Raw genomic sequence first — 82,447 nt, 5'->3', positions numbered from 1 at the left:
TCGCCGCCGCCGCGCTGACCGGCGTGCTGGTCGCGCAGATGCTGGGCGCGCAGCCCTATCTCGTCAACGCCGTGGCGGGCGAGGCGGTGCTGACCCATCACTATCTCATTTATGCCGGGCTGGGCGCCGTGGCCGCAGGGCTGGGCATCGTGCTGATGCGCGCGGTGGCGGAGATGGAGACGCTGACCCGTCGTCTGCCGATCCCGGCGGCGTGGCGGCCGGTCTTGGGCGGAATCCTTCTGATGCCGCTCGCCTGGCTGACGCCGCAGGTGCTGTCGGCAGGGCACGGGGCGCTGCATCTCGACCTGGAATATGGCCTGCCGCTCAGCTTTCTGGCGGCCATCTTCGTGATGAAGAGCGCGGCGTCGATCGTGTCGCTGGGTTTCGGTTTTCGCGGCGGCCTGTTCTTCGCCTCGCTGTTCCTCGGCAGCCTGCTCGGCCATATCTATGCCGATCTGATCGGCCTGATGATGGGCGCGCCGGTGGTCGATCCGCAAAATGCGGCGCTGGTCGGCATGGCGGCTTTTGCCGTGGCGGTGGTCGGCGGGCCGATGACCATGGCGATGTTGGTGCTGGAGGCGACGCACGACTTCTCGCTGGCGGGCGCGGCGATCGCGGCCTCGCTGGTCACGACGACCATCGTGCGAGAGACGTTCGGCTATTCCTTCTCGACCTGGCGGCTCCACCTGCGCGGCGAGACGATCAAGAGCGCGCGCGATGTCGGCTGGATGCGAACCCTGACCGCCGGGCGCATGATGCGCAGGGTCGAGCGTGCGACGCCCGCGGCATGGACCATCGCCGAGTTTCGCCGCGCCTTTCCCCTGGGGGCGACCAGCCGCGTCGTGCTCGTCGACGGACAGGATCATTATGCCGGGATCGTTCAGACCGCGCGCGCCTATGTCGACGGGCTGGACCCGGCCGAGCCGGTCGCAACCCTCGCCATCCAGCGCGACCATGCGCTGGCACCCGATGCGGACGTGAGGGCGGTCATGCGCGCGCTCGATGCGGCGGGGGCCGACGAGATGGCGGTCGTCGGCCCGGACCGGACGGTGCTGGGCCTGCTGTCCGAACCCTATGTCCGCCGCCGCTATGCCGAGGAGATGGACAAGGCGCAGCGGGCGTTGTTCGGCGAGGACTGATCCGGCCTCAGCGCGTCCCGTCGATATAGCGGGTCACATTCTCCGCCAGGACGTTCAGCGGCACGTTGCCGCCATCGACCACCGCCTGGTCGAAATCGCGCAGATCGTAGCGGGGGCCGAGCGCCTTTTGCGCGCGGGTGCGTTGCGACACGATCTCGGCCCTCCCGACCTCATAGCCGCAGGCCTGGCCCGGCCAGGAGCAATAGCGATCCACCTCGCTTTCGGCATTGCTGCGCGGCAGGCCGGTGGCGGCGATGAACTCGGCCAGCGCCTTGTCGCGCGACCAGCCGATCGCATGGATGCCGGTGTCGACGATCAGCCGCACCGCCCGCCAGGCCAGGCCCATCAGATAGCCGAGCCGCCCGGCGGGATCGTCCCGGTACATGCCCAGCTCGTCCGCCAGCTGTTCGGAATAGAGCGCCCAGCCTTCCGAATAGGCGTTGAACGCCAGGATGGATCGGATCAGCGGCAGCTTCTGTGCATATTCGCCCTGCCAGACATGGCCGGGTATCCCTTCGTGATAGACGAGATCGGGGATGGTGACGCGGTTGTGGATCGACGGATCGCCCAGATTGACCCAGACCTTGCCCGGGACGCTGCCGTCGATGGTGCCGGGGCCGCCATAGGCTGCGGGGGCACCGGGCTCCTGCGCCACCGGCATTCGCCGGATTTCCAGATTGCCGCGCGCCAGCCGTCGGAATGCGTCGGGCAGGCGCGGGCGGATCGCGTCGATCCGACCCTGCATATAGGCGACGATCTGCCGCCGCCCTTCGTCACCATCGGGAAAGCCGATGCCGGGACGCTTCTGATAGGCGATGGCGCGCTCGGCAACGCTGCCCTGGGTCAGCCCTTGGCTGCGCAGGATCGTATCCATCTGCGCCTGGAGATCGGCGAGCCGGGCCTTGCCCATGGCGTGCAGATCGGCCGCGCTGCGCCGGGTGGTGGTCCCGGCGCGAAGGCCCCAGGCATACCATTCCGGTCCGTGCGGGCGGACATTCATGCCGGGTGCCGCGATCGCCACGCTGCGCTGGGCCTGCAACTCGGCCAGCTGGCGCTCCAGCGCGGGCACGATCGTCGAGCGGACGATCTGCGCGGCGCGTTTCGTCCAGTCGCCGGGGACCGCGGTGGTCTTGCGGGCGAGCGGCCCAATCAACGGGCCATCGGCCTTCGCCGCCTCGGCGATGGTGCCGGTCATGCCCTTGATCGTCTTGTCGAGCAGGAAGGACGGCGGCACCAGCCCCTGTTCGCGTGCCTGCCGGATACGCACCGTTTCCCCCTCCAGTTGCGCGGGCATGGCGGCGAGGCGCGCGAGATAGGCCTCCGCATCGGCCTTGTCGCGAACTGGCTGGTCGCCGTCCAGCATCTGCGGCACGTCCAGCCAGGCGCCGACATTCTGGATGACGGCATAGGGTGTGTTCCGCCAGTCGCCGATCGTCGCGACGCCGTAAGGCAGCGCCATGCCGTCCAGCGCGGTCCGGAAGGCGCTTTCGACCACCGCAAGGCTGGTCAGCGTCGCGGGATCGAGCCCGGTGCGCGGCACCCGCGCCACTTGTTTCAGGCTATCGGTCAGGAAACGCTGCCGCGCTGTAATACCGGCGGGCGAGCGATCCTCCAGCCTGCGCCGCAGATCGGCATGGGCGCCGGTATCCACGCCCAGAGTGGTCGCACGCTCGGGCACGAGTTCGAGCAGCTGCCACGCCAGCCGATCGAGCAGGGCTCCGACATCGCTGGCCGGGCTGGCCGCCCGGACGGAGGCGGCGGCGGAGAGAGCGGTCATACCCGCCAGGGTTTCACGACGGGAGAAAAAGCTGGTCATGATGGCAGGATGACCGGCACAGCGGCACAGGTCAAACGCGGATGCGGCCGCCTTGCAGTTGTAACATAATGTTCATGCCCATGTCGCTTTCCTGTCTTGCCGCCGCCCTACCGCCTGCCGTGACGATAAGAGGGGCGGGCGATTTATGAAGAATTTTGCGCGACTTGTGGGGGTTTCGGCCTTTGGACTGTTGCTGGCGGGGATGGCTTGCGCAAAGGAGCCTGCCGTGCCGCAGGGGCTGAAGCTCGACCGGGTCGTGCTGCTGATGCGGCATGGTGTCCGCCCGCCGACCAAGTCGCCGCCGATGCCCGAAGGCACTGCGAACCAGGCCTGGCCAAGCTGGCCGGTCGCACCCGGCTATCTGACCCCGCACGGGCGCAAGGGCGTGGAGCGGCTGGGTGGTTATGACCGGAGCGCCTGGACGGCGGCGGGCCTGTTGCCGCGATCGGGTTGCGCCGACATCCGCATCGTCGCCGACAGCGACGAACGCACGATCCGCACGGCCGAGGCCTATGCCGAAGCGCTGGCGCCCGGTTGCAACGTCGCGATCGATCACACGCCGCAGGACGTCGCCGACCCGATCTTCTCGCCCATCGACGAGCGGGCGGTGGCGTTCGATGCGGCAATGGCGCGCGAGGCGGTGCTGGCCGGGGCAGGGGGCGAGGCCGGGTTGGCGGCGCTGGACAAGCGGCTGGCGCCTGAGCTTGCGCGGCTGGACGCGATCCTCTGCGCGCCTGCCTCGCCGACCTGCGGCGTGCGGCAGAAGCCCACCGGTCTTGCCGCCGCCAAGCCCGACAAGCGCCCCAAGCTGAACGGCGCGATCGACCGGGCCTCGACGGCGGCGCAGATCCTGCTGCTCGAATATGCCGAGGGCAAGCCCTTGGCCGAGGTCGGTTGGGGTCGCGCGACACCCGCCGATATCGAGCGGCTGGGAGTCTTCCATGCCGAGGAATTCCGGCTGCTCGCCCGCCCGCGCTATGTCGCCAGGGCGAATATGGCGGGGATCGCTCCGCTGATCGTCCAAGGGCTGACGGCGGACAAGGGGCCGGTCGTCACGATGATCTCGGGCCACGACACCAATATCGCGAGCCTGGGCGGGTTGCTCGACCTGCACTGGAAGGTGCCGGGGCTGGCGACGGACGATCCCGCGCCGGGCGGGGCGATCGTGCTGGAGCGGCTGGTCGATGGGCGGGGGCAGGCCTATGTGCGCGCCCTGTATCGCTCGCAGACCGTCGAGCAGATTCGCAATCTGGCCGATCCGGCGGTTGAAGTGCCCTATGTGGCGGTGCTGCCGATCGCGGGCTGCACGGCGCGCGGCGTTGTGGGGCTGTGCACGATGCAGGCGTTCAAGGCGCAGTTGACCCGCTAAACCATTCCTCCCCAAGCGAGCTTGGGGAGGAAATAACAGAGATTCACCAGGTCAGGTTCAACCGGCCGTAAAGCTGCCGCCCGTTGAAGCCGAAGGGCGAGTAATAGGGGAACGCCGTCACGCCATTGTTGTTGAGCGCGGCGGGTGTCGTGCGGGGATAGACGTCGAACAGGTTCGACGCGCCCAGCGCCAGCGACACATTGTCGTTGAAACGATACCGCCCCTCCAGATCGACGATGGTGCGCGCACCCGTATAGAGGTCGTTGGCGACGACCGATCCGGGTTGCAGCACATCGCCATAATGGACCGCGCGCAGCGTCGCGCCGACCGCCTGACGGGTCCAGTCGACCGAGCCGACAATCTTGGTGCGCGGCGTTCCCTGCTCGATGGTCAGGATGCGGTTGCGGCCGAACAGGCTGGGCGCGGGGTTCAGCGATGCCGTCGAGGTCGGCACGCGGTCGACCGACAGGTCATTGATGTTCGCCGCCGCGCTCAGGTTGAAATCGCCGAGCGTCTCGGTACGCCAGTTATAGGCCGCGACGATATCCAGGCCCTTGGTCGTGGTCTGGACGCCGTTGATGAAGAAGCGCGCCGCTTGCACGCCAAATGGCGACAGCAGGCTTGCAACCTGAGCACTGGCGGAAGACTGGATGTTTTCCGACAGCACGATCTGGTTGCGGATACGGATGCGATAGCCGTCGACGGTCAGGCTGAACCCGCCGAAGCGCACGACCGTGCCCAACGAATAGTTGCGCGACTTCTCTGGCTCCAGCGGCAGCGCCCCCAGCGTCCGGGCCAGATTGCTGTCGACCGGATAGAGGCCGGTTTCCAGGATGGTGCCGTTCGTCACCAGCGTCTGGGTCGAGGTATAATATTGCTGTTGCAGCGACGGCGCGCGGAAGCCGGTCGACAGCGTACCACGGAAGGCCAGCCACGGAGCCACGTCATAGCGGGCCGAGAATTTCGCGGTCGCCGTCTCACCGAAGTCCGAATAGCTCTCGCCACGCACCGCCGCGCCCAGGGTCAGGCGATCCCACAGCTTGGCCTCGACATCCAGATAGAGGCTGCCGTTGCTGCGATGCGCATCGACCTGGTTTTCCGGCCGGAAGCCGACAAAACCCTGCGCGCCCGAGGCCAGGTTGGCGGCCGCGCCGGGCGCACGATTGTAGCTCTCGGGCTGGCCCGCGTCGATCTTGAAGCCCTCGCGGCGATATTCCGCACCGGCCGCGACGTTGAAGACTGCCGCGCCCAGCGAATATTCGCGCGACAGGTCCAGCCCGGTGACGAGTTGGTCATAGGTCAGGCGACCATCGTCGAAGTCGCGTAGCGTGGCGTTGCCATAGGTCGAATTGGCCGAGTTCAGCGTGGCGAAGTCGATCGTGTTGCGGCCATAGCTGACGGTCAGGTCGGCGTTCCAGTCGCCGATCGTCCCGCGCACGCCGCCGGTCGCGTTATAGTCGCGCGAGGTCGTGCCGATCAGCGGCAGGAAGCCGTCGGGGTACAGGCCGCGAACCGCCTCGGCATTCACGTTGTTCGCGCCCGCGACGCGGGGGAAGGCCGCGCTTTCGCTGCTGCGCTGCTGGAACCCGCCATTGGCGTAGGCGGTCCAGCCGCTGTCGGCGAGCGGCAGCGCGGCGTTCAGGTAGACGGTGCCCTGCTCGATCTGTGGATCGCCGAACCGGGCACGGATGCGCTGCGGGGCGGGGCCGCGCGGGTCGATATCGGCGCGGTTGGTCGGCTGGCGCGCGACATATTCGCCCGACAGCGTCAGGAAGCCGTCGCTGCCCAGGCCGAAGCCCTTCCAGCCGCTGATCGTGACGGACTCGCCGTCCCGCACCGAGCGCGAGGTGCGCGCGGCGTCATATTGGGTGGCGAAGGTGCCGAAGGTCACGTTCGCGCCGCCGCCCGACCGGGCCTCACGCAGCCGGAGATTGACCACGCCCGCAATCGCGTCGGAACCATATTGTGCCGACGCGCCGTCGCGCAGCACTTCCACCCGGTCAAGCGCGACGGTCGGGATGGTGTTCAGGTCGACCGCCGCCGCACCGCGTCCGATCGACCCGTTGATGTTGAGCAGCGCCGAGGTGTGTGCCCGCGTGCCGTTGATCAGCACCAGCGTCTGGTCGGGCGACAGGCCGCGCAGCGTGGCGGGGCGGATCGCATCGGTGCCGTCGACCGCCGCCTGACGCGGGAAGTCGATCGACGGCGCGACGCTCGACAGCGCCTGGGCCAGTTCGGTCGTCCCCTGCGCGCGCAGCGCGTTGCCGCTTAGCACGTCGACGGGCGACACGGAGTCGAGGCGACTGCGCCCTTGCGCGCGGGTGCCGGTGACGACGATGTCGTTCTGCGCCGAGGCGGCGGATTCGGCCTCGGTCTGGGCGGTCGGCTCGGTCGTGCTCTGCGCCAGAGCGGGTGCCGCCAGCAGCGGGCCCAGCAACATGGTGCCGCCAAGCAGCAAGGATTGCGCGGTGCGCATCGGGTCATTCCCCCTTATTCTTATCAACGAGATGAGCGGTACTGCTTCTATCTCTACAGCGATGCTGGGAATTGGGGGGCAAGGCTTCCTTGGGGGGCGATAAGGTTGGCTTGGCGATGACGGATGATGGAAGGCGTTCGCTGCTTCCTCCCCTGCAAGGGGAGGGGGACCAGCGAAGCTGGTGGAGGGGTGTCACTCCTCTCGATAGCGGGACACCCCTCCGTCAGGCCTTTGGCCTGCCACCTCCCCTTGCAGGGGAGGAATGGGATTTTACCAGACGTGCACGCGCTGTTCGGGCGTCAGGTACAGCTTCTGGCCGGGCTGCACCTTGAACGGGCCGTACCATGCATCGAGGTTGCGCACGGTCAGCACCCGCCATGGAGCGGGCGCGTGGACATCGGTTGCGATCCGCGCCCGCAGCGCCTTTTCGCGCATCTTGGTCCGCCAGCTCTGCGCAAAGGCCAGGAAGAAGCGCTCGTCGCCGGTCAGCCCGTCGATCACCGGCGCGGGCTTGCCGCCCAGCGAGGCCTTGTATGCTTCGTAGGACGCGGTCAGCCCGGCGACGTCGGCGATGTTCTCGCCCAGCTCCTGCTCGCCGTTCAGATGAAGGCCGGGCAGGGCCTCATAGGCGCTGTACTGCGCGACCAGGGCCTGCCCCGCGCCCTCGAACCGCTTCAGGTCGGCGGGGGTCCACCAATTGTGCAGGCGACCGGTGGAATCGAAATCGGACCCGAGATTGTCGAAGCTGTGGCTGATCTCATGCCCGATCACCGATCCGATCGCGCCATAATTGGCCGCTGCGTCGAACTTGGGGTCGAAATAGGGGCTTTCCAGGATCGCGGCGGGGAAGTTCAGCGCGTTCTGGAGCGGCAGGTTGACCGCGTTCACCGTTTGCGGCGTCATCCACCATTCGCCGCGATCGACCGGCTTGCCCAGTTTCGCCAGATGATAACGATAGAGGGACAGCTTGGCGCGCTGGGCATTGCCGACCGGATCGTCCGCGCGAACGTCGAACTTGGGGTAATTCCACCAATGATCGGGATAGCCGACGCCGACCTTCAGCACCGCCAGCTTGGCGCGAGCCTCCTTCTTGGTCGCAGGCGCCATCCAGTCGAGCGCGGCGATGCGGCGGTCGAAGGCGGCGACGATGTTCTTCACCATCTTCTGGATTTCGGTCTTGGATGAGGCCGGGAAATAGCGCGCGGCATAGATTTTGCCGACCGCTTCGCCCAGCGCACCGTTGACCGCCGAGATGCCCCGCTTCTCACGCGGCTGCTGCGCAGGCGTGCCGTTCAGCGTGCGACCGTAAAAGCCGAACGAGGCATCGTCGATCGCCCTGGGCAGCGAACCCGTGACCTGATTGATGGTGTGGAAGGCCAGCCAGTCCTGCCAGCTTTGCAACGGCTCGCTGGCGACCAAGGCCGACAGCTTGGTGATGGCGTCCGGCTGCCATGCGATGAAGTCGCGCTGACCGGCGGGCACGCCCGATGCGATCCAGAAGACGTTCCAGTCGATGCCCGGCGCCTTGCTGTCGAAATCGGCGCGGGTCCAGGGATTGTCGCCCTTATGCGCGTCCTGGCTGGCGATGATGTCGGTCTGCGCGGCGGCGATCTTCATCTCCAGCGCGAACACCCGGTCGGCGCGCGCCTGCGGATCGGACAGCCCGGCTAGCTGCATCAACTGGGTCAGATAGGCACGGTATGCGGTGCGGATTTCCGCCATCTCCGGCTTGTCCGACAGGTAATAATCGCGGTCAGGCAGACCCAGCCCGCCCTGCATCAGATAGGGGACGTTGCGGGTCGGCTGGTTGAGGTCCTGGCTGACGAACAGGCCGAACAGGTCGTTCGTGCTGGCGTAATTGTTGTTGTTGAACGGGTCGGTGTCCGACCGCATCGCCGCGCCGATCGCACGCGACAGATCGCGTTTGTCCTTGATCGCGGCGATGGCGGCCAGATCGCCCTGGATCGGCTTCAGCCCGCGCGCCTCGATCCCGGCGGTATCGGTATAGGCGGCATAGTAGTCGGCGATGCGTTGTTCGTCGCTGCCGGGTGCGCCCTTGGCCGAGGCCGCGCCCTTGATGATCGCGGCAGTGCGCCCCTCGGCCCGCAGCGAGACGTCCAGCCCGACCCCGATCGAGGAGCGGTCCGCCGGAATCTGTGCGGTCTTGATCCACGTCCCATTGGCATAGTCGTTGAAATTGTCGCCGGGTTTGACGCTGGGGTCGATCAGTGCCTTGTCGACACCGGGCAACAGCCCCGTCTGGGCGATAGCGGCGGAAGAGGCGAGGAGGGCGACGGCAAAAGCAAAGCGCTTCATGATGATCCTGCAATCGGGAGATTATGCCCGATGGAGCACCCTTCGCAGCGTCCAAGTCAAGGATCATAACATGAACTTCATGTCATGATCGATGTTTACGGAAAGCCCTTGCCGCCATGCGCACCGACGGCCGTGCCGGTGGAGAAGGTCGCCTCGCCGCTCGCCAGCGCGACATAGAGCGAGGCCAACTCGGCCGGTTGCCCCGCGCGGCCGAGCGACGTGTCCTGGCCGAATTCGTGCATCTTGCCCGGCAATTGCCCGCCCGCGACCTGCAGCGGGGTCCAGATCGGACCGGGCGACACGGCGTTGACCCTGATACCCTTTTTCGCCAGCTGCTTGGCCATGCCGCGGGTCAGGTTCTGAATCGCCGCCTTGGTCGAAGCATAGTCGATCAGGTCCTCGCCCGGATCATAGCTGTTCTGCGAGATGGTGTTGATGATGACCGAGCCGGGCGGCATCGACGGGATCGCCGCCTTGGAAAAGCGGAATACGTGATAGACGTTCGTTTCATAGGTGCGGACGAACTGCTCGTCGCTGATCTCCATGATGTCCGCCTTGGACTGCTGATAGGCGGCATTGTTGACCAGCAGGTCGAGGCCGCCGAGCTGTGCGATCGCCTTGCGCACCACGTCCTCGCAGGCCTTTTGCGTGCGGATATCGGCGGGCAGCAGCACGGCCTTGCGCCCCGCCTGACGGATCATGTCAGCGACCTCGCGCGCGTCCGGCTCCTCGCTGGGGTGATAGTTGATCGCGACATCGGCCCCCTCGCGGGCGAAGGCGATGGCGGCGGCGCGACCGATGCCGCTGTCCCCGCCGGTCAGCAACGCCTTGCGGCCCGTCAGCTTGCCCGACCCGCGATAGCTTGTTTCGCCATGATCGGGGCGGGGTGTCATTTTGCTCGCGAGTGCGGGCCAGGGCTGGCGCTGCTCGGGGAAGGGCGTGCGGGTATAGGCCGAGCGTGGATCACGCAGGCTGGGTGCGCCATCGGCATCCGCTTGCGCCACCGCCGCAGCCGGAGCCGCCGTGGCCGCCAGCCCCAGCGCCGCTCCACCCAGGACGCCGCGCCGCGAGGTTTCGAAATCGCTCATGTCGAAGTCCTTCACGAAAGCCAGGGGAGGGGTCAGGCGGCGATTTCGCCTTCTTCTTCGCCGTCCCAATAGCGGATACGCTCGGCATGGACCCGGATCATCACCACGCCGGGCGTGTCGATGCCATCGGGGAAATAGCGGTCCAGATCCTTGGTCCAATGGGCCTCGAATTGGGCACGATCCTGGATCAGCGCGGCGTGTCCCTCGATCGCGACGAATAACGGTGGTCCGCCCAGCATCCCGACCGCCCCGGTATAGCTGAGCGTCACCAGCGGCTGGGCCTGGATCTCGGTCACCTTGCGCGACTGGGCATAGGCGAAGAAATAGCTGTCGCCGTCATAATCGACATCGCCATTGTTGCTCATCGGCCGCGCCGTCATCGCCCCGGACGCGCTTTGCGTCGCCAGCATCGCGAAATCGAGCTTGGCCATCTTCTTCGCCAGTTCAGGCAGCGTCATCGTCGCCATGCGATCATTCTCCCGGCAAGGTCGCAGGCGTTGGCAAAAGGCCAAATGCCTGAAATTGCGTGGGTTCGTAACGGGCGAAAGCCGATAGGGTTCACCGGGCCCGAAAACGCACCAGCGCGAGCGTCGGATAGCGGAAGAAGTGTCGTCAGCGACAAGGCGCTGCCAGTTCACGCCTGCGACGCTGGTAGCAGTTCAGGCTTTACCCTTTGGAAACAGGGTGTGCAATTGGCCAGCTTTGCCTCAAACCCCTAGATGTGGGACGCGGGCTCGTCGCGGACGAGGATGAGAAGGCCAACTTATGACGGCTCCGGATCAATCGGCAGACATGCAAGTCGGCGTTAAGGCACCGCCCAAAGGCGATATGGTTCAGCGGCTTAATCTCAATCTGCTCTACCCTCTTGACGCCATTCTGCATGCGCCGACCCTGACGGAAGCGGGGCGTCGGGTGAGTTTGGGGCAGTCGACCATGAGTCATGCCCTTCGCAAGCTCAGGGCGCATTTCGGCGACAATCTGGTGCTCATGACCGGAGGCGAGTGGCAATTGACGGCGCTCGGTCTGACGCTTCGAGATGACGTGCGCCGGGTGCTCCGTGAAGTCGAGAATACCTTGAGCCTGTCCCGGGAGTTCGACCCTGCAACGACCACCGAAGCGATTACCGTCGCAGCGACCGAAACCACCGAGCAGATGCTGCTCGGCCGTCTGATATTGAATTCTTCAAAATCCGCTCCGGGGTTGACCGTCAACATCATGCCGGTGGACCATCAGAATCCCAGACGGTCATTGGATCAGGGTGCGGACATTTTGATCGTCGCCGAGGATATGGCGATCGACCAAATGGAAACGATGCCCATCCTGACCGATCATGCCGCCTGCATGATATGGCAGGAGCATCCCCGATTGCGGGATTGTTGGGAAATCAGCGAGGAGCAATACCGGAACGGTCGCCATATCGTTTCCGGCAATGAAAAAACGGATGCTGTTGCCCTGGATCGATCTGGTCTGGAGATGCTGCGGAATCGGCGCATCTGTGTCCGCACGACATCGTTTGCGACAGTCCCGGCATTTGTCGTCGGGACCGACCTGATTGCCACGGGAAGCTCCTGGCTATTTCAGAGTTATGCCGCGTCCATGCCGCTCAAGGTCATACCGGCCCCCTTTGCCGAACGTGAGAACACCATCGTCGCGCAATGGCCGCGGCATCGCAACAAGCCGTTGCTGACCTGGTTTCTGGCTCAGATCAGAGCGCTCCCCCTGCGTCATACTCGATACTGAACCGTGCCATCGATAGCGTTCATACCGGTATGAAAAAAAGCCATTTGCCTGTCATCAAGGTGACGCATAGCGTCGAATTCGACAGGAAAGTCCGGCGGATCCCGCCAGGGATCACGACACGGATTGCCGTCAGCAGGAGGTCGGCCGCGGTCACATCCGTTCCGGTGTAACCGCATTTCGTCGCCGAGAGGCGATAACCGTCGTCACTAAGGTATTGTGCAATCCAGTGCGTGGCTCGCCGCGCGCAACGATCTCGCATGCCTTGGGGAGGGGAGTGCGTGATGAAAATTCGTGCAAAGCTACATGGCCTGATGAGCGGGGCCGCCTTGGGGTTGATCGTTACGGCGGGCGTTACCGCTCCGACTGCGGTCGCGGCCCAGTCCGCCGGGCCGGGTGACATTACCGTACCGGCAATGGCGATGGACCGCGCGCTGGACATGATCGGCCGGCAATCGGGTGAGAACGTCAATTTCGATCCCGATGCGGTCAAGGGGCTCAAATCGCAGCCGGTTCGCAATGCGCGCTCTGCCAAGCAGGCCATCGAACGCGCCATCAAGGGTTCGGGCCTGAGCGTGGTCCCGGCGGTGCAGGGCGGACTGGTCGTCGTCAACGATATCGTCGTGACCGCTCGGCGCGACGAGGCGGAGACCAGCGTGCTGGTCCGCCAGGCGACGACCTCGGATCGCAACGGGCTGGGCCTGCGTAACCAGCCGCGCAACACCCAGGTCATCACCGCCAAGACCATCGAGGAGCAGCAGGCGCTCAACATCACCGACATCCTGCGCAACGCGGGCGGGGTATCGGCGCTGGGCAACAGCCCGAACTCCGGTGCGAGCTACACGATCCGCGGCTTCGCCGCGAGCGGCTTGGTCAACGGCTTGACCAGCTCGTCCCAATATGGCGTCAGCGCCGGCGCCGACCAGCCGGTCGCCAATATCGAGCGGGTCGAAGTGCTGAAGGGCCCGGACGCGTTGCTGGCCGGCTTCGGCAATCTGGGCGGCAACATCAATGTCGTCACCAAGAAGCCCAGTGCCGAGGAACGGCTGGCCGTCAGCTTCGATACCGGCTCTTTCGGACTGGTGAGAGGCGTGATCGACGCGAACAACGCGATCACCGCCGATAACAAGCTGTCCGCCCGCGTCATCGCCAGTGCGCAGACGATGGACCATAATTACGGCGGCTATACCGGCGACAAGAACTGGCTGTTCGCGCCAACGCTGCGGTACAAGGATCGCCTGACCGATATCGTGGTCGGTGCCAGCATCAACGAGGGCACCAGCGGCATTGGCGCGTACACCTTGTTCGACAACAAGACGCGGCAGATCATCGATCGCGATCCGTCGGTGCCGATCTATGCGGCCAATCAGGGCATCAAGATCGATACGAAACGCTTCTATTTCGATGCGACCCGACAGATCGTGTCGGGCGTCGAACTCGTCGTGCGCGGCCTGCACGATCAGACCTTGCTGACCACCCGCGCGGCGAACACCGGCTACAGCCGCGCGGGCGTGTTGGTCGCGGACACCCAGGGATCGCAACAGGACGGTTCCGCCAATTCGCTCGACGCTTTCCTGCGGATCAAGACGCATATCGGCGACGGCCTGAAGGCCAGTTTCAATGTCGGGTATAACTACAGCGACGGCTCTGCCGCACAGCGCAGTGGTCTGGTCTACAACCGCGCCGTGTTGTCCTCGCTCGCCGCCACGGCCCCGCTGACCGTGATACCCTGGTCGCCATTCGGCAAAGTGCAGATCCAGACGACCGGCAAGCAGGAGGGGGTCTATGGCCAGGCCCTGATCGAATTCTGGAAGATCAAGATCCTGGGTGGCGTTCGCAAGAACTGGTTCAACACGACGTCGCAGACGTTCTTCGCAGGCCCATCGGCCGTCCTTTCGCAAAACAAGGATGGTGTGTCGCCGAGCGGTGGCATCATCTTCGACGCGACCGACACCCTTTCGATCTTCGCCAATTATGCGCGGGGCGAAACGGCCACGTTCACCGCGGCCAAGGACGGCTCGATACTGCCCAACGTCATCACCAACAATAAGGAAGCGGGCGTCAAGGTCGATCTCTTCGGCAAGCGCGCGACCATCAACGCGTCCTACTTCGACATTCAGCAGGACAATATCATCCTGCGCAATCCAGCCGATCCGACCGATCTCTTCCCCGGACCGGGGCAGCGTGGGCGGGGCATCGACCTGAACATCGCCGGGCAATTGCTGCCGGGCTGGGCCGTGTTGGCGTCGTTCACGCGCACCAAATACGCCCTGCTGTCGACCAATGCGCTTCAGACCGTCGTCGCGAACCAGCCGCGCGATGCGTACAGCGTCTATTCGACCTATCGCACCCGGATCGCCGAAGGCGTCTCTGGCGGGGTCTCGGGGGGGCTGTATGGACGGTCCAGTTCCTACGCCAACCTGCTGGGCCAATATGTCGTCCCGGCGTCACGACAGATCGATACGAATGCCTTCCTGAGCGTGAGCGGCTTCGACTTCAACATCGGTATCCGCAATATCTTCAACCGCAGGAATTACGGGTCGACCTCCATCTTCACCTATGTCCCCGTCAGTGAGCCACGCGGTGTTCGCTTCAGTATCTCCAAGCGCCTGTTTTAACCGAGTATCCTGACCGATGATGCCGCCCCCCGCCCATGTCGAGGAGACCCGCCGCGAAGCGGGTCTCCAGTCGCCGCAGCCTGCCCGCGCCCGCTGGGCCCATGCCTGGCGTATCAGCACCCGCTATTTCGTGTCGGACGACTGGAAATGGGCGTGGTTCCTGATCGCATGCTATTGCGTGATCGAGGTCGGCACGACCTATGTCTTCCTGCTGACCAACAGTTGGCAACGGGCATTCTACGACGCGATCGAGCAGCGGCAGGGCGGGCTGTTCCTGTCGCTGGTCGGCATGTTCATGATGATCGCCGGGCTGGCAGTCGGCACGTCCTTCCTGCACAATATCGTCGGCTGGACGCTGTCGATCCGGTGGCGGCGCTGGTTGAACGACTGGTATCTGGGGCGCTGGTTCGCCCGCGACCGCTTCTACGAGATCGAGCGGCTGCGGATGATCGACAACCCCGACCAGCGTATCGCGGAGGACGTGCGGGCCTTCACGTCGATGGGCCTGGAATATGGCCAGTCGCCGCTCAGCATCTTGATCGCGCTGGTATTCAACCTGGTCCGTGCGGTCGCCTTCGCCACGATCCTGCTCCAAACCTCGTCGCCGCTCGCCATACCGCTCTTCGGTTATCGCATTCCGCTGCCCGGCGGCGACCTGATCTGGTTCTCGATCGCCTATGTCCTGTTCGGCACGGTCTTCATTACCTGGATCGGCAAGCCGTTCGTGCGCCGCAAGATGCGTGAGCAGCATTACGAGGCCGACTATCGCGCTGGCCTGATTCATGTCCGCCGCAATGGCGAGCAGATCGCCTTCTCCCATGCCCAGCGTATCGAACAGGATGGCTTGAAGGGCGCCTTCGGTGATATCCGTCGCAACTTCTATCAATTGATGCTGGCCAATGCGGGGCTCAGTGCGGGGCAGGATATCTATCAGCGCACCATGCAGGTCGTGCCGCTGTTCCTGACCGTACCCAAATATTTCGCAGGGGCGATCACCTTCGGACAGGTCCAGGGTGCGCGCGATGCCTTCACCCAATTCTCGTCCAACCTGTCCTATATCGTTCAGGCCTATCCCAGCATTGCGCGACAGGTCGCCAACATCAATCGTCTGAAGGCCCTGGACGACGCGATCGACTATGAGCGCCCGAGCGGCATCGGCTTCACGCCGGGCGGTACGGCCGACGGCGTGGCGATCCGTGTCGAAAATCTGGAATTGCGTCGGCCCAATGGTGCCCCGCTTCTGGGCGTGGCGGACTGGACGGTGCGAGAGGGGGAGCGCTGGGTCATCGAAGGGCCGTCGGGCACCGGCAAGACCACGCTTCTCCGGGCGATTTCGGGCCTGTGGCCGGATGGATCGGGCGACGTGGCGATGACTCGTCGCGGCAGCGCGATGCTGGTGCCGCAGCGGCTCTATCTTCCGATGGGGACGCTGAAGGGCGCCGTGTGCTTCCCGGATCAGCCCGAGGAGCATGACGACGCGGCGATCGCAGCCTTGTTGGAGAAAGTCGGGCTCGGCGCGCATGTCGACCATATGCACGAACTTCGCATGTGGCAGGACGAACTGTCACCCGGCGAGCAGCAGCGCGTGGCGTTGGCCCGCATCCTGTTGCAGCGGCCGACATTGCTGATCGTCGACGAGGCGACCAGCGCGCTCGACGGGGACAATGCGGCCTTCTTCTACCAGGCAGTCCTCGACGCCATGCCAGGCGCCACGATCGTCAGCGTGGTCCATAACGAGAAGCTGGCCGCCTATCACACCCATCGCCTGCGGCTGGACCATGGTCGTGCCACGACGGCGCTGATCGCTCAGGACAAGGCGTGAGCACGCTCCTGACCCATGACGAGGCGGCTCTGCGCGACGCGGCGGCGCTGGCGGTCGAACTGGCGGTCAAGCGGGGCGCCACGGCGCGCGCGTCGGCCCAGCATGAGGGCCGGGCGCGGATTGCGGTGCGTGGCGGCGACGTCGAAACCGCCGAGCGCAGCGGCACGCAGGGGCTGGGGCTGACCGTCTTTCACGAGGGACGGCGCGGCGCGGCGTCGACGGCGAGCTTCGACCGGACCTCGATCGAGCGGGTGGTCGATGAGGCGATGATGATCGCCGCCCATGTCCAGCCGGACCCGGATGCGGGCCTGCCGCCCGCCGCCATGCTCGCCTTCGCCGGTCCCTCGCCGGAGCTATATGCCGATGGCCCGCGCGATCCCGACATCTTGCTCGCATCGGCGACACTGATGGATCGGATGGCCAGTGATGTCGCCCGCACCGACCCAACCCTGCGTGTCGGGGAGTCGGTCGCCGTGGCCACCGAAGGGCTGTGGGCGCTGGCGACGAGCGATGGCTTTTGCCGTAGTGCCCGCCGCTCGAATGACGGGCGCTGGTCGGTGATGCTGGCGCAAGACGAAGGGGGCAGCACGTCCGCCTTCTGCCAGTCGCAGGAACGGCGCGTCGAGGCCTTGACCCCGCCCGAACAACTGGTCCGCGCGGCCGCCCAACGCGCCCGGACAGGACTGGGCGCGCGGCCGGTTGCCAGTCGCCGGTGTCCGGTGTTGTTCGACCCGCGAACCGGCGTCTCGCTGGTGTCCGATCTGGCGGGAGCCCTGACCGGCATGGCGCAGTTTCGGGGTATGACCTTTGTGCGCGAGCCGCTGGGCAAGGCCGTTGCCGCCGGGCATCTCGACCTGATCGAAGATCCGTTCGAGCCGTTGGGACTGGCGAGCGGCGGCTTCGACAGCGAAGGGATGGCGGGTTCGACCCGGCACATCCTGCGCGGCGGCGTGGTCGAGGGGCTGTTCCTGTCGAGCTTTTCGAGCCGCAAGCTGGGCATGGCGTCGACCGGCAATGCCGATGGCTTCTACAACCTGCGCCTGACCAGCAGCGCCCCCGGCGGCGACTTCGCGGCGATGCTGCGGATGTTGGGCACGGGCCTGGTCGTCACCGAATTTCAGGGCGGCAAGACCGACCCCGCTACCGGCAACTGGACCCAGGCGATCCGGGGCTTGTGGGTCGAGCGCGGCGAGGTCGTCCATGCCGTCACCGACGTGACGCTGGCGGGGCAATTGCCCGCGATGCTGAACGGCATTCGCGCGGTCGGCCACGATGTCGAGCGGCAGGGCGCGATCCGCACCGGATCGATCCTGGTCGACGACATGCAGGTGGGAGGAAAGGCATGAACGGCGGCGGCATCGCGCTGGACCGGGCGCGCACGGCGCTGCTTGGCCCGGCGGGACTGGACGAGGCGGCGATCGGCCGCGCGCTGGGTGAACTGGCGGGCGGCGGCGCGGATCTGGCCGATCTCTATTTCGAGACGACGACGATGCGCAGCTGGCAATTGCAGGACGGCCGCGTGACGCAAGGGGGCTTCTCGATGCGGCAGGGCGTCGGGGCCCGTGCGGCGCATGGCGGGCAGGTCAGCTTCGCGCATTCGGCGGACCTGCGCGAGGGCGCGCTGCGCGACACGGTGCGCGCGGTGCGCACGCTGGCGCGGCATGGCGATGCGGGAAGGCCGGGGCAGGGGATTGCCCTGAACCGCGATGCGGGCTGCCATCACCTCTATCCCGCGATCGATACGGTCGACGTCCGGAATGCGGCGGCGTGGATCACGCTGCTCGAGCGGATCGACCAGCTTGCCCATGCGGAGGACGCACGCATCGTGCGCGTCGACGCCAGCGTTCGCGCGACCGACACGACGATCCTCGTCGCCGAGGCCGACGGGCTGCTGGCCGGGGATGTCCGTCCGATGACGATCCTGTCGATGGTCGTCATCGCCGAACAGGACGGCCTTCGCGCGCGCGGGCAGGCCGGTCTGGGGCGGCGGGCCGGGCTCGACGGGTTCGATGCCGCGTCCATCGAGCGCATGGTCGCGACCGCTGCGAACATGGCGCTGAACAATCTCGACGCCATTCCCGCCCCCGTTGGCGAGATGCCGGTGGTCCTGGGGCCGGGCTATCCCGGTGTGCTGTTCCACGAAGCGGTCGGTCACGGGTTGGAGGGCGATCATCACCGCAAGCATTTGTCCGCCTTTGACGGCAAGATGGGCGAGCGGATCGCGGCGTCCGGCGTGACGGTGATCGACGATGGCGGCCTGGAAGGACGGCTCGGGTCGCTGGGCATCGATGACGAGGGCACGCCGCCCGACCGCACCGTGCTGGTCGAGGACGGCGTTCTGACCGGGCTGATGCAGGACCGACTGAATGCCGGGCTGATGAACGCGCGTTCGACCGGCAATGGGCGTCGCCAATCCTATGCGCATCTGCCGATGCCGCGCATGACCAATACCTTCCTGGCGAACGGCACGGCCGATCCGGCCGATATCATCGCCTCGATCGATCGCGGCATCTATGCCACCGAATTCGATGGCGGGCAGGTCGACATCGTCACCGGCCGCTTCAACTTCACCACGATCGAGGCGTGGCTGGTCGAAAAGGGCAAGCTGGTCGCACCCGTGCGCGGCGCGACGCTGATCGGTGTCGGGCACGAGGCGCTGCGCCACGTCTCGATGATCGGCAACGATCTGGATTACGACACCGGCATGGCGACCTGCGGCAAGCAGGGCCAGTCGCTCCACGTCAGCGTCGGCCAGCCTACGCTCCGCATCGACCGGATGATGGTCGGCGGGCAGGCCGGCTGATCCCCATTCCCTTAAGGACAGTGACTATGCGTAACGCAACCGAGCAGGATTTCGACGAGATCGTCATGAAGAACGCCAAGCCGGTGCTGGTCGATTTCTGGGCGCCCTGGTGCGGGCCGTGCAAGGCTCTGGCTCCCACGCTGGAAGAGCTCGCCGAGGAATATGCCGACGAGATGGATATCGTGAAGGTCAATATCGATGAGAATCCCAAGCTCGCCGAACGATTTGCGGTGCGCGGCATCCCATTGCTGCTGATCGTCAAGGAAGGTGCCGAAACCGCGCGCGCTTTCGGCACCATGTCGCGCAGCCGCCTCGACGCGTTCGTCGATGCGAATGTGGGGGGGGCGTGATGACCGACGGTATCGCGTTCCATGGCGATCCGGCGGTCAAGGTGCAGGCGCTGGCAAAGCTGCGGCAGCATATCGCGGCGGGAACGTTCGTTTATTTCCCGGCATGGGAAGACGGCAAGGCCAATGTGATCGGCGCGATCGTCGAGGCGGACGACACGCCGCGCTATGCCGAGATGTTGGGGTATCCCATCGCCCTGGCCGAAACGCTGCCGAAATTCATCAATGACGGTTTTCGCCCGCAGGATGCTGCGGCCGCCTTTGCCGAGGCCTGGCTGGAGCGTACGCCGGTCGGTGCCGATCTGTCGCGGATCGTGTCGCAACTCGTGCTCGCGTTGCTCGACGACGCGGACCTCGCGGCGATCACGGGTCGCCATCCCGAGCTCGAACATTGCCGCCTGGGTATCCTGGACCTGCACCGGCGTGTCGTCGGTGGCGAGACACCGGATCGCAAGGCCTGGAAGACGCACCGTCTGGCGGCGGTCGCGGCGACCGACGGGCTGGGGGACGCGGAGCTGGATCGGCTGGCGGGCAATGTCGTGGAAGCGGCGGCCTGGCCCGGCACCATGCGAACGGTCCTGCGCGATACGTTGAGCGCGAGCGGCTCTTTCCATCTCAGGCGTTCACTGGTGGCGATCGGCTGGACTATGGAGGATGAAAGTCGGGTCTTCCACATTCGCGAGCAGGCCGAAAAGGACGGGTATAAGGCCGAGTTCTCGGGTCTGGACCGTTTGTTCGCCATCCTCAACGCCGATCATCCTGCGCTGGCGGGCGGCTTTCGTGCGCGTTTGCAGCAGATGGAAGGCACTTCGGCGCGGTGCCGTGCGCTGGCCTGGCAGGCCGTCGAACTGATGGAGCAGGCCCCCATCGTCGCACTGAGCCCAATGCCCACGAATGCGGATGCCTGAGGTGAACGACGATAGCGCGTCGGACATTCGGCACAGCAAGGTCCTGATTATCGGCTCGGGCCCGGCAGGTTACACCGCCGGAGTCTATGCCGCCCGCGCGGCGCTGTCGCCCAGGCTGATCGAGGGGCCACAGCCGGGCGGGCAATTGACCATCACCACCGAGGTCGAGAATTGGCCCGGCGACGAAAGCGTGCTCGGCCCCGACCTGATGGCACGGATGGGCGAACAGGTCCGCAAGGCGGGCGTCGATGTCGTCAGTGACCTGATCGTCGAGGTCGACCTGACCCGCACCCCGTTTCTCGCGATCGGCGATGGCGGCACCCGCTATACGGCCGATACGATCGTGGTGACGACGGGGGCATCGGCGCGCTGGCTGGGTCTGGAAAGCGAAACCCGGTTTCGCGGGCGCGGCGTATCGGCCTGCGCGACCTGTGACGGCTTCTTCTATCGCGGACGGGTCTGCGCGGTGGTCGGTGGTGGCAATACGGCGGTCGAGGAAGCACTGTACCTCACCAATTTCGCTGAGAAGGTCTATCTGATCCATCGCCGCGACACCCTGCGTGCCGACCGCACCAACCAGGCGCGGCTTCACGCCAATCCCAAAATTGAAATGATCTGGAACGCCGAGGTCGCAGAGGTGCTGGGCGATGACATGGGGGTGACCGGCGTCGCGCTGCGCGACACCCGTGACGGCACGGCATCGGAACTAGCAGTTCACGGCCTGTTCGTCGCGATCGGTCATGACCCGGCGACGTCGCTGTTCAAGGGACAGCTTCATATGGATGACGAGGGCTATATCCTCGTCACTCCCGGCTCGACCGCGACCAGCGTACCGGGCGTGTTCGCGGCGGGTGACGTGCAGGACAAGCTGTTCCGCCAGGCCGTTACCTCGGCGGGCATGGGCTGCATGGCAGCGCTGGAGGCCGAGCGATATCTGGCCGGCCACAATACGCATGCGATCGCGGCCGAGGGCGCGGAATCCGGCACGCTGGTTTGAGAGAAAAGGCATGATGATGAACCCGTTGCTCGACACCCTGGCCTTGCCGCGTTTCGATGAAATCCGCCCCGACCAGATCGCCCCCGCGCTGGATCAGGTGCTGGCCGAACACCGTGCAGTGGTGGCGCGGATCGTCGAGGGGCGTCCGACCGACTTTGCCGATGCGTGGATGCCGCTGGAGCGTGCGGACACCGCCCTTGCGGCGGTCTGGTCGGCCGTTTCCCATCTGCAGGCGGTCGCCGACACGCCGGACCTGCGCGACGCCTATGCTGCCGGGCAGAAGCGGCTGGTCGAGAACCATCTTCAGGTGATGCAGAACCGCGCGCTCTACGATGTCCTCGTCGCGCTGACCTCGACGCCCGACTTTGCCACGCGACACGAGGCGGATCGTGCGGCGGTCAAGCATATGATCCGCGACTTCCGCCTGTCCGGCGTCGCCTTGGAGGCCGAGGACCGGGCCCGCTTCGCCGCGCTGTCGGTGGAGCTGTCGCAGCTGTCGACCGATTTCGGCAATGCCATGCTGGATGCGACCGATGCCTGGTTCGAGCATGTCGAGAACGAACGTCTGCTCGCCGGATTGTCGGATGCGGACAAGGCGATGTTTGCGGCAGCGGCAAAGGCCAGGAACTCGCCGGGCTGGGTCATCACGCTTCAGATGCCGCACGTCAACGCGGTCATGAGCTTCGCGGCGGATCGGGGCCTACGCGAACGGGTCTATGCGGCATCCGGCACGCGTGCCTCCGATCAGGGGCCTTATGCTGGCCGGTTCGACAATTCGGCGCGGATCGCCGCAATCCTCGATCGGCGGCAAGAGGGGGCTCGGCTCCTCGGCTTTCCCGATCCGGTCGAATGGTCGCTGGCGACCAAGATGGCGCCGAATGCGGGCGAGGTGCTGGCCTTTTTGCGCGATCTGGCGCGTCGGGCGAAACCAGCGGCCGAACTCGAATTCGCCGCGCTCGCCAGCTATGCCGCCGAGCATCTGGGCATAGAGGACCTCCAGCCCTGGGACGTCGCGTACGTCGCGGAGCGGCTGCGCGAGGCGCAATTCGCGGTCGACGAGCAGGCGTTGCGCGCGCATTTCCCGGTCGAGAATGTGATCGCGGGCTGGAAGAACCTGCTCGACCGGCTGTTCGGCATCACCCTGATCGTGCGTCCCGATGTCGCGGTCTATCACCCCGATGCCTGCTATTACGACGTGGCGGACGACCAAGGACAAGTGTTCGCAGGCGTCTATGTCGACCTGCACGCCCGCGCGGGCAAGCGCGGCGGGGCTTGGATGGCGCAGGCGCGGCCTCGGCTGAACGATGGCAATGTCCAGCGGGTGCCGGTCGCCTATCTGGTCTGCAACTTCGCGCCGAAGATGCCTGGCAGCCCGTCGCTGCTCAGCCATAAGGAAGTGGTGACGTTCCTCCACGAGACCGGGCACTGCCTGCATCATCTGTTCACCCAGGTCGACCGTCCCAACATTGCGGGGACCAACGGCTTCGAATGGGATGCGATCGAGCTGCCCAGCCAGCTGATGGAGGATTTCGCCTGGGACCACACCATATTGCGCGACATGTCGGGTCATCACGAAACCGGCGCGCCGCTATCGGATGAATTGTTCGACCGGCTGGTTTCCGCGCGGCATTTCCTTTCGGGTATGTTCATCGTCCGACAGGTCGAGTTCGCCCTTTTCGATCTGATCCTGCACATGGGTACGTTGGGCCGCGATCCCATCGAGGTGATCGAGGCGGTGCGTGATGAGGTGGCCGTGGTCCACCCGCCCGCCTGGCATCGCTTTCCACACGCCTTCACGCATATTTTTGCGGGCGGCTATGCATCGGGCTATTACAGCTATCTGTGGGCCGAGGTGCTGGCCGCCGACGGGTTCCAGCGTTTCGCCGAAGCGGGGCTCGTCGACCGGAGCGTGGCCGCACGGTTCTGCACCGAGGTCTTGTCGCGCGGTGCCAGCCGCCCGGCGGCCGAAAGCTTCCGCGCCTTTCGCGGGCGCGACGCCGATCGGCGGGCGATGCTGGTGCGCCACGGGCTGACCGCCGATGCTTGCTAAGCGCGACGAGGGCACCTTGCGCGCCTGGCGGGCCGAGGCGGTCCACCGGATCGAGGCGGACTATAACCGCTCGGCCGACACGCATCTGATCCGGGTCGATCTGCCGCGCTATCCGGGGATCACGCTGTACCTGAAGGACGAGAGCAGCCACCCGACCGGCAGCCTGAAGCACCGGCTGGCGCGATCCTTGTTCCTCTATGCGTTGTCCAATGGCTGGATCGGGCCGGATACCTGCGTGATCGAGTCGTCCTCCGGCTCGACGGCGGTGAGCGAAGCCTATTTCGCCAAGATGCTGGGCCTGCGCTTCATCGCGGTGGTGCCCGCCTCGACCGCCGCGCCCAAGCTGGATGCGATCCGTTTCCATGGCGGCGAAATCCACGCGGTCGACGATCCGCGCACCGTCTATGACGTTTCGCACCGGCTGGCCGCGGAAACGGGCGGTCACTATCTCGACCAGTTCACCTATGCCGAGCGGGCGACCGACTGGCGCGGCAACAACAATATCGCCGAGAGCATCTTCGCGCAGATGTCGGCGGAGGAATATCCCGTGCCCGCCTGGATCGTCTGCGGCGCGGGAACCGGCGGCACCTCCGCGACGATCGGGCGGTACATCGCCTATCAGCGGCACGGCACCCGGCTCTGCGTCGCGGACCCGGTCCATTCGGTCTTCCACCGGCACTTTGCCGACCGCCAGGCGCTGTCACTGCCCGAGGGGTGCGGCAGTTGTATCGAGGGGATCGGGCGTCCGCGTGTCGAGCCCAGCTTCATCCCCTCGGTGATCGACCGGATGATTGCGGTCGAGGATGCCGCCAGCATCGGTGCGATGCGGGCCCTGTCGGCGCGACTGGGACGACGGGTCGGCGGGTCGACCGGCACCAATCTCGTGGCCGTAGCCCAACTGGTGGAGGAGATGGCCAAGCGCCGGGAGACCGGCTCAATCGTCACCATCCTGTGCGATGGCGGCGAGCGTTACGGCTGCACCTATTACGACGATTCATGGCTCGACGCACGCGGATTGGACTGGCGAGCGCATTACTCTGGGTTCAGCGCCATGTTCGATAATGAGAAATCCCCGTCGCCCTGGCCGGCTGCGGCGCCAGCGAAGCGTTCGCGGGTATAGCCCTGGTATATCCAGGCTATGTCCACATGACTGTGCGCGACGGCCTGCATGGTGCGGGCGAGCCGTTCGACCTCGCCGGGATTCTCCGCGCTGGCAGAGATAACACGCACCGCGAGGGAGTGCCGCAGCGTGTCCACCGCCGTGTGGATGGAACTGGATTCGGTCTTGTAAAGCAGCCCGCTGAATACCTCCCGCAGGTCATGTTCAGATGCAGCGGCACCGTATTGGCTCACATGCTCTGGTTCATCGACGACCGTCAACGGCCGCCGAAAACCCTATCAGAATGGGCCGATCTTCTAAAAATAATGCAGTAAAAAAATGGTATATGGCGGAAGAGGTGTCCGCAGAACTGCGTCATCGTCTGGTGTTCGCCAATGCCCAAAGAGGTTCCATTTTTCCGTCTTTATACAGCATTGTAGCCCCCCCCTCAGACGTCCGCCTTGTTCGCCACCGTTCGTCGAGTTTCGCGGCAAGCCAAGTTGAAAATGGGCACCAATATGGGCACAAAGTGGGCATGACTTTGGGCATCATAGAGGTTCGACGGACGACATGGCTCACGCGTTGAATAAGCTGACCGCTAGACAGGTCGCATCCATCAAGAAGCCCGGCCGATACGCCGACGGCGGCGGGCTGTATTTCCGGATCACCAATGCCGGATCGAAGTCCTGGGTGTTTATGGTGACGCAAGGGGGCAAGCGCATCGAGATTGGCCTGGGCCGGGTCATCGACCGGCCCCTGGCCGCCGCCCGCCAACTGGCGCAGCAGATGCGCGAAGCCATGGCCGAGGGCAAAGACCCCCGCTCCGTGCTGGCAGACGCCCTGCCCGCTCAGCCTGCTGAACCCGCCCCCACGCCCCTCACGTTCGGCGAGTTTGCCGATCAGTATATCGCCAGCGTCGAGGATGGCTGGAAAAGCCCCATTCACCGGCAGCAGTGGCGCAGCAGCCTTCGCGATCACGCAGCCTCGCTATTGGCTAAACCCCTAGCCGACATCTCGACCGATGACGTGCTGGCGGTACTCGAACCCATCTGGCTGACCAAGGCGGAAACCGCCAAGCGGGTGCGAGGTCGGATCGAGAAGGTCCTAGCAGCGGCCATGGCGCGCAAGCTACGTCCACGAGATGCCACCAACCCAGCCGCTTGGCGCGGCCATCTACAGGTGCTGCTGCCGTCACAGGCCAAGGTTGCCCGCCATCACCATGCGGCGCTGGCCTATCACGACGCCCCCGCCTTTATGGCACAACTGCGCAATCGCACGGCATTGGCGGCGCGGTGTCTGGAGTTCACCATCCTGACTGCAGCCCGCAGCGGCGAGGCCCTGGGCGCAACCTGGGGCGAGATCGACATCGAAAACAAGCTGTGGGTGGTGCCGGGCGAACGCATGAAGGCCGGGGCCGAACACATTGTTCCCTTAAGCGACGCCGCCATGGCGGTGCTGGACCGGTTACCCGCCGGCAATCGAAAGCGCACCGACCCTGTGTTTGGCGTAGCGGGTGCAGCGCGCAGCAACATGGCGATGGCGATGCTGCTGCGGCGCATGGGGCACGGCGACATCACCACCCATGGCTTTCGCTCAACCTTCCGCGATTGGGCGGGCGATCGCACCGACTTTCCACGCGAAATCATCGAGCAAGCACTGGCGCATACCATTCAAAACAAAGCAGAACGGGCGTATCGGCGCGGATCTGCAGTGGATCGAAGGCGGCATTTGATGGCCGCTTGGTCAACTTACTTGCACAATTCTGCATAATTCACGAAGTCACCCCGAGGTACTGCCGCTCACGGGGAGATAAATAATGACAGACTACTATACCGCTTACGAAGTTCTTGAAAAATATCGAAAAATTCGTGGCGCGGATAGTTTGAAGCGGGACATAGCGCAACTCTTACGCGATGGTTTCATCACGGCAGAAGCCAATGTGACTTTCAATGCGCGGGGCGCGACACCAAATGAGGCATGGGAACTGCGCCCCGCTGAAATCAACAAAGAGGAATTCGTGCCGGTTTCTAAGGCGCTGTGGCGATATGCCGGCCACCGCACGCGTGGAATGATGAACGCCTGGAAATGGAATAGGGGTGACTTCGTCGTAATCAGCAACGCAAAGCCAAAGACATATAGATTATTTTCTGGCGTCCGTTTTCTCAAAGCGGAGATCGATGCCGAATTTGCGTCTCAGTCTGAGCCGCCTGCTCTTGCCCCCCGGTCAAACGCCGGGAGAAAGCCCAAAACCGATGAGTGGGACAAGCTGTGGATTATTTTGATCGGACTGGCGAAGGCAGGGAAACTCAACGTGAGCAATTTCCCGACGATGCATAGCCTAGCGAAAAATTTAGACGCAAAAGTAGGACTAACTTCTACTACTTTATGTCGAAAGTTTGATAACGTATGGAATGATATTATGCGGGACGACCCAAGCGAAAATGTCTTGCAGATTATTCAATCACTTACATAATTATTATGTCGATAATTGCGCAAAGTTGCGATTAACGCCGGTTTCTAGAGTCGGCATAAAAGACTTCTTACCCGCCAGGGAGGCGGGTGAGGAGGTACGAATGAATGCATCATACGAGGCGAAAGCCAGCAGCGTTACACACGACACGCTCGTCATGCGCATCTCGGATGCGGCCAAGGCGCTAAGCATTGGCCGCACCACCGTCTACAAACTGATCGGGGATGGCACTCTGCGCACCATCAGGGTGGGACGTCGGCGATTGATCCTGACGCGAAGCATCCAAGAACTGTGCGATCAGCCGCAATCAATGGCTCAACCGCATGATGCATCGGCCGTGCGAGCCAATCACCACCATTAATATTTACAACGATGCAGTTGGCGGACGCGCCGCTGCACGTCCGTAAAATAATACCGCCTTACGCAGAGCAGGCCTTGAAATGCCTTTTCTATAGGTAAGGTAGAAAATCAAAAAGCACAGTTTGCGCCATCCAGCGGAGCGTTATGCGCCTCCGTTAGCGGATCTGTGCGCTTTCACGAAAGAATTCGCCATGCGTAATTATTCGTCAGACATACTCCCTGAGGTGCGCGGAATGAACCGTTTGAAGGTCATGCGCGACAAATGCAACGCCGCTATTGAAGGTATGAACGGCACTGACCTCCAGAAGCTAGTGATGAAGGCTGCGCTGGGCATCGAGGCTCGCGCTGAAAACATGCTAGCCAGCGACCTGCGAATCACTCGTCATACCGCCCTGTACCTTGAAGCGCGTATTCAATCCGAACGCCTACAGCATCCCCATCGACATTTCTTTTTCGTCACCGGCTTTGATGACACTTTTCTCACAACTGACGCCAAACCTGACCTGCGTTCCAAAGCCATCATGCTGAAAGCCACCAACATGATCCGCAAATGGGATGGCGTGTCGGCCATTCTACGCCTGGAGATGCAACCTGTCTCCAACTACGAGGACAATTCGTGCATCAGCCCGTCCTGGCAAATGCAGTTGCTGGAACACGGCACCCACTTGGCTTCCACGGAGCTCCCCGCCGGGTCTGTTCGGCGCTCCCGTCTCATCATGCCCCACGTGCATGGCTTTGGCTGGACCGATCATAACGACTTCTGTCCCCGCACATTGATGGCAGAACACAATAGCTCTGGCGCATGGCATTCGTCACTGGGAGGTAAGCCGGTGCACATTCTCCCACTCCTTCATGAGGAGAGTATTTCGCGAGCATTGCACTATCTCATCAAGCAGCCCAACAGCGCCAAAAACCGCATTAAGCTTAAGAACGGTAGGGTGGACCAGCGCGACATTCAGCGGGATTACACCCCCGAGCTCGCCTTGCGCATGCTCGAAGGCCTCAGCCAGGTGCCTTTCAAAGACACCTTGGTGGCCATTGGCGGGGCATGTGCCATCAAGAATGACCTATTGCGCGACTTGGCGCTGTACCACCGCAGCCGAGCCCAAGCAGCGGCGTTGCCGGCCGGCTTCGACTTTGCCGGTTTTTGGTCGGATGTGCGGGCAGTCCATGGCACCCGTCGGTATGGCCCCTGGCAAATCGACTGCCGCGCTTTGCGCAAAACCAGGGTTGAGCCAACTGCTGTGGCTTCCACGCCTGTTGCACCGTCGCACGGCGATGTGTCGACGGCGACGCCAGCTGACGCCGTCCCGGCTGTCAGCAGTCCCCTCAGTTCGGAAGACGTGGCCGACAACCTTGACGGTTTTCTCGAGCTAATGGCGGAGAACACCGAATTTGAAGATGTGACGGACGACGAACCTGATAATGAAGAGGAGGTTGAGCAGCCGCGCCGTCGTAAATCTGCAAAACCGGCGTCAACGCGCGGTACGGGCAGCAGCAGGTCCAGTGAACGTCGTTCCGGGCGCGGACGCCGCGGCGATGTAACAGGTCCCAGCAGTCGATATGGCAGCAGTCGAGGCGGTAATGGCCGGCGGAGGCGCTGATGTTTTGTGGCGGTGGGGGTTAATACACCCTCACCGCCCAAATATGACATAAAAAATATCGAGAAGAGTTCTTCCTTTTCTGAGGGAAATGCGGATGTACTTTTTGATTTTGTGAGCTAGATATTACAGCCGAATATAGATGCGACAAATATATTTAAATGCAGCCTAAATTCTGTAGAATTTGCCGCGTCAGGCTTATTTGCTGACTCAAAGCTGGTCTGACCCACTCAATCCAAGTTGTCTCACGATCCCATTCAGCGCCGCGGTGCAGCCCTGGGCGCGTCCAATGTCGTGATCGGTTCCGGCGGAGTTCCAGAACATGTCGAGCGGCCAGCGCTCCGGACAATGCGCGATCAGGCAGCGAAGCGCGAGCCGCACCTCTATGGTGTCGACCTTGCCCTTGCCCGACCGCGCGGCGGCCCCGCGCAGGATGTGGAGCGACAAGTCTATGATGATCCGCTGATGGCGCGACATGGTGGGTCAGTGGAAGTCGCGCGACTTGATCCGCACCACCTGCTCGGGATCCTGGCCATTAGCGTGCGGTGGCCAGTAGCTGTCGCGCGGGCCCGGTCGCCAGCCGGCATCGCCCCGGTCGGGCGACCCGGCATGGCGCGCACCGTCTCCCCGGCCGGTCGCATGAGGGAAGTCCATCTGTCCGACTTGGGCGAGCAGCCCGCCATGGTCGATGATCCGGTCACAGATGACATGGATGACAAGCCCTTCGCGCTGGACCCGGCCCTTCATCCCGATCATCGCCGCCGACATGACGGTGCGGCGCTGCGCCTCGAACCGATCGGGCCAGAGGATGCCGTTGGCGATGCCGGTCTCGTCCTCGATCGTGATGAATAGCACGCCCTTGGCGCTGCCGGGTTTCTGGCGGACGAGGATGATCCCGGCGACCTCGACGTGGCGGCCGTCCTTGATGTGGGCAAGGTCGGCGCAGCGGACGATGCCGCGGCGGGTGAGATCCTGCCGCAGGAAGGCTAGGGGGTGGGCGCGCAGCGACAATTGCAGCGCGCGGTAATCCTCCACTACCTCTCGGCCCTCGGTCAGTGGGCGTAAGGGTACGTCCGGCTCCAGCCCCTCCGGGCTGAACGAGGCTTCGCGCGCATCGGCGGCGGCGAACAGGGGGAGGGGGGCCTCGCCCAAGCCCTTCACCTTCCATAACCCCTGACGGCGATCCTCGCGCAGCGCATGGAAGGCATCCGCTTCGGCCAGTCGCTCGACCGCTGCACGGGGCACGCCCGCACGCCGCCACACCTCTTCGACCGACTGGAAAGGTGCGTCCCCCCGCGCCGCGACGATCGCCGCACCATGCGCATTGGCAAGGCCGCGCACCTGGCGCAGTCCGAGCCGCACGGCGAGATAGCGGCCGCGTGTCGGTTCTAGCGTACAGTCCCAACGGCTGGCGTTGATGCAGGCCGGCCTTACCTCGACGCCGTGCTCACGCGCGTCGCGGACGACCTGGGCGGGCGCGTAGAAGCCCATCGGCTGGGCGTTGAGCAGCGCCGCGCAAAACACGTCGGGATGATGATGCTTCATCCAGCAACTGGCATAGGCGATCTTGGCGAAGCTGGCGGCGTGGCTCTCGGGGAAACCGTAGGAGCCGAAACCCTCGATCTGCTTGAAGGTCCGTTCGGCGAAGTCGCGGGGGTAGCCGCGCGACACCATGCCCTCGACCAGCTTGTCGTAGAAGTGGCTGACCCCGCCGGTGAACTTGAACGTCGCCATGGCGCGGCGGAGCTGGTCCGCCTCGACCGCAGTGAAGCCTGCACCGACGATCGCGACCTTCATCGCCTGTTCCTGGAACAGCGGCACGCCCAGCGTCTTCTCCAGCACCGCGCGTAATTCGGGGCGTGGATAGTCGGGCTTCTCACGCCCCTCGCGGCGGCGCAGATAGGGGTGGACCATGTCGCCCTGGATCGGCCCCGGCCGCACAATCGCGACCTCGATGACGAGGTCGTAGAAACGCGCCGGCTTCATGCGCGGCAGCATGCTCATCTGCGCTCTGGACTCGATCTGGAAGGTGCCGAGCGTGTCGGCCTTCTGGATCATCGCATAGACGTCCGGGTCATCGTCCTGCAGGTCGGCCATGCCGACGCGGACGCCTTTGGCCTCCTCGAGCAGGTTGAAGGCGCGGTTCATGCAGCCGAGCATCCCGAGGCCGAGCACATCGACCTTCATGAACTTCAGCGCGTCGATATCGTCCTTGTCCCATTCGATCACCTGCCGGTCGACCATCGCGGCGGGCTCGATGGGCACAAGATCATCGAGCCGGTCATGGGTGAGGACGAAGCCGCCGGGATGTTGTGACAGGTGACGCGGCACGCCGATGAGCTGGCGCGACAGTTCCAGCGCGAGGCGCAATCGCCGGTCGTTCATGTTGAGGCCGAGCTGGGTGACTTGTTTCTCGCCGACGCCTTCCTGGCTCCACCCCCAGATGAGGCCGGCGAGCGCCTTGGTCAGATCCTCGGGCAGGCCCAGGGCCTTGCCGACCTCGCGCACCGCGCCGCGCGCGCGGTAGCGGGTGACGACGGCGGTCAGCGCGGCATGGTTGCGCCCATAGGTGTCATAAATCCATTGGATGATCTCTTCGCGCCGCTTATGCTCGAAGTCGACGTCGATGTCGGGCGGTTCGCGGCGTTCGCCTGAGACGAAGCGCTCGAAGAGCAGCTCGTGCTTGATGGGGTCGATGCTGGTGATGCCGAGCACGAAGCAGACGCAGCTGTTGGCGGCGGAGCCGCGCCCCTGACAGAGGATACCGCGCCTGCGGCTCTCCGCGACGATGCTGTTTACGGTGAGGAAATAGGGCGCGTAACCCAGTTCGCCGATCAGCCTGAGCTCGTGCGCGATCTGGTCGCGATAGGCTTTCGGAAGTCCGTCGGGGAACATCCGCGCCGCGGCGGTCTCGGTCAATTGTTCGAGCGCATCCTGCGCGGTCAGCCCCTCGACTACCCGCTCCTGCGGATATTGGTAGCTGAGTTCGCCAAGGTCGAAGGTGCAGGCGCGCGCGATCGCGGCGGTGGCGGCGATCGCATCTGGGAAGGCGGCAAAGCGCCGCTCCATCTCGGCTGGCGATTTAAGGTGCCTGTCGGCATGCCGCTCGCGCCGGTAGCCGAGCGTGTCGACCGTGCACTTCTCGCGGATCGCGGTGACGACGTCCTGCAACAACCGAGCCTGCGGGGTATGGTAGAGGATGTCGCCGAGTGCGACGGCGCGGACGCCTGCCTCGCCGGCGAGCGCGGCGAGGTCGTGCAGCCGCAATGCATCGTCGGGTCGGCGGCGGAAGGCGAGGCCGCAATAACCGCGCGCGCCGAAGGTTGTGCGCAGCTCTTCTAGATACGCAGCGGTCGCCGCATCCGCCTCGCCTGGCAGCAGAACCGCAATCAGCCCCTTGTTCCACGCAACGACATCGCTCCAGCCGAGCGTGCAACCGCCCTTGCCAGCACGCGACTTGCCCAACGTCAGTAGCCGGGTCAGCCGCGACCATGCTGTCTTGTCGGTCGGATAGAGCAGCAGCGCCCGCCCATCGTCGAGATCGACGCGCGCACCGGCGATCATTCGCACGGCCGTGGCCTTCTGGGCCTCCCAGGCGCGCACCAGACCGGCGACGCTGCCCCGGTCGACGATGCCGAGCGCGGTATGGCCTTGCAGCCCGGCAGCGGCGAACAGCTCGTCGGGCGACGAAGCACCGCGCAGGAACGAGAAATGGCTCGTCACCTGAAGCTCGACATAGGTCGTGGTGGGGGCCGCCATCAGCCGAATAGCCCGTGGAGGTACCAGCTGAGATCGCCGGTTGCGGCATCGACCCCGTCGCCGCGGCGAAACAACCAGAAGCGTGCGCCCGTGTCGTCCTCGACCCGGAAATAGTCGCGCACCGCCCAGACCTCGCCGTCGCGCCGCCACCATTCGCCATGGATGCGCTCCGGACCATCTCCGGCCACCACCGCATGGACCTGCCCGCGCCAGATGAAGCGGCGCGGCGGTGCGTCGGGGAGGAGGGCGAGCACGCCGGTCAGCGGCTCGGGCCGGCTGAGCAGCCGTACCGGCCGGCGCCAGGTCGGCCAGCCAGTCGGCGCGGCGAGCGGCGGCGCGCGGCGTACCGCGCGTTCGGGCACGTCGCTCTCGACTGGCGCGGCGGTGAACAGCGCCGCCTCGCCCACCCGGCCGGCGATCTGGTCGACAAGCGTCGCGACGTCGGGCACCGCCGCCTCGCCGGTCAGGTCGCCCGCTACCGCGGTAGCACCCAGCGGATCGATCCGCGTCGCGGCGAGGCGCATCGTCTCGATCCCGTCACCCGGATCGATCCGCTCGATGCGCAGGTGGAAGAGGCGGGCGAGATGCACGACATCGCGGGTCGCGCGCGCGGTGCCGATCGCGAGCCGCTGCACGCTGCCGTCGATCCGGTCGAGCAGCAGCACCAATGTGCGCACACCGCGCCCGCGCGCCTGCAACACCAGCATCATGTCGGCGAGCAGGTCGGCGATCACCTGCTCGATCGCCTCAGCGGTGCCGATCGGCTCGAGCAGCCGGCGCTTTGCGACCGGCGTCTCCTCGGGCACGACCGGCACGATCGGTTCGGGGACACGCCCCAGTGCCTCGTCGAGGCGGCGGACACTCGCCACGCCTAGCCGCCGGGCGAGCGGCCCGCGTGGCAGCGGCAGGAGATCGGCGATCCGGTCGAGCCCAAACCGGTTCGCCGCCACTGTTGCTTCCGGGGTCAGGCGGAGTGCGGCAGGAGGTAAGGGGGCTAGAGCCTGCGCCTCTTGTCCGCCGGGAACCAGCAGGATGGCATCGCGACCGAAACGGGCGAGCGCATGAGCTGCGCCCGGCGTGGAGGCGATCGTGACCCGTGCGGTCAGGCCGAAACGTCGGCAGAACCGGACCAGTCGCTGGCAGAAGCGCGCCTCGCCGCCATGCAGATGCGCGACGCCACTCAGGTCCAGCCAAAGCCCGTCCGATCCGCTGACCGCGGCGGTCGGGGTCCAGTGACGCACGGCATGCAGTGCCAGATCCGCCAGCAACGCGGCATCTGCCGCCCGGTCGGCGGGTCGGATGTCGAGATCCGGGATCAGCGCCCGTGCCTGCGTCACTGCCATGCCCGGGGTCAGTCCGAGCGTCATCGCCGACGGGCAAGCGGCGGCGATGACCTGTCGCTGCCCGAGCTGCTCGGCCAGCACCATCGGCACGAGGTGCGTCACAGACGCCGCCGTGGGTTGACGCTGGTCCGTTGCGACCAGTCGCTTGAAGGGGTGATCCGCTGCCTCGGACCGGCGGCCCAACTCGCGCATCGGCGGTCGCTGATGCAGCGGCAGCGCCGCTACCTGCTCCTCGACCGCCCCACGCGCAGCGCCTTGCTGCGCCCAGCGCGCACCGGGACGCCAGCCGCCGCCCCGTGGCACCGAGCAGGCACCGGGGTCGTCGTCGACCGGCAGTATGGGCGCGGGCCTCGGCTCAGGCAGCGCGCGCGGCCGCTCCAGCCGCCGCAGTCGCTCGATCGCGAGATGCGGCAGGTAGAGCGAGGCGACCCGTGTCATCACATGCCTCCAATTCCATCGTGAAGCCCGGGCCACCCCGTTGGCGTGCCAGCTCGACCATCCAGCGCGGGCGGCCGACCCCGGGGGCGGGGAGCGGCGCGGAGGGCGCGCAGGCGATCCGCCACCGTGTCATCGCCGCCGACAGCTCGGTCAGTGGGCAGGTGCCCTGTCGGCGCCAGCGGCGCGAAAGCAGGGCAGGGGTATTTCCCGTCATCGCCGCCAGCTGCAGTCGCCGGGTCGCGACCATATCGGCGCGCTTTACCTCGCCAACCACCGCTGCAAGCCCGCCATGGCGCAGGCCATCCTCCATGACGGCCAGAACGTCCTTGTCCTCACGTACCTCGGCGAAGAACAGCGTGGCAGGGCTGAGGCCGGCCTGTTCGAGACCCGGCGCATAGAGATCGAACCGGGTGAGCGCCCAGAGCACCCGGCGACCGCTCAGCGCTGCTGCGCGCGCGGCAATCCCGACCGCGAACAGCGTGGCAGCCGCATCATCCGTAAGGGTCGGTGTCGCCGAAGACGTCTCGTGCAGACCGCCGAGCGCCAGGCCGCCGCCCGTCAATCGCGTGTCTACCGCTTCGATGCCGAAAGGCAGGACCGCACCCTCACCGCCGCCTACAGCGCCTATGGCGCCCCGCAGGCGGGCCAATGTTTCGAGGGGTGGGGCGGTAGAAGACATCATTGCTGCGACTCATATGTTCGCTATATGTTCCGTTGATTCCGCAGCCGGGTCAAGGCGTTGCGGAAGCGGATCGATAATCGGAACGGGACAGGGTCGTGGCAGATGAGGGTCGTGAAAGGGGCAGCCAGGAAGGCGGGGCAGGGGCCGATCACGATCATATCGGGCGGCGTCTGCGCACGTTGGAGGAGTGTGCCCTGCACAAGCGCACGCTGCGCCTCAGCTGTCCAAAATGCGGTCACGTCCGCGTCTTCGATGCCGTTGCGCTATGGTGGCTGTTCTGCCGCCGAGGCTGGGACGGCACGCTCGGATTGGTGGGGCGGCGGCTATGCTGCTCGACATGTCAGGCGGAAGGACGCACCCAGCGTCCCCATGTGGTGATCGGGCGGGACCCGCCCACTGGCGCTGCTCTGCCCTATCCAGATGCCGCGACGTGGAAGAAGCTTGTCTCGCGCTACCGGTCGTGATCGAACAAGCGAATGTGTAATCTTTACAATATCAAGGTCGATCCGCGGACCTATTTCGACGCGCTTGCTGCAGTCGACGATGCGAGCAACACGCTGGAGGTCGAGAAGGATTACGCGGCGCCCGGCAAACCCGGCTATGTCGTTCGTGTCGAGGAGGGCCGACGGGTGCTCAGCACAATGCGTTGGGGCTTCCCGACCCGCAAACCGCGCAAGCGCCCGGCGCGCGAGGGGGAATTGCCCTTTCTCTACGAATGGTGGACCAACGCCCGGAACATGCAGAGCAATATGTGGAAGCCTTGGCTGATGAAGGCCGAACATCGTTGTCTCGTGCCATTCACCCGCTTCTCCGAACCCAAGGCAGCATCCGATCGGAAGGCGCCAAGCGACACCAACTGGTGGTTCTCCGTCGAGGATCAGGCGGTGCCGTGCTTCGCCGGGCTTTGGAAGGTCGACCAGGATCATGACCGGGTCTATGCCTTCTGCACCACTGAACCCAATCCGCTGGTGGCGCCCAGGCACCCCAAGGCGATGCCGGTCATCGTGCTGGCCGAAGATCAGGAACGCTGGCTGACCGCCCCGGTGGAGGACGCGCTCAGCTTGCTGACAGCCTATCCCTCGCAGCTGATGAGCGTTGCCTGACCATGGCCCGCAACCGCTATTATGACGGTCCGCCGAGCGATCACTTCGACGGTACGCGCTTCTTCAATCCGGGGCAGCCCAGTACCGATCGAGGCTTGAGCGCCATCCTGCGCTGGAAGCTGGCGGGGGCTGCTGCCAAATGGCCGAAGTCGCTGCCGGTGACGCCCGCCAAGCCTGAGGCGCGCATCGATGGCCTGTGTGTGACAATGGTCGGCCATGCTTCGCTGCTGATCCAGGCGGCGGGGGTGAACATCCTTACCGACCCGGTCTGGTCGGAGCGCGCCAGCCCGTTCCGCCGCGTCGGGCCAAAGCGGGTGACCGCGCCGGGGATCGCGTTCGACGATCTGCCGCCGATCGATGTCGTGCTGCTGAGCCACGCCCATTACGACCATCTCGATGTCGACACGCTGCGGCGCCTCCACGCCGCGCACGATCCGCTGATGGCGATGCCGCTCGGCAACGACGCGGTCGTCCGGGCGGCGGTACCGGCAGCACGGTGTATGACCGGCGACTGGTGGGATCGGCTCGACCTCGGCGGCGGCATCGTGACGACGCTGACCCCGGCTAATCACTGGTCGAACCGCTGGCCGAGCGACACGCGCATGACGCTTTGGAGCGGGCATTATCTGGAAACCCGGGCGGGCTCGATCTGGTTCGTCGGCGACACCGGCTATGGCGATGGGCGCATCTTCGGCGACGTGCGCGATCGCCTGGGCCCTCCCGACCTCGCCCTCATCCCGATCGGTGCCTATGCGCCGCGGTGGTTCATGGCCGACCAGCATGTCGACCCGGCCGACGCCGTGAGGATCCTCAACGATGTAGGGGTGGGGCGAGCGCTCGGCATCCATTGGGGCACGTTCCAGCTGACCGATGAGGCACGCGAAGAGCCCGTTGGGGAATTGGCCACGGCATTGCGTGCTGCGAGTATCGCCCCCGAACGCTTCGTCGCGGCCGAAGCGGGCGGTGTTTACCGCTTCGCCTAGAGCATCTCCAACGGCACCCGGCCCCTGGGGCGGGGGAACAGCTCGTCCAAACGATCGAGGGTGGCTGCATCGAGGGTCAGGTCAGCCGCAGCTCGATTGTCGCGCACATGCGCAACTCGGCCAGCCTTCGGAATGGCGATGACGTTGTCGCGCGCCAACAGCCAAGCCAACGCTAGCTGGGCGGGTGTCGCACCGATTTCGTCTGCGAGGGAGCATAACCCGGCATGGCCGACGAGGCGGCCCTGCTCGACGGGGCTGTACGCCATCGTCGGGATTGCATGTTCGGCAAGCCAGGGCAGCAAGTCGTGCTCGGGACCGCGCCGGGTCAGATTGTAGAGAATCTGGTCGGTTGCGCATGCCTCGCCACCGCTGGCGACCAGCTCTTCCATATCATCGGCATCAAGATTGCTGACGCCCCAACGGAGAATCTTGCCCGCGTCGACCAGTCGCTCCATCGCTTCGACGGTCTCAGCCAGTGGCACGCTGCCCCGCCAATGCAGCAGATAAAGGTCTAGCCGGTCGGTGCCGAGCCGCGCGAGACTGGCCTCGCAGGCGTGGGGCAGGCGATCGTGCGACGCATTTTGCGGATAGGCCTTGCTGACAAGAAAGACCTGATCCCGCTTGCCCTGAATCGCCTCTCCGACGAGCCGTTCGGACTCGCCATCAGCATACATTTCGGCCGTATCGATCAGCGTCAGACCGAGATCGATACCTCCGCGCAGGGCGGCGATTTCTTCTGATCGAACTCGCCGATCCTCAGCCATCATCCAGGTGCCTTGGCCAAGCGCGGGGACAGTTGTGCCGTCGGGCAAGCGGATCGTCTTCATGGCACCCTAAACGTGCCGACGGAATTTCGGAGCCATCACCAGACGGTTGCGCGTCAGTCTCGTTTGTCGGACCGGCATATGTTCCCAATTCGTTCCAAATGCGATAGGCTCTGCGGCATGGTCACGCGCAAGATCATTCACGTCGATATGGACGCCTTCTTCGCGTCGGTTGAGCAGCGCGATGATCCGACGCTTCGCGGCAAGCCGGTCGCGGTTGGCTCCGCCGCGGCGCGAGGCGTGGTGGCCGCGGCGAGCTATGAGGCGCGCACGTTCGGCGTGCGGTCGGCCCTGCCGTCGGTGACGGCACTGCGCCGCTGTCCCGACCTGATCTTTGTGCGGCCCCGATTCGAGGTCTATCGCGATGTCTCCCGCCAAATCCATGCGGTCTTCGCGCGCTACACAGACCTGATCCAGCCGCTGTCGCTCGACGAGGCCTATCTCGACGTGACCGCCGACAAACAGGGGCTGGAAACGGCATGGCGGACGGCCAAGGCGATCCGCGCCGACATTCTGGCAGAGACAGGGCTGACCGCGTCTGCGGGCATTTCGTACAACAAGTTCCTCGCCAAGATCGCTTCCGACCACCGCAAGCCCAATGGCCAGTTCGCAGTAACGCCTGAGATGGGCGGGGCGTGGGTCGAGACGCTGCCAGTTGACCGTTTCCACGGCGTCGGACCGGTCACGGCCGCGAAAATGAAGCGACTCGGCATCGAGACGGGGGCTGACCTCAAGGCCAAGTCGCTGGCATTCCTTCAGCAGCATTTCGGCAGTTCCGCCGAATGGTATCACGCCATCGCGCGCGGGGAAGATGACCGGCCGGTTAACCCGAACCGCGTGCGAAAATCGTCGGGGTCGGAAACGACGTTCAACCGCGACCTAACCGAACCCGCTGAGATCGAGGCCGGTTTGCTTAAGATGGCGGATGATGTCTGGGCATGGTGCGAAAGCCGCCAGGCGTTCGGCCGCACGGTGACGGTGAAGGTCAAATATGGTGACTTCCACCAGATCACGCGCAGACGCAGCCAGCCGATGGTCGTTGCCACTCGTGAGGCGCTGCACCGGACGGCGCTCGACCTGATCCGATCGGTCCTGCCGACCCAGAAGGGCATTCGTCTGGTCGGCGTGACGGTATCCAACTTTGTCCAGGCACAGACCGAGGCGGCCGACGAACTCCCCATCTTCGTAGAGGCGGCAGCGTGATGCTCGACCTGTTCGATATGCCCGCTTTGCCGGGCCTCATCACCCGCCATGATCTGATTGATCCTGCGGACGAGCGGATGCTGATTGATCGTATCGATGCCACCGCTCTGACGCCGTTTCGGTTCCAGGGCTGGACTGGGAAGCGGCTGACCACATCCTTCGGATGGAGCTACGATTTCGAAGTGGGGCGGCCCAAGGACGCCCCGCCGATCCCGGACTGGTTGCGGCCTTTTCGTGACCGGGCGGCCAAATTTTCAGGGCTCGAGCCCGCCACCCTGATCCAGGCGCTTTTGATCCGCTACGATCCAGGTGCCGGGATCGGCTGGCACCGCGACCGTCCGATCTACGGTCATGTCCTTGGCATTTCGCTTGGCGAACCGGCCGTCATGCGTTTTCGGAAGCGGCATGCGGGTGGGTTCGATCGCGTCTCGGTGCCGCTCGATCCGCGCGCGGCCTATCACATGAGCGGACCTGCCCGGTATGACTGGGAACACAGCATTGCTCCGCTGACGCGCCCGCGCTGGTCGATTACATTCCGAAGCTTAGCAGCACACGCGTCCAGCCTTTCCTAATACCTCCTGTGCCGAACCTTCGCCGGATGGGATGCACCTGGACTTTTGTGGTGGGAAGCGGATTGGCCGCTTTCGGGCGAGGATCATGAGGAAGCAGACGTTCGTTCATCCGTAGCCGGACGGTAGCAAAGCGCCTTGAAAATGGCTGATAGCTTGCCGCCAGCTGATACCAAAAGCGGCCGTTTTCCTCGTTGCTCGCACTACAGCCCCAAGAGTACGATCGGCCGCTCCCTGGTAGCTCGGCGATGCGCTGGGGTCGCAAACTGGCGGAAAGTCGGCACGCTTGAGAGCGGCTATAGAATTTGAAGGGGGCGGCTGAGAACGGCCGTTTTCCAGGTTTGAGCAGCATCGCCGACGGCCGCAGTAATGGCTGCCTGTCGCCCGTGCGCAGTCATGGCGTCGTCAAACTGGAGGGTGGTCGCTCCGAAACCATCTATGGTGCTGCTGCTCCCTACCAATGATCGGGCGGTCTCATGCAATCCATCCTGACCATCGATCAGCAGGTCTAGCGCAGCATTCATAACGGCAGGATCGGATCGGCGGTCTGCAAATCCGCCTTCTCGTCCCAAAGGAATGATCAAGGCGCCGGGGGGTATCGGCGACCGAGCGCCCTCCTGCACGGGTGGGGACATGTCATTCGGGGCGAGACAGGCGCGTCCGGCGATGAGGTGGAGGCCCGCGACCCGCCTGTCCTGACAGACACGCGCCAGCCCGATCGCATCGGCGACATTTTCGGCATCGAGATGAGCCAGAGCCCATGGCTCGATAGAATCCAGCATGGCGGCCATATCGGGCGGACGGTTTCCATCCCGCGTTTCGCATGCGGCTACACAATGGGCGATTCCTCGATTCCGGCACAGTTCCGACCACGCTTGGGCCAGAGCGTCGTTATTACTCCAGATCAGCAGAACCGGATCCGAGCGCGCGTCGCGCAATGGCGGTGTTTTGATCGGATAGGGGATCGCGGGATAGACAAGCCGCTCCTGACGCCGCCACCAGCCCGGGGCATGAACGACCGGATGGCGTTCGGCGCCGGTCGGCAACCCCTTCCACAAGGATGCAAGGGCGGTCGGCCGGGGCACGCCATGGGATATGTCGAATACCCCCGGTTCATAGGTGCCGGGGCGGGTCAGCAGGGTGTCCCATCCTTGCGAACCCAGCAGCGACCAAGCCGTGACGGCCCTGATGTCGACCCCTGCCTGACGAAGCGTCACACAGCCGTCCCACGCCTCGGCCGCCCAGCGCAACTGCTCCTCGCGGGTGCAGCCATTATGCACCTCCGTCACCGCGATGGGCGTGCCGTAACGGTCCCAGGCTTCGCGGAGGGCTCCGACCAGGCCGGGGGGTGGCGGATCGAGGACGCGTATCGCCTCGACATCGGCATAGGCGCGGCACGCATTGCCGCCATGGCTGCGCGGCGGATAGCGTTGCAACCGATGGTCGAGAAAGCGGTCGCTGGTCAGATAATGGTTCACCCCGACCATGTCGGGCGGGCAAGGATCGTCGGCGATGCGACGCAGGCGGTCGGAAAACCCGAAGCTCCCGATCCGCGCCCAAAGTGGGTGGTCCGGCGTGATGCGTCCGAACAACAGGTCCCATCCGGCCCAGCGTCGTAGGTTATCGAACGCTGCCTGCTCGCCCAAGATGAGGGTCGCATAGGTGCGGCCGAGATCATCGGTCTGGATCAGCCTCGCCGCCGGATTGATCCGGCGGATGGCCCGCATCGCGGCTCTTGTGCCGTCGATCTGGTTGAACAGCGCCAGCCAGAAGGCCCCTTCGTCCCGAGCATGGGGATACCAATGGCCGTAGAGCGCGGAGAAGCGCGCCGTGGTCACAGGTTCGTTGACCGGAGTCCAGTCCTCGATCCACGGATAGCGCTCGGCGACCTGTCGCGCATAGTCGCCCAGCCCGGCGGCGAATCCATCGTCGAGCAGATGGGTATGGGTCGGCCCGCTGCCATGATGGACCAGCCCGGCGATTGGACGGATACCCAGCTTGCGCAGTCGCCCAAGCCGTTCGTCGGTCCATGACCAATCCGCTACCCGTCCCTCCCGCATCACACGTTCCCACAAGACGGGGTAGCGGATTGCGCTCAGACCCAGTCCGGCAAACAGGTCGAGATCGGCGATCCGATCGTGATGCCCGCTCAAGCGGACCTGATCGCTATAGCCTGTGGCGGTGCGATTGACGGTGCATTCCACACCACCCCAAAGTTCCAGGCTGTCCATGAGCGTCTCCCCCGGCCCCAACGGATCGGGGTTGGCGACGTTCCAGGAAACTGACTGATTTGCATCTATAATCAATAAGTTATCAGGAACTTGGCGAAGCGGCGGGATGTTTCTGTTCTGTAACAGAGATAGAAGAGGAGCTTCCGTGACCGCCCAGCTGTCGAGCGCCGCCCATAGCTCCCATGGTCTTTACCACCGCCGTCCGCGATCGACGCTGATCTGCTTCAGTCACCTTCGCTGGGCCTTCGTCTTTCAACGGCCACAGCATCTGATGACCCGCTTTGCCGCGACGCAGGATGTGCTGTTCTGGGAGGAACCGGAATATCGCCCCGGACCGTCCGAACTGTATCGCCGGACCTGCCCCGACAGCGGTGTGGTCGTCCTGACCCCGCAACTCGACGACGCCTTGCGCGGGCGGGAGGAGGAGGCGCTGGCGACCTTGCTCGACACCGTGTTGGAGGCGGTGACCGGCCCGGTCCTTCGCTGGTATTACACGCCGATGATGCTGCCCTTTTCGGACCATGTCCGGGCGGCGTGCATCGTCTATGACTGCATGGACGAACTGTCCGCGTTCAAGGGCGCGCCGCCCGAGTTGCTGGAGCGGGAGCAGCGGCTGATCGAGCGGGCCGATCTGGTCTTCACCGGCGGGACCAGTCTGTACGAGGCGAAACGTAGCCGCCATTCCAATGTCCACGTCTTTCCGTCCAGCATCGACGCCGCGCATTTCGGCCGCGCACGTTCGGGGAGCGAGGAACCGGCGGATCAGGCGCCGTTGCCGTACCCACGGCTCGGTTTCGCGGGGGTCGTCGACGAGCGGATGGACCTGGAACTGCTGGCAACCCTGGCCGACGCCCATCCCGAATGGTCGCTGGTCATCATCGGCCCCGTCGTAAAGATCGACGAGGCCGATCTGCCACGTCGCGCCAATATCCATTATCTCGGTGGGCGGCCTTACCCGGCGCTGCCGGACTATATGGCGGGCTGGGATGTTGCGCTGATGCCTTTTGCGATCAACGAGGCGACGCGGTTCATCAGCCCGACCAAGACCCCCGAATATCTGGCGGCGGGCTGCCCGGTCGTCTCGACGCCGATCACCGATGTCGTTCGCCATTATGGTGCCCTGGCGGGGGTGACCATCGCCGACACGCCCGCCGCCTTCGTGGCCGCGTGCGAAGCGGCGATGGCCTTGCGCGCCGCCGGAAACGACTGGCGCGACGAGGCGGACAGGCAATTGTCACGCGGTTCGTGGAGCAGCACGGCACTGGAGATGACCGCGCTGATCGAGGCGGAGATCGCCGGGCGCAACCGGCACGAGCCCATCGTGTCCCCCGTCACCTGGCCGCCGCTACAGGACCGCTATGACGTGATGGTCGTCGGCGCGGGGTTCGCAGGAGCGGTGATGGCCGAGCGGCTGGCGTCCGATGGGGGTAAGCGCGTGCTGGTCGTCGACCGGCGACCGCATATCGCGGGCAATGCCTATGACCATCACGATGCGGCGGGCATCTTGGTCCATCGCTATGGTCCGCACATCTTCCACACCAATTCGGACGACATTTTCGAGTATCTGTCACGCTTCACCGATTGGCGGCCCTATGAGCATCGTGTGCTGGCCGATGTCGATGGCACGCTGGTGCCGATGCCGATCAACCGCACGACGCTGAACGCGCTATATGGTCTGGACCTGTCGAGCGATGCGGAGGTCGAGGCGTTTCTGGCGTCGCGCGCCGAGCCGGTCGACCCGATCCGCACATCGGCGGATGTGGTCATCTCAAAGGTCGGGCGCGAACTCTACGAGACGTTCTTCCAAGGCTATACCCGCAAGCAATGGGGCATGGACCCATCGGAACTCGATAAGTCGGTCACCGCGCGGGTGCCGACCCGGACCTGCACCGACGACCGCTATTTCGGCGATCGCCATCAGGCGATGCCCGCGCAAGGTTTCACCCGCATGTTCGAGGCGATGCTCAGCCATCCCAATATCGATCTGCTGCTGGGAGTCGATTATGCCGATGTCCGTGATGCCTATCCGCACGACCATCTGGTCTTCACCGGGCCGATCGACGAATATTTCAGCTATCGTTACGGCCGCTTGCCCTATCGCTCGCTGCGTTTCGAGCATCGGACGCTGAACGAGGAACGGCATCAGCCCGTCGCCGTCGTCAACTATCCCAACGAGGCCGTCCCCCATACGCGCATTACCGAATACAAGCATCTGACCGGCCAGACCGCGCCGCAGACCAGCGTGACCTATGAATATCCCAGCGCGACGGGCGACCCCTATTACCCGATCCCGCGCGACGAGAACCAGGCGCTGTACAAACGCTATGAGGCGCTGGCCCTGGCCGAACCGCATGTCAGTTTCGTCGGGCGGCTGGCAACCTATCGCTATTACAATATGGACCAGGTCGTCGGGCAGGCGCTGGCGACCTATCGCCGGTTGAAGCCGATGCTTGAGGAAGCCGAGATAACGGGTTTGGCCGCCCTGGCGGGGGGACGCAGCGCCGCATGACCCACGGAGAAGGGGGCGGCATGGCCAAGCCGGTCCTCCTGCTGGCGGCCCGGATCAATTTCGCCGTCGATTATGTCGCGAGCGTGCTGAAGCAAGGGGATAGTTGGGTGATCGGCCCCATGGACGACCTGTCGCAGGCGATCCGGGTCCTGTTGACGGAGGATCTGCGGGGCGCGGTCATCATCGGTCCCTTTCGCACCGAGGATCGCGAGCGGCTGGTCGACATTCTGGTCCGCCAAGCGCTGCCCTATCTGACGGTCAGGAGCGGCGTGCAAGCCGAACAGGACGAAGATGGCGCCGCGCTGTTCCCACCATTTGCCGCCTATCAGGTGGCGGACTGGGTCGCTGCGCTGACATGATCGGCCAAGCCAAGGCCGATTGATGAGCGACATACTCCAACGGGTTTGACAGACGATGAAGCGTAAAGCCGCCATTGCGAATGCCATCATCGAAAGCGCGATGGATTACGCGATCATTTCCCTCGATTCCGCCGGTCTCATTACAAGCTGGAATAGTGGGGCCGAACATGTGCTCGGCTGGTCCGCTGACGAAGCGCTGGGCCAGTCTGGCGAGATCATCTTCACGGCGGACGATCGCGCGGACGGCGTGCCGTGTCGGGAAATGCGGCATGCCGATGAAGCGGGACGTGCCGCCGATGAACGCTGGCACGTACGGCGCGACGGCAGCCTGTTCTTCGCGCTGGGCGAGCTGATGCCGCTGCGGCTGGAGGAAGGGGGCTACGTCAAGATCCTGCGCGACCGTACCGATCAGCGTCGCGCCGTTCAGGATCTGGAGGATAGTCGCAAAGAGACAAGCGGTGCCAACGCGATGCTCGCCGAGCTGACCGAGTCGCTTCAGGACCCATTTTATGCCGTGGATGCGCAGTGGCGCTTCACCTACGTCAACCGTAAGGCGGGCGAGCTTTGGGGGCGGGCGCCCCAGGACTTGATCGGCAAAATCTGCTGGGATGAGTTTCCCCAGGCGGGCGGCAGCGAACCCTATCACGCTCATCAACGCGCAATGGCCGAGCGCATCGCCGTCCGCCTCGAAGCGAAATCACCGATTTTGGGCAAATGGGTCGACATCGATATTCATCCGATCACGACCGGCGGGCTGGCCGTCTATTTCAAGGATGCCAGCCTAAGAAAGGCGGCGGAGATCGCGTTGAGGGCACAGAACGACACGCTGGCCGAGGAGATCGCCGAACGCACCCGCGAACGCGACCGGATCTGGCAGCTGTCCGGCGACCTGATGGACGTATGCAGCGCCGATGGCCGCCTCCACACCGTCAATGCCGCGTGGACGGCCATGCTGGGCTGGACCGAAGACGAACTGCTCCGCGCCAATTTCTTCGACCTGATCCACCCGGAGGACCGCGAGGCGACGGCCGCCGAGTTCGCACGCCTCGCCAAGGGGGAAGAGGCGGCGCATTTCGAGAACAGGTTTCGCGGACGGGACGGCTGCTATCATGTCATCTCCTGGGCCACGGCGCCCGAGGCCGACTTGTTCTACTCGATCGGCCGCGACATGACGGATCATCGCCGCGTCGAAGAACAGTTGCGCCAGAGCCAGAAGATGGAAGCGGTCGGACAGTTGACCGGCGGGCTGGCGCATGACTTCAACAATCTGCTGACGGGCATCACGGGCAGCCTGGAGATGATGGCGATCCGTATCGGACAGGGTCGGATCGGCGATGTCGAGAAATATAATGCGGCGGCGCAAGGTGCGGCCAAGCGCGCTGCCGCCTTGACCCACCGCCTGCTCGCCTTTTCCCGACGCCAGACGCTGGACCCCAAGCTGATCGACCCCAATCGGCTGATCGATGGAATGCTCGAGCTGATCATGCGCTCGGTGGGCCCGGACGTGGATACCCGCTATGTCGCACAGGCGGAGCTATGGGCCACGTTGGTGGATCCCAATCAGTTGGAAAATGCCCTGCTCAATCTCTGCATCAACGCACGGGACGCGATGCCGGATGGGGGAAGGCTGACCATCGAAACGTCCAACCGGACACTGGACGAACGCATGGCACGCTTTCACGAAATGGAGCCGGGGCGCTATGTCGCCGTGTGCGTGTCCGATACGGGGACCGGGATGACGCCCGATGTCGTCGCCAAGGCGTTCGACCCGTTCTTCACCACCAAGCCGATCGGCGTCGGCACCGGCCATGGCCTGTCGATGATCTATGGCTTTGCCCGCCAGTCGGGCGGCAGCGTTCGCATCCATTCCCATCCCGGAGAGGGCACGACCGTCTGTATCTATCTGCCCGCGCATATCGGCCGCGCCGAGGCGGAAGACGATGTCGCCGACCTGGCCGATGCCCCCCGCGCCAGGTCGGGCGAAACGGTGCTGATCGTCGATGATGAGCCATCAGTGCGAATGCTGGTCACCGACGTGCTGGAAGAACTTGGTTATACCGCGATCGAGGCGGCCGACGGAGCGGCGGGGCTGAGCGTTCTGCAATCCGATGTGCGGATCGATCTTCTGGTTTCGGATGTCGGTTTGCCGGGTGGGATGAATGGGCGTCAGATGGCCGATGCCGCCCGGGTGACCCGACCCGATTTGAAAGTCCTGTTCATCACTGGCTTTGCGCAGAATGCCGCGGTCGGTAACGGGCAGCTCGAACCGGGTATGCATGTCATGACCAAGCCCTTTGCCATGGAAGCCATGGCGACGCGGATCAAGGCACTGATCGAAGGGCGCTAGATCGCCTTCCACGCGTTGCGGAGTGCGTCCATGAGGGTGCGGCTGTAGATATGGTGCGTCGCCGTTTCGCGATGAACACCGGCGCTGGATGGCGCGATGCCCAGCGACGCGGCGGGCGTGAAGGTAAGTTCTCCGAAATAGATGCCGCCGCGACCATCGTACAGGTCGACGCGGACGAACTCGAACGGCGCCGAAAGCGCGCCCGCAGCGGCGATCATCATATCCAGCCGGTCGCGCGTCGCCATGGCGAAACCGTTTGGCACGGTCAGGCCATCTCTTTCATCCATCGCATCGAATTGCGGTACACGGAGCAATCGGCTCCACGGCTGTGCGAACCGCCCATGGTCGATCTGGCACAATAGCGGCTCGCCATGGATGCAATGGAACTTGTAATCGTCGGGCGGTCCCAAGCGATGCGCCGGTATCAGCGTTTCGACGATGATCTTTCGCGGCAGTCGCCAATATTGCATTTCGTGCAGGATCGCCGCGTAATCGATCGAAGCCAGGTCATATAGTCCACGCAAAGCCGCAGGATCGACGAGATCGCGCAGGAACGCGACGCCGCCACTGGCATGGGTCGGCTTCGCGACGGCGTCCGTACCGATATACGGACGAAGCCGGTCGAAGAGCTGCTCGGGCGACGCCAGCGTCTCGACCGGCATGACGGCCAGCGTGTTCGGGATGTGAAGGGCGGGGAAGCGTCGCTGTGCCTCGGCCTTGGCCGTTTCCTTGTCGACGAAGGTCCGCTGCAAGGCCGACCAATTCGGATCGATCATCCGGTCGTAAACGACGTCGTTGATCAGCGCATCGGGATGGTGTGGTGGCAGCGGTGCGCGGCCGAACTTGCGCGCAAATGGCACGGAAGCCGCCCGATGATTGGCCGCTCTCGTCATGGAAGCGGACCAACCGTCGTCCCCGTCTCGGTTCGGATTATCATTCAAGGGTGACGGCGTGGTGGCCATACTCACGAATTCCGGTTGAGGGCGGACGGGCTGAAGGTGGCGAGCAGCGCAAGGGACCAGATGTTTTTGGCGATCAGCCGATACGCGTCCAACAGCGGCGGCGACCGCCAGGATTAGCCGAGGCTTTATCCGTCGCCGCGTCGACCCGTCAGTTTTTGCGCCGCGGCGTCCAGCTCGGCGCGATCATTGCCGATACGCGCGATCAATTCGCGAGCCTGCCCCTGCGATAGCCCATGCTTTGATGCGAAATACGCGACTTCATAGGGTTCCTCGCCAGCGACCCTGCTACGATCTTGTCGGCCTTGCTTGTTTTTGTCGTCGGTCATCATTTCCTCCTTATTTCAGATCGATAGCGCCTCGAATTTCGGTCGTCCCATATGCCGACAGCGGCGGGCATCGATAGGACGAGGCTATTCGCGTCGCATCGCCAATGCGCTGATCGCGGCGAGACCGCCGAACACGGTACCGACGCCCATGACGCAGGCCTTCCGTCGCCGTTCGGAGGCGGCGCCGACCGCCAGATTGGGGATCAGCAACTGGTCCAGCTTCAGGATGATCGCGGGGGTGATCGGCAATCAGGACGATCGCCTTTGTCACGGTTTCGGGCGTCAGCGAACCGGGTGGCGACCGCTTCACACCCGTGTAATTCCCGGTGTGATCCACGCCGGGCATATCGACGAAGGTCGGATAGACGTCGCGGATGTGGATGCGCGGGTGCTCCAACAGTTCGCCGCGCAGTGCCACGCTAAACCCGCGCACCAGATCGCCTAATGCCTCGACCGCGCCGGCGCCTGCGTGGCCGAGGATCGTGCCGACCCGCATCCGCGCAAATGTGCCGCGCACGAGACGAAGATCGGTGCCGCAAACTGCCGATATGGTCAGGCGAACAAGGCGGTCGGCTGGTTCCTGAATATGGGGGTCGGGCACCGCGTCGATCCGGATATCGCCGATACCGTGCCAGGCGACTGCTTTCATCACGCGCTCTCCGCTTCGTAATGGGATAACGGAGGCAGAAGGACGGCGTTCCGAATTCAGCTCGGTTAAAAGGTTTTTTGTGCATCTGTGATATAGATTTTAACCGCTGGTCGGTGGCGATCGTAATTCTCGCGTGTCAGAAAAAGATATGAAGTCATAAGTCGATCATTGATCCATGTGGGTAGCGGATGTGGCATATTGACGTGGATCATCGAACACTTCGTATTTTTGGCTAAAGCTATCCGTCAATGTTGGCGGAGTGCTGTGTGGCGGAGAGGCGAAATCAGGGGAGCGATGCCAGCCTGATCCGGTGCGCATCGAACCATGCCCGCGGCTGATATGCGACGGGCGCGGGCGGCCGTACTCGCGATGTTGCTTTGCGGGTGCAGCAGCGAGGCGCGGGAGGTCGGTCCGACCGTACCGCAAACCGCACCGATCGGTGAGCAGGACCCACGCATCGCCTATTATCAGGACAATTTTGGGCAGGTCGCGCAGGGCGGCCGGTATTTCCTCTATTACGGTTGCGCCGGATGCCATGGCGACGGTGCGCAGGGTGCGCGCGACCTGACCGATGGGCGATGGAAGCGGGGCGGGGGCTTTGCCGCGGTCTTTACATCGATCGCCCATGGTCATGGCGACCGGGCCTATGCGACGCGCATTCCGGTCGAGCCGCTTTGGCAGTTGACCGCCTATGCCCGTGATCTGCAGCGCCACATGCCCGAGAAGCGACGGCGACAGGCACTCGACCAGCAGGCCGAACCCCGGGGGGCGGCATGGTGGGGACCGCAATGATGCGGATCATCGTGACCGGCGCGTTGCTGTCGCTGGCCGGGTGTCAGGGCATTCAGTCGCCGCTGGCACCAGGTGGTGATCAGGCGGCGGCGTTGCACAGCCTCTTCCTCCTGATGATGGGCGTATGCGGCGTCATCTATATGCTGGTTCTCGGCGGATTGGGCTGGAGCCTGTGGCGCGCCCGTTCCGCAAGCGATGCGGCGGTGGTCCCCGAGCGGGGCCTGTGGGCGGTGGCCATCGTGATCGTCGTCGGCCTCACCGTCCTCATCATCGGCAGCTTCGTCGCGGACCGCGCGGTGTTCGCCTCACGGGCGCACGGCGCGATGATCGTGCGCGTGACCGGACACCAATGGTGGTGGCGGATCGAATATCGCGATCCCGCCACCGGCCGATGGATCGAGACCGCCAACGAGCTGCACCTGCCACGCGACCGAACGACGCGGCTTGCGCTGGGCTCGGCGGATGTGATCCACAGCTTCTGGGTGCCCAATGTCGCGGGCAAGCTCGACATGATTCCCGGGCGCCGCAATATCCTGGACCTGACGCCGCGCCGGATCGGCTGGTTTCGCGGCCAGTGCGCCGAATTCTGTGGAACCCAGCACGCTCATATGGCGCTCGACGTGAAGGTGGAGAGCGCAGCCGCGTTCGATGCCTGGCTGGCGACGCAGGCGCGACCGGCCGCCGCCGTCGCGTCGCGCGGGGCGGCGGTCTTCGCGGGGCCGTGTGCCGCCTGTCACACCATACGCGGAACAGGCGCGTCGGGGCGGGCGGGGCCGGATCTGACGCATCTTGCGGCGCGGCGCTCGATCGCGGCGGGCACGCTGACCATGACGCGGGGTAATCTTCAGGGTTGGATCGCGCAGCCCCAGGCCTTGAAGCCCGGCACCGCGATGCCGAGCGTGCCATTGTCGGGGCCCGATGCCGATGCGCTCGCCACCTATCTGGAGCGCCTGCGATGAGGCCCGAACAGACGCGGCTGGACCGGCTGTCGCTGACGTGGCGCGACCCGCCGGGGTTGTGGGGGTTCCTGACCACCGTCGATCACAAGCGGATCGCGGCACGCTATATCGTCACCGCGCTGCTCCTGATGTTCCTGGCGGGCATGTTGGCGCTCGACATGCGCTGGCAGCTGTCGACGCCCGAAAATGTCCGCATGGGTCCGCAACTCTATAATGAGAGCTTCTCGCTGCACGGGTCGACGATGCTGTTCCTCGTCTCGGTGCCGGTCATGGAGGCCATGGCCTTCTGGCTGGTTCCCCTGATGCTGGGACAGCGCAACATGGCGTTTCCCCGGTTGGGGGCGTTCAGCTATTGGCTGTATCTCGGTGGTGTGCTGACGCTGTGGATCAGCCATGCCCTGGACATCACCCCCGATCTGGGCTGGTTCGAATATCCCCCGCTCAGCGGCCCTGCCTATGCCCCCGGCCACCGCGCCGATATCTGGGCGCAGATGATCACCTTTACCGAGGTCGCGGCTCTCGCCGCCTCGGTCAATGTCGCGGCGACGATCCTGAAGATGCGACCGCCCGGCATGACGCTGGCGCGGATGCCGGTCTTTTTGTGGGCGATGCTCGTCGCGTCGATCATGACGATCCTGTCGATGCCCGCGATCATGCTGGTGACGTCGATGCTGATCGCCGACCGTCTGGTCTCGACCCATTTCTTCTCGCCCGCCGGGGGCGGGGACGTGCTGCTGTTCCAGCACCTCTTCTGGTTCTTCGGCCATCCGGAGGTGTACATCATCTTCGTGCCCGCAACCGGCTTCGTCTCGGCGATCGTCGAGACGTTTTCGCGCCGCCCGCTCTTTGGGCATTCGGTAATCGTGCTGGCAATCCTGTCGATCGGCGCGCTCGCTTTTGGTCTGTGGGTGCACCACATGTTCGCGGTCGGGCTCCCGCGTCTCGGCAACAATTTCTACACCGCCGCCAGCATGGCGATCGCTCTGCCCGCCGGACTGCAGATCTTTTGCTGGATCGCCACGATATGGAGCGGACGGCCCTGGCTGGCGACGCCGATGCTGTGGGTGATCGGCTTCGTCACGACCTTCGTGATCGGCGGGCTATCGGGGGTAATGACCGCGTCGGCGGCGCTCGACCTGCAATTGACCGACAGCTACTTCATCGTCGCGCATTTCCATTATGTCCTGGTCGGCGGCGCGATGTTCCCGCTCTTCGGGGCGTTCTGCTACTGGTATCCCAAGGCGACGGGTCGGATGATGTCGGAGCGCTGGGGGCGGATCGCCTTCGCGCTGATCGTCGGCGGGTTCAATCTGGGCTTCTTCCCGATGCACCTGCTCGGCCTGCTGGGAATGCCGCGCCGGGTCTATACCTATCCTGCGGGCATGGGGTGGGAAAGGCTGAACCAGGTCGCCACCCTGGGCAGCGTGATTGCGGTGGCGGGCGGTCTGGTGTTCGTCGCCAATGCGCTGGTCTGTTACTGGCGGGGGGCGCCGTCCGGGCCGGACCCATGGGGCGGCTCGACGCTGGAATGGGCGGGCGAGGCGCCCGCACCGTCCTGGAACCTCGCCTATACCCCGATGGTCGACAGCCTGACGCCGATGTGGAACGGCGCTGCTCCGTTGCGCGTCGCGGACGGGGTGGCGATCGAGCGACGCGAGGTACTCATCACCTCCGTCACCGATGCCGATCCGCTTTATCGCCAGAAAAGCGCATCGCCCTCGATCTGGCCGCTTCTGTCCGCGCTGGCGGTCAGCGTGATGTTCATCGCCAGCATCTTCACCCCGTGGGCGATCGTGGTCGGTGCGGTGCCGATCGGCGCGGCGCTGACCGGCTGGTTCTGGCCGCAGCGCCCACGAAGGAACCGCGGATGACCACGTCACCCCCACGCCCGTTCGAGGTCGTCGCCGACCTGTCGAGCCTGCCGTCCGGTGCGATCGGCGCGCGGCACCTGGTCTGGTGGGGCAATATCGGTTTCATGGTCATCGAAGGGACAGGCTTCGCGCTGGCGGCGGCGGCCTATCTCTATCTGATGACGCAGAGTGCCGTCTGGCCACCAGCCGGTGATGCGCTGCCCGGCCTGTTGTGGAGCGGGATCTTCACCGCCGCGCTGGTGCTCAGCACGGTGCCGAACCTCTGGGTGCTGTGCTGCGCCCGCGCCAAAAAGGCGGCGGCGGTGCGCTGGGGCATGGCGGGGTTGGTGCTGATCGGCCTGGTCCTGATGGCTTTGCGCGGGGCGGAGTTCGCCCATTTGGGGGTGCGGTGGGACCGGGACGGCTATGGCTCGGTCCTGTGGCTGCTACTGGTGCTCCATACGACGCATATCGTCACCGAATGGGCCGAATGCGCGGTCCAGGCGGTCTGGCTGTTCACACATGAGATCGGCGACGACCAGTTCTCCGACGTGGAGGACAATGCCAATTACTGGTCCTTCGTCGTCCTGACCTGGCTGCCGCTCTATGCATTGATCTATTGGGCGCCGCGGGCGCTATGAGGATCCGTGCCCGCGCCTGGGTGGGGCTCGTCGTGCCGCCGATCATCTGGTTCGCCTTCGAGCAGGGGCTGTCGGCGGTGCTACACGGCGATTGCACGCGCTCGGGCCTGGGGATCGCTTGGGGTGTCATCAGCCTTGCCCTGTGCCTTGGCGCCCTGTGGTTCGGTTGGCCGTATCGGGCGCGGCGGAGCCCGCTTTCGGACGTCTGGCTGGCACGGTCCGCTATGCTGGTAGCGGGCTTCTTCGCGCTCGCAATCCTCTTCCAGACGCTCGCCATTCTATCGATTCCGCCATGCGTCGCGTGAAAGCCATGGTCGCGCTGGCGTTTCTGGCCGCCCCGGCCTGGGCGCATGACACCGGGCAGCCCCATGACGAGCCGCCCGGCTGGACCCTCGATCCCTGGATCATCGTACCACTGCTGTTCGCGCTACTGCTGTTCGCCGTCGGGTGGCGGCGGCTGGCGCGGCGTTCGGGGCAGGGCAGGGCGCGATGGGGGCGGCGGGCACGGCTGTTCGCGACGGGGTGGTTGATCCTCGGCATCGCGCTCGTCTCGCCGCTCCATGAAGCGGGGGAGCGATCCTTCGCGGCGCATATGTTCGAGCATGAGCTGATCATGCTGGTCGCCGCGCCGTTGCTGGTGCTGGCCGAGCCTTTACCCGTGATGCTGTGGGCTTTCCCGGCGGCTGGGCGGCGCGCCATCGGATCGCTGGTCATGGCGCCCGTCATCGCGGTGCCGTGGCGCATGGTTTCGGCACCCGTGACGGCGACGCTCGTTCAGGCGACGGCCTTGTGGTTGTGGCATGCGCCCGTCCTGTTCGACCTGGCGCTTGCCCATGAAGGCTGGCACGCGGCGCAGCACCTGTCATTCCTCGTCAGTGCGCTGTTCTTCTGGAATGCGATGCTCGGCCGCCACGTCGCGGCCGGAACCGCCGCCCTGTGCCTGGTCGCGACCTCGATCGTCTCGGGCGCGCTGGGAGCGTTGATGGCCTTCGCAACGAGCCCCTGGTATGTCGGTTATGCCCGGCTGGGCCTTGCGCCCTTCGGCCTGACGCCCGCCGAGGATCAGCAACTGGCGGGCCTGCTGATGTGGGTGCCGGGCGGTGTCGTCCATGCGGCGGCCGCGTTGATCGTCATGCGGCGTCTGCTGAGGATCGCGCATGCCTAGGCGTCCGGTGCCTGCGACACTGATGTGGCTTGCCGCCTTGTTCGGGCTCGCGATGCTCGCGGCGGTCATCGCAGGGATAACCCTTTATGCCGAGACACGCGCGAAGACACGCACGCGTGCCGAGGCGATCACCGGTGGACGGGTCGATTGCGGGCGTGCCGCCATCGTGCAGCGCGGCTGCGGCGGCTGTCATGATATTCCCGGAATCACAGGCGCGTCCGGCAGCGTAGGGCCATCTTTGTCCAAGATCGCCACCCGTGCGCATATTGCGGGCGCTTTCCCCAACGATCCCGACACGATGACGCGCTGGCTGATGCATCCCCAGAAGATGCGTCCCGGCACCGGTATGCCGGAACAAGGGCTGAGCGAGGCGGAAGCGCGCGCGATCGCGGCCTATCTCTATACCCTGGATTGACCGCCGATCGTCGAAAGCCGGTTCGCGCCGGTCATGCCATCGAATGATCCTCCATTCCCGGCTCCAGGATCGCGTCGCCGTCGCTCGTCACCTTCACAGGGATCGACTTGGCGGCGGGCGTCTTGCTGCCCACGGCATAATGCCAGACCGGCATCAGGACGTTGCACTCGGGATAATAGCCGCCGATGCACCCGACCGGGATGTCGTAGGCGACGACGATCATCCCCGACAGATGCCGGTCGACCCCGTCATCGGCGACGGTGCGCAACGTCACCGCCTGTCCCACCTTCAGCCCCCGGCGTTCTATGTCGGATCGGTTCATCAGCACGACGTTGCGGATGCCGTCGATACCCCGGAAGCGATCGTTATAGCCATAGACGGTCGTATTGAACTGATCGTTGCTGCGCAGGGTCATCAGCCGCAGCGCGTCATGCCCGACGTCCGGCATGTCGAGATCCTCGTCGAGTGCCTCCGGTGTGACGAAATTGGCGCGGCCGGTATCGGTTTGCCATTCGCGCCGTTTGGCGGGCAGATCGCGCTGGAAGCCGCCGGGCTCCCACATGCGCGTTTCATAGTCGTGGAAATTGTCAGGCAGGGTGTGAGCGATCTCCCGCCGGATCTCAGCATAGTCGGTCATATAATCGTCCCACCGTACCTTGGGGTTGGGCTCGAAGACCTGTTTGGCAAGTTCGCACAACAGCCGTATCTCGCTGATGAGATGCGGAGAGGCCGGTGTGCGGATTCCGCGATTGCCGTGGACGCAGCCGGAGGTGTCCTCCATCGACAGCACCTGCTGCCCGGCTGCAGTCTCGTCTATCTCCAGCCGCCCGATGACGGGCAGGATATAGCTGATCTCGCCGGGGAGCAGCGCCGTACGGTTGAGCTTGGTCAGGACATTGACGGTCAGCCGCATCCGGCGCCAGGCGGGCTCCATTCGGCCCTGGTCGGGGATGGCGCGGGCGAAGTTGCCGCCCAGCATGAAGAACGCCTTCACCCGGCCTTCGAGGATCGCCTCGCACGCCTCGACCGTGTTGTATCCCGCCTCGCGCGGCGGCTCGAAACCGAATTGCTCGCCCAGCCGGTCGAGGGGGAATAGCTCGGGCTTTTCGGTAATCCCGACCGTCCGTTGGCCCTGGACATTGCTGTGGCCGCGGACCGGACAGATGCCCGCGCCGGGACGCCCGATATTGCCGCGCATCAGGAGCAGGTTGACCAGCATCTGCACCGTCTCGACCCCCGCACGGTGCTGCGTCAGGCCCATGCCATAAATGCCGATGGTCGACTGCGCGCGGGCATAGATGAGCGCGGTCGCTTCGAGATCGGCACGATGGAGACCCGACCGCCGTTCCAGCTCGTCCCAATCCTGTACCCGTAGCCAGTCGGCGAAACGCTCAAACCCGTGGGTGTGCTCGTCGATAAAGGCGAGGTCGAGGATCGGTGGCTCACCCGCCGCCAGCGCGTCGTCGTGCAGCGTCAGCACCGCCTTGCAGATCCCTGCGATCGCGGCCAGATCGCCGCCATTCTTGACCTGATGATAGTCCGAGCTGATCCGCGTATCCTTGCCTGTCAGCATCTCGGTTGGCGACTGGGGGTTCAGGAACCGCTCCAACCCGCGTTCGCGAAGCGGATTGAAGGTGATGATCGGCACCCCGCGCTGGCTGGCCTCCTGCAGCGGGTGGAGCATGCGCGGCGAGTTGCTGCCCGGATTCTGGCCGAAGAACATAAGGCAGTCGGTGGTCGCAAAGTCCCCCAGATCAACCGTGCCGACGCCCTGGCCGATGCTGGCGGGCAGGGCGACCGAGGTCGTCTCGTGGCACATGTTCGAACTGTCGGGCAGGTTGTTGTTGCCGTAAAGCCGGGCGAACAGCTGATAAAGATAGCTGCCTTCATTCGACAACCGGCCGGAGCTGTAGAAGACGGTGCCGTGTTGCTTGTCTTCCACGGCGCGAAGTTCGTGGGCGATCTCCGCGATGGCATGGCCCCAGGATACCGGGACATATTTGTCGGTCGCGGGATCATAGCGCAGCGGATGGGTCAGGCGGCCTGGCTGTTCCAGATGATAGTCATCCCACGTCAGCAACTCGCTGACCGTATGTTCGGCGAAGAAGGCGGGTGTGCAGCGATGCGCGGTCAATTCCCACGCCACCGCCTTCACGCCGTTCTCGCAGAATTCGAAGGGAAGCGGCGTGGCGGGTTTGACCCAGGCGCAGCTGTTGCACTGATAGCCATCGACCTTGTTATGCCGCGACAGCGCGACGCTGGCGCTGCCAAGCACGCTCTCCCGGCGCAGGATATTGCCGACCGAGCGCGCAGAGCCCCAGCCGCCGGAGGGGAGGCGATACGGCTTGTACGTGGCTTTCATCGGGCATCTCCTGCCGGGGCGGCGGGCGTTTCCGTACGAAACATTCGCCGGGTCCTGTCGTTAACCCTGTGGCGGCGGTGGCTATCCCAAATCTGATCTAAGATACGGATTTAAAAAGGAGAAATGCCATGACGGTCGGTCGCGACTATATGCTGAAAAAGACCTCGGGTCCTTCGGCCTCCAAATTTTTCATCGACACACAGCTTGTCCCGCGACTGGTCAACGTCATCGGTCGAGGAGAGGTAATGCTCGACCGTTCGGCGGTCCGCCTCGGGGTCCGTCCGTCGGTGCTGGTCGCGGGAGCGGCGGGTGCCTTGGTCATGCTGGTTTTCGGAACCAGACGCGGACGGCAGGGAGCAGTCGAACAAGCGCAGCCGGGCCAGCGAACAGACTGATCCATATTGAACGCGGGAACTGCGCTCGACCTCTATTATTGAAGGAGAAAATATAAGGATAATAATGTGATAGAGGAAAAGAACCAGGGCTCGGCGGCGATCCGGGCTCCGATCGGATCGGCAAAGCAGCGCGAGGGCCTGTTCCATCTCCTGCAATTGCTGGAGGCACGCCATTATACGTTCGTGACGCCGACGCCTGCCACCCATGCGCGGGTCCTCGTCAATCGTGGGGGTCGGCCTGCGACCGATTTGCGCGACATTCTAGGCTGGAGCCTGCCCTTCTCGCCGTCGGTATTGGATGCAGAACTGCGCGCAGCCTTGGCCGCGGCGGAGATGCTGGTCCAACGTGATGACGGCTTGTTGCAAGCCACGTTGCGCGTGTCGCGCGTCGAGGGGACGCTGTTTCTCCATTCCGCCTATCCGACCACGGCGGCGGACTCCGTGTTTCTCGGACCGGACAGCTATCGGTTCGCCAAGCTCATTATCGGGCGGATGGACACCGGTGCGCGGCACATCCTCGACTATGGTGCGGGCGCCGGGGTGGGCGGGATCGTCGCGGCGCGGGTCGCTCGCGGCTCGCATCTGACGCTGGCCGACATCAATCCGCGCGCGCTGTTCCTGGCGTCGATCAACGCCGAACATGCCGGTGTCGCGCACAGCGTCGAGCAGGTGTCCGCACCGAAAGAGCTGACCGACTCCTTCGACCAGATCGTCACCCATCCGCCGTTCATGATCGATGCGGATCGCCGGGCTTATCGTGATGGCGGCGACCTGTATGGCGGCCAGCTTTCGCTCGACTGGACGCTACAGGCCCTGGCATTGCTCAAGCCCAAGGGGCGGCTGATCCTGCATACGGGAGCCTCGGTCGTCGATGGGCAGGACGTGCTACGTACGGCACTGGCCGAGCATCTGCCCGCCATCGGCTTTGAGATCGATTATTCCGAACTCGACCCCGACATTTTCGGCGACGAACTGGAAAAGCCGACCTATGCCGATGTCGAGCGGATCGCGGCGGTGGGGTTGGTCATACGGCGGGTGGGACTGTGACGGCCCGCCTCAGGCGGTCTTCTGAATCAGCGGCTCGATGCGCAGATTGACGATGTCGCAAGTGGCCGAGCGGCTGAGGACGAACAGGATCGCGTCGGCGACATCCTCGGCGGGTAGCATCCGGCCTTCTGCGACGGCGGCCTGCTTCTCCTCTTCGCTACATTCCTGCATCTCGGTGTCGACCGATCCGGGCTGGATTACGCTGACCCGGATGCGTTTGTCGGCGACCTCCTTGCGCAGTGTCTCGGCAAAGGCCTGGATACCCGCCTTGGTCGCGGCATAGACGCTTTCGCCCGCCGCCTTGATCTCGGTGCTGATCGAACCGACGAACAGCAGATGGCCGCCCCCCTGGTCCTGCATGCGCAGGATCGCGGCGCGGGCGCAGGCGAGATAGCCGGTCAGGTTGGCGTCGATCACATAGCGCCAGTCCTCCTCGGCCATCTCATGGATCGGCTGCGCGCCGAGTGCGGCACAGGCGACCAGCATGTCGATGCCCCCCAGCCGGTCGTCGACGGCGGCGAAGACCCGGTCGATGCCGTCGCGCGTCGCGGCGTCCTCGACGATCCCGATCACCTCGCCATCGATCTCGGACAGCGCCGCGTCGAGCGCTTCCTGATGCCGTCCGAAGGTCAGGACGCGCGCGCCCTCGTTCGCCAGCGCCTTCAGCGCGGCGCGGCCGATGCCGGTGGTGCCCCCGGTCAGCAGGATGCGGCGGCCGGACAACATGGTGGGATTCTTGGTCATGCGTTATTCCCAGGTCAGGATCAGGCGGCCATGGGCGGGCACGCAATAATCGATGCGGTCGGCGCTGACCGTATCGGGTTCGATGGTCTCGCCGCTGGCGGTGGTGACGCGGCTGTCGGTCAGCGTGCACCGCTTCAACCGGACGAGGCGCAGCCAGGCGGTGCGCGTCTCGCCCCCGTCGAGCAGGATCGACAGCGCATGGTCGCTAATCTGTTCGACCGCACGGACCAGCATGTCGCAATAGAGGCGGAAGGGCGCGCCTTCGACCGAATGGAAGGCGCTGGTCGCGAAGATAAACGCCGCGCCCGCGCCGTACACTTCCTGTCCCACCTGCCCGGCGGGCTGACCATCGGGATAGAGATCTTCCAGCGGAAAGGAGAGGGTCTTGTCGATATGACCGTTCGCCTCGCGCTGTTCCTCGGCGATGGCGTCGGGGGGCAGCGCGTCGGGATAATAATACCAGGCGCGCGACAGGGCATGGCGGCAATATTCGCCGATCAGCATCCGCGCCTCGGGGTCGAGGTCGGGGCCGCCATCGTCCAGATAGCGTTCGAACGCGACATAGCTGTCGAAACATTCGTACATCGCCATGTACGGCGCGTCCTGAAGACAGGTGACCGCCAGCAACGTCTCGTAATGCGCGGCGTGGCCGATCCGGCTGTCCCAGATCACCGCATTGTGCAGGAAGCTGGCGAGATAGACATAGCTCTGCTCGCGATAGACGTCGCGATTGGTGATCCGCCATAGCCGCATACAGGCCGCCGCCCCCCAAGCGGTCAGATTGGCCTGATAATTGATGTCGAAACGCAGACCGATGGCGGCGTCGATCGCGGCGCGCGCTTCGTCGAGATAGGTCTTGTCGTCGGTCAGCTCGAACGCCTGGAGCATGACCCAGGCATAGATGCCGCCCACATCGGTCTGCCCGCGCCCGTCGACGGGGGCCTGCCCAGTGATGATCGAGAAGTCGGTGACGTCATATTCGATCGGCCAGCGATAGTCGAAATGCCGCGCGACCCGCACGCCGTAGTCGATCGCCTTCAGGAACAGCGCCCGCGCCTCGTCATCGCCATCCAACGCCAGCGTGCCGAGGTTGAGCAGCGGGTGATACAGATACCAGCTGTCGACCGCATCGGCGTTCTTGTCCTTGCCGACATTGGGCAGATAGCGGCGGAATGTGCCGAGCTTTTCGTCGAAGAAGCGCGGCAGCCCCGCCTTGAGCGCCGCTTCCAGCGGATGCGGCTCGCCGCACCAATTGCCCCATCGGTGCAGTGCGGCGATGACCGACATCTGCACCATGATGTCGGGATATTCGGCACCGGTATAGGGATGGACATAGCGATGGCCGTAATGGCGGATCGTGGCGGCGGGGGCTTCGTCCAGATCGCGTGCGGCTCGCTCGGCACGGTCGATCCAGTCGCGATAGGCGACCGGTGGCGGCTCGAGCAGGTCATAGGCGCTGCCCAGCATCTGCACGAACTGGCGGGCGGATTCGCGTTCATGCGGGGGCGCGCGATGGCGAAAGACCAGGATGGTGTCGGACAGCGTGACGCGCTCTCCCGCCGGCAGCGCGACCTCGGCGGGATCGGCGTCGGCCTCGGGGATGGGCAGCGCATAGCCCAGTTCGGGCCAGCTACCCGCCACCGCCTCGCGCGGGTTCGTGCCGGTGGCGCGGAAATAGTCGTTCAAGGCGGTGAAATTCTGGATGTAGAGGACGTTCCCAAAGGTCGGTGCGTCGATACGGAAATAAAGGAGTCCGGTGTTCAGCCCGCGCTGCGACGCTTCCACCACCCCTTGCGCGCGCAGGGGATCGTCGCCTGCGCCAAAGGGATAGAGATCGCGCGGGGCGGGGGGCATGACCATCGGCCGGGCGGGGGTAAATCGCGTCGTGATGCGCAGCCGCTCGATCGCCAGCCGGTCGGCAAGGCATGAGATGACATGCTCGCCCATGGCGCTGGTCAGACGAAGGCGGGCGAGCTCATCACCCTCGGGCGGCAGCACCGCGCAATCGAAGCTGGTCGGCACAAAGGCGGCGCGCACCGCCAGCCCGCCGGTGCTGCCTTGGCGCCGCACGATCGCGAACACCGATGTCGCGGTTCTATGCAGCCGGATCGTCAGGTCGCCGACGATGAAATCGACCAGGGGCGCGGGTTCGTCGCGCAGCAGCTCGCGCAGATCCAGCAGATGGGGGCTGATCGCGGGCGGCGCTTCGGCCGTCGCTGTTCGGGGCATGGCACAACTCCGAAAGGGGGACGGGATGATCGCCAACCCCCTCAGAAAGAACGGAGTTCCGGGCAAATGGCGTTCCGCTAAACTGGGTCAGTGCATTCGTCCCGCCCGCGCCGCCTGCGCGCGCTTCAACCGGATGCGGGTGCGGGCATCGCGCAGGAGTGCGCCGGGCAGATCGGTCGCGGCACGCAGCCCCGCGACCGAGGATATGTTGCGGATACTGCGCCGCGTCTCGTTCAGCACCTGCCCGACCATGGCCCGCCGCTCGATCTCACCCTGCTCGCGCACCAGCGACAGGCGGTGGATCGCATAGAGGCCGATCAGCCCGGCCAGCAGGAAATAAAAGTCCCAGGCGGTGAGGGTGATCGGCAGGGAGAAGATGCCGTTGGGGCTGCGCCAGCGCGCCACCAGCTCGAACTGGCGGGCGGCGAAGAACTGCGCCAGCAACCCGCCCAGGATCGGTGCGATCCCGGCCGCGATGGCGGTGGTCATCGCATTGGCCGCGACATAGGCGGTAGCGGACCCCTTGGGCGACAGTTTCAGCGCGATATTGGTGCTGGCCAGCGTCACGCCCGCGATCGTCGCGCCCATGACGAGGTGAAGCCCGATGAGCCACAGTTTCACCGCGCCCCGGTCGCCCAGTTGCGACGCGCCGATCATCGCGACGATCGCCAGGATATAGGCCGGGGCGCACACCGCCAGCACCGACTTGTTGGCGAACCGGTCGCTGAGCCGCCCCCAAAGGCGCAGCGCAAGGATATTGGCGAGCTGACTGGCGACGCTGAGCAGCAGTACGAAGCTGACCGCGAAATGCAGCTGGCGGACGATGAAGACGGTGAAGAAGGGCGTCGCGAGGTTGATCGCGAACTGCCAGCTGGCCACGAAGACCAGCAATCGGCGGAAATTGGGGTCATGGAGCGGCTGGGCCAGCAGGGCTCGCAGTTTGATGGGGCCGGGGGCGTGCGGCATTAGCGGTTCCGGCATCATTGCGACGATCCGTGCGCTGATCAGCCCGGTGACGCAGCCACTGGCGAACATCGCGGCGAACACCATGTCTCGCGCGGGTGATCCCGTGCGCGTCCAATCGAGTGCCAGCGCGGCGACCAGCCCCAGGATCAGGCTGATCGCCGTCAGCCATACCGTCCGCCGGGCAAAGACGTCGCCCAACCGATTATCGGGCGCGAGATCGCGCATCCAGCTATTCCAGGCGCATCCGCCGACCGCGCTCAATCCGCAGAGCAGCATCTGCGCGCCCAGGAAGATCAGCAGCGCGGTCGTCCCGCTGAAAAAGGCAAGTACCGCCATCACCGCCAACATGGTGCGCCCGACCAGGCTGGACAGGACCGCGATCCGCTTGCGCCGCCGCCATCGCTCGACCAGCTGGATGGCGGGAAGCTGAAGCAACTGCGCGAGGAACGGCATCGCGGCGAGAATGCCGACCATCACGTTCGACGCCCCCAGATGCAGCGCGAAGGCGGTCAGGATCACCCCGCTGGTCAGCGCGGCCGCGCCGCCCGAAAACCCCGCCTCGACGACAAGCAGCCGCAAGCCGCGCTCGCGATCGGCGGTGGTCAGCTCGGCTTGCGGGTCCAGGGGCATGGGTGTCGGGCAACGCCCCGCTTGCGGCCGGGGTTGCCATCAATGTCTGCGGGGACTGATCCATATCATTGAGTTTTCACGATATTACTGCGCCTGCCACGCCACCATCCCGGCGTTCGCGGGTTTGTCGGTCCATGACGCTGCTCCTGCCGCCCGATCTGCGCATCGCCATGGTCCTGGCCGGGGGCAATGCGCTGGGGGCCTATCAGGCCGGGGTCTTTGAGGCCCTGCATGGGGCCGGTATCTCCCTCGACTGGATCGTCGGCACCTCGGCGGGCGCGATCAATGGTGCCATCATTGCGGGGAGCGCCCCGGCCGATCGCCTGTCGCGGCTGACCGATCTGTGGCGGCCCGAAGGGACCGGCGCCATCGCCGTCTCGGCATGGGATGATATGATCGACAGCTGGCGGCGCAGCTCCGAGGTGATCGCGACGCTGCTTGGCGGGCGGCGCGGGCTGTTCGCGCCGCTGGGCACCGCCCTGGCTGAACGCCCCGCGCCCGCGCTCTATGACACGACACCGCTGGTGCACACGCTGGCCCGGCTCGTCGATTTCGACCGGCTGAATGACGGCGCGATCCGCTACATGGCGCAGGCGGTGGCGCTCGATACCGGCGCTGAGATCGTCTTCGATAACAGGCGCGACAGGATTGCCCCCGACCATGTCCGCGCAAGCTGCGCCATGCCGCCTGCCTTTCCTCCGGTTGCGATCGACGGCGTGCCGTATGTCGATGGCGGGTTGTCGGCCAATCTACCGCTTGATGCCGTGCTGGCCGATCCCGGTGACGCACCGCTGCTGTGCATTGCCGTCGACCTGTTGCCATTGGCTGGCCCGCGCGCGCCGACTCTTGGCGGTCTGATCAGTCGAACGCAGGACCTGGTCTTCGCCGCCCAGTCGCGCCGGACCATGGTGCGCTGGCAGGAGCATTATGCCACCGCTCAAGACAAGGCGGCGGCATCGGTCATGTTGGTGCAGCTGCGCTATGCCGACCAGCAGGATGAAGTCGCGGGCAAGGCGCTGGATTTCTCGCCCCGCACCGTGCGGGCGCGGTGGGATGCGGGGCTGCGCGACGGGCGGGCGCTGGTCGCTGCTCTGGCGGACGGCGACATCCCGTTTGGGAGGAGGGGGCTGACATCCACCACCATAGCGGCGGGGCAGGAGCTACCCGCCGCCCATACGGGAGCCACGCCATGAAAGCCGCCCGCAAGACCGCCGATGGCCGTTTTGAGATCGCCGAGGTCGAGGAGCCGCGCCTGCCCGCCGACGACTGGGTCAAGGCGCGGGTGCGGATGGCGGGTATTTGCGGCACCGACCTGCGTCACTGGGAAAAGGCGGAGGAGGAACTGCACTGCTGCATCATGGGCCATGAGCTGGCGGGCAAGGTGGTCGAGGTCGGTCCGGCGGTCACCCGCGTCGCGGTCGGCGACCGGGTGCTGGTCGAATCCGTGCTGGGCTGCGGTCACTGCGAATGGTGCCGGGTGCAGCAATATAATCGCTGCCCCGATCTCTATCCCACCCGCCGCGCCAGCGTCTCGCGCGCCTATGCCGAATATGTCGTCGGTCCGCAGCACAAGTTCCACCGCCTGCCCGACAGTGTGGGGTTCGATGACGCCGCGCTGCTCGACACCTATGCGGTGGCGCTGCATGCCCAGCATCTGTCCGGCCTGACCATCGGGACGCGCGTGGCGATCATCGGGGCCGGGCCGATCGGGCTCGGCCAGCTGATGCTCGCCAAGGCCAGCGGCGCGACCGTGACGATCATCGACAGGATGCCGCACGCCCTCGCATCGGCAGCGCGGCTGGGCGCGGACCGCACCATCCATTCGGATGACGAGGACCCCGAGGCCGGGATCCGCGCGCTGACCGACGATCGGGGCGCCGACATCGTGTTCGAATGCGCGGGCGGCGAGTCCATGCCCGAGACGTTGCCGCTCGCCACGCGGCTGGTGCGGCGCGGCGGCAAGGTCGTCATCGTCGGTGGCTTCGATGCCGGCGACATCGCCATCCCGCTGGAATGGCAGCGCATCCAGATGTCCGAGATCACCTTGATCCCCAGCGCCAGCTTCGCCTTTCACGACATCCATGCCGAACAGGTCGAGGTGCTCGATCTGGTGGCGCGTGGCGTGCTGCAGACGCAGGCGCTGATCACCCACCGCTTCCCGCTCGACCAAATCAACGAGGCGTTCGAGGTGGCACAGGATCGTGGCCGGACAGGCGCTATCTTCGTCGGCCTGACAGTCTGAAGAGACTGAGTCACATACCCGGCTTTCGCTGACATGAACGAATGGCGGGAGTTCGGAAGCAAGATGTGCCGGTTGCGTGTCCGGATGTGGGTCAATTTGAGGTATATTTGAAAAGGACCGACCTCTTTGGCGTCGATCCAATCCGCCAGATGTGGGGACTGAACACCTAGAAGCTGGACCAGTCCTCGTCTTGGACAGCGAGCGCCGTGTTGCCGGCCGTATTGAGTTTGGCGTCCATTCCTCGACGGTTGCTTCCACTCACGAGGCGCTCCTGAGGCGGGTCGAGGTAGGAAACCGGCGCACCTGTCGCTGTTGTGCGCAGGCGAAAGTGTCCGATCTGCCGCATCATATCATTTACTTCGTGTGCTAGACTGCGTGCCGCTGCGGTAGCCTGTTCGACCATGGCGGCATTCTGCTGGGTGACCCCATCCATCTCCGACACTGCGGTGTTGATCTGCTGTAATCCAGTGGATTGTTGCGCGGCTGATGCGGCGATAGTCGACACCAGTCCGCTAATTTCATTGATATTCCCCACAATGCGGCCAAGCGCCGCCCCCGCCTCGGCGACCAGCTCGACGCCTGCCGTTACTTGCACTGATGAGCTATTGATACGCGTCTTCACGTCTTTTGCAGCCTCGGCCGAGCGTTGCGCCAACGCACGCACTTCAGATGCGACGACGGCAAATCCCTTGCCGGCATCGCCAGCGCGTGCAGCCTCGACCCCGGCGTTCAGCGCGAGCAAATTGGTCTGGAAGGCAATGCCATCGATCACCGAGATGATTTCCGAAATCTCACTGGAGCTACGCTCGATCCCGCTCATGGCCTCAACTGCACGGCGTACCACGTCGCCGGAGCGCTCGGCCTCGAAGGTGGCGCCACGCACTGCATCATTGGCCTTGGTGGCGTGTCCAGCGGTGCTGCGCACTGTCGATGTAATCTCGTCCATCGCTGCTGCGGTCTCCTCCAGCGAGGCGGCCTGTTGCTCGGTCCGCTGGGACAGGTCATCCGACGCCTGCCGGATATCGCGGGTGCCACTGTCGATGCCAGCCGCCGCTTGTGCGATCTGCGCAAACGCGTCGTGCAACGAGAGTGCTGCCTTATTAAAATCGGCACGCACAGCAGCGTAGCTATCGGGGAAATCGCCGTCGATCCGCGAGGTAAGGTCACCCTGCGCGAGCGCAGCGAGCCCGACTGCCAGGGCATCGGTGACACGCGTAACCACGAGAGTTTTTTCCTGCTCGTTGGCGATTACCGCGCGCCGGAAATCGTCAACCGCGCGCGCAATCTCACCAATCTCGTCCTGTTGCGCGAGATGCGGCATCTCGACGGTGCCGCCTTGCGTCACCAGCGTTGGTAACGCGGATGCCAGCCGACGGAGCGGCATGACCACTTTGCCAGAAATCGTGTAGAGCGACACGCCAAGTACCGCGAGCGCCGCAATTATCAACGCGATCATCATTGCACGTTTGGTATGTGCCTCAACGCTGGCATCATTGCCGGTCTGCTCAGCAATCTTGAGCTGAAGGTCGACCAGATTTGCGATTGATTCCGAGACTGGGTCGATGCTCTGATATAGCTTTGTGCGCACGAAGTCGTTGAGTGCTACCTCATCGCCGCGGTCGAGGATTGCCTGAAGTTGGGCGACGCGCTGGTCCGCGATGCGCATATCGGCTGCAGCCTTCTGGGCGAGCACTTTTTCACTGCCGTCGATCTCGGTCAGCAAATACGCCTTCCACCGATCGTGCAACGTGTTCGATCCCCGACGAACCTTATCCGCCGCCTGTGCGAATGTGATGTTGCCGTTTCGAGCTTTATGCGAGGCGTCGACGATATCGACTGCATATTTGTCGGCAACGATTTTCAGATCGCGCATCGGCGCGACGCGATCCTTGATGATAGCGTCGATTGCGATCCTGTTGCGGTCCATGCTCCAGAAAGAGAGGCCAGAGATCAAGGCGATCGTCAGCCCAAGGGCGGCGAGTGAGGCGAATAATTTGGCACGAACGTTCATGCCGAAGCTAAACCATGTTAATCATATATAATGTATTAAGTAATCACGATTTTACATCAGGGGCGCAGCGGGGTTTCCGAGCAGGCCTCGCGACGCATCCGCGTCAATGGCGTCGCGCCAATCCAGCTAGGCCACATGGCGCGCCCCGACGAGGTTGCCGCCGCTGCCGTCTTCCTCCTCAGCACCGAAGCCAGCTTTATCACCGGCGCCAAACTCTGCGTCGATGGAGGCATGCGACAGGTGTAGCCACATGAACGGGCAGTGCCTGACGCACGGATCGGCGAGACCGCGCGATTAGCGTCGTGCGTCTTCAGCAGGCAGCGCTTTTGGCCGATCTACCCGAAAAACGCTTGGGGGAAGAACGGCTCGCACACCTGAATGAATGACTGAAGTCGGGCGGCAAGGAACTAGCCGCGAATGTCTGAATATGGGTCGAAAGCCCACCGGTCGCCAAGCCGAGATTCTCAGGTTAAGAGGAACATGAATTTAGAGCGAAAGGGCATCACCGTCATAAATGAGCATGTTTCCCCTGACGCCTATGGCCTCCTCATTCTAGCACCTGAGATCGCCCTCGGTAGTGGATGGCTAGGAGGTGACAGGGTCGTTGGTCGCGCGGCCATCCGTGACCTGTTGATCAAGGCCGCTCGTTTCAACGAACAGGAACGGCAGAGGCTAACCATCCATCTGCCTAGCAAGGCGATTACACTGCGGTTGGACGAAATTGAGCGGCATCCGCGCGCTGCCTCGGCGAGCTGATAAACTGATCGCGGTGATCGCGCACGAAGGCGGTGAGGTCGTGCGGCGGGGTGCCGGTCAGCCGTTCGATCTCAAAGGTAGGGTCGATGTCGTGATGACCGGCAACCACGTCGGCGAACTGGTTTACGAGCCCCTTGGTCATCCACCGCGAATTACCGGTGACGCGCAGCAGCGCGGCTAACAGCGGATTGGGCAAGTCGAGATAGCGCACCTTGCGCCCCGCGACCGCGCCGAGGCGCTCGGCCGTCGCGTTCATATCGAGCGTTTCCGGACCCGTAAGGAAATACGTCGCGCGGACGTGAGCGTCCTGGCTCAGGACCGTGGCGGCGACTCGCGCCACGTCGCGCGTATCGACCCACGACACCGACCCCTTGCCGGCGACCTGGGGCAGGAAGCCCTTGGCGATAGCATCCTTGAACCACAGAAAATTCTGCATGAACGCCGTGGGCTTCAGGATCGTCCAGTCGATCCCCGACGCGCGCAGATGATGGTCGATCCGGGCGTGGGTCTGCGCCCAGGGCACGGTCGAGCGAATATTGGCGTCGGATGCCGACAGCTTGACGATGCGGCGGACGCCAGCTTGGCGGGTAACGTCGATCGCAGTGATTTCCTGCTCGAACTGGCGCTGATTGGGCGGCGTGATGAGGAACATCGTGTCGATGCCCTCGAATGCGGCTGGCAACGTATCGGGCCGGTCGAAATCGCCGAGCACCGCGTCGGTCCCTTTTTTCCGATAGGCGTCTACCTGCGCCTGCTGGCGGGCCATCGCGCGGAACGGCGTGCCTGCCTGGCCTAGCAACCGGCAGATTTCACTGCCGATGCCACCGGTTGCACCGGAAATGAGGATCATGATGAGGGTCCTTTCCGAGATGTTGAGGGAGCATCCCGCTCGTCGAGGCGCTCGGAGATGACAGCGACCATTGCCCGAAGCGTGGAAATGGCATCACGGATGCGGGCCGGTCCGATATGATCAACGATCGCCATATCGATCGGCGCGACGGCGTTCTCGGCACCTACCACCGCCTCGCTCCCGGCCGTCGTCAGCGTGACGAGCTTGGCGCGGAGGTGCTGCGGATTGGGCTGGAACGCCACCAAACCCTTCTCCTCGAGAAGATCGACGATCCGTTGCACCGCCTGCCGGGTAAGCCCCATCGCACGCGCGATCGACGCGACCGTCAGCGGTGTTGGCGAATAGCGCAGCGCCGCGAGCACCTGCCACCAAGCACTGGTGAGGTCGAGATGCTCGACTAGCGTATTGCCGGCACTCACCAGGCGCCCGCTGGCAGCAAAAACGGCAAGTGCGAGCTCGCGTGCTTCTGTAGGAGTGTCGTTCATGTGGTATCGGCACCGAGCAATGACAGCATATTGTCATAAATAGAAGTGAACGTGATCGTTCCGTTTGAAACATCGTCAGCTTGCCGATGGCCCCTGGGCGAAGCATGCACCCGGGCTTATGATCGTGAAGCGCCCCCGAGGAATGCCAGAGACGCGCAGCGGAACTACCTGTGCTGCCTTATTAGATTTCCGGCTTCGCCAACCTTGTGGGGCGGGCATTGTGCGGTCGTGCAGAGAGCGGTTTATCAGGCATCGGCGGCTGCTTCGAACCTGAACGAACGTCGGAAATAGGATGCCTTGTAGAACGCTACCGATGTCTGGTTGTGGGTCGTCGTGGCGGAGGGGAAGGGCGACCGCTTGCGCCCACTTGCCGACATTCTTGGGATGATCCAGCATGAGGCATTGGAATGATGGAGCAGCCCTTTGCGATTGCCTATCCGCAATTATCTCGAAACACCGTTGACGATCTTCGTCGAGCCACTTTGCGACCAGTATGAGGTTCCGCCAAAAGGCGAAGCCCTTGTGATCCTTCAGAACGGCTACCCGCACTCGATCGACATTCACCCAGATAATTGGGTCTCAATCTGGAACGAGGGGCCGAAGTTGGCCACTGTCGAGCTATTTGATGAGCACCAGTTCTCTAGACCTATGAGCCAATCAAAGTAGTCGGGGCCAATCGACCGCTTTTTACCCGAAAAGGGCATTGGTCAGGTAGTCCCGGTACCCTTGTCGTAGAGGTACAGCGTCACCGGACACACCTCTTCGTTGGCCCACGCGATCGCTTCCGCGACAGTGACATTCTCACGCTGGTCGTAGGTCAGATCGTAATTGGTCGGTCGTTGTTGGTCCGCATCCTCGCAGGCATTGTCATGCGAAGTCGCCTCGATGATGGCGTTAACCTCGCGCCAGCGATACGGCCTCGTTCGCCTGTCGATGATGTTGCAGATCATGCCGCGAATTTAGTGGCAGCCCGACATCATGCAACGTCGGCTTCCCACCAATCTCCGCCGTTCCGAATGGCCGAGCGGGCTCGCTCAATCAGCTAATCCGTTGATATGAATGAGCGGGTAAGCGTGGCCGCTAGACCGCCTTGTTATTGAGCGCGGCTCTTCTGGTAGGCGAGTTTCCCGGCGTGGCGGCGGATGGCGATGGCAGCGACAGCGCGGCGGGTGAAGCGTTCGTCTAAGTCGGTGGCGTTGTAGGGTCCCCCATACCATTCACGTAAGCGGTCATGTTCTTCGTGGCTGGGGTCGGCCATGGCATCGAGGAACATCTCGAACCCGGGCAAGCCGCCGACATCCTCGGGCGGGCCGCGCCGGGCGCCATCGACGAAGCGTGGATATTTAACGTTGGGTTCGCCGGGGCCGACCGCCTCGACGGTGATGGTGTGCCGCCAGTCGTCACCTATGTCGTAGGTGTAGACGAACTCCCGCACGCCGCGGTCGATGAGCGTTGCGAGCTTCACGTTTTTTGCAGCGGTCATGCCGCTCTCCGGCCACGTCGGGTCGGGGACGCCATAGCGCCGGTCGCCGGCCTCGAAATGCCACAGGTGGTAGTCCTCCCAGCCCATCGCGGCCTGGACGATGTCGTGGAGCATCTTGAGGCTGGCGGTGACCGGCACGTCGACCCGGCGCCAGATGACGGGTTCGATGTCGTCCAGGGCGATGTGCAGGCGGATGATGGTCTCGGCGCTCATGCCGCCAGTCTGGCAGGTTCGGGAGACCAGTTCCACGGCATGAGTTCGTCCCATCGGCTGGCAGGCCACTCACCTGCGACCCTGGCGATGACGTCGGCGATATACGCCGGTGGGTCGACGCCGTTCGCCTTGCAGGTCTGGATGACGGTGTAGATGGCAGCGGCACGCTCGCCGCCTGCGCGAGAACCGGCAAACAACCAATTGCGGCGTCCGAGAGCGACACCGCGTAGCGCACGCTCCGCAATGTTATTGTCGATCTCCAGGCGGCCGTCATCGAGAAAGCGCGACAGTGCTGGCCAGCGCTTCGTGCCATAGGCGATGGCCCGGGCCATGTCGGACTTCGGTGACAGACGGCGCAGGGCGGCGTCGAGCACCGCGCGCAGGTCATCGACCAGTGGCCGGCTTTTCTCCTGACGGGTTCGGCATCGCATATCCGGCGGTTGCCCGCGGACCTCGGCCTCGACGGCATAAAGCGCGCCGATCCGCTCGAGGATGCCGGTGGTCAGCGGCGTCGGCGACCGCTCGTGCAGATCGAAGACCTTGCGCCGGAAATGTGCCCAGCAGGCGACCTCGGTCACGCCACCACGATACAGTCCGTCATAACCGGCATACGCATCGGCCTGGAGGAAACCGCGGAAACCGGCGAGATGGGACGTTGGGTGCGCGGCGGTGCGGTCTGGCGTGAAGCGATACCAGGTCGCACGCGGCGCCGTGCTACCGGATGCCTGGTCGTCGGCCGCGTACACCCACAGCCGCCCGGTCGCGGTCTTGCCCCGGCCGGGGTCGAGCACCGGCACGGGCGTGTCGTCGGCATGGATCTTGTCGGCCTTGAGCACCTCGTCGCGGATGCGACTGACGATGGGGTCGAGGAGTGCCGCAGCCTGTCCGGCCCAACCCGCCAGCGTCGAGCGGTCGATGTCGAGCCCTTGCGCGGCCATCATCTCGGCTTGGCGGTATAGCGGCAAATGGTGGTCGAACTTGGAGACGACGATATGCGCCAGCGTGGCGAAGGTCGCCTTGCCCCTGGCCACGGCGCTGACCGGGGCGGGCGCCTGAACGATCTTCTCGCAGGACCGGCAGCTATATTTGGGGCGGACGTTGCGCACGACACGCCAGCGCACCGGCACGATGTCGAGCATCTCGTGCGCGTCCAAGCCGAGCGCGCGCAATGCACCGCCACAGTCCGGGCAGGTGCAGGCACCGGACGCCGGCTCATGGACGACCTCCTCGCGCGGCAGATGTCCGGGCAGACTGCGGACGGGCACCGGCCGAACCGCCACGCCAGGGTCAACCATCTCAGGTCCAGGCGCATCGCGCTCGGTCTCGAGTTCCTCCAGCGCCAGTTCGAGCTGCTCGATCTCGCGGCCCAGCTTTTCGGACGACGCGCCGAACTGCATTCGTCGCAGCCGCGCGATCTGTCCGCGTAGCGTATCGATGAGCAGGTCACGGGCGGCCAGCGCGGCATTGGCCCGGGCGAGCGAAGCCTCCAGCGCGGCGATGCGCGCGGTGGCATCAGCAGGGGAAACGGGCGCTTCCGACACGCTGTCTCCATAGCAGATTGCAGGTCAGTGAGCGAGGGAAAGTGCCGCAAAACCGCCGTTTTCATCCCGCCAGCGTCGGCGTGAACGTCGGCTCGGGACGCCGCCAGTCGATGCCCTCTAGCAGCATCGACAATTGCGCCGGCGTCAGCGTCACCGTGCCGGTCGCCGTCACCGGCCAGACAAACCGGCCCCGGTCGAGCCGCTTGGAAAACAGGCAAAGTCCCTGGCCATCGAACCACAGCAGCTTGACCAGATGCCCCCGCTTGCCGCGGAACGCGAACAGCGCACCCGAATGCGGGTTCACCGCAGCACCGACAATACCCGTGCCAGCGCCCCCGCATCCACGCTCGCGTCGACACTCACCCGCACGCCGCCCGGCAACTCGATCTGGATGAGCCCCGATGGATATGGTGCCGGCTGTGGCACTGGCGGCGTCAGTTCCGCCACCTGCACCTCGGCAAATACCGGCAGCGACGGCATCGCCCCGGCCAACTTGCCTTCGCGCAGCTGCTTGCGCCACGTGTAGATCAGGCTGCTCGATACCTCGCGATGCGCGATGACATCGCAGACCCGACCCCCCGGTCGGAACGCCTCCGCCAGGATCTCCAGCTTCTCCGTGTCCGACCATCGGCGCCGGCCTGACACCCGGCCAACCACCTCCATCCGACCAGTCATACGAGTGCTCGTATGACTGGTCGTAGAACCGATAACTTCCCGCACCGCCCGCACCCTCGTCAAAGGCGACAAGCATCCCGGCTACCGGCGCTACCGCAAGGCGGTCTCCAGACCGCGCTTACATGAGCGGCAGCTTTCAGGAAGCGAGAAGGTACGTTCGAACGACTGGAATTGGGTCTGTCGTGACGGAAGGGTAGTGCGGCTGCATCCGCCCAACCTGGACGCTCAGGCAGGCAATCTGTCTTCCCGAAATCGGCCATTGGTTCAGCCTGACCATTCCCGTTTCCCCATCCTCGAAGGCCAATTTCGGGAAAGAGCAATTGGGAACATATTTCGGGAAAGCCGATGCCACTGACGCCTCTCGGCACGGTCAGAAAGGCTGCTTTCCCGCTACGGGTTCCCAATCGGGAAAACCGTCCTTGCGCCAGCGCCTGCCCGGTCGTCCGATGGATTTTCAAACAGGACGGCACAGCCTACTGTCTCCCCGTGACAGAGGCGACTAAGGATATCATCAAAACTGATGCTGAAGCTGTCCATCCGGAAGCGGCGGTAGCTCCCGGCTATCTCGCGAACCACGCGGCGCGCGTCTTCAACAGGCTGGTGGACGGCCGCCTTCGCGAGCATGGCCTCACGCTCTCGCTGATAGGGCCTTTGCTACTGCTCTCGTGGAAGGGGCCGATGCTCCAGCGAGATCTCGTGCGACACTCTGCCGTGAAGCAGCCCGCGATGGTGGCGCTGCTCGATAAGCTGGAGGGGGCGGGGATGATTACGCGCTTAGCGAGCGCAGCGGACAAGCGCGCCGCGACCGTGGACCTGACGGACCGCGGTCGGGACGCAGCGGCGATCGGCCGCGCCGCGCTGCTGGAGATGAACGCCAAGGCGGTGAGCGGCTTTGCGCCGCAGGAGACGGCGCTGGTCGTCGACCTGCTCGCGCGCGTGATCGCCAACCTGGAAAGCCCAACCGGAACATAATATCACGCGTGATGTTTCTTGCCGGGAAGGAGTTTAATCCATGTCCCGACGCATCCTCGTGACCGGCGCCAGTGTCGCCGGCTGTACTGCCGCATGGTGGCTGACCCGCTTCGGCTTCGAGGTCGACGTCGTCGAGAAGGCACCTGCCTTCAGGGAAGGTGGTCAGAACGTAGACGTGCGCGGCAGCGCGCGTGAGGTGCTGCGTCGCATGGGCCTTGAGGAGGCGGCGTTCGAGCGCAGCACGCCCGAGCTCGGCACTGAGTGGGTGGATGAGGACAACAACACTATCGCGCGCTTCGAAGCCGGCGCCACTGGAAGCGACAACGCTCCCACCGCCGAGCTGGAGATCCGACGCGGAGACATCGCGCGGCTGATCTACGACGCCGCGCGCGAGCGCGCCTCTTTTCGGTTCGGCGACAGCGTTGCGGCCGTGTCTCAGGACGACGTCGGTGCCGAGGTTACCTTCAAGGGCGGAGAGATCGCGCGTTACGGCCTGGTCGTGGTCGCCGAGGGCGTGGGATCACACACCCGCGAGCTGCTGTTCCCCGGCGAGAACCAGCCGCGCTGGATGGATCTCATGATCGCCTATTTCAGCATCCCGCGGCAGTCGCACGACACCGACTATGCGCGGGTCTACAACACGGTGGACGGGCGTGGCGCGACGCTAAAGCCGTCGAGAGACGGCCTGCTTGGGGCCTATGTCGGCATCCACAAGAAGCCAGAGGGCGAGCAGGATTGGAGCCCCGCGCAGCAGCGGCAGTATATGCTCGACCAGTTCGCCGGCGACGGCTGGGAGTTCCCCCGCATCCTCGAGGTGATGAAGGACGTCGACGACTTCTACTTCGACGTCCTGCGGCAGGTTCACATGCCGCGCTGGTCCAACAATCGCGTGGTCCTCACCGGCGACGCCGCCTGGGCTCCGTCACCGCTTTCGGGCATCGGGACGTCGCTCGCGATCGTGGGAGGTTATGTCCTCGCCGGCGAGATCGCGAAGCAGGCGGATATTGCCTCGGCCTTGGATCGCTATGAAAAGGTGATGCGCCCGCTCGTGAAGGAGGGGCAGAACGTACCCAAGATCGTGCCGCGCATGCTGTGGCCGCATAACGCGCTAGAGCTGATGCTCATGCGCGGCGCGATGCGGATTGCCGGTACACCGCTGGTAAAGAAGGCGTTCTCGAGTGCCTTTGCACGAGACTCCAACCGGATCGAGCTTCCCGATTATACAAACCAGATGAGCGCCTGAAGCTCACCGCAGCATTCCCGTTTCACCATCCCAACGGGAACCCTCGGCATCGCTGCCCGTACGGGGGCCGAAGCGTCATAGCCCGGCGCCAAGACCGACCTACTTGTTGCCGACGCTCTCACGATATGCGCGGCGCACGGCAGCAGGCGCTCTGTTCAGGAGCAAGATGGTCGCATAGCCCCGGCAATATCGAGCGCTGGCAAGATGCGGGTCAAATATCGCTGTCTCGTCCTGCGGGTCATAGGCAGCGCAGAAGTATCGCGTTGCCTGGTCTAGGCGCTCAACAAGTTTGGCGCGTCCAGCCGGGGTCTCAAGCGAGAGATCAGCGTAGTGCACTACCATATCTGGGGGCGGATGGGGCACGGTGCGTTGCGTGGCACAGGCAGACAGCAGAAGCGCGTTCAACACCAATGAGCTTTTCATGGCTTTGCCTTTTATGATGGCCGCCAACCTCCGTGGCGTGGCTCGCACGCGGCTGATGACCAATTGTATTGGTGAGGCGATGCCGCTCCGGTAAACGGCGTGCCGGTCAGAAGGGCTGGACGCTGACCCTGACTTGGCCGTGCGATCCGGTGGTCAGGTGGAAGCAGCGGTCAGCGCTTCAGCGCAATCGCCTGTAGTGGAAGTTGCGGACGAACGGCTCTCCCTTGTCGGTGAGGCCCGCTGCGGATTCGGTCATGTCGTTGCCGTTCGCCGACACGATGTAGACGCGCACGGATCCCAGCCTCTTTGCCTTCGCGATATTCAGCACGAGCACATTGGGTGTCGGCGTCATGACGGCCACGCTGTCCGCCTCGCTCGTTTCTCCCTCGCTGGGTGCCATCTTTCCGTCTGGACGATAGGACGCCGCCATGTGCCGGACGCTGCCGTCCTGACCGGTAATGTCGACGACCATCCGCCACGTGCCCTCACCGATGTCCTGAAAGCTGTAGATGACCCGCTTGGGAGGCGGTCCGTAGGTGCTGGGCATGCGCGTCAGGTCCAGTTCCCATCGCCCCATGAAAGGTGATGGCGCTGCTGCCTCTGATCGAACGCGTTCCGGTTGGGCGATGGCTTCGCTGGCGAGGCCTGCGATCGTCGCGGCAGCGGCCAGAAATATAGTTGAGCGATGTAAAGGCAAACGCAGCATGCAACCTCTCCATGGATCGCCGAGGCATCGCCTCAGCGTGGGCAATGGCCGTGATGGGCAGCACGCAGGCGTGCCTTCACCGTCTCCGGGATCATGACCCCGAAGCTTCGCATTCGATCGTCCGTCGTTCGTCGGCTAGAGGATCAGCCGGGATGCTCGGTTGGAGCGAAGCGGTGAAGCTCGGCGTGCCGACGCATGATGACCAGGAGGATGGCCAGCTCGATCCCGACGACGCAGCCCTGCATGAGCGCCTGACGGCTATCGAGGAAGAACACACCCATGAAGATGACGAGCGTGGTCATTCCGGCCAGCGTCCACAGCGACCAGCGAAGCGCGCTGGACCAATCGCGCTCCAGCAGCGACCATGCGAGTCGCAGGTGCCCGGCCCCAGCCATGAGTTGAATGAACGCAATTGCCGGAATGGCTCCCAGATAGGTGGGGCGCAGCAACGCCTCATGGGAACCGCCAAGGATAAGCGCACCCGGAAGGCCATGCTGATCGGGATAGAGATAGGGAAAGCCCAAGACCGCGCAGCCGATCTCGATCGTTGCCATCGGAACCATGATGCCCAGCGCGATGGCGTAGCTGGTAAGGACGAAACGTCCTGCAGCGCTGCCCAACATTTCCCGCCACGCCGCAACGAAACAGCCCGCCGCAAAGGATAGTCCCTGCCCCTCGGCAGCTGCGCTATGATATTCGGCATTCATCGCCTGGGACCAGGTTTGACGGTCCTCGCCCATGCACGCGGTGGCGATCGCCATGATCGCCTGGGACAATGACATCCTCATGCCAGCATCTCCTTGCCGAAAAGTGCCCCGTCTCCGCTGGTCAGTTCCATGGCCAACGCAAAACCGTTCGCGGTCAGTCGATAGACATGGCGGGGCGGGCGCCCTGGCTGTGCAGGCTCACGCCATTCCGCCTCGACCAGCCCGTTGTCGCTCATCCGCATCAAGAGGGGATACAGCGTGCCCGACGACAACCCCGTGTCCTTCAGCAGGTCATAGCCGTGTCGCCATTCGCTGCGCTGGGTCGACAGAACCGCCAAGAGGAGGCGCATCTGTTTTGAGGGCTGTCTGTTCCGTGCCATGCCAAATTACAACATATGTAGAATTAAGAGTCAATGGGCTTTCGTTCGCTGCAAGCCACGACGACGCCAAGGTTCGGGAAGCTCGCCGGGGGCGGCCGCTTCAATGATCTATGCTCTCCCATTTCCCGAAAGGTTTGACGTTCGGGAACGGCTTAACGGTCCCGATATTCGATCCCGATGGGAAGCAGGCGTTGGCTCGACGCTCGGATTAGGGCAGCTTCACCGGATGCCGCAGCGCCTGAATCTGACCGCCCTCCTCGTTGACGAATATGACACTGCCATCGACTTTTTCGTCGGAAAGCTTGGCTTCGAGTTACGCGATGACACAGCGCTGACAGATGGGAAGCGGTGGGTGTTGGTCGCGCCGCATGGCGCGGCGAGCGGACTGCTACTGGCGCGGGCTGTCGGTGACAGGCAACGTGGAGCGATCGGCGATCAGAGTGGCGGTCGGGTGTTCTTATTCCTCGAAACCGATGACTTCGCCCGTGACCACCTTGCCTATACCCAGCGGGGCATCCGGTTCGTCGAGAAGCCTCGCCATGAACCGTATGGCATCGTGGCCGTCTTCGAGGACCTTTATGGCAACCGATGGGATTTGATCGAACCTGTCACCGTCGCGCGATGATTCTCAATTCACCATCGTTTACGAGACAGCTTACGACGGCCAGCTCGCGCTGATGCTAGCTGCACGGCTCCCGCTTCGAACATGAATGAATGTCTGAAGTTGGGAAGCGACGAAAATAGCGCGAATGACCGTTTCTGGGTCATCGTGGCGAAGGGGAGGGCGGCCGCTCTCGCCCAGAACCCGACATTCAGGTTGATGCTGGCTGGACTTGCCCCGCTCAAATGGAGAGGCATTTGCTCAGCGTGGCGCGGTTTGTTCGAACTGCGCCGGGCTGGTGTAGTTGAGCGCGGAGTGGCGCCGGACGGGGTTGTAGAAGCCGTCGATATAGCGGGCAATGGCCTGCTCGGCCTAGCGGCCACGCTTACGCTCAACCTGCGGCTGAACACCTGCCCGCCGCGCTCGTCAGCGCCATGCGCGTGGAAAACATGCTTAGCGATATCCAGCCCGATCGTGGTAGCCTCTGACACGGACGCCTCCCTCAGTGGTGATCAACACCTCCACTCTGGCACATCGATGCCGTCGGGGGGCGTCCACCCCATCACCCAATGTCCGCCGTTCCGCCTGGCCGTTCGGACTCGCTGAAGCAGTCGGTGCGCTAATATGAACGAGCGGCAGCTTTCGGGAAGCGAGAAGGCATGTGCGAACGGCCGGGTTTGGGTCGTCCTGATCGGAGGGCAGGGCGACCGCTTACGCCCAAAGCTGGTCATAGAGGGCGTTGTTCGGCATTTCCGATAGTGGACGTTCGGCCAGTTGGTATAGGGTCGGTTCGATGAGATGCATTGTCATAGCTGCGGCGACGGTGCTGTGCGGTTTCGCATTGCCTAGCGACGCCACTACGCCGGGAATGGGAGACCAAAAACATGATCCTGCCCGGCTTCCATTCGACGGTTCGACCGGCTTCCTAAACGGTTACTCCCTTCGCGTTCCGCGCAACGGTGACTTCCTCTGGAACGGTGCACCGGTCGGGCAGGTGGTGCTCAAGACCTACCTCCGCCAATGGGCGGCTCTGCCCCGAAACGCAGGCCGCCTCTTCGTAGAGTTCGAGCCTGGGACTTTGCAGTCTCGTGTGCAATGGGTCCGCAAGCAAGTCATTGACAGCGGCCTTTGTGAGCAACGCCGTTGTGCGGAGGTTGGCTGGGCAGTGAGAAGGCCGGTCGTGAATTGACGGTTTTGGCCGTCTCGCGCTTCGAAGCGGACGGACCGCTCTCCTCCCAACGCCAGACGTTCGATCATCCGATTGGGTTGTAAGGGAGGCACCTGTTGCGAGGTGAACGAACGGCAGAAACCGGGAAGAGGCAAGGCCGCGCTGAATGACCGATTGTGGGTCATTGCGGCGCTACCTTCCATCTCGCACTCGGTATGATGGTCTAAGCACGCGGCCAGCACGATCACAAATCTTACTTGGCGACCGGCACCGTCGCGAGATCAGCGTCGATCTTGGCGAGCGTTGCGTCGCTGAACTGGTCGGGCAGGTAGGATTGCAGGGCAAAGAGCGTGACGCCTCGCGCCATACCGATCTGTGGACTCTTGAGGAAGGTGGAGACGTGCTTCTCGAGCACCGCGCGCGTCTGCGGATTGTCGAGCAACTGGCCGATCGGCGTCGTCAACGAGGTATAGTGCCCGGAGGCCTTGGCTGCCGCCATGCGCTGGCTCGCCCGATCGATCCCCGCGCCCCAAGGATCGCGCGCGACCACCGTTTTTCCGGTCGTCGCGAAGTCGGCGATAATGTCATTCGCACGCGTGTAACGCGGCCACAGCGGCTGCCCGCCGCCATTCGGATTACCCGCCTTTACGAAATTGGCGAAGTAGGTGCTCATCGCCTCGCCGACGGCCTCGTCCTTGGCAGTCGTCTCGGCACCGTATTTGATGCGGGTGTTGCCAAAGAAGTATGGAATGTCGGTGGCGTGGCCCGCACCTGGCTGCTTCAACGAGTCGGCGACGTAAGAAAATCGGTAGCCCCACACCGGCACGCCCTTGTCGGCGAGCATCGCTGAGGCCTCGCGCCCGCCTGCGATCATGAACCCGCTCTTTCCACCGATGTCGGCGCTGGTCGCGCCAATCATCATTGGCATCCGCGAGAAGCGGTTGTCGTTATAGGCTTTACGGACGTCGACCACGACCTTGCCGTCGGCGAAAGGGCCGGAATTTGTCGGTGGGCTGCCTGGCTTTCCGGCCATGCCCGCCATGCTCAGCCCATCGGTCACATCTTCGGCAGAGAGAGCTCGGAGCCTCTGGAGCGCGTCGGGCGCGGTGGGATCGATCCCCTTCGAGCGCGCGAAATTGACGCCGATTGTCTCGACATCGGCGAGTGTGTTGCCGGTGAAGGCGCGCGCGTCACCGCCTGACATCACCACCCCGCGCTGGAACAGCCCCTCAGCCTCGGGCGAGGTGATGAGTGCGTGGACTGAGATGCCGCCCGCGCTCTCCCCAGCCACCGTCACGTTCGCTGGATCCCCCCCGAATGCGGCGATGTTGCGCTTGACCCACTGGAGCGCAGCAATCTGGTCCATGATCCCGTAATTGCCGAGCCGCCCGCCATCGGCGTTGGCTTGGGTCAGTTGTGGAAGAGCGAAGGTGCCGAAGCGTCCGACGCGATAGTTGAAGCTGACGAACATGATGCCCTTTTTAGCCATGTTCGCGCCTGCGTAGGTGGGGGGCGAGGCACCGCCGTTGACGAAGCCGCCGCCATAGATCCACACTAGCACTGGCAGCTTGCCTTTGGCGTCTGCAGGCTTCCAGACATTGGCGTACAGGCAGTCCTCGGCGGGCCTGGTACCGAGCGGGGCAGCGTCACTCGGGAAAGGCTTTTGCATGCAGTCCGAACTGTATCGCGACGCCTCGCGTACGCCGGTCCACTTGGCGGCGGGCTGCGGCGCGCGCCACCGCAGCGGGCCGACTGGGGGGGCAGCGAAGGGGATACCCTTCCAGCTCTCCACACCGTCAGCAGTTTGGCCACGAAGGTTTCCGGTCTCGACCTTGACGGTCGGCCCGGTCTGCTGTGCGAGCACGGGTGAGGCACCGGCGAGCGCAGCGACGAAGGCGATGCGATGGATGGTCATGAGCTTGGGCTCCTTGGTCGCGAGGTCTGGATGAGAAAAACAAGTAGGCGCACAGCCTTGCGCCTTTGAGCTTATCACCAGGCATGGTCAGCGTCGCCTCGGCCGCGCGCTCAGCAGAAGAGCCGCCCAGCGCCATACGCATAGGCATTGTACACGGCCGCCAGCAACACCCTGCGAGGTCAATAGTGAACCGTCTGCTCTCGCCCAATAGCGGACGTGGCGAAATCACGTCATGGTGATCCTAATTCATGAGGTGAGGGATGGGTCTTCGTAGCATTGCCGTTTTCGCGGCCGTCGTCGGTTCCTGGCTTTTAGTCGGCGACATGCAAACGCTTATAAGTGCCGCTCGCTTCGACGGCATCGGCTTCGGAACTATGGCGCACGTTGTTGCCGACCATTTGCTCCTGTTTTTCGCTGGCCGCGTGATCAAAAGGCGGAGCACTACAACCGCCCTTGGTTAGGTCGTGAACCCATAAACGGCTGACATGCGGGCCTCAGTCAACGCGGTTGCGATAGAGCGGCATGCATCAGACTAAGTTCTATCGCTACGAAGGTGCTGGCGAACCAAAGCCGAACGA

General features: G+C 64.4%; 69 protein-coding genes and 2 pseudogenes. 38 read left to right on the top strand and 33 right to left on the bottom strand.

Annotated elements, in window-relative coordinates; translation table 11 throughout:
* Positions 1–1,139, top strand: a 1,139-nt coding sequence (locus tag NS355_RS09955) for a chloride channel protein (protein ID WP_058745558.1), incomplete at its 5' end; no start/stop codon positions are given.
* A gap of 7 nt (positions 1,140–1,146) precedes the next feature.
* Here the strand turns inward: NS355_RS09955 and NS355_RS09950 are convergent.
* Positions 1,147–2,916, bottom strand: coding sequence for a DUF885 domain-containing protein (locus tag NS355_RS09950; protein WP_244489636.1), 1,770 nt, complete (start codon positions 2,914–2,916; stop codon positions 1,147–1,149).
* 265 nt (positions 2,917–3,181) lie between these two features.
* Here NS355_RS09950 and NS355_RS09945 point away from each other — a divergent pair, with 265 nt between their 5' ends.
* The gene (locus NS355_RS09945; RefSeq protein WP_244489635.1) at positions 3,182–4,324 is read left to right on the top strand and encodes a histidine-type phosphatase; all 1,143 of its coding nucleotides are present in this window, start codon (positions 3,182–3,184) and stop codon (positions 4,322–4,324) included.
* A gap of 43 nt (positions 4,325–4,367) precedes the next feature.
* Here the strand turns inward: NS355_RS09945 and NS355_RS09940 are convergent, their stop codons facing one another.
* The 4 genes from NS355_RS09940 to NS355_RS09925 form a co-directional block, all read right to left on the bottom strand.
* Positions 4,368–6,800, bottom strand: a complete 2,433-nt coding sequence (locus NS355_RS09940; RefSeq protein ID WP_058745556.1) for a TonB-dependent receptor plug domain-containing protein — start codon at positions 6,798–6,800, stop codon at positions 4,368–4,370.
* Between the two features lie 270 nt (positions 6,801–7,070).
* The gene (locus tag NS355_RS09935) at positions 7,071–9,116 is read right to left on the bottom strand and encodes a M13 family metallopeptidase (protein WP_153008181.1); all 2,046 of its coding nucleotides are present in this window, start codon (positions 9,114–9,116) and stop codon (positions 7,071–7,073) included.
* 95 nt (positions 9,117–9,211) lie between these two features.
* Entirely contained in the window at positions 9,212–10,204 is a 993-nt protein-coding gene (locus NS355_RS09930; RefSeq protein WP_058745568.1) for an SDR family oxidoreductase, read from the bottom strand.
* Positions 10,205–10,236: 32 nt separating this feature from the next.
* A complete protein-coding gene (locus tag NS355_RS09925; protein WP_058745554.1) occupies positions 10,237–10,671 on the bottom strand; it encodes a pyridoxamine 5'-phosphate oxidase family protein in 435 nt (144 codons plus the stop codon).
* A 298-nt stretch (positions 10,672–10,969) separates the two neighbouring features.
* Between NS355_RS09925 and NS355_RS09920 the strand changes: the two genes are divergently transcribed.
* From NS355_RS09920 to NS355_RS09875, 10 genes are all read left to right on the top strand, one after another.
* On the top strand, positions 10,970–11,944 hold the full coding sequence (locus NS355_RS09920; protein WP_058745553.1) for a LysR family transcriptional regulator: 975 nt from the start codon (positions 10,970–10,972) through the stop codon (positions 11,942–11,944).
* A 281-nt stretch (positions 11,945–12,225) separates the two neighbouring features.
* Positions 12,226–14,559 (top strand): TonB-dependent siderophore receptor, encoded by a 2,334-nt coding sequence (locus NS355_RS09915; RefSeq protein WP_167345438.1) that lies wholly within the window; start codon positions 12,226–12,228, stop codon positions 14,557–14,559.
* Positions 14,560–14,575: 16 nt separating this feature from the next.
* Positions 14,576–16,381 (top strand): ABC transporter ATP-binding protein/permease, encoded by a 1,806-nt coding sequence (locus tag NS355_RS09910; RefSeq protein WP_058745551.1) that lies wholly within the window; start codon positions 14,576–14,578, stop codon positions 16,379–16,381.
* Entirely contained in the window at positions 16,378–17,727 is a 1,350-nt protein-coding gene (locus tag NS355_RS09905) for a TldD/PmbA family protein (RefSeq protein ID WP_058745550.1), read from the top strand. Before NS355_RS09910 ends, NS355_RS09905 begins: the two co-directional genes overlap by 4 nt.
* Positions 17,724–19,184: a TldD/PmbA family protein gene (locus tag NS355_RS09900; protein WP_058745549.1), complete on the top strand. Its 1,461-nt coding sequence runs from the start codon at positions 17,724–17,726 to the stop codon at positions 19,182–19,184. Before NS355_RS09905 ends, NS355_RS09900 begins: the two co-directional genes overlap by 4 nt.
* A 26-nt stretch (positions 19,185–19,210) precedes the next feature.
* On the top strand, positions 19,211–19,534 hold the full coding sequence (gene trxA, locus NS355_RS09895; RefSeq protein WP_058745548.1) for a thioredoxin: 324 nt from the start codon (positions 19,211–19,213) through the stop codon (positions 19,532–19,534).
* Positions 19,534–20,439: a hypothetical protein gene (locus NS355_RS09890; RefSeq protein ID WP_058745547.1), complete on the top strand. Its 906-nt coding sequence runs from the start codon at positions 19,534–19,536 to the stop codon at positions 20,437–20,439. The genes trxA and NS355_RS09890 overlap by 1 nt, the downstream gene beginning before the upstream one ends.
* 1 nt (position 20,440) lies before the next feature.
* Positions 20,441–21,436, top strand: a complete 996-nt coding sequence (gene trxB, locus NS355_RS09885) for a thioredoxin-disulfide reductase (protein WP_244489634.1) — start codon at positions 20,441–20,443, stop codon at positions 21,434–21,436.
* Positions 21,437–21,446: 10 nt separating this feature from the next.
* Positions 21,447–23,486: a M3 family metallopeptidase gene (locus tag NS355_RS09880; protein ID WP_058745546.1), complete on the top strand. Its 2,040-nt coding sequence runs from the start codon at positions 21,447–21,449 to the stop codon at positions 23,484–23,486.
* Entirely contained in the window at positions 23,476–24,606 is a 1,131-nt protein-coding gene (locus NS355_RS09875; RefSeq protein WP_058745545.1) for a PLP-dependent cysteine synthase family protein, read from the top strand. The genes NS355_RS09880 and NS355_RS09875 overlap by 11 nt, the downstream gene beginning before the upstream one ends.
* Here the strand turns inward: NS355_RS09875 and NS355_RS18760 are convergent.
* Complete coding sequence (locus tag NS355_RS18760; RefSeq protein ID WP_153008180.1) at positions 24,519–24,866, bottom strand: hypothetical protein; 348 nt, start codon at positions 24,864–24,866, stop codon at positions 24,519–24,521. The genes NS355_RS09875 and NS355_RS18760 overlap by 88 nt on opposite strands.
* Before the next feature lie 301 nt (positions 24,867–25,167).
* On the opposite strand from NS355_RS18760, the gene NS355_RS09865 reads away from it, so the two are divergent.
* The 4 genes from NS355_RS09865 to NS355_RS09860 all read left to right on the top strand — a co-directional run bounded on the left by NS355_RS09865 (position 25,168) and on the right by NS355_RS09860 (position 29,019).
* Positions 25,168–26,355: a tyrosine-type recombinase/integrase gene (locus NS355_RS09865; RefSeq protein ID WP_244489633.1), complete on the top strand. Its 1,188-nt coding sequence runs from the start codon at positions 25,168–25,170 to the stop codon at positions 26,353–26,355.
* Between the two features lie 46 nt (positions 26,356–26,401).
* On the top strand, positions 26,402–27,058 hold the full coding sequence (locus tag NS355_RS18755) for a hypothetical protein (protein WP_153008179.1): 657 nt from the start codon (positions 26,402–26,404) through the stop codon (positions 27,056–27,058).
* A gap of 100 nt (positions 27,059–27,158) precedes the next feature.
* Positions 27,159–27,416 (top strand): excisionase family DNA-binding protein, encoded by a 258-nt coding sequence (locus NS355_RS18750; protein WP_153008178.1) that lies wholly within the window; start codon positions 27,159–27,161, stop codon positions 27,414–27,416.
* Between the two features lie 190 nt (positions 27,417–27,606).
* On the top strand, positions 27,607–29,019 hold the full coding sequence (locus tag NS355_RS09860) for a hypothetical protein (RefSeq protein ID WP_153008177.1): 1,413 nt from the start codon (positions 27,607–27,609) through the stop codon (positions 29,017–29,019).
* Between the two features lie 207 nt (positions 29,020–29,226).
* Here the strand turns inward: NS355_RS09860 and NS355_RS09855 are convergent, their stop codons facing one another.
* The 4 genes from NS355_RS09855 to NS355_RS09840 are packed head-to-tail and all read right to left on the bottom strand — an operon-like array spanning position 29,227 to position 35,238.
* Positions 29,227–29,493 (bottom strand): hypothetical protein, encoded by a 267-nt coding sequence (locus tag NS355_RS09855; protein WP_058745541.1) that lies wholly within the window; start codon positions 29,491–29,493, stop codon positions 29,227–29,229.
* A gap of 6 nt (positions 29,494–29,499) precedes the next feature.
* Complete coding sequence (locus NS355_RS09850; RefSeq protein ID WP_058745540.1) at positions 29,500–32,775, bottom strand: error-prone DNA polymerase; 3,276 nt, start codon at positions 32,773–32,775, stop codon at positions 29,500–29,502.
* Positions 32,775–34,556 (bottom strand): Y-family DNA polymerase, encoded by a 1,782-nt coding sequence (locus tag NS355_RS09845; protein WP_084787803.1) that lies wholly within the window; start codon positions 34,554–34,556, stop codon positions 32,775–32,777. The genes NS355_RS09850 and NS355_RS09845 overlap by 1 nt, the downstream gene beginning before the upstream one ends.
* Positions 34,474–35,238 carry an ImuA family protein gene (locus tag NS355_RS09840; RefSeq protein ID WP_244489632.1) on the bottom strand — a complete coding sequence of 255 codons (765 nt, stop codon included), beginning with the start codon at positions 35,236–35,238 and terminating at the stop codon, positions 34,474–34,476. Before NS355_RS09840 ends, NS355_RS09845 begins: the two co-directional genes overlap by 83 nt.
* A 476-nt stretch (positions 35,239–35,714) precedes the next feature.
* On the opposite strand from NS355_RS09840, the gene NS355_RS09830 reads away from it, so the two are divergent.
* Both NS355_RS09830 and NS355_RS09825 read left to right on the top strand, forming a co-directional pair.
* Positions 35,715–36,341 (top strand): SOS response-associated peptidase, encoded by a 627-nt coding sequence (locus NS355_RS09830; protein WP_058745538.1) that lies wholly within the window; start codon positions 35,715–35,717, stop codon positions 36,339–36,341.
* Between the two features lie 2 nt (positions 36,342–36,343).
* Complete coding sequence (locus NS355_RS09825) at positions 36,344–37,324, top strand: MBL fold metallo-hydrolase (RefSeq protein ID WP_058745537.1); 981 nt, start codon at positions 36,344–36,346, stop codon at positions 37,322–37,324.
* Here the strand turns inward: NS355_RS09825 and NS355_RS09820 are convergent.
* A complete protein-coding gene (locus NS355_RS09820; protein ID WP_058745536.1) occupies positions 37,321–38,151 on the bottom strand; it encodes an aldo/keto reductase in 831 nt (276 codons plus the stop codon). The two genes, NS355_RS09825 and NS355_RS09820, sit on opposite strands and share 4 nt — an antisense overlap.
* 117 nt (positions 38,152–38,268) lie before the next feature.
* On the opposite strand from NS355_RS09820, the gene dinB reads away from it, so the two are divergent.
* Positions 38,269–39,351, top strand: coding sequence for a DNA polymerase IV (gene dinB, locus NS355_RS09815; protein WP_058745535.1), 1,083 nt, complete (start codon positions 38,269–38,271; stop codon positions 39,349–39,351).
* Positions 39,351–39,923: an alpha-ketoglutarate-dependent dioxygenase AlkB gene (locus NS355_RS09810; protein ID WP_058745534.1), complete on the top strand. Its 573-nt coding sequence runs from the start codon at positions 39,351–39,353 to the stop codon at positions 39,921–39,923. The genes dinB and NS355_RS09810 overlap by 1 nt, the downstream gene beginning before the upstream one ends.
* A gap of 293 nt (positions 39,924–40,216) precedes the next feature.
* On the opposite strand, the gene NS355_RS09805 is transcribed toward NS355_RS09810, so the two are convergent.
* The gene (locus NS355_RS09805) at positions 40,217–42,151 is read right to left on the bottom strand and encodes a family 1 glycosylhydrolase (RefSeq protein ID WP_153008176.1); all 1,935 of its coding nucleotides are present in this window, start codon (positions 42,149–42,151) and stop codon (positions 40,217–40,219) included.
* Between the two features lie 145 nt (positions 42,152–42,296).
* Between NS355_RS09805 and glf the strand changes: the two genes are divergently transcribed.
* Genes glf through NS355_RS09790 form a run of 3 tightly spaced genes read left to right on the top strand, consistent with a single transcriptional unit; the run spans position 42,297 to position 47,366 of the window.
* Positions 42,297–44,660: a UDP-galactopyranose mutase gene (glf, locus tag NS355_RS09800; protein WP_244489631.1), complete on the top strand. Its 2,364-nt coding sequence runs from the start codon at positions 42,297–42,299 to the stop codon at positions 44,658–44,660.
* Between the two features lie 20 nt (positions 44,661–44,680).
* The gene (locus NS355_RS09795) at positions 44,681–45,019 is read left to right on the top strand and encodes a hypothetical protein (protein WP_058745532.1); all 339 of its coding nucleotides are present in this window, start codon (positions 44,681–44,683) and stop codon (positions 45,017–45,019) included.
* 55 nt (positions 45,020–45,074) lie between these two features.
* On the top strand, positions 45,075–47,366 hold the full coding sequence (locus tag NS355_RS09790; protein ID WP_153008175.1) for a hybrid sensor histidine kinase/response regulator: 2,292 nt from the start codon (positions 45,075–45,077) through the stop codon (positions 47,364–47,366).
* Here the strand turns inward: NS355_RS09790 and NS355_RS09785 are convergent.
* The 3 genes from NS355_RS09785 to NS355_RS18305 form a co-directional block, all read right to left on the bottom strand.
* On the bottom strand, positions 47,363–48,226 hold the full coding sequence (locus NS355_RS09785; protein WP_058745531.1) for an ATP-grasp fold amidoligase family protein: 864 nt from the start codon (positions 48,224–48,226) through the stop codon (positions 47,363–47,365). The two genes, NS355_RS09790 and NS355_RS09785, sit on opposite strands and share 4 nt — an antisense overlap.
* A 227-nt stretch (positions 48,227–48,453) precedes the next feature.
* Positions 48,454–48,657, bottom strand: coding sequence for a DUF3606 domain-containing protein (locus NS355_RS09780; RefSeq protein WP_084787799.1), 204 nt, complete (start codon positions 48,655–48,657; stop codon positions 48,454–48,456).
* Positions 48,658–48,664: 7 nt separating this feature from the next.
* The gene (locus NS355_RS18305; RefSeq protein WP_084787797.1) at positions 48,665–49,303 is read right to left on the bottom strand and encodes an alcohol dehydrogenase catalytic domain-containing protein; all 639 of its coding nucleotides are present in this window, start codon (positions 49,301–49,303) and stop codon (positions 48,665–48,667) included.
* A 324-nt stretch (positions 49,304–49,627) separates the two neighbouring features.
* Here NS355_RS18305 and NS355_RS09770 point away from each other — a divergent pair, with 324 nt between their 5' ends.
* The 7 genes from NS355_RS09770 to NS355_RS09740 are packed head-to-tail and all read left to right on the top strand — an operon-like array spanning position 49,628 to position 55,125.
* Positions 49,628–50,095: a hypothetical protein gene (locus NS355_RS09770; RefSeq protein ID WP_058745529.1), complete on the top strand. Its 468-nt coding sequence runs from the start codon at positions 49,628–49,630 to the stop codon at positions 50,093–50,095.
* On the top strand, positions 50,092–51,054 hold the full coding sequence (locus tag NS355_RS09765; protein ID WP_167345437.1) for a cytochrome c oxidase subunit II: 963 nt from the start codon (positions 50,092–50,094) through the stop codon (positions 51,052–51,054). Before NS355_RS09770 ends, NS355_RS09765 begins: the two co-directional genes overlap by 4 nt.
* Complete coding sequence (locus NS355_RS09760; protein WP_058745527.1) at positions 51,051–52,925, top strand: cbb3-type cytochrome c oxidase subunit I; 1,875 nt, start codon at positions 51,051–51,053, stop codon at positions 52,923–52,925. The genes NS355_RS09765 and NS355_RS09760 overlap by 4 nt, the downstream gene beginning before the upstream one ends.
* On the top strand, positions 52,922–53,545 hold the full coding sequence (locus NS355_RS09755) for a cytochrome c oxidase subunit 3 (RefSeq protein WP_058745562.1): 624 nt from the start codon (positions 52,922–52,924) through the stop codon (positions 53,543–53,545). Before NS355_RS09760 ends, NS355_RS09755 begins: the two co-directional genes overlap by 4 nt.
* Entirely contained in the window at positions 53,542–53,850 is a 309-nt protein-coding gene (locus NS355_RS09750; protein ID WP_153008173.1) for a hypothetical protein, read from the top strand. The genes NS355_RS09755 and NS355_RS09750 overlap by 4 nt, the downstream gene beginning before the upstream one ends.
* Positions 53,838–54,710 carry a cytochrome c oxidase assembly protein gene (locus tag NS355_RS09745; RefSeq protein WP_058745525.1) on the top strand — a complete coding sequence of 291 codons (873 nt, stop codon included), beginning with the start codon at positions 53,838–53,840 and terminating at the stop codon, positions 54,708–54,710. Before NS355_RS09750 ends, NS355_RS09745 begins: the two co-directional genes overlap by 13 nt.
* A complete protein-coding gene (locus tag NS355_RS09740; RefSeq protein ID WP_244489630.1) occupies positions 54,703–55,125 on the top strand; it encodes a c-type cytochrome in 423 nt (140 codons plus the stop codon). The genes NS355_RS09745 and NS355_RS09740 overlap by 8 nt, the downstream gene beginning before the upstream one ends.
* A 31-nt stretch (positions 55,126–55,156) precedes the next feature.
* Here the strand turns inward: NS355_RS09740 and NS355_RS09735 are convergent, their stop codons facing one another.
* On the bottom strand, positions 55,157–57,487 hold the full coding sequence (locus NS355_RS09735; RefSeq protein WP_058745523.1) for an FdhF/YdeP family oxidoreductase: 2,331 nt from the start codon (positions 57,485–57,487) through the stop codon (positions 55,157–55,159).
* Positions 57,488–57,615: 128 nt separating this feature from the next.
* Between NS355_RS09735 and NS355_RS09730 the strand changes: the two genes are divergently transcribed.
* Together NS355_RS09730 and NS355_RS09725 are read left to right on the top strand one after the other, a co-directional pair.
* On the top strand, positions 57,616–57,882 hold the full coding sequence (locus tag NS355_RS09730; RefSeq protein ID WP_058745522.1) for a hypothetical protein: 267 nt from the start codon (positions 57,616–57,618) through the stop codon (positions 57,880–57,882).
* Positions 57,883–57,948: 66 nt separating this feature from the next.
* Positions 57,949–58,929: a methyltransferase gene (locus NS355_RS09725; RefSeq protein ID WP_084787793.1), complete on the top strand. Its 981-nt coding sequence runs from the start codon at positions 57,949–57,951 to the stop codon at positions 58,927–58,929.
* A 9-nt stretch (positions 58,930–58,938) separates the two neighbouring features.
* Here the strand turns inward: NS355_RS09725 and NS355_RS09720 are convergent, their stop codons facing one another.
* The 3 genes from NS355_RS09720 to NS355_RS09710 form a co-directional block, all read right to left on the bottom strand.
* Positions 58,939–59,673, bottom strand: a complete 735-nt coding sequence (locus NS355_RS09720; protein ID WP_244489629.1) for an SDR family oxidoreductase — start codon at positions 59,671–59,673, stop codon at positions 58,939–58,941.
* Positions 59,674–59,676: 3 nt separating this feature from the next.
* Positions 59,677–61,902, bottom strand: coding sequence for a hypothetical protein (locus tag NS355_RS09715; RefSeq protein WP_058745521.1), 2,226 nt, complete (start codon positions 61,900–61,902; stop codon positions 59,677–59,679).
* Between the two features lie 87 nt (positions 61,903–61,989).
* Positions 61,990–63,498, bottom strand: a complete 1,509-nt coding sequence (locus tag NS355_RS09710) for an MFS transporter (RefSeq protein WP_058745520.1) — start codon at positions 63,496–63,498, stop codon at positions 61,990–61,992.
* Positions 63,499–63,632: 134 nt separating this feature from the next.
* On the opposite strand from NS355_RS09710, the gene NS355_RS09705 reads away from it, so the two are divergent.
* Both NS355_RS09705 and NS355_RS09700 read left to right on the top strand, forming a co-directional pair.
* Positions 63,633–64,691, top strand: a complete 1,059-nt coding sequence (locus tag NS355_RS09705) for a patatin-like phospholipase family protein (protein ID WP_058745519.1) — start codon at positions 63,633–63,635, stop codon at positions 64,689–64,691.
* Entirely contained in the window at positions 64,688–65,740 is a 1,053-nt protein-coding gene (locus NS355_RS09700) for a zinc-dependent alcohol dehydrogenase (protein WP_058745518.1), read from the top strand. Before NS355_RS09705 ends, NS355_RS09700 begins: the two co-directional genes overlap by 4 nt.
* 166 nt (positions 65,741–65,906) lie before the next feature.
* Here NS355_RS09700 and NS355_RS09695 read toward each other — a convergent pair whose 3' ends face one another.
* Positions 65,907–67,751: a HAMP domain-containing methyl-accepting chemotaxis protein gene (locus NS355_RS09695; RefSeq protein ID WP_058745517.1), complete on the bottom strand. Its 1,845-nt coding sequence runs from the start codon at positions 67,749–67,751 to the stop codon at positions 65,907–65,909.
* A gap of 135 nt (positions 67,752–67,886) precedes the next feature.
* Here NS355_RS09695 and NS355_RS19490 point away from each other — a divergent pair, with 135 nt between their 5' ends.
* Positions 67,887–67,997 carry an SDR family oxidoreductase gene (locus NS355_RS19490; protein WP_084787791.1) on the top strand — a complete coding sequence of 37 codons (111 nt, stop codon included), beginning with the start codon at positions 67,887–67,889 and terminating at the stop codon, positions 67,995–67,997.
* Between the two features lie 454 nt (positions 67,998–68,451).
* On the opposite strand, the gene NS355_RS09690 is transcribed toward NS355_RS19490, so the two are convergent.
* The 7 genes and pseudogenes from NS355_RS09690 to tnpA form a co-directional block, all read right to left on the bottom strand.
* A complete protein-coding gene (locus NS355_RS09690; protein WP_058745516.1) occupies positions 68,452–69,357 on the bottom strand; it encodes an SDR family oxidoreductase in 906 nt (301 codons plus the stop codon).
* A complete protein-coding gene (locus tag NS355_RS09685; RefSeq protein ID WP_058745515.1) occupies positions 69,354–69,842 on the bottom strand; it encodes a MarR family winged helix-turn-helix transcriptional regulator in 489 nt (162 codons plus the stop codon). Before NS355_RS09685 ends, NS355_RS09690 begins: the two co-directional genes overlap by 4 nt.
* A 707-nt stretch (positions 69,843–70,549) precedes the next feature.
* Complete coding sequence (locus tag NS355_RS09675; protein ID WP_058745513.1) at positions 70,550–70,792, bottom strand: hypothetical protein; 243 nt, start codon at positions 70,790–70,792, stop codon at positions 70,550–70,552.
* Positions 70,793–70,935: 143 nt separating this feature from the next.
* A complete protein-coding gene (locus tag NS355_RS09670; protein ID WP_058745512.1) occupies positions 70,936–71,538 on the bottom strand; it encodes a plasmid pRiA4b ORF-3 family protein in 603 nt (200 codons plus the stop codon).
* Entirely contained in the window at positions 71,535–73,079 is a 1,545-nt protein-coding gene (gene tnpC / locus NS355_RS09665; RefSeq protein ID WP_058745511.1) for an IS66 family transposase, read from the bottom strand. Before tnpC ends, NS355_RS09670 begins: the two co-directional genes overlap by 4 nt.
* 61 nt (positions 73,080–73,140) lie before the next feature.
* Positions 73,141–73,380: pseudogene (gene tnpB, locus NS355_RS09660) on the bottom strand (IS66 family insertion sequence element accessory protein TnpB); the annotation flags it as partial.
* Positions 73,380–73,742, bottom strand: a complete 363-nt coding sequence (gene tnpA, locus NS355_RS19445) for an IS66-like element accessory protein TnpA (RefSeq protein WP_345938803.1) — start codon at positions 73,740–73,742, stop codon at positions 73,380–73,382. The pseudogene tnpB and the gene tnpA, both read right to left, overlap by 1 nt.
* A gap of 357 nt (positions 73,743–74,099) precedes the next feature.
* On the opposite strand from tnpA, the gene NS355_RS09650 reads away from it, so the two are divergent.
* A complete protein-coding gene (locus NS355_RS09650; RefSeq protein ID WP_084787789.1) occupies positions 74,100–74,726 on the top strand; it encodes a MarR family winged helix-turn-helix transcriptional regulator in 627 nt (208 codons plus the stop codon).
* A 40-nt stretch (positions 74,727–74,766) separates the two neighbouring features.
* Positions 74,767–75,969 carry an FAD-dependent monooxygenase gene (locus NS355_RS09645; RefSeq protein WP_058745509.1) on the top strand — a complete coding sequence of 401 codons (1,203 nt, stop codon included), beginning with the start codon at positions 74,767–74,769 and terminating at the stop codon, positions 75,967–75,969.
* A gap of 99 nt (positions 75,970–76,068) precedes the next feature.
* Here the strand turns inward: NS355_RS09645 and NS355_RS18295 are convergent, their stop codons facing one another.
* The 4 genes from NS355_RS18295 to NS355_RS09630 form a co-directional block, all read right to left on the bottom strand.
* A complete protein-coding gene (locus NS355_RS18295; RefSeq protein WP_084787787.1) occupies positions 76,069–76,392 on the bottom strand; it encodes a UrcA family protein in 324 nt (107 codons plus the stop codon).
* 178 nt (positions 76,393–76,570) lie between these two features.
* The gene (locus NS355_RS09640) at positions 76,571–77,098 is read right to left on the bottom strand and encodes a hypothetical protein (RefSeq protein ID WP_244489628.1); all 528 of its coding nucleotides are present in this window, start codon (positions 77,096–77,098) and stop codon (positions 76,571–76,573) included.
* 143 nt (positions 77,099–77,241) lie between these two features.
* A complete protein-coding gene (locus tag NS355_RS09635) occupies positions 77,242–77,859 on the bottom strand; it encodes a hypothetical protein (protein ID WP_244489627.1) in 618 nt (205 codons plus the stop codon).
* Positions 77,860–77,882: 23 nt separating this feature from the next.
* Complete coding sequence (locus tag NS355_RS09630; protein ID WP_084787785.1) at positions 77,883–78,155, bottom strand: PadR family transcriptional regulator; 273 nt, start codon at positions 78,153–78,155, stop codon at positions 77,883–77,885.
* Positions 78,156–78,411: 256 nt separating this feature from the next.
* Between NS355_RS09630 and NS355_RS09625 the strand changes: the two genes are divergently transcribed.
* Positions 78,412–78,810 (top strand): VOC family protein, encoded by a 399-nt coding sequence (locus tag NS355_RS09625; RefSeq protein ID WP_058745505.1) that lies wholly within the window; start codon positions 78,412–78,414, stop codon positions 78,808–78,810.
* 237 nt (positions 78,811–79,047) lie between these two features.
* On the opposite strand, the pseudogene NS355_RS19440 reads toward NS355_RS09625, so the two are convergent.
* Positions 79,048–79,158 (bottom strand): annotated as a pseudogene (locus NS355_RS19440) (IS3 family transposase); the annotation flags it as partial.
* A 1,049-nt stretch (positions 79,159–80,207) separates the two neighbouring features.
* Positions 80,208–81,869: a carboxylesterase/lipase family protein gene (locus NS355_RS09620; protein ID WP_058745504.1), complete on the bottom strand. Its 1,662-nt coding sequence runs from the start codon at positions 81,867–81,869 to the stop codon at positions 80,208–80,210.
* Positions 81,870–82,447 lie beyond the last annotated feature (578 nt).

This window comes from Sphingomonas yabuuchiae (assembly GCF_001477495.1).
GTDB classification, from domain to species: Bacteria; Pseudomonadota; Alphaproteobacteria; order Sphingomonadales; family Sphingomonadaceae; genus Sphingomonas; species Sphingomonas yabuuchiae_A.
This window is presented reverse-complemented; position numbering and strand designations above follow the sequence as displayed.

Bases quoted from the DNA above. Each gene is read 5' to 3' on its own strand.
- NS355_RS09950 (WP_244489636.1), bottom strand. From the start codon at position 2,916: ATGACCGCTCTCTCCGCCGCCGCCTCCGTCCGGGCGGCCAGCCCGGCC.
- NS355_RS09940 (WP_058745556.1), bottom strand. From the start codon at position 6,800: ATGCGCACCGCGCAATCCTTGCTGCTTGGCGGCACCATGTTGCTGGGC.
- NS355_RS09935 (WP_153008181.1), bottom strand. From the start codon at position 9,116: ATGAAGCGCTTTGCTTTTGCCGTCGCCCTCCTCGCCTCTTCCGCCGCT.
- NS355_RS09930 (WP_058745568.1), bottom strand. From the start codon at position 10,204: ATGAGCGATTTCGAAACCTCGCGGCGCGGCGTCCTGGGTGGAGCGGCG.
- NS355_RS09925 (WP_058745554.1), bottom strand. From the start codon at position 10,671: ATGGCGACGATGACGCTGCCTGAACTGGCGAAGAAGATGGCCAAGCTC.
- NS355_RS09920 (WP_058745553.1), top strand. From the start codon at position 10,970: ATGACGGCTCCGGATCAATCGGCAGACATGCAAGTCGGCGTTAAGGCA.
- NS355_RS09915 (WP_167345438.1), top strand. From the start codon at position 12,226: ATGAAAATTCGTGCAAAGCTACATGGCCTGATGAGCGGGGCCGCCTTG.
- NS355_RS09910 (WP_058745551.1), top strand. From the start codon at position 14,576: ATGATGCCGCCCCCCGCCCATGTCGAGGAGACCCGCCGCGAAGCGGGT.
- NS355_RS09900 (WP_058745549.1), top strand. From the start codon at position 17,724: ATGAACGGCGGCGGCATCGCGCTGGACCGGGCGCGCACGGCGCTGCTT.
- trxA (WP_058745548.1), top strand. From the start codon at position 19,211: ATGCGTAACGCAACCGAGCAGGATTTCGACGAGATCGTCATGAAGAAC.
- NS355_RS09890 (WP_058745547.1), top strand. From the start codon at position 19,534: ATGACCGACGGTATCGCGTTCCATGGCGATCCGGCGGTCAAGGTGCAG.
- NS355_RS09880 (WP_058745546.1), top strand. From the start codon at position 21,447: ATGATGATGAACCCGTTGCTCGACACCCTGGCCTTGCCGCGTTTCGAT.
- NS355_RS09875 (WP_058745545.1), top strand. From the start codon at position 23,476: ATGCTTGCTAAGCGCGACGAGGGCACCTTGCGCGCCTGGCGGGCCGAG.
- NS355_RS18755 (WP_153008179.1), top strand. From the start codon at position 26,402: ATGACAGACTACTATACCGCTTACGAAGTTCTTGAAAAATATCGAAAA.
- NS355_RS18750 (WP_153008178.1), top strand. From the start codon at position 27,159: ATGAATGCATCATACGAGGCGAAAGCCAGCAGCGTTACACACGACACG.
- NS355_RS09860 (WP_153008177.1), top strand. From the start codon at position 27,607: ATGCGTAATTATTCGTCAGACATACTCCCTGAGGTGCGCGGAATGAAC.
- NS355_RS09855 (WP_058745541.1), bottom strand. From the start codon at position 29,493: ATGTCGCGCCATCAGCGGATCATCATAGACTTGTCGCTCCACATCCTG.
- NS355_RS09850 (WP_058745540.1), bottom strand. From the start codon at position 32,775: ATGGCGGCCCCCACCACGACCTATGTCGAGCTTCAGGTGACGAGCCAT.
- NS355_RS09845 (WP_084787803.1), bottom strand. From the start codon at position 34,556: ATGACACGGGTCGCCTCGCTCTACCTGCCGCATCTCGCGATCGAGCGA.
- NS355_RS09840 (WP_244489632.1), bottom strand. From the start codon at position 35,238: ATGATGTCTTCTACCGCCCCACCCCTCGAAACATTGGCCCGCCTGCGG.
- NS355_RS09830 (WP_058745538.1), top strand. From the start codon at position 35,715: ATGTGTAATCTTTACAATATCAAGGTCGATCCGCGGACCTATTTCGAC.
- NS355_RS09825 (WP_058745537.1), top strand. From the start codon at position 36,344: ATGGCCCGCAACCGCTATTATGACGGTCCGCCGAGCGATCACTTCGAC.
- NS355_RS09820 (WP_058745536.1), bottom strand. From the start codon at position 38,151: ATGAAGACGATCCGCTTGCCCGACGGCACAACTGTCCCCGCGCTTGGC.
- dinB (WP_058745535.1), top strand. From the start codon at position 38,269: ATGGTCACGCGCAAGATCATTCACGTCGATATGGACGCCTTCTTCGCG.
- NS355_RS09810 (WP_058745534.1), top strand. From the start codon at position 39,351: ATGCTCGACCTGTTCGATATGCCCGCTTTGCCGGGCCTCATCACCCGC.
- NS355_RS09805 (WP_153008176.1), bottom strand. From the start codon at position 42,151: ATGGACAGCCTGGAACTTTGGGGTGGTGTGGAATGCACCGTCAATCGC.
- NS355_RS09795 (WP_058745532.1), top strand. From the start codon at position 44,681: ATGGCCAAGCCGGTCCTCCTGCTGGCGGCCCGGATCAATTTCGCCGTC.
- NS355_RS09790 (WP_153008175.1), top strand. From the start codon at position 45,075: ATGAAGCGTAAAGCCGCCATTGCGAATGCCATCATCGAAAGCGCGATG.
- NS355_RS09780 (WP_084787799.1), bottom strand. From the start codon at position 48,657: ATGATGACCGACGACAAAAACAAGCAAGGCCGACAAGATCGTAGCAGG.
- NS355_RS18305 (WP_084787797.1), bottom strand. From the start codon at position 49,303: ATGAAAGCAGTCGCCTGGCACGGTATCGGCGATATCCGGATCGACGCG.
- NS355_RS09770 (WP_058745529.1), top strand. From the start codon at position 49,628: ATGCCCGCGGCTGATATGCGACGGGCGCGGGCGGCCGTACTCGCGATG.
- NS355_RS09765 (WP_167345437.1), top strand. From the start codon at position 50,092: ATGATGCGGATCATCGTGACCGGCGCGTTGCTGTCGCTGGCCGGGTGT.
- NS355_RS09760 (WP_058745527.1), top strand. From the start codon at position 51,051: ATGAGGCCCGAACAGACGCGGCTGGACCGGCTGTCGCTGACGTGGCGC.
- NS355_RS09755 (WP_058745562.1), top strand. From the start codon at position 52,922: ATGACCACGTCACCCCCACGCCCGTTCGAGGTCGTCGCCGACCTGTCG.
- NS355_RS09750 (WP_153008173.1), top strand. From the start codon at position 53,542: ATGAGGATCCGTGCCCGCGCCTGGGTGGGGCTCGTCGTGCCGCCGATC.
- NS355_RS09745 (WP_058745525.1), top strand. From the start codon at position 53,838: ATGCGTCGCGTGAAAGCCATGGTCGCGCTGGCGTTTCTGGCCGCCCCG.
- NS355_RS09740 (WP_244489630.1), top strand. From the start codon at position 54,703: ATGCCTAGGCGTCCGGTGCCTGCGACACTGATGTGGCTTGCCGCCTTG.
- NS355_RS09735 (WP_058745523.1), bottom strand. From the start codon at position 57,487: ATGAAAGCCACGTACAAGCCGTATCGCCTCCCCTCCGGCGGCTGGGGC.
- NS355_RS09730 (WP_058745522.1), top strand. From the start codon at position 57,616: ATGACGGTCGGTCGCGACTATATGCTGAAAAAGACCTCGGGTCCTTCG.
- NS355_RS09720 (WP_244489629.1), bottom strand. From the start codon at position 59,673: ATGACCAAGAATCCCACCATGTTGTCCGGCCGCCGCATCCTGCTGACC.
- NS355_RS09715 (WP_058745521.1), bottom strand. From the start codon at position 61,902: ATGCCCCGAACAGCGACGGCCGAAGCGCCGCCCGCGATCAGCCCCCAT.
- NS355_RS09710 (WP_058745520.1), bottom strand. From the start codon at position 63,498: ATGCCCCTGGACCCGCAAGCCGAGCTGACCACCGCCGATCGCGAGCGC.
- NS355_RS09705 (WP_058745519.1), top strand. From the start codon at position 63,633: ATGACGCTGCTCCTGCCGCCCGATCTGCGCATCGCCATGGTCCTGGCC.
- NS355_RS09700 (WP_058745518.1), top strand. From the start codon at position 64,688: ATGAAAGCCGCCCGCAAGACCGCCGATGGCCGTTTTGAGATCGCCGAG.
- NS355_RS09695 (WP_058745517.1), bottom strand. From the start codon at position 67,751: ATGAACGTTCGTGCCAAATTATTCGCCTCACTCGCCGCCCTTGGGCTG.
- NS355_RS19490 (WP_084787791.1), top strand. From the start codon at position 67,887: ATGGCGCGCCCCGACGAGGTTGCCGCCGCTGCCGTCTTCCTCCTCAGC.
- NS355_RS09690 (WP_058745516.1), bottom strand. From the start codon at position 69,357: ATGATCCTCATTTCCGGTGCAACCGGTGGCATCGGCAGTGAAATCTGC.
- NS355_RS09685 (WP_058745515.1), bottom strand. From the start codon at position 69,842: ATGAACGACACTCCTACAGAAGCACGCGAGCTCGCACTTGCCGTTTTT.
- NS355_RS09675 (WP_058745513.1), bottom strand. From the start codon at position 70,792: ATGATCTGCAACATCATCGACAGGCGAACGAGGCCGTATCGCTGGCGC.
- NS355_RS09670 (WP_058745512.1), bottom strand. From the start codon at position 71,538: ATGAGCGCCGAGACCATCATCCGCCTGCACATCGCCCTGGACGACATC.
- tnpA (WP_345938803.1), bottom strand. From the start codon at position 73,742: ATGGAGGTGGTTGGCCGGGTGTCAGGCCGGCGCCGATGGTCGGACACG.
- NS355_RS09650 (WP_084787789.1), top strand. From the start codon at position 74,100: ATGCCACTGACGCCTCTCGGCACGGTCAGAAAGGCTGCTTTCCCGCTA.
- NS355_RS09645 (WP_058745509.1), top strand. From the start codon at position 74,767: ATGTCCCGACGCATCCTCGTGACCGGCGCCAGTGTCGCCGGCTGTACT.
- NS355_RS18295 (WP_084787787.1), bottom strand. From the start codon at position 76,392: ATGAAAAGCTCATTGGTGTTGAACGCGCTTCTGCTGTCTGCCTGTGCC.
- NS355_RS09640 (WP_244489628.1), bottom strand. From the start codon at position 77,098: ATGCTGCGTTTGCCTTTACATCGCTCAACTATATTTCTGGCCGCTGCC.
- NS355_RS09635 (WP_244489627.1), bottom strand. From the start codon at position 77,859: ATGGCGATCGCCACCGCGTGCATGGGCGAGGACCGTCAAACCTGGTCC.
- NS355_RS09630 (WP_084787785.1), bottom strand. From the start codon at position 78,155: ATGCGCCTCCTCTTGGCGGTTCTGTCGACCCAGCGCAGCGAATGGCGA.
- NS355_RS09625 (WP_058745505.1), top strand. From the start codon at position 78,412: ATGCCGCAGCGCCTGAATCTGACCGCCCTCCTCGTTGACGAATATGAC.
- NS355_RS09620 (WP_058745504.1), bottom strand. From the start codon at position 81,869: ATGACCATCCATCGCATCGCCTTCGTCGCTGCGCTCGCCGGTGCCTCA.